Annotated in this window: 93 protein-coding genes and 1 pseudogene (1 of these 94 running past the window's edge); 48 read left to right on the top strand and 46 right to left on the bottom strand. The window is 65.4% G+C overall.

Going from position 1 to position 115343, the window contains the following annotated elements:
- Positions 1–420: the beginning of an alpha/beta hydrolase gene (locus AC1PLA_RS00470; protein WP_481105349.1), read on the bottom strand. The gene continues 717 nt to the left of window position 1, outside the view; only the first 420 of its 1137 coding nucleotides appear in the window; the start codon lies at positions 418–420; the stop codon falls past the left edge of the window.
- A 282-nt stretch (positions 421–702) separates the two neighbouring features.
- Positions 703–1158, bottom strand: a complete 456-nt coding sequence (locus AC1PLA_RS00465) for an NUDIX hydrolase (RefSeq protein WP_481105348.1) — start codon at positions 1156–1158, stop codon at positions 703–705.
- Positions 1159–1481: 323 nt separating this feature from the next.
- Here AC1PLA_RS00465 and AC1PLA_RS00460 point away from each other — a divergent pair, with 323 nt between their 5' ends.
- From AC1PLA_RS00460 to AC1PLA_RS00445, 4 genes and pseudogenes are all read left to right on the top strand, one after another.
- Positions 1482–2138: an SDR family oxidoreductase gene (locus AC1PLA_RS00460; RefSeq protein WP_481105347.1), complete on the top strand. Its 657-nt coding sequence runs from the start codon at positions 1482–1484 to the stop codon at positions 2136–2138.
- A gap of 110 nt (positions 2139–2248) precedes the next feature.
- Positions 2249–3319: a M4 family metallopeptidase gene (locus tag AC1PLA_RS00455; RefSeq protein WP_481105346.1), complete on the top strand. Its 1071-nt coding sequence runs from the start codon at positions 2249–2251 to the stop codon at positions 3317–3319.
- Positions 3316–3627: a protealysin inhibitor emfourin gene (locus AC1PLA_RS00450; protein ID WP_026064425.1), complete on the top strand. Its 312-nt coding sequence runs from the start codon at positions 3316–3318 to the stop codon at positions 3625–3627. The genes AC1PLA_RS00455 and AC1PLA_RS00450 overlap by 4 nt, the downstream gene beginning before the upstream one ends.
- A gap of 389 nt (positions 3628–4016) precedes the next feature.
- Positions 4017–5189, top strand: a pseudogene (locus tag AC1PLA_RS00445) (HDOD domain-containing protein).
- Positions 5190–5259: 70 nt separating this feature from the next.
- Here AC1PLA_RS00445 and AC1PLA_RS00440 read toward each other — a convergent pair.
- A complete protein-coding gene (locus AC1PLA_RS00440; RefSeq protein ID WP_481105345.1) occupies positions 5260–7548 on the bottom strand; it encodes an ATP-binding protein in 2289 nt (762 codons plus the stop codon).
- Between the two features lie 169 nt (positions 7549–7717).
- On the opposite strand from AC1PLA_RS00440, the gene AC1PLA_RS00435 reads away from it, so the two are divergent.
- Complete coding sequence (locus tag AC1PLA_RS00435; protein ID WP_016902944.1) at positions 7718–7897, top strand: CsbD family protein; 180 nt, start codon at positions 7718–7720, stop codon at positions 7895–7897.
- A gap of 264 nt (positions 7898–8161) precedes the next feature.
- Here the strand turns inward: AC1PLA_RS00435 and AC1PLA_RS00430 are convergent, their stop codons facing one another.
- A complete protein-coding gene (locus tag AC1PLA_RS00430; protein ID WP_481105344.1) occupies positions 8162–8539 on the bottom strand; it encodes a winged helix-turn-helix transcriptional regulator in 378 nt (125 codons plus the stop codon).
- 92 nt (positions 8540–8631) lie between these two features.
- Between AC1PLA_RS00430 and AC1PLA_RS00425 the strand changes: the two genes are divergently transcribed.
- Positions 8632–9039, top strand: coding sequence for a DoxX family protein (locus AC1PLA_RS00425; protein ID WP_166769350.1), 408 nt, complete (start codon positions 8632–8634; stop codon positions 9037–9039).
- 75 nt (positions 9040–9114) lie between these two features.
- On the opposite strand, the gene AC1PLA_RS00420 is transcribed toward AC1PLA_RS00425, so the two are convergent.
- The 5 genes from AC1PLA_RS00420 to AC1PLA_RS00400 all read right to left on the bottom strand — a co-directional run bounded on the left by AC1PLA_RS00420 (position 9115) and on the right by AC1PLA_RS00400 (position 14354).
- Positions 9115–11199 carry a S9 family peptidase gene (locus AC1PLA_RS00420; protein ID WP_481105343.1) on the bottom strand — a complete coding sequence of 695 codons (2085 nt, stop codon included), beginning with the start codon at positions 11197–11199 and terminating at the stop codon, positions 9115–9117.
- A 213-nt stretch (positions 11200–11412) separates the two neighbouring features.
- Positions 11413–12048, bottom strand: a complete 636-nt coding sequence (locus tag AC1PLA_RS00415; protein WP_481105342.1) for a hypothetical protein — start codon at positions 12046–12048, stop codon at positions 11413–11415.
- Between the two features lie 497 nt (positions 12049–12545).
- Positions 12546–12965 carry a hypothetical protein gene (locus AC1PLA_RS00410; RefSeq protein WP_039529381.1) on the bottom strand — a complete coding sequence of 140 codons (420 nt, stop codon included), beginning with the start codon at positions 12963–12965 and terminating at the stop codon, positions 12546–12548.
- Between the two features lie 237 nt (positions 12966–13202).
- On the bottom strand, positions 13203–13943 hold the full coding sequence (locus AC1PLA_RS00405) for an RNA polymerase sigma factor (RefSeq protein ID WP_481105341.1): 741 nt from the start codon (positions 13941–13943) through the stop codon (positions 13203–13205).
- A gap of 57 nt (positions 13944–14000) precedes the next feature.
- Positions 14001–14354, bottom strand: a complete 354-nt coding sequence (locus AC1PLA_RS00400) for a SymE family type I addiction module toxin (protein WP_104574842.1) — start codon at positions 14352–14354, stop codon at positions 14001–14003.
- A 604-nt stretch (positions 14355–14958) separates the two neighbouring features.
- Between AC1PLA_RS00400 and AC1PLA_RS00395 the strand changes: the two genes are divergently transcribed.
- On the top strand, positions 14959–15180 hold the full coding sequence (locus AC1PLA_RS00395) for an XAC0095 family protein (protein WP_481105340.1): 222 nt from the start codon (positions 14959–14961) through the stop codon (positions 15178–15180).
- Positions 15181–15726: 546 nt separating this feature from the next.
- Positions 15727–16755, top strand: coding sequence for a hypothetical protein (locus AC1PLA_RS00390; RefSeq protein ID WP_481105339.1), 1029 nt, complete (start codon positions 15727–15729; stop codon positions 16753–16755).
- Between the two features lie 265 nt (positions 16756–17020).
- Here AC1PLA_RS00390 and AC1PLA_RS00385 read toward each other — a convergent pair whose 3' ends face one another.
- Complete coding sequence (locus AC1PLA_RS00385; protein ID WP_481105338.1) at positions 17021–17218, bottom strand: hypothetical protein; 198 nt, start codon at positions 17216–17218, stop codon at positions 17021–17023.
- Positions 17219–17402: 184 nt separating this feature from the next.
- A complete protein-coding gene (locus tag AC1PLA_RS00380) occupies positions 17403–17750 on the bottom strand; it encodes a winged helix-turn-helix transcriptional regulator (RefSeq protein ID WP_481105337.1) in 348 nt (115 codons plus the stop codon).
- An 88-nt stretch (positions 17751–17838) separates the two neighbouring features.
- Here AC1PLA_RS00380 and AC1PLA_RS00375 point away from each other — a divergent pair, with 88 nt between their 5' ends.
- Positions 17839–18165, top strand: a complete 327-nt coding sequence (locus AC1PLA_RS00375) for a nuclear transport factor 2 family protein (protein ID WP_481105336.1) — start codon at positions 17839–17841, stop codon at positions 18163–18165.
- 412 nt (positions 18166–18577) lie between these two features.
- Here AC1PLA_RS00375 and AC1PLA_RS00370 read toward each other — a convergent pair whose 3' ends face one another.
- The gene (locus tag AC1PLA_RS00370) at positions 18578–19330 is read right to left on the bottom strand and encodes an SDR family oxidoreductase (protein ID WP_481105335.1); all 753 of its coding nucleotides are present in this window, start codon (positions 19328–19330) and stop codon (positions 18578–18580) included.
- Positions 19331–19468: 138 nt separating this feature from the next.
- Between AC1PLA_RS00370 and AC1PLA_RS00365 the strand changes: the two genes are divergently transcribed.
- Positions 19469–20362 (top strand): LysR family transcriptional regulator, encoded by an 894-nt coding sequence (locus AC1PLA_RS00365; protein ID WP_481105334.1) that lies wholly within the window; start codon positions 19469–19471, stop codon positions 20360–20362.
- A 10-nt stretch (positions 20363–20372) separates the two neighbouring features.
- Here the strand turns inward: AC1PLA_RS00365 and AC1PLA_RS00360 are convergent, their stop codons facing one another.
- Positions 20373–21086, bottom strand: coding sequence for a hypothetical protein (locus AC1PLA_RS00360; protein WP_481105333.1), 714 nt, complete (start codon positions 21084–21086; stop codon positions 20373–20375).
- A 455-nt stretch (positions 21087–21541) separates the two neighbouring features.
- On the opposite strand from AC1PLA_RS00360, the gene AC1PLA_RS00355 reads away from it, so the two are divergent.
- Positions 21542–22633, top strand: a complete 1092-nt coding sequence (locus AC1PLA_RS00355; RefSeq protein WP_481106247.1) for an ATP-grasp fold amidoligase family protein — start codon at positions 21542–21544, stop codon at positions 22631–22633.
- A 159-nt stretch (positions 22634–22792) separates the two neighbouring features.
- Here AC1PLA_RS00355 and AC1PLA_RS00350 read toward each other — a convergent pair whose 3' ends face one another.
- A complete protein-coding gene (locus AC1PLA_RS00350) occupies positions 22793–23089 on the bottom strand; it encodes a YciI family protein (protein WP_184230704.1) in 297 nt (98 codons plus the stop codon).
- A 134-nt stretch (positions 23090–23223) separates the two neighbouring features.
- Positions 23224–24027 (bottom strand): SDR family NAD(P)-dependent oxidoreductase, encoded by an 804-nt coding sequence (locus tag AC1PLA_RS00345; RefSeq protein ID WP_245104025.1) that lies wholly within the window; start codon positions 24025–24027, stop codon positions 23224–23226.
- 233 nt (positions 24028–24260) lie between these two features.
- On the opposite strand from AC1PLA_RS00345, the gene AC1PLA_RS00340 reads away from it, so the two are divergent.
- The 4 genes from AC1PLA_RS00340 (at position 24261) to AC1PLA_RS00325 (ending at position 26249) form a co-directional block, all read left to right on the top strand.
- The gene (locus tag AC1PLA_RS00340) at positions 24261–24698 is read left to right on the top strand and encodes a winged helix-turn-helix transcriptional regulator (protein ID WP_039529406.1); all 438 of its coding nucleotides are present in this window, start codon (positions 24261–24263) and stop codon (positions 24696–24698) included.
- A gap of 170 nt (positions 24699–24868) precedes the next feature.
- Positions 24869–25390, top strand: a complete 522-nt coding sequence (locus tag AC1PLA_RS00335; RefSeq protein ID WP_051747419.1) for a hypothetical protein — start codon at positions 24869–24871, stop codon at positions 25388–25390.
- Positions 25391–25476: 86 nt separating this feature from the next.
- Positions 25477–25950, top strand: coding sequence for a hypothetical protein (locus AC1PLA_RS00330; RefSeq protein ID WP_481105332.1), 474 nt, complete (start codon positions 25477–25479; stop codon positions 25948–25950).
- Positions 25947–26249 (top strand): plasmid stabilization protein, encoded by a 303-nt coding sequence (locus AC1PLA_RS00325; RefSeq protein ID WP_481105331.1) that lies wholly within the window; start codon positions 25947–25949, stop codon positions 26247–26249. The genes AC1PLA_RS00330 and AC1PLA_RS00325 overlap by 4 nt, the downstream gene beginning before the upstream one ends.
- 81 nt (positions 26250–26330) lie before the next feature.
- On the opposite strand, the gene trhA is transcribed toward AC1PLA_RS00325, so the two are convergent.
- The gene (trhA, locus tag AC1PLA_RS00320; protein ID WP_481105330.1) at positions 26331–26993 is read right to left on the bottom strand and encodes a PAQR family membrane homeostasis protein TrhA; all 663 of its coding nucleotides are present in this window, start codon (positions 26991–26993) and stop codon (positions 26331–26333) included.
- Positions 26994–27166: 173 nt separating this feature from the next.
- On the opposite strand from trhA, the gene AC1PLA_RS00315 reads away from it, so the two are divergent.
- A complete protein-coding gene (locus AC1PLA_RS00315) occupies positions 27167–29662 on the top strand; it encodes a DEAD/DEAH box helicase (RefSeq protein ID WP_024940063.1) in 2496 nt (831 codons plus the stop codon).
- Positions 29659–31167 (top strand): ribonuclease H-like domain-containing protein, encoded by a 1509-nt coding sequence (locus AC1PLA_RS00310; protein WP_481105329.1) that lies wholly within the window; start codon positions 29659–29661, stop codon positions 31165–31167. Before AC1PLA_RS00315 ends, AC1PLA_RS00310 begins: the two co-directional genes overlap by 4 nt.
- Positions 31168–31351: 184 nt before the next feature.
- Here AC1PLA_RS00310 and avrBs2 read toward each other — a convergent pair whose 3' ends face one another.
- Positions 31352–33508, bottom strand: a complete 2157-nt coding sequence (gene avrBs2 / locus AC1PLA_RS00305) for a type III secretion system effector avirulence protein AvrBs2 (RefSeq protein WP_481105328.1) — start codon at positions 33506–33508, stop codon at positions 31352–31354.
- Between the two features lie 142 nt (positions 33509–33650).
- Complete coding sequence (locus tag AC1PLA_RS00300) at positions 33651–34808, bottom strand: ROK family protein (protein WP_011035309.1); 1158 nt, start codon at positions 34806–34808, stop codon at positions 33651–33653.
- A gap of 105 nt (positions 34809–34913) precedes the next feature.
- Between AC1PLA_RS00300 and AC1PLA_RS00295 the strand changes: the two genes are divergently transcribed.
- Both AC1PLA_RS00295 and AC1PLA_RS00290 read left to right on the top strand, forming a co-directional pair.
- Positions 34914–37577 (top strand): TonB-dependent receptor, encoded by a 2664-nt coding sequence (locus tag AC1PLA_RS00295; RefSeq protein WP_481105327.1) that lies wholly within the window; start codon positions 34914–34916, stop codon positions 37575–37577.
- Between the two features lie 10 nt (positions 37578–37587).
- Entirely contained in the window at positions 37588–38376 is a 789-nt protein-coding gene (locus AC1PLA_RS00290) for a DUF1868 domain-containing protein (RefSeq protein WP_065046339.1), read from the top strand.
- Positions 38377–38594: 218 nt separating this feature from the next.
- Here AC1PLA_RS00290 and AC1PLA_RS00285 read toward each other — a convergent pair whose 3' ends face one another.
- The 4 genes from AC1PLA_RS00285 to AC1PLA_RS00270 form a co-directional block, all read right to left on the bottom strand.
- Complete coding sequence (locus AC1PLA_RS00285; protein ID WP_481105326.1) at positions 38595–39725, bottom strand: saccharopine dehydrogenase family protein; 1131 nt, start codon at positions 39723–39725, stop codon at positions 38595–38597.
- Between the two features lie 210 nt (positions 39726–39935).
- Positions 39936–41786 (bottom strand): M56 family metallopeptidase, encoded by a 1851-nt coding sequence (locus AC1PLA_RS00280; protein WP_481105325.1) that lies wholly within the window; start codon positions 41784–41786, stop codon positions 39936–39938.
- A gap of 2 nt (positions 41787–41788) precedes the next feature.
- Positions 41789–42187 carry a BlaI/MecI/CopY family transcriptional regulator gene (locus AC1PLA_RS00275; protein WP_024940429.1) on the bottom strand — a complete coding sequence of 133 codons (399 nt, stop codon included), beginning with the start codon at positions 42185–42187 and terminating at the stop codon, positions 41789–41791.
- A gap of 445 nt (positions 42188–42632) precedes the next feature.
- Positions 42633–43481: an SDR family NAD(P)-dependent oxidoreductase gene (locus tag AC1PLA_RS00270; RefSeq protein ID WP_102583026.1), complete on the bottom strand. Its 849-nt coding sequence runs from the start codon at positions 43479–43481 to the stop codon at positions 42633–42635.
- A 222-nt stretch (positions 43482–43703) separates the two neighbouring features.
- Between AC1PLA_RS00270 and AC1PLA_RS00265 the strand changes: the two genes are divergently transcribed.
- The 7 genes from AC1PLA_RS00265 to AC1PLA_RS00235 all read left to right on the top strand — a co-directional run bounded on the left by AC1PLA_RS00265 (position 43704) and on the right by AC1PLA_RS00235 (position 51357).
- Positions 43704–44600 (top strand): LysR family transcriptional regulator, encoded by an 897-nt coding sequence (locus tag AC1PLA_RS00265; protein WP_104554745.1) that lies wholly within the window; start codon positions 43704–43706, stop codon positions 44598–44600.
- A 314-nt stretch (positions 44601–44914) separates the two neighbouring features.
- Positions 44915–45166, top strand: a complete 252-nt coding sequence (locus AC1PLA_RS00260) for a hypothetical protein (RefSeq protein ID WP_126967483.1) — start codon at positions 44915–44917, stop codon at positions 45164–45166.
- Positions 45166–46293 (top strand): NADH-dependent flavin oxidoreductase, encoded by a 1128-nt coding sequence (locus tag AC1PLA_RS00255; RefSeq protein ID WP_481105324.1) that lies wholly within the window; start codon positions 45166–45168, stop codon positions 46291–46293. Before AC1PLA_RS00260 ends, AC1PLA_RS00255 begins: the two co-directional genes overlap by 1 nt.
- Before the next feature lie 108 nt (positions 46294–46401).
- Positions 46402–46893 (top strand): (2Fe-2S)-binding protein, encoded by a 492-nt coding sequence (locus AC1PLA_RS00250; RefSeq protein WP_481105323.1) that lies wholly within the window; start codon positions 46402–46404, stop codon positions 46891–46893.
- Positions 46890–47882: an FAD binding domain-containing protein gene (locus AC1PLA_RS00245; RefSeq protein WP_481105322.1), complete on the top strand. Its 993-nt coding sequence runs from the start codon at positions 46890–46892 to the stop codon at positions 47880–47882. Before AC1PLA_RS00250 ends, AC1PLA_RS00245 begins: the two co-directional genes overlap by 4 nt.
- The gene (locus AC1PLA_RS00240; protein WP_481105321.1) at positions 47879–50266 is read left to right on the top strand and encodes a xanthine dehydrogenase family protein molybdopterin-binding subunit; all 2388 of its coding nucleotides are present in this window, start codon (positions 47879–47881) and stop codon (positions 50264–50266) included. Before AC1PLA_RS00245 ends, AC1PLA_RS00240 begins: the two co-directional genes overlap by 4 nt.
- A 44-nt stretch (positions 50267–50310) precedes the next feature.
- Entirely contained in the window at positions 50311–51357 is a 1047-nt protein-coding gene (locus AC1PLA_RS00235) for an XdhC family protein (protein WP_481105320.1), read from the top strand.
- Here the strand turns inward: AC1PLA_RS00235 and AC1PLA_RS00230 are convergent.
- Entirely contained in the window at positions 51345–53801 is a 2457-nt protein-coding gene (locus tag AC1PLA_RS00230; RefSeq protein WP_481105319.1) for a penicillin acylase family protein, read from the bottom strand. The two genes, AC1PLA_RS00235 and AC1PLA_RS00230, sit on opposite strands and share 13 nt — an antisense overlap.
- A 397-nt stretch (positions 53802–54198) precedes the next feature.
- On the opposite strand from AC1PLA_RS00230, the gene AC1PLA_RS00225 reads away from it, so the two are divergent.
- The 3 genes from AC1PLA_RS00225 (at position 54199) to AC1PLA_RS00215 (ending at position 64592) form a co-directional block, all read left to right on the top strand.
- The gene (locus AC1PLA_RS00225; protein ID WP_481105318.1) at positions 54199–62865 is read left to right on the top strand and encodes a glycoside hydrolase family 94 protein; all 8667 of its coding nucleotides are present in this window, start codon (positions 54199–54201) and stop codon (positions 62863–62865) included.
- Positions 62862–63083 carry a hypothetical protein gene (locus tag AC1PLA_RS00220; protein ID WP_039518066.1) on the top strand — a complete coding sequence of 74 codons (222 nt, stop codon included), beginning with the start codon at positions 62862–62864 and terminating at the stop codon, positions 63081–63083. The genes AC1PLA_RS00225 and AC1PLA_RS00220 overlap by 4 nt, the downstream gene beginning before the upstream one ends.
- Before the next feature lie 561 nt (positions 63084–63644).
- Positions 63645–64592, top strand: coding sequence for a LysR family transcriptional regulator (locus tag AC1PLA_RS00215; RefSeq protein ID WP_039518067.1), 948 nt, complete (start codon positions 63645–63647; stop codon positions 64590–64592).
- Between the two features lie 229 nt (positions 64593–64821).
- On the opposite strand, the gene AC1PLA_RS00210 is transcribed toward AC1PLA_RS00215, so the two are convergent.
- Positions 64822–65436 (bottom strand): FMN-dependent NADH-azoreductase, encoded by a 615-nt coding sequence (locus AC1PLA_RS00210; protein WP_047126496.1) that lies wholly within the window; start codon positions 65434–65436, stop codon positions 64822–64824.
- Between the two features lie 232 nt (positions 65437–65668).
- Positions 65669–66550, bottom strand: coding sequence for a pirin family protein (locus AC1PLA_RS00205; RefSeq protein WP_481105317.1), 882 nt, complete (start codon positions 66548–66550; stop codon positions 65669–65671).
- A 245-nt stretch (positions 66551–66795) separates the two neighbouring features.
- On the opposite strand from AC1PLA_RS00205, the gene AC1PLA_RS00200 reads away from it, so the two are divergent.
- The 3 genes from AC1PLA_RS00200 (at position 66796) to AC1PLA_RS00190 (ending at position 68536) form a co-directional block, all read left to right on the top strand.
- The gene (locus AC1PLA_RS00200; protein WP_065047661.1) at positions 66796–67242 is read left to right on the top strand and encodes an Rrf2 family transcriptional regulator; all 447 of its coding nucleotides are present in this window, start codon (positions 66796–66798) and stop codon (positions 67240–67242) included.
- A gap of 61 nt (positions 67243–67303) precedes the next feature.
- Positions 67304–67948 carry an NADPH-dependent F420 reductase gene (locus tag AC1PLA_RS00195; protein ID WP_039518078.1) on the top strand — a complete coding sequence of 215 codons (645 nt, stop codon included), beginning with the start codon at positions 67304–67306 and terminating at the stop codon, positions 67946–67948.
- A gap of 243 nt (positions 67949–68191) precedes the next feature.
- Positions 68192–68536, top strand: coding sequence for a hypothetical protein (locus AC1PLA_RS00190; protein ID WP_016901594.1), 345 nt, complete (start codon positions 68192–68194; stop codon positions 68534–68536).
- Between the two features lie 239 nt (positions 68537–68775).
- Here the strand turns inward: AC1PLA_RS00190 and AC1PLA_RS00185 are convergent, their stop codons facing one another.
- Complete coding sequence (locus tag AC1PLA_RS00185; protein ID WP_164739385.1) at positions 68776–68925, bottom strand: hypothetical protein; 150 nt, start codon at positions 68923–68925, stop codon at positions 68776–68778.
- 534 nt (positions 68926–69459) lie between these two features.
- On the opposite strand from AC1PLA_RS00185, the gene AC1PLA_RS00180 reads away from it, so the two are divergent.
- On the top strand, positions 69460–70023 hold the full coding sequence (locus AC1PLA_RS00180) for a class I SAM-dependent methyltransferase (RefSeq protein ID WP_481105316.1): 564 nt from the start codon (positions 69460–69462) through the stop codon (positions 70021–70023).
- A 2-nt stretch (positions 70024–70025) separates the two neighbouring features.
- Here the strand turns inward: AC1PLA_RS00180 and AC1PLA_RS00175 are convergent, their stop codons facing one another.
- Positions 70026–71327 carry a DNA topoisomerase IB gene (locus AC1PLA_RS00175; RefSeq protein WP_172454397.1) on the bottom strand — a complete coding sequence of 434 codons (1302 nt, stop codon included), beginning with the start codon at positions 71325–71327 and terminating at the stop codon, positions 70026–70028.
- A gap of 58 nt (positions 71328–71385) precedes the next feature.
- Here AC1PLA_RS00175 and AC1PLA_RS00170 point away from each other — a divergent pair, with 58 nt between their 5' ends.
- The 4 genes from AC1PLA_RS00170 (at position 71386) to AC1PLA_RS00155 (ending at position 79864) form a co-directional block, all read left to right on the top strand.
- Positions 71386–71766 carry an I78 family peptidase inhibitor gene (locus AC1PLA_RS00170; protein ID WP_016901590.1) on the top strand — a complete coding sequence of 127 codons (381 nt, stop codon included), beginning with the start codon at positions 71386–71388 and terminating at the stop codon, positions 71764–71766.
- A 202-nt stretch (positions 71767–71968) separates the two neighbouring features.
- A complete protein-coding gene (gene gltB / locus AC1PLA_RS00165) occupies positions 71969–76441 on the top strand; it encodes a glutamate synthase large subunit (protein WP_481105315.1) in 4473 nt (1490 codons plus the stop codon).
- Positions 76442–76618: 177 nt separating this feature from the next.
- Positions 76619–78100 carry an FAD-dependent oxidoreductase gene (locus AC1PLA_RS00160; protein WP_039514691.1) on the top strand — a complete coding sequence of 494 codons (1482 nt, stop codon included), beginning with the start codon at positions 76619–76621 and terminating at the stop codon, positions 78098–78100.
- A 678-nt stretch (positions 78101–78778) separates the two neighbouring features.
- Positions 78779–79864 (top strand): acyltransferase family protein, encoded by a 1086-nt coding sequence (locus AC1PLA_RS00155; RefSeq protein ID WP_349779592.1) that lies wholly within the window; start codon positions 78779–78781, stop codon positions 79862–79864.
- A 192-nt stretch (positions 79865–80056) separates the two neighbouring features.
- Here the strand turns inward: AC1PLA_RS00155 and AC1PLA_RS00150 are convergent, their stop codons facing one another.
- Positions 80057–81115 carry an NAD(P)-dependent alcohol dehydrogenase gene (locus tag AC1PLA_RS00150; protein ID WP_016901586.1) on the bottom strand — a complete coding sequence of 353 codons (1059 nt, stop codon included), beginning with the start codon at positions 81113–81115 and terminating at the stop codon, positions 80057–80059.
- Between the two features lie 309 nt (positions 81116–81424).
- On the opposite strand from AC1PLA_RS00150, the gene AC1PLA_RS00145 reads away from it, so the two are divergent.
- The 4 genes from AC1PLA_RS00145 to AC1PLA_RS00130 all read left to right on the top strand — a co-directional run bounded on the left by AC1PLA_RS00145 (position 81425) and on the right by AC1PLA_RS00130 (position 86637).
- Positions 81425–82498 carry a glycoside hydrolase family 5 protein gene (locus AC1PLA_RS00145; protein ID WP_349779591.1) on the top strand — a complete coding sequence of 358 codons (1074 nt, stop codon included), beginning with the start codon at positions 81425–81427 and terminating at the stop codon, positions 82496–82498.
- 794 nt (positions 82499–83292) lie between these two features.
- On the top strand, positions 83293–84282 hold the full coding sequence (locus AC1PLA_RS00140; RefSeq protein WP_481106246.1) for a glycoside hydrolase family 5 protein: 990 nt from the start codon (positions 83293–83295) through the stop codon (positions 84280–84282).
- Positions 84283–84796: 514 nt separating this feature from the next.
- Complete coding sequence (locus AC1PLA_RS00135) at positions 84797–85858, top strand: glycoside hydrolase family 5 protein (RefSeq protein WP_349779590.1); 1062 nt, start codon at positions 84797–84799, stop codon at positions 85856–85858.
- Positions 85859–86187: 329 nt separating this feature from the next.
- Entirely contained in the window at positions 86188–86637 is a 450-nt protein-coding gene (locus tag AC1PLA_RS00130; protein WP_026064113.1) for a PepSY domain-containing protein, read from the top strand.
- Positions 86638–86998: 361 nt separating this feature from the next.
- On the opposite strand, the gene AC1PLA_RS00125 is transcribed toward AC1PLA_RS00130, so the two are convergent.
- Both AC1PLA_RS00125 and AC1PLA_RS00120 read right to left on the bottom strand, forming a co-directional pair.
- The gene (locus tag AC1PLA_RS00125) at positions 86999–88795 is read right to left on the bottom strand and encodes a M28 family metallopeptidase (RefSeq protein ID WP_481105314.1); all 1797 of its coding nucleotides are present in this window, start codon (positions 88793–88795) and stop codon (positions 86999–87001) included.
- A gap of 60 nt (positions 88796–88855) precedes the next feature.
- Complete coding sequence (locus AC1PLA_RS00120; protein ID WP_026064112.1) at positions 88856–89512, bottom strand: DUF4097 family beta strand repeat-containing protein; 657 nt, start codon at positions 89510–89512, stop codon at positions 88856–88858.
- A 97-nt stretch (positions 89513–89609) separates the two neighbouring features.
- Between AC1PLA_RS00120 and AC1PLA_RS00115 the strand changes: the two genes are divergently transcribed.
- Together AC1PLA_RS00115 and AC1PLA_RS00110 are read left to right on the top strand one after the other, a co-directional pair.
- A complete protein-coding gene (locus AC1PLA_RS00115; RefSeq protein ID WP_481105313.1) occupies positions 89610–90908 on the top strand; it encodes a murein hydrolase activator EnvC family protein in 1299 nt (432 codons plus the stop codon).
- Between the two features lie 140 nt (positions 90909–91048).
- Positions 91049–92557 (top strand): S41 family peptidase, encoded by a 1509-nt coding sequence (locus tag AC1PLA_RS00110; protein ID WP_104571526.1) that lies wholly within the window; start codon positions 91049–91051, stop codon positions 92555–92557.
- A 205-nt stretch (positions 92558–92762) separates the two neighbouring features.
- Here the strand turns inward: AC1PLA_RS00110 and AC1PLA_RS00105 are convergent, their stop codons facing one another.
- The 3 genes from AC1PLA_RS00105 to AC1PLA_RS00095 all read right to left on the bottom strand — a co-directional run bounded on the left by AC1PLA_RS00105 (position 92763) and on the right by AC1PLA_RS00095 (position 94853).
- Positions 92763–93749 carry a D-2-hydroxyacid dehydrogenase family protein gene (locus AC1PLA_RS00105; protein ID WP_481105312.1) on the bottom strand — a complete coding sequence of 329 codons (987 nt, stop codon included), beginning with the start codon at positions 93747–93749 and terminating at the stop codon, positions 92763–92765.
- Entirely contained in the window at positions 93749–94069 is a 321-nt protein-coding gene (locus tag AC1PLA_RS00100; protein ID WP_016901574.1) for a DUF1820 family protein, read from the bottom strand. The genes AC1PLA_RS00105 and AC1PLA_RS00100 overlap by 1 nt, the downstream gene beginning before the upstream one ends.
- Before the next feature lie 91 nt (positions 94070–94160).
- Positions 94161–94853 (bottom strand): rhomboid family intramembrane serine protease, encoded by a 693-nt coding sequence (locus AC1PLA_RS00095; RefSeq protein ID WP_053054201.1) that lies wholly within the window; start codon positions 94851–94853, stop codon positions 94161–94163.
- Between the two features lie 217 nt (positions 94854–95070).
- Here AC1PLA_RS00095 and AC1PLA_RS00090 point away from each other — a divergent pair, with 217 nt between their 5' ends.
- Both AC1PLA_RS00090 and AC1PLA_RS00085 read left to right on the top strand, forming a co-directional pair.
- Positions 95071–96411, top strand: a complete 1341-nt coding sequence (locus AC1PLA_RS00090) for an outer membrane protein transport protein (protein WP_481105311.1) — start codon at positions 95071–95073, stop codon at positions 96409–96411.
- A gap of 306 nt (positions 96412–96717) precedes the next feature.
- Entirely contained in the window at positions 96718–97422 is a 705-nt protein-coding gene (locus tag AC1PLA_RS00085; RefSeq protein ID WP_481105310.1) for a 2OG-Fe(II) oxygenase, read from the top strand.
- 85 nt (positions 97423–97507) lie between these two features.
- Here AC1PLA_RS00085 and AC1PLA_RS00080 read toward each other — a convergent pair whose 3' ends face one another.
- Positions 97508–98602 carry a PA0069 family radical SAM protein gene (locus tag AC1PLA_RS00080; protein ID WP_054592623.1) on the bottom strand — a complete coding sequence of 365 codons (1095 nt, stop codon included), beginning with the start codon at positions 98600–98602 and terminating at the stop codon, positions 97508–97510.
- A 135-nt stretch (positions 98603–98737) separates the two neighbouring features.
- Between AC1PLA_RS00080 and cls the strand changes: the two genes are divergently transcribed.
- The 3 genes from cls to AC1PLA_RS00065 all read left to right on the top strand — a co-directional run bounded on the left by cls (position 98738) and on the right by AC1PLA_RS00065 (position 101320).
- A complete protein-coding gene (gene cls, locus AC1PLA_RS00075; protein WP_102583006.1) occupies positions 98738–100198 on the top strand; it encodes a cardiolipin synthase in 1461 nt (486 codons plus the stop codon).
- A gap of 74 nt (positions 100199–100272) precedes the next feature.
- Positions 100273–100542 carry a hypothetical protein gene (locus AC1PLA_RS00070; protein ID WP_024939143.1) on the top strand — a complete coding sequence of 90 codons (270 nt, stop codon included), beginning with the start codon at positions 100273–100275 and terminating at the stop codon, positions 100540–100542.
- Positions 100543–100552: 10 nt separating this feature from the next.
- Positions 100553–101320 carry a pyridoxine 5'-phosphate synthase gene (locus tag AC1PLA_RS00065; RefSeq protein ID WP_481105309.1) on the top strand — a complete coding sequence of 256 codons (768 nt, stop codon included), beginning with the start codon at positions 100553–100555 and terminating at the stop codon, positions 101318–101320.
- Between the two features lie 127 nt (positions 101321–101447).
- Here AC1PLA_RS00065 and AC1PLA_RS00060 read toward each other — a convergent pair whose 3' ends face one another.
- From AC1PLA_RS00060 to dnaA, 12 genes are all read right to left on the bottom strand, one after another.
- Positions 101448–101855, bottom strand: a complete 408-nt coding sequence (locus tag AC1PLA_RS00060) for an ExbD/TolR family protein (RefSeq protein ID WP_481105308.1) — start codon at positions 101853–101855, stop codon at positions 101448–101450.
- A gap of 354 nt (positions 101856–102209) precedes the next feature.
- Entirely contained in the window at positions 102210–102620 is a 411-nt protein-coding gene (locus tag AC1PLA_RS00055) for an ExbD/TolR family protein (protein WP_011035269.1), read from the bottom strand.
- Between the two features lie 3 nt (positions 102621–102623).
- Entirely contained in the window at positions 102624–103046 is a 423-nt protein-coding gene (locus tag AC1PLA_RS00050; RefSeq protein WP_011035268.1) for an ExbD/TolR family protein, read from the bottom strand.
- 45 nt (positions 103047–103091) lie between these two features.
- Positions 103092–103853, bottom strand: coding sequence for a TonB-system energizer ExbB (exbB, locus tag AC1PLA_RS00045; protein WP_005912445.1), 762 nt, complete (start codon positions 103851–103853; stop codon positions 103092–103094).
- An 85-nt stretch (positions 103854–103938) separates the two neighbouring features.
- The gene (locus tag AC1PLA_RS00040) at positions 103939–104610 is read right to left on the bottom strand and encodes an energy transducer TonB (protein WP_039518127.1); all 672 of its coding nucleotides are present in this window, start codon (positions 104608–104610) and stop codon (positions 103939–103941) included.
- Between the two features lie 153 nt (positions 104611–104763).
- Positions 104764–105960 carry a tetratricopeptide repeat protein gene (locus AC1PLA_RS00035; RefSeq protein ID WP_016901837.1) on the bottom strand — a complete coding sequence of 399 codons (1197 nt, stop codon included), beginning with the start codon at positions 105958–105960 and terminating at the stop codon, positions 104764–104766.
- A 152-nt stretch (positions 105961–106112) separates the two neighbouring features.
- Complete coding sequence (locus AC1PLA_RS00030; protein WP_016901838.1) at positions 106113–106919, bottom strand: M48 family metallopeptidase; 807 nt, start codon at positions 106917–106919, stop codon at positions 106113–106115.
- Between the two features lie 62 nt (positions 106920–106981).
- Positions 106982–107818: a CPBP family intramembrane glutamic endopeptidase gene (locus AC1PLA_RS00025; protein WP_016901839.1), complete on the bottom strand. Its 837-nt coding sequence runs from the start codon at positions 107816–107818 to the stop codon at positions 106982–106984.
- A gap of 67 nt (positions 107819–107885) precedes the next feature.
- A complete protein-coding gene (gyrB, locus tag AC1PLA_RS00020; protein WP_024939147.1) occupies positions 107886–110330 on the bottom strand; it encodes a DNA topoisomerase (ATP-hydrolyzing) subunit B in 2445 nt (814 codons plus the stop codon).
- Positions 110331–110444: 114 nt separating this feature from the next.
- On the bottom strand, positions 110445–111551 hold the full coding sequence (gene recF, locus AC1PLA_RS00015; protein ID WP_065046900.1) for a DNA replication/repair protein RecF: 1107 nt from the start codon (positions 111549–111551) through the stop codon (positions 110445–110447).
- Between the two features lie 1085 nt (positions 111552–112636).
- Positions 112637–113737 carry a DNA polymerase III subunit beta gene (dnaN, locus tag AC1PLA_RS00010; protein WP_016901842.1) on the bottom strand — a complete coding sequence of 367 codons (1101 nt, stop codon included), beginning with the start codon at positions 113735–113737 and terminating at the stop codon, positions 112637–112639.
- Between the two features lie 277 nt (positions 113738–114014).
- Positions 114015–115343: a chromosomal replication initiator protein DnaA gene (dnaA, locus tag AC1PLA_RS00005; RefSeq protein WP_024939149.1), complete on the bottom strand. Its 1329-nt coding sequence runs from the start codon at positions 115341–115343 to the stop codon at positions 114015–114017.

The raw sequence follows: 115343 nt of genomic DNA, 5'->3' as shown, positions 1-115343 counted from the left end.
CAGTTCAATCAACATGCGCTTGGCCTGCTCGGGTGTGCGCGTGCGCGGCTCCACCCGCAGCACCGGCACGCCGTTCCAGGTTTCGGGCGTGATCTCCACCGCGTAGCGCGTGCGCAGCTGCGCAATCACGCCTTTGGCCCAACGCTCGGTGTCGGCGCGGATGCTCGGCAATTGCTTGAGCAAGGTGGCGTTGTCGGCCTTGTCCAACGGATCGGCGCGGGCCACCCCGGCGGCCATATGCGCACGCGCGGCCGGGCTCAGATATTCCGACACCGGCAGGTCGAATGCGGGCACATGCCGGATGCCATCGGGGGCCGATGCGGCCGCCGGTGGTGCCGGCTCGGCGGCGGTTGCGTGCACGCTGCACGCGGTACAGATCAACGTGAGCGCCAGCGTTTTGTTCAACCAATGACGTGTCATGCAGTGCCCTCCCAGGCAAGTCGAACCGCCAAGGATACCGTCAGCGACCGGCTTGCATCGCGTGCAGACAATGGCGCTGCATGTAACGACGCGATGTAACGAAAATGCTGCAACTACGCACACCGCAGCGTGCAATCGGACCATCGCATCAAGCGTGCGCGAGCGTTCGCTATCGCAGGCAGGTGGATGCGTTTCCTTGCATCCGGCGGACATCGACATCGCGACCACCGGCACCACCACGGCGTGCGCCGGTGCATCGACGCATGCACTGAAGTCATGCGCTCAGGCGGATGTCGACGCTGCGGTTGGTGGCAGATGCTGCACCGCCTGCAGCGTGGAGGTGGTCAGTGGCGACGGCAGTGCGTCCAGTGCGAACCAGCCGATGTCGGCGATCGCCTCGGGCTCGCGGCGCTCGGCGTGCTCGCTGCCCTGGATCGCGGCCAGATACACCGGCGCAACCCAATGCTGCGGCGGCGTCAGATCCGGCTCGAAGTAGCTCACGACGCACAGCACGCCTTGCAGTTGCACGTGCAGGCCGGTTTCTTCCAGCACTTCGCGCACCACCGCCTGCTCCACCGTTTCCATCCAGTCCACCTTGCCACCGGGCAGGCCCCAATGGCCTTGCTCGGGCGCACGCCCGCGCTGCACCAGCAGCAGGCGGCCATCGGTGCGGCGGATGAACGCGCCGCAGCCAACGCGTGGACGTAGGTCGGTATCGATTGAGTTGGACATAGGCATTCCGGACGTTGTGGCGCGTAGTGTCCCAGATGTGCGGCAGGCAGGTGGTGCATCTGCGCCTTGCATGCCGGTGACGAGGATGCCGGCAAGGCTGCGCGATGCCGCCCGGTCGATGCGGTGCATCGCACGCGCCTGCTCGCGTGATGCACAGGGCGATCGCCATGGCGCCGCACTACGCAAGCACCCGCCGGATCAAATCCACGCACCTGCAAGTGCATGCGCATACGGAGCGCCTCTCCACACCTATCCACGCTGCCTTAGCGCCAGGTTGGCGAGGATGCGTGCAGCCCGCGCCGTCATGGCGCACCGTCTTGGAGGTTGGAATGTCGCGTATCGTCGTGATCGGTGGCCATGGCAAGGTCGCGCGTCTGCTGACACCGTTGCTGGTGCGCGGTGGGCACTCGGTCACCGCACTGTTTCGCAATCCTGCGCACGCAGACGATGTGATTGCCGATGGCGCCACCCCGCAGGTGTTCGATATCGAACATGCCGACACCGATGCGATCGCCGCGCAACTGGCCGGCCACGATGCGGTGGTGTGGTCGGCCGGCGCCGGTGGCGGCGATGCGGCGCGCACCTATTCGGTGGACCGCGATGCGGCGATCCGGTCGATGCATGCCGCCGCGCAGGCACGCGTGCGCCGTTACGTGATGGTGTCCTATCTCGGGGCCGGGCTGGAACACGGCATCGGCCCGGACGATGGCTTCTTCGCCTACGCGCAGGCTAAGGCCGCCGCTGATGCGCAGCTGCGCACCACCACGCTGGACTGGACCGTGCTGGGGCCGGGGCGGCTCACGCAGGAGCCGCCAAGCGGCCGCATCACCCGCGATCCGGGCAGCGATGCCGATGGCGGCGTGTCGCGCGCCAACGTGGCGCAGGTCATTGCCGCGGCATTGGCCATGCCGGCCACCATCGGCAAGACGGTGGGCTTCATCGACGGGCAGACGCCGATCCAGCAGGCCTTGTCGCAGCTGGAATGAACGCCAGGCCTATCGCGATGCCTGCGCGCGGCGCACCGTGCACCGGCCTAACGAATTCCTAAAGCCGGCCTCGGCATAGTCGCGGGCGCAGCCCATTGTGGAGGTCGCTTATGTCTGCATTCGTCACGCCACGCCGTGCCGGCATCCTGCCGCCGTACCTGCTGGACCATGTGGCCCAGGCCGCGCCCGAGCGTGCGCGCCAGTGCGCGCTGTGGTCGCGGCAGATCACCGCGCAGCTGCGCCAGCAGCGCGCGCTCGGCCTGCTCGCACGGGCCCAGACGCTGGCCGCCGATGCTGCCAGCACGCCCACCGCGCAAGCGGTGCAGCGGCAGATCTATGACGCCCAACAAGGCACCGTGCTGCCCGGCACCCTGGTGCGTGCCGAAGGCGCTGCCGCCACCGACGATGTGACGGTGACCGAGGCCTACGATTATCTCGGCGCCACGCACGACTTCTTCCAGACGGTATACGGGCGCAATTCCATCGACGGCGACGGCATGCCGTTGATCGGCACCGTGCATTACGAGCGTGGCTACGACAACGCCTTCTGGAACGGCGAGCAGATGGTGTTTGGCGATGGCGATGGCGAGGTCTTCAACCGCTTCACCATCGCCATCGACGTGGTGGGCCACGAGCTGACCCACGGCGTGACCGAGCGCACCGCCAACCTGATCTACCAGGGCCAGTCCGGTGCCCTGAACGAGTCGCTGTCGGATGTGTTCGGCGTATTGATCAAGCAGTACACCTTGCAGCAGCAGGCAAGCGAGGCGGACTGGATCATCGGCGCCGGCTTGTTGATGCCCGGCATCAACGGCGTGGGCCTGCGCTCGATGCAGGCGCCCGGCACGGCGTACGATGACCCGGCCCTGGGCAAGGATCCGCAACCGGCCAGCATGGCCGGCTACGTCGACACACAAGAGGACGATGGCGGCGTGCACTACAACTCCGGCATTCCCAATCACGCGTTCTATCGCGCAGCCGTGGCCATCGGTGGCTACGCCTGGGAGAAGGCCGGCCGCATCTGGTACCGCGCGCTCAGCGGCGGCAACCTGGCCGCCGGTGCGGACTTCGCCACCTTTGCCGCGCTCACCGTCAGCATTGCCGGTGCGGACTACGGTGCCGGCAGTGCCGAGGCAACCGCGGTGCAACAGGCCTGGCGCGACGTGGGCGTGCTGGCATGAGTCCGCAGCGTCCGCCGGTGGATGCAGGCGTGACCTTGCGGCTGGCACGCGAAGGCGGGGTGGCCGCCTTCCCCGCCATGCGGCGCGAACGCCAGCTGGTGATGGATGACCTGGACGAGGCGCAGCGCCTGCAGCTGCGCACCTTGCTGGACCAGTGCCTGGTGCATGCGCTGCCGCGCCCGCAGGCCGGTGGCGGCGACCGCCGTTATTTCAGCATTGCCTGGGACGGTGCCAGCGAACCGCTGCGCATCCCCGAAGAACATGCACCGGCCGCGATCGTGCGGCTGTGGAAACAGGGCACGCTGTAGCGCGTCTGTGCCGCGATGCCGCCGCAAGCGATGCCGCGCGCGTACCCATCGCCATCCACAAACGAAGACACCGCGCAGTGCGCGGTGTCTTGGTATCGAAAGTGGTCCAACTGCGGATGCCTGCACCCTTTAAGCTGCCTAGATGCTCTAGGGCTGCACAGCTGGTGACGCATAGTGCGGCCTGCGGCGTTAGCGCCACGTGCAGCGCAGCAGTCAACTTGAAGACACCCTACTCATCGCTGCAGTGCAGCAGGTGATTGCCGGTATCCGGCCCTGGCGCGCGCGCGTGGCGGGCGCCATTGGCATCGCACGCCGCCGCACGCCTGCATTGCCGTCAACACCGGCTTCGCGGATAGTCGCTGCACCGATCGGACGACTCCTGGACCTTTGTGATTGTGTTGCTGCTTGCTGCCGGACTGCTTGCCGGCCTGGGACTCGCCGGCGTCGTCGCCTGGCTGCTGCTGCGCCAGCGCGCGCACACCACGGCTGCCTCTGCCGCGTCTGCCTCTGCCGCGTCTGCCACAGTCACGCATGCCGCAGCGCCGCCGCACGTGCCGCAGCCGGCGGCTGAGCAGGTGCCGGCGCCGCTGCAGGCCCAGGCGCATGCCGCCGCTGCAGCACAGCCCCTGCCGTCCGGGCCGCCACCGATGCAGCCGCTGCTGCGCCGCATGTATGCCGCGGTGATGTCCACCCCGGCGCTGGCCGACGGCCACCTGCCGACCGACCCGGCCAGGCCGCGGTGCTGGCGGCGGTCGGCGCTGCGCTTGACCACGTGGACCTGCGCCCGCAGCTGTTGCCGCGCCGCCCGCAGTTGTTGCCGCAGCTGATGCGCGCGGTCAACGACCCGGATGCTTCCGGCCGTGGCATCGCCGCGATCATCGCGCAGGACCCGGCGCTGGCCGCCAACCTGCTGCGCATCGCCAACAGTGCGCTGTATCGCCCGCAGGGCGGCCCGCTGGAGAGCCTGGAGCGGGCCGTGGTGCATATCGGCACCGAGGGCGTGCGCCAGATCGTCGCCGCCGCGGTGATGCAGCCGGTGCTGAGCCTGGAAGGCGGCCTGTACGCGCGCCTGCCGGCAGCGGTGTGGGACTACGCCCTGCGGACCGCCGCCGCCGCGGCCGCCTACATGCGCGAGCGCGGTGGGGACACCTTGTCGGCGCAGCTGGCCGGCCTGCTGCAAGGCCTGGGCGCGGTGGTGATCCTGCGCGTGCTGCGCGATGCCTATGCCGAGCGCCCGAGCCTGCCCTACAGCCTGGAATGCCGCCGCGCTGGTCGAACGCCACACCGCCGCCGTCGCCAAGACCATTGCCACCACCTGGGACCTGCCCGCCGCGCTGGGCACCGCGCTGGACGAGCAACGCCCCGAGCACGACACCACCCTGCTCACCAGCTCGCTCGGCATGGCGCTGCGTTACGGCCGGCTGGCCGCCGCGCTGGCCATGCTTGCCCGCCACGGCGCCGAGCAGGAGGAGCATGCGCTCAGTGTGCTGTCCACACTGGAGCCGGACCACGCGGCCAATGCCGCGCTATGGCAACGGCTGGTCGCCGCCAGCGTGGAGTGAGGCCGGCCCGGTTGCCGCAAGCCGGGCACACGCACCGGCCCTGACAAGCGCATGCGCAGCGCCCAACCACTCAGCACTCGCTCGCAATCATCTCCTTGACCCGCGCCGCCAGCAGGCTGACGCTGAACGGCTTGGCCAGCACCGCCATGCCCGGTTCCAGGTGGCGGTCGTTCAACTGCGCGTGTTCGGCAAAGCCGGTGATGAACAACACCTTGAGTCTGGGCCGGCCGACGCGCGCGGCATCGGCCATCTGCCGGCCGTTCATGCCGCCGGGCAGGCCCACATCGCTGATCAGCAGGTCGATGCGCGCCGGCGATTGCAGGATACCCAGCCCGGTGGCGCTGTCGCCGGCTTCCAGCACGGTGTAGCCCAGCTCTTCCAGCACCTCGGTGAACAGCAGGCGGATGGACGGTTCGTCGTCGACGATCAACACGGTTTCGCCGGCCAGCGAGGGCGCCAGTTCCAGCGTGGCGGTGTCGCCATCGCTGCTGTCGTCGGCACCGGCATGCCGCGGCAGGTAGATGCACACCGTCGAGCCCTTGCCCACTTCCGAATGGATGCGCACCTGCCCGCCGGATTGCTTGGCAAACCCGTAGATCATCGACAGGCCCAGGCCGGTGCCCTCGCCGATCGGCTTGGTGGTGAAGAACGGATCGAACGCGCGCGCCACCACGTCCGGCGGCATGCCGGTGCCGGTATCGCTCACGCACAGCGACAGGTAGTGGCCTTCCGGCATGCCCAGCTGCTGGCCCATCTCGCGGTCGATCCAGCGGTTGCTGGTCTGCACGCACAGGCGCCCGCCGTCGGGCATTGCATCGCGCGCGTTGATGCACAGGTTGAGCAGCGCGTTCTCCAGCTGCGGCGCATCCACCAGGGCCAGCCACAGCTCGGCCGCGGCAAGGTTTTCCACGCAGATCCCCGGGCCCACCGTGCGCTGGATCAGCTCCAGCATGTCCACCACCAGCCGGTTGACGTTGGTCGGCTTGGGCAACAGCGTCTGCCGCCGCGCAAATGCCAGCAGCCGGTGGGTCAGCGCGGCCGCGCGCGTGGTGGCGCCCTGCGCGGTGGCCACGTAGCGCTCCAGGTCGCGGAAGCGGCCTTGTTCGATGCGCAGGCTCATCAGCTCCAGCGCGCCGGAAATGCCCGCCAGCAGATTGTTGAAGTCGTGCGCCAGCCCGCCGGTGAGCTGCCCCACCGCTTCCATCTTCTGCGATTGGCGCAGCGCCTCTTCCACCGTCATCAGCTCGCGCGTGCGCTCGGTGACCCGCTGCTCCAGCGTGTCGCTCAGCTCGCGCAGTGCCGCCAGCGCGCGGTCGCGCTCTTCCGACAGCGCGTGGCGCGCCTCGATGTCCAGCAGCACGCCGGGAAAGCGCAGCGGCGTGCCGTCGGCGCCCTTTTCGACCCGGCCGTTGGCCTCCAGCCAGTAGTACTTTCCGTCGCGCCGCTTGACCCGGTACTGGTGCGCGTAGGCACCGCCACGGGCGAGCGCCTCGCCAATGGCTGCGCGCAGCCCCTCGCGGTCGTCCGGGTGCACGGTCTGGATCACCTGCTCCAGCGACAAGCCGGTGCGGCTGGTGGAAGGATCGAAGCCGAAGTTCTGCGCAAACGCCTCGTCCACCGAAAACGCGTCGGTGGGCAGGTCCCAGATCCAGGTGCCGATGATCGCCCCGGCCGCCAGCGCCAGCTGCACGCGCTCGGCATTGCGGCGCGCCACGGTTTCGGCCTCCAGCGCGCGATCGCGCTCGCTGGTGCGGTTGACCACCTCGTGCACCAGGTGGGTATTCTCGTTGCTCAGCATCGCGTGCTGGATGTCGCGGTTGCGGTCGGCCGCCACCTGCGCGGTGGTTTCGATGGCGATATTCATCAGCCCCACGATGCTGCCGTCTTCGCCGCGGATCGGCGAGGCGGTGGCATTCCAGTAGGTCATCTCGTTGACGCCGTTGCGCAGCATCGGCAAGGCGATGACCACCTGGCCGAAGCCCTCACCGGTTTGCATCACCCGGGCGAAGTCCTGTGCGATGGGCGCGTAGGTTTCCTTCCACACCTCCGTCACCGGCTGACCCAGCGCCTGCGGATGACGGTCGCCCATCGATTGCACGTACACGTCGTTGTAGAGCAGGCGCAGCTCCGGCCCCCACAGCACCGCACCGAGCAGGGTGGAGTTGAGCACCACCGACAACGACGAGCGCAGCGACTGCGGCCAGGTCTCCGGCGCGCCCAGCGGCGTGGCGGCCCAGTCGTGTGCGCGCATCAACGCGCCCATCTCGCCGCCCCCCGCAAGAAACTCCAGGCCGGCGGACTCGATGGCGGGGCGCTGTGTGCTCACGTGACGGCATTGCCTGGCGGAAAGTGCGCGCATTGTGGCACGCAGCGACCTCAGCAAGCCGTGCAGACACGCGCGTGCCCCGCGGTGGCGCTGCGCGCGGCAGCTGGGCGTGCTGACGCGGGGATGACGGCATGCCCACGTCGCACTCACGTCCTGCGGGTACAGACTGGGCTGCAACATCCCCAACCGTATGAGGCACCCCGTGGACAAGAACCGTATCGAAGGTACCGCCAAGCAGGTCAAGGGTTCCATCAAGGAAACCGTTGGCCGTGTCACCGGCGACAAGAGCACCGAGCTGGAAGGCGCTGCCGAAAAGAATGTCGGCAAGGTGCAGAACAAGGCTGGCCAGGTCGCCGACAAAGTGCGCGACGCCGCCAAGTAACGCTGGCAAGTCAGCACTATAGGCAGGCATTACGCCCGCCGCGCTGAAGCAGTGGATTGGCCGTCAGGCGTCACGCACGACGTAGACGGTGGATTTCACTTCGGCGAGAGATCGCACCAACGCCCCGACATGATCGGGGCGTTGGCGTTTTGGGCTTTAGAAATGGTTTTTGATTTACCAGGCTGACGGCCAGGAGTGTTTGCACGTCGCCGCAACGATGATCAAGCCACGTGCACGCGCACAACGCGCTCCCGGGCGTGCGTCCTAAACGCCGGCCTTGCGTCCGCGTGCAGCGGGCCGCTTTGCAACGCTGTCGCCATGTTGCTGCCACCACGCGGTCAGCGCTTCCATCGTTGGGCCCAGTCCGCGCGCCTTTGGCGTGATGGCGTATTCCACGCGCGGTGGCACCTGCGCAAACACGGTGCGCGTGACCAGGCCATCTGTTTCCAGCTCGCGCAATTGCGCCGTGAGCATGTGCTGGGTAACGCCGGGGATGGCCTTGCGCAGCTCGCCAAAGCGATACACGCGCTGATTGAGCAACCACATGATTTCCAGCTTCCATTTACCAGACAGCAACGCAAATGCACGGCGCATCTGTTCGTGCATATTGCGCTCGCCGTCCTCAATGGTCTGCTTTTTCATACTAGGCCCTGGTAATTCATCCTACTTTTCAATCGATATCTTAGGCGACATTCTGATGGCCGGTTGCATTTAAATATTAACTGGCAAACACCATGAGCATTTCCATTTACTGGATCAGTACCGCCCTGCTGTGCCTGTTGTACCTGGCTTCTGCCGGCATGTATCTGGCCAAGGGCGAGTTCGTGCGCAAGGCGCAGGCCGAGCTGGGGTATTCGGCACCGTTGCTGGTGCCGTGGATGATCGTCATCAAGATCCTGGGCCCGGTGGCGATTGTGTGGCGCTTCAACACCGCGCTGAGCGATCTGGCCTACGCCGGCATGTTCTACCACCTGCTGTTGTCGGGCATGGCGCATCTGGGTGTGCGCAAGCCCAAGGGCGCGGTACCGGCCGTGTTGGGGCTGCTCTTCCTGCTCGCTTCGTTCGGTACGCAAAACGCCGCGCGCCAGCCGCCCTCGCCCTATGCACCAACTGCAGCGGCCATCCACGCAACGCTGCCGTGAGGCAACACAGGGTTAGGCGCTGCCGGCTGGGTGGCCATACCGCACCACATCCCAGCCGGCACCCTCACCCGCAGGCTAATTCCGGATCGCCTGCGTATGCGTCTTCAATGCATCGGCAAGGCCATTGATCTGCTCGGCGCCGGCGGGCACGGTGATGCTGGAGCCGGTGAGGTCGCTGCCGATGGGTTGCACACGGCCGCCCAGGCACTGGCCCAGGAAGGTTTCGGCCACCGCGTTGAAGGCCTTGCTGTTTTCCGGGCGCTTGAAGCCGTGGCCTTCGTCCGGGAACAGCACGTAGGTCACCGGGATGTTCTTGGCCGTCATCGCGTTGACGATCTGCTCGCTCTCGGCGCGATTGGTGCGCGGGTCGTTGGCGCCCTGGCCGATCAGCAGCGGCTTGCGGATCTTGTCCACATGCGTCACCGGCGAGCGTTCGGTGAGCCACTGCTTGCCCTGCGCGGTGGCCGGGTCACCCATGCGTTTGATCGCCTGCTTGTAGAACCCTGTCCAGTACGGCGGGATGGTGGCCAACAGCGTGTTGAGGTTGGCCGGGCCCACGATGTCCACCGCGCACTTGAAGGTGTCCGGGGTGAAGGTCAAGCCCACCAGGCTGGCGTAGCCGCCGTAGCTGCCACCCATGATGGCCACGTTGTCCGGCGTGGTGACGCCTTGGGTGACCGCCCACTGCACCGCGTCGAGCAGGTCGTCGTGCATCTTGCCGGCCCACTCGCCGTTGCCGGCATTGGTGAAGGCCTTGCCGAAGCCGGTGGAGCCGCGGTAGTTCACCGCCAGCACCGCGTAGCCGCGGTTGGTGAACCATTGCGTGTAAGCGCCGTAGCTGTTGTAGCTGTCACGCAGCCAGGGGCCGCCATGCACGAACACCACCAGCGGCACCGGCTTGTCGGCCTTGCCATCGTGGTTGGCGTCCGCATCGGCCGGCAGGGTGAGGTAGCTCACCAGATGCAGCCCGTCGCGCGCGGTCAGCGTCTGCGGCCAGCTCGGCACCAGCGGCTTGCCTTCCAGGGCGGGATACGCGGAAAACAGTTGGGTCAGCTTCGCCGTGGCGCGGTCGTAGCGGTAGTAGCGCAACGGCGTTTCTGCTGCCGAATAGCTCACGATCCAGGTGGCATCGTCCTGGGTGCGTGCTTCCACCTTTGCATCGCCCGGGCCCAGCGCCTTCAAGGCTTGCAGGTCCTTGGCGATGCCCTTGTCCAGCACAGTCCATTCCCGACGCAGGTACTCCACCGAGGCGGCCTGCACGGCGCCGGTGGCTGGATCTTTCAGCACGCTGTCCACATCGGCGCGCGCGTCTTCCGTGAGCAGCGTGCGCGCGTGGGTGGCGGTGTCCACCGCGTACAGCGCGGCAGTGTCGCGGTTGCGCGAGTCGCGCAGGTACAGCGTGTTGCCATCGTTGCTCAGGCCCACCACTTCGGTGGTCAAGACATCTTCGAAGGGAATGCTTTCCAATATTTTCCAGGCGCTGCCCTGGCGGGCAAGCACTTCAACCCCGCCGTCTTCGGTGACGCGTGTTGCGTAGCGCAGCTGCAAGTCACCATCGAGCAGATAGGTTTCGATGTGTTGGGTGTTCTTCTCCACCAGCGTGCGTTGGCCGGTGGCCAGATCCACGCGATACAGGTCGTGCCACTTCGCGTCGCGGTTGTTGATGCCAACCATGACCTGATCCGGGTGCTGCGCGCTCAGGCCGTACAGCTCCACGCGGGTCTTGTCGAACGGGGTCAGGTCCTTGCTGCTGCCGTCGGCCAGGTTCAGCGCATACAGGTGGAAGTTTTCATCGCCGCCCTGGTCGCGCTTGTACAGCAACGTGCCGGCGCGATGGCTCCAGGAATACTCGCTGATGCCGCGCCCGCTGTCCTGGGTGACCGCGCGCGCCTTGTCGGGCGCATCGATCGGCGCCACCCACAGATTGGGCACGCCCTTCAGCGGCGCCACCCAACTGAGGTACGCGCCGTCCGGGCTCACCAGCACGTGCGCCTTCTCGGCGGCGCCAAACAGCGCGTCGCGGGTGAGCAACTCGGGCGGCGCAGCGGTCTTGGCGGGCGATGCGGTGGCAGCGCCGGCAGGCGTGGCGCGCTGTGCGGATTTGTCGCTGCAGGCAGACAGGCCCACCAGCAGGCTGGAAACAAGGAGCAGGCGTTGCATGAAACCTCCGCTGCGGCGCCGGCCGGGTGGCCGAAATGTCCCGCTGGGCGCGCAGCATAGGGTGGCCCCCTGCCCGATAGCTGAACCCCATGCGCGCTGCTACGCGTCTGCGGTCATATGTTCCGAAACGGAACCACCTGCCCGCAGTCACTTTTTGGTTACCGCGATAGGTGCCACTTGTGAACGGGCTCGTGCAGGTGGTGCGCGGCTCGCTTAATCGGATTTCTTCCAGTTCGGGTTATTTCCCAATGTCGGGTACCGCCTGACCAGCGTGTGCAGTGCGCCGGCCAATGCAACCGGGTCTTTGCGCAACGGCCAGACAATGTCCAAGAGTCCCCCTGACAGGGCCGCTCCCTCCGTAAGCTTTCTAAGAAGATTCTGTATGCGTCTTCCATGCTCTTCGCTCGGCGCGTCATAGGTCTCCTCGACCCCGGACACCAGGTTCGCAGCCTGCGCTGCCACGTCTCGATCGAGGACCAGGCCCTCCCTGAACCGCAGGAACTTTTCATCGCCCCCTGCCTTGGCCACCTGGATCTCAAGATCGACATCCGCCGCAAGTTGCCGCATCTTTTTGAACGTGGCGCGGCCCGCGTATTGCTCGATGCCCTCGACAGGCGGCGCAGCTGCGTCCGGGTTCGCATAATGATTCGCGATCCGGTTCTGGATCTGCTCAATTCTTTCAGCAATATCGTCGCTACCGCCAACGGCCCGTTTTCCGAGTGCGCAGTCACTCATGTGCTTGAGCAGCCTGAGCGCTGATTTGTGTTCGGCACGGAGCGCTTCATTGTTGAGGATGGGGCCAATCTGATTGAGCAACGCGTGCGCCATCCCCTGCATCTGCAACAGCATGCGAGTTTCCACGCCCGAGCGCTGTGGCCGCGTTGGCTGTGACGTCGTTGATCGCGATGGAGTTGGCCGTGACGTTGGCCGTGATGGAGTTGTCGGGCGCGACGGGCGCGGCGAGCGGCGCTGGAGGCCCTGCAGTGGCGACTGATCCGGCAAGGGTGTGGATGGCGTCGGCCGCTGCGGCGTCGCCTGGGGCGTGGGTTCGTGCTGCGCGTAGGTCACATGCGCATGCGTGCTACTGACATTGTTTGAAAAACAGTTGCCCATCGCTTTTTCCTGAGACGCCAATGCCGGGCGGCAAGTAGACCAGGGCTAACCCCGGCACTGCGCAAGCACACGCGAATGGGCGATTGTGTATCCGAAGCGACGCACTGCTGCTCAGCAGGCATGGAGATGCCAGCACATAGACGAAGTCCACGACGGGTTGCGGCCCCTTGAAGACCAGCTCAGGGCCAACCTAGAGCAGGGGGCGGCAAGGCGCTGATCTGATCCCGGTGCAGTTAGACCGCGCTGACGCCGACCAAAACTCGCGTCAGTAGTACATAGCCGATCAGCGCCAGCGTTGCGAAAACAAGACCATTCGCTATCAAGTGGGAGCGGTTGCTACGGCTGTCAGCTGCGGCACGTTGCACTGCCTGTGCCCGGTTAACACGGTAAAGCAAGAACGCCAGGCCAACCATGATCGCTGCACTACAGCCGAAGGTGGCAGGATGATTGGAGATGAGATAGCCCTGCAAGAATTTACCGTGACTCGGAACTGCAGCCTCCCAGCCGGCTGGTAAGGATTTACCTTGAAGATCGAGAGTAGCGATGGGTTTGGCTGCAAGGAACGTGGACGTAACATAAAACGAGATGAGCAACGGCAGCCATATCAGTAGCTCAACTATGTATAGGAGTGGGAACTTTACATTCTTCAGCATATCGTTCTGCTATCTCAACCTAATAATCAATATTTTGAATAATCGAGATTTCGCTCCCAATCGTGCCTCGAGCGGATTTACTCGCGACCTCTGGTTGAATGAGCGTCACCTACTGGTGATCCCTAGGGCCGCGTGCCACAACCGCTGCTAACTTAGCCGAATACCTAGGTGCGATAAATCCTGGCAGTGCCCGCTGGTCGTGACGCACCGCCACCTGCACGATGCATTGCCCTGGCGTTACTCAGCCACTGCCGCGCGGCAGGCGGCCAGGGCGCGGCTGATGTGTTTTTCCACCATCTTGACCGAGATGCCCATGACGGCGGCAACTTCCGGGTAGGTGAGGCCGTCGAAGCGGTTGAGCATGAAGGCCTGGCGGCATTTGGGTGGCAGCGCGGGCAGCGTGTGGGTGTGCAGGTGCTGCAGGGTGCGGCGGGCGTCCACCAGCTGGTCCACCGACGTGCCGGTGACGGCGAGCGGTTCGCTGCCCTCCAACGGCACGTGGCGGGAGGCGTGCCTGCGGTGGCGCGTGCGCCAATGCTCCAGCACCACGTTGTGGGCGATGCGGTACAGCAGCAGCTTGTAGCTGTGGATGTCTGGCGTGTCGCGGTAGGCCAGCAGGCGCAGCAGCGCTTCCTGGGCGAGGTCGGCGGCGGTGTGCGGGTCGCGCAGGCGCCGCCGCATGTAGGTGAGCAGCTCCGCCTGCAGCTGCACCACAGCCTGGTCGAAGCGTTCCCTGGCCGGCGCGCGCTCCTCGCGCACTTGCCAGCGCGTGGTGAAGCGGCCAAGCGCGTAGATGCCCGCCATGGGCGCGCGGGCCGGCAGCTCGCCCACGGCGTAGGCGCTGCGGTGGCGCCACGGGCGGCTGCCGTAGCGCTCAACCGGCACCGCGCTTGCGGCGTACGCGCGCGCCGCGACCGTCTTGCCGATAACACCGTGGCGGTCTGCACGCGACGCGCCGGTCATGCCCTCACTCATCATGCGACGTCTCCAGCAACGGGCCGGGCACATGCGGTGCGCACATGCGCTGCGGCGTGATCAGCGTGGGTCTGCAACGCTGATGATCAGCTCGCCATCGCGCTGGCGGATGTGCAGCTTGCTGCCGATGGCAAAGCCCAATTGTTCCAGCCAGCGGCCGCGCAGGCGCAGGGTGGGAATGCGCTGGTGACTGTCGGGATAGTACCCATAGCCGACGGTGCACTGCTGCGGCGCACGTGGGCGGCCGGGCCGCGGTGGTGTGCGGGGTTCGGCACGAGGTTCGGGGATGGGCGTGCGCTCAAGGTACGGACGCGGCTGGATCGATGGATCCAGCGAGCGCCAGACGACTTCGGTAGGCGGTGGTACCGTGGCGCGCTTGCGCGATGGCTTGGGACTGGACGTGGACCGACGCATGGTAAAGCCCTCCTTGACGAACAAGCCCCGTTGCACGACGCGACGGGATGTCGGGAGGCTAGAAACCGCACACAGACGGCGGGCGTTTTCCCAAAGGGATTCGCACTAGCCGCTTTCCGACGCAAGCGTCACGCCGATTACGCATGCAAGAAACTGCAGGCACAAAAAACCCACAGGTTTGACGGAGGTGGGTGCCGCTGTGTGAGGAGTTTCTAGGCTCCTTGCAGCGAGATTGCTACGCGTTGGGTGGTGTGTCAACTGGTTGCAGCGACTCATTGCGGTGCTGCGCTTAGCCAGAAAATTCTTTTGTGTAGGCGGCTTCTCCGCACCCGGACAGTCACCTCAGCTTGACCCTGCCCTGCGCCACCCGCACACTTCCAGCCGGAGCCTAGAAACTCCCCACACAGCGGTACCCACCTCCGAGTTTTGGTGGGTTTTTTGTGCTCGGCCATCTGGCCTGGCACTGCTCGGCGTTCCTACGCCGGGAGGGCGGCGAATACAACACCCGCAAGGGGAATAAGCCCGCCGGCTGTGTGCGGTTTCTAGCCTCCCGGCATCCCGCTGCGTTGTGCAGCGGGAGCTGCCTCATGGCAAGGAGAGCGGCATGCACGACGAACCCGGTTACTGGATGTCCGAAGGCACGCAATACCACCTGCTGCGCGTACGCGACCAACTGCGCCTGCTAGCTACCCTGGCCACACCACGTACCCGCGACGAAGCCACGCTTTGGACGCCAACAATTCCACTACAGCAATGGGCCCATTGCCTGCAGCATTTGGCCGAGCAGGTGGATGATGTCCTTAATGATCTAGGTCACGCCCCATAGCAGCATTCTTGGGCGCTTTGCTAGCGAATAGCATCCAGATACAAGTCCCCTTTAGAAAGCGGACTGAACCACCCGTGGCTACAGCGCATGGGCTAGGATCGGTAAGTAAGGGGGGAACATCGTGGACGGGATCACTACCGAGCTCAGTTTCGCGCTGCTACTGGCTGCTCTGTGCATGCTTGCGTGCATCCAAGGCATGCACTCGACCATGGGGCAACACCATAAGCATTTGCATCTTGCCGTGATGCGTTATTGCCAAGGCATCGACAAGATGACCCTGAACATCGAAGCGAAACACCAAAGACGCCTTCTTCTATCAGGTTCCATAATCGTGCTACCAGTCCTGGGGACTGCACAAATTAAAAATCCGGGTCATTCGCACGCGCCTTGGCAAGCGATAAAGCGAATGGATACTAGCTGGGAAAAGCTGTTTACTACTGCGGATACGGGGTAGCAGCATCAGGGTGGACGATTAAATACGCCCCCCCTTTAGTCAAACAATTTTATTAGACACAAAATCAATTCCATTGAGATAGCGGAGAAACTATGGCAGAGACCGTTACCGTTAGCCTTTATCAAATCACGAATTGTACTTATGCATCCGAAAAACCTGAACTAAAAAACTTCGGAAAATCAATTGACATATTTGAAGACGTCTCCAACTGGGTTGCTGGGCTAGCATCCGTAGGTGAGACAACAACATTCGAACCTAACGAAGATGAACCTTTTCTAAGGACTTTCTGTTTCGATATCCGAGCCATTCCCGGAACAGACAAGATGCTAATAGCGCTGTGGAATGAATCTAGTAATTCGGAAGACGAGCTTCAAACGCTGGAGATGGCCGCAGCCATAGGTACTGCGGATGTATCGAATCTCAGAATTCAGCCAGGCTCTCTTCCAGGTTATGCAGCATATTTTGTTGTCAGCCCGAAAGACGAATTCTTAATTAATTTGCGCTTCGAGAACAGGCTCAATGGATCAAAACCTTTTGCCAGATATGTTCTTGGTTTTTTAGAACGTGAGTCTTCATACTGCCACTATGATCCAACCGATGGCGAACGCCTCCTTGGATATGCCCCGGAAGGAGATACTCCAAGCACCGATCACACACCGGTCTTCAAGTATCAGCTTATGAGACGGCCAGGTAGTATAGATTGGCTTAGGCAGCAATGCTCAAACATAAGGAAGATTATAAGACGGACAATTGTTTATCCAAAGGTCGTGGAACATAAGCCTTTTTTTGACGGTGCAAGGAAATTCTTGGGACTCTCTCAAAACAACCGCTTAAAAGCCGGAATTAAGTTCGAATATAGCTACAAGACGCGACTTGGTGAGGAAGAGCTAGATATGGTTATAGATGAATGTCTTGATAGGATCGAGGAAAATACCTGGGAGGACGTTGGTTTTATTATGGCTAAGAGCGCTGGCAAGATACACTGGCTGAGCGGAAGCTACGCGCGAGAAAAAAGCACCATTACGGTCAGAAGGACCATGGGCGGCATAATTGACACTGCGGACTTGGCCGATCAACTTTCCTTAGATATAGATCGATTAATTAGTGAAGCTCAAGAATGAGAGCAAGGATAGGATTTTTAGCGTATAGAGCTAGTGCAATCGCATTTCTATGCTCCATATCATTGGCCGCAGGACTCAGAGAAAGTCCACCACCGAACTATGTGGATTTAGTTGTCGCTTTGATAGGTGCCTCTGGTGTTGTGGTGACGGTTTTTGGTATATGGGTTGCAATTATATTTCCAAGATTTGTCGCATCACTTGGCAATGGAGTTCCGGCGGAAAATCAAAGCGACGCACATAGATATAAGGTTCTAATTGAATCCCTTTATAGATCAGCAGCAACCTTATCCTCCTGCATTTTCATACTGATAATTACGTCTTTTTTCCAGGCCAACTCTAATGAGTACAAGACAGCGTTTTGTTTTTTCGCTCTCTCGTGTTCACTTTCACTCTGTGAGTCTTTATTTCTATCAATATCTAGCGGAGAGCTGGCCGCTTCTGATGCCATTAATAACGGCATCATGGTTGGCGTCATCCGCCGGCGTAGAAGAGCGACCAAAAGTTAGCTTTAAAGAAAATAATATAATCGAGTTACCCCCAGGCATACCTCACCTGTCGCCCTTATTTGGGCAGTTATCCAGCGATCTGCGCGCTGCTGTGTGCCTGATTTTTTAGAGGTCCACGTGCCACAGCATTGTGCTAGGCCATCACCGCCACAACGATTCGGCCGACGGCTGCCGCGCCTGGCCCCAGGTGAGCATTGCATCCAGCGCAGGGCACAGGGCCTGGCCCCACGGCGTGAGGCGGTAATCCACCTGCGGCGGTACCTGCGCGTAGACGGTGCGCAGCACCAGGCCGTCGCGTTCTAGCTGGCGCAACTGCTGGGCCAGCATCTTTTGCGAGATGGCGGGAATCAGCCGCTCCAGGTCCGAGTAGCGCTGCACCTTGCCGTCGAACAGGTGAAACAGCAGCAGCAGTTTCCAGCGGCCTTCGATGAGTTTGAGCAGGGCTTCGACATCGCACGCGGCGGTGTCCGGGGTGTGCGGCTTTCCCATGGGTGCGTGACTTACCTTTGCGTGCGTTCTTGCGGCAGGTGATGCCGCTGCCGATCATGGCATACCGTTTCCACCGGACACCGCTACCATGTCGCTTGCCCTGCCGGCCGCCATTGCCTGCTTTTTTACCGCCAGCAATGCCGGCGATGCCGCGGTGCTGCTGCCGCACCTGGCCGACGATGCGGTAGTGCACGACGAGCACCGCCAGCACCGTGGCGCTGCCGCCATTGCGGCCTGGCTGGCACAGGCGCAGGCCACCACGCCGTATCGTGCAGTGCCGGTTGGCGTGCACACCCAAGGCGAGCAAGTGAGTGTCACCGCGCAGGTGTCTGGCGATTTCCCGCAGAGCCCGCTGCAGCTGGAGCATGTGTTCCAGCTGGTGGGCGGCAAGATTGCGGCGTTGGAGATTCATTGACGCGGCATGCCGGCGTGCTGCGCTGGTAGCACGTGCCCGGATGCGGACCTTCCACAGCCGCATGACGCAACCGCACGCGCGGTTAGTGAGCGGTTGCTTGTTACCTCGAATGCGCGTTGCCCCTCTGAGCAAATGTAGGGCGGCGCTAGTCGCCTTCTGCCTGAAGTCGAAACACCCTGCCGCCCTGTTCCGTCTCTTCGCCAAAGGTGACTGTGACCGTCGCGCCTGCGTTGATGGCCTCATGACGAAAGGTCAGCTCGGCGTGATGCAGTCTTAGGCTGCTATCGAATGTGGTGCCGCTCGATTGAGTCGCTGCAATTGCGCCGCAACGTGGACGCACGCTGCGGCGCTCGGTGTCGCGCCTGAAGGGTGTGTGGGCGTGGTCGTTCGCCTGCCACTGCCTTCGAAACGCTCAGCCGTTAAGCGTGCGGCCGCCGTCGACGATGAGTTCCGAGCCCACCGTCCAGCGCGATTCGTCCGAGGCCAGGTACAGCACGGCCTTGGCCACCTCGTCTGGGGTGCCGAAGCGGCCGAGCGGGATGGTGGCGGCGATGTCCTTGTTGACCTGGTCGCGGTATGCGTCGGGGATGCCGAGCTTGTCGTACAGCGGGGTTTCCACCGGGCCAGGGCTGACCGCGTTGAGGCGGATGCCGCGCGCCAGCAGTTCGCTGGAGAGTGTCTTGGCCATGCTCAGGAACGCCGCCTTGGTGGCCGCATACACCGATGAGCGGGCCGCGCCCACATGCGCGTTGATGGAGGTGTTGAGCACCACCGCGGCGGGGTTGGCGAACACCGGCAGCAGCGCCTGCATGAGGAAGTACGGGCCTTTGACGTTGATGGCGAAGGAGGCGTCGAAGGCCTGCTCGGTCCAGTCTTCGATCGGTGCCCATACCGACACGCCGGCATTGAGGAAGGCGATGTCGAGCTGGCCGTAATGCGCCTGCACCGCCTGCGCCAGCTGCTGCTGCGCGGCAACGCTGGCCGAATCGGCGCGCAGCACCAGCACCTCGGCACCCAGCGCGGCCTTGGCGCTGGCGATGGACTCGGGATTGTTGCCGGTGACGATGACGCGGGCGCCTTCGGCCAGGAACTGGCGTGCGGTCTCCAGGCCGATACCGCTGGTGCCGCCGGTGATGAGGGTGCGTTTGCCTGCTAGACGGGACATGGGTGCTCCTGGGAGTTGGCAGGCCCGCCGCATGTGGCCGGCCTTCGATGGGGTGCAGCGTGCGCCCATGCCGAATGTGGCGGAAGACCGCGCCGGCACATACCATTCATGCGATGTGCGCATGAATGAGGGTGAGCGATGGACCGGTTTCTGCTGATGACCTGCTTTGCGCGTGCGGTGGAAACCGGCAGCTTTTCTGCGGCCGGGCGTGACCTGGGCCTGGGCCAGCCCAATGTCAGCCGCCACGTGGCGGCGCTGGAAGAGCACCTGCACACGCGGCTGCTCAACCGTTCCACCCGCAAGCTGGTGCTCACCCCGGAGGGAGAGCGCTACTACGCCGAGGTGCGCCGCATCCTGGATGCGGTGGGCGAGTCGGAGATGGCGCTGCACGACAACGTGCAACCGTCCGGCTTGCTGCGGGTGGCCTGCCCCACGGCCTTGTCGCACCACTATGTGATGCCGCTGGTGCCGGAGTTCTTGCGGCGCTTTCCGGGCCTGGAACTGGACCTGCAGATCAACGACCGCTTCGTCAATCTGCTCGACGAGGGCGCGGAACTCGCCATCCGCATCGGCCACCTGGAAAACAGTGCGCTACGCGCACGGCGGATCGGCACGTTCAAGCGCGTGTGCGTGGCAAGCAATGCTTATCTTGCCGAGCGCGGCGTGCCCCGCGTGCCCGAGGACCTGCGCCAGCACGATTGTGTGCTGTACACCCTGCTGGCCTCCGGGGCGATGTGGCGTTTCAAGGATGTGGAAGTGCCGGTGTCCGGCCGGATCCGGGTCAATTCGCCGGAGGCCGCGCGCGAGTCGGTGAGCGCGGGCCTGGGCATCGGGCAGGGCCCGGAGTGGTTGTTCGAGCAGGGGCTCAAGGCCGGGCAGCTGCAGATCGTGCTGAGCGCATTCTCTGCACCTGCGGTGCCCATGCACATCCTGTATGCGGCCAACCGGCTGGTGCCGAAGCGGGCGATCGTGTTCATGGATTTTATTGCCGAGGCGTTTGCCAAGATTCCGCAGCTGAATGTGGGAGGCTGATCGCCCGGCGTTATTCCAGCGGCCGTGGCGAGGGGCGCTGATACTTGGAAAACGTCTTGTTCAGTGAGGCGGCGCGCTCGTCGGCAACGACGTTTTCAACACTGCTCAAGCCACGCGATGCGATGACGGCCGAGGCTTTTGCATCGCCCAACAGGTAGGCCAGACGCAGGTAGGCCAGGCTGTCGACCAGGTTCTTGTTTGCGGTGTCGCTGATGTACACGTCCGACAGCCCGTAGTACGCATACAGGTTCCCCGCCACCGCGGCCCGCCGCAGGATGCCGATGCCCTGATAAAAACGGCCCGCCAGTGCGGTCTTTTTGCCGTAGATCACCGTTGCGGCCTGGTTGCCTGCCTGCGACTCGGCCTTGAGCTGGTCCAGGGTCAGGGTTTCCAGCCGGGCCAGTTCGTGTTCCGTCGGGTAGCCGTGGCGCAACAGCCACTGCGCCTCCGCATCGGAATTGGCGATCAACGGCCCACCGGCCGGGCAGGCATTGGGGCCCCGCGGGCAGAGATAGCGCCTTGCCTGCTGGCTGACCGAAGGCGGATGGCTATTGACCGCCTGGTCGGGCGGTAGTGCGGCTGCGTTGCCATCTGCGGTGGCGGGGCTGGCTGCTGCCCGTGCCGATGTGGGCGCCTTATCGGCTTGTGCTGGCTGGTCTGTGTCTGCGCAGGCGGCAAGCGCAAGGCACAGCGCTGCCGGGGACAGGAGTTTGGTGACGTGCATGGGCCATCCGTTGCGGGCTGCAGTGGTACCGCCTGATGTTGCTTGATCCTGGGCCGCGATGCGACTGCATCCCCTGAGTGCGGGCCTGCGCTGGCCTTCAACGCCTGGTGCTTCCCCTGGGCGCCTCTCCCCATCGCGGCGGAGCGCACACGCCGCCATTTGAGTTACGCGACCTCCGCCTACGCCCCTGACCGGCGCTGTGCCCAAGCGGCGCCCGGCCGTGGCTGCGTCGTCCTGGCTCGCGCGGCTGCCGCAACGCAGCAAAGCGGACGCGACAGCAGCCGCCAAGCCCGTCTTTAAGCCCTAAAACGCACTGATCTTTGCGAAATCGGTCTGCTTGAGACGATTCGCAACCCTCTTCTTACTTTTCCCGTATACCGTGACTAGCATCACATTTAATTGTGACCTGCGTCTCACTAAACGACGAGAAGAGGGATCTGGCGATGGACAACGGGATGGGGCTGCAGACGCAGCCGCTGGGAGCGCGGGTTGGGGCAGCAGGTGAGCCGTGGGCTGCGCTGCTGCCGGGGTTGACGCGGTTTGCAGGCGACGCCCGCCCGGCCGCATTGCCTGGCGCAGCTGCGCCGGCCACCGACGCCATCAGCCTCAAGCGCCTGCTGCGCAAGGGCGCGCGCGGCCTGCTGCGCACCCTGCCCTGGCGGCACCAGGACCGGCTGTACTACCTGCACACGTTTGGGCGGCTGCCGGATCTGTACGCGCCCAAGTGCTTCAACGAGAAGATCCTCTACCGCAAGTGCGTGCACGGCGATTACCCGCTGTACCGGCGGCTGGCGGACAAGTTTGCGGTGCGCCCGTATGTGGCGGCCAGGATCGGCGAGCCGCATCTGATCCCGCTGCTGCTGGACAGCACCGACCCGCAGGAGCTGCTGCGCCTGCCGCAGTGGCGGCAGACCGTGATCAAGGCCAACCATGGCGCGGCGATGGTGGAGGTGGTGCGCGATGAGCCCGATGCGCAGCAGAAGCGCCGCATCATCGAGCGCTGCGGCCAATGGCTGCGCACCGACTTCTCCGACAAGGTGCGCGAGATCCATTACCGCGATATTCCGCCGCGCATCTTGGTGGAGCAGTACATCGGCGATGCACAGCAGGTGCCGGTGGACTACAAGTTCCACATGTTCCGGCAGGTGGACGGCAGTTTTCAGTACGTGCTGCAGGTGATCTACGGGCGCTTCGACACGCCGAAGTTGGGCATGACCTTCTATGTGGGCAACCTGCACGAGGCCTTTCACCGCATCCGCGACGACGGGCGTGCACCGCCCTGCGCGCCGGCGCTGCTGGAACAGGCGCTGGAGCTGAGCAAGGTGCTGGCAAGTGACTTCGATTACGTGCGGGTGGACTGGTACATCCAGCACGGGCAGGTCTATTTCGGCGAGCTGACCTTTACCCCGGGCGCGGGGCTGGTCACCGGCCTGGACCGCGGGCTGGACCGGATGATGGGCGACATGTGGGTGCAGCGGCGTGCGCCAGTGGCCGCGGCGTTTCCCACGCAGGGTTTGGGCGCCAGCGCGCGGGTGCCGGTGCGGTGAGAGCGCTCGCCCGCCCCATTCGAAAGACTGGCTACTGACAGCGTGGCCTGAGCGCAGCACGCCTGCGGCCGCCATGGCTTGCTGCATGCGCGGCGCACGCTCGCCACCGCAGCGCGCTGCTGCGATGACGATCCACGCGTGCCGCCTGCAGCGCGGCGTTTATCCGCGCGCCTTTAAATGCAGCATGGGGTAATGCGCATACTGGCCGACGCCGTGTTTGATGATCGGGTCCTGTGCGGTGATGGCGGCAATGTCCTGGTCGTCGGCAATCTGATACAGCGACAGACCAAAGCCACCGGTTTCATCGATGACCGGGCCATGCGCCAGCAGCACGCCCTCGGCCAGGCGCTGGTCCAGAAACGCAGCATGCTGCTGCATCAGGTCTTTTTCCTGATCCGACATGGTGGCCAGAAAGTCCGCGCGCGGCGGGATGAATTTGCAGAAATACGCTTTCATGATCGTGTACTCGTGGCAAAAGGGATGCGTCACGGCTTTAGCAAAGCCGTTGATCGGGTGACAACACGGGGGTTTTGCGCGGTTTACTTGATTGAATCAGCAGCTGGATTGGCGTTGCATGTAACGCACAGCGATCAGGCTGTTTTGATGCTTTTGAAAATCGCGCCTTCAAACATCTTTGGCAGGTAACTCTGCAGGAACAGGATCATGCCGGTCATCTTTCCGACCGGGTTGCTGAACTTGGGGTCCTTGGCCTGGATCAGCTTCTGGATGGTGTCCACCACGGCATCCGGTGCTTCTGCGGTGTCGATTCCTTTCTGGGTCGCCGCGTTGGCCTGCCTGCGGTAAGCGTTGTAGTCGGCAATGGTGTTGCCGGCGGCAGGCACTGCGTTATGGCCCAGATTGGTCTTGAACCAGACCGGCTCCACCATGTTGACCTTGATATTGAACTGGGCAAGTTCGAACCGCAGCGATTTGAAATACCCCTGCACCGCGTGCTTGGAGGCCGCGTAATACGACAGGTTCGGCGGCCCGATCAGCCCCACGATGGAGCTGACGGTGATGATCTGCCCGCTCCGCTGCTTGCGGAGGTACGGCAGCAGCGCATTGGTGGTTTTGACCGTGCCCCAGAAGTTGGTTTCGAACTGCTGGCGGCCCACGTCGATGGCGGTTTCTTCGGCGATACCGGTGACCATGTAACCGGCGTTGTTGACCAGCACATCCAGGCGGTCGACCGATTGAAACAGCGTTGTGGCAAACGACTGGATCGAGGCGTCATCGTCGATATCCAGGCGCAGCAGCTTGAACGGCAGCTTGGCCTGGTGCTTTTCCGGCTCGCGGCTGGTGCCGATGACGTTGAAGCCCTGTTTGTGCAGGTTGGTGGCCAGCAACAGGCCAAACCCTGAGGATGCGCCGGTGATCAGCACTGTCTTTTTCATTGTGGTGTCTCTGAAGGAATGCGGTTTAGGGACGGTGGAGAAACATCGCCAGCCATCGGCGTGCAGCTGCGCGGTGCCTGACGCTGACCTGCATTGCGGTGTGCGTTGATGCGGACTGCCGCCGCGGTTGCCGCCGCGGCCTGGGCGCCCGTCACCTGCCTGATACGCACGGTTGGACTGCCCATGCGCCGCATGCTAGTATCGATTTGATAGTGAGTCAATACGGAAATGATATGAACTCAAAAACGTCGTCGGACAGCCTGTGCCCGATCGCGCGCAGCCTGACCTTCCTGGGCGATGCGTGGACGATGCTGATCCTGCGTGACGCCAATTCCGGGCTGACCCGCTTCGATCAGTTCCGGCAGAGCCTGGGGATTGCGCCGACCATGCTGACCAAGCGGCTGGCGACGCTGACCGAGGAGCGGCTGCTGGAAAAGCGCCTGTATTCCACCCGCCCGCCGCGCGAGGAGTACGTGCTGACCCAGGCAGGGCGCGATTACCTGCCGGTGCTGTTCATGATCGGTGCGTGGGGCCGCAAGCACCGTGGCGAGGGCAAGTTGCTGCGTTTTCTGGATGCGGAAACCGGCACCGAGCTGCAGCCGGTTGCCATTGATGCAGTCACCGGTGCAGAGATCGGCACACGCGAGATCCGCATGGTGATGCCGGAATGAGCGCGGCGGCGTGGTTGATGGCTCTCAGCATGCGTTGACGCCTGACGCGCTACCCTCGCGCGCCCTGGCTGCCTCGACCTGTGCGATTGCGTGACGCGTTGGCGTCCTGCTTGCCCGTCGGCGTCGAGGCAAGCCGTACCGCTTTTCCATTCACTACAAGGACGTCACCGTTGTCGCACGTTTCCCTACGCCGCTTCCTGCCGCTCGCCTGTCTGGGCCTGCTGTCTGCCTGCAACGGTGGCACGGCCACCCCCAGCACGCCGCGCCCGGAGTCCGAGCACTTCACCCTTGCCGAGCTGCAGCAGCTTGGCTGCACCGTCACCGCCACGCCCAAACGCGATGTCCGCAAGATCCCGTTGCTGGGCGAGGTCGATGGCTATGGCGTGACCAGCACCAACGCCTGCGCGACCCACATGATCAGCCTGCTGCAGCCGATGAGCTACGAAGACGCGGTATGGGAGGGCGCACGCAGCGCCGCCGGCACCTTTGCCAAGGAGCACGGGCTGGAGCGCGAAAGTTATGAAGGCCGGCTCGGTGAGTACAGCGAGATCGAGGTGTTCAGCCGCGGCGGCAAGCCGGTGGGCTTTGAATACAACGTGCAGGCAAAGGGCACGTTGCATTCGGTGGTCGTGCTCTCCGACAGCATCGCGCCGGATGCGGCGTTCGAGGCGGTGATGAAGACCAAGCTGTGAGGGTGTGAGCCTGGCTGACAACCGTTAGCTGGCGTTCCTGATCAATGGTAAGGTGGCTGCCACCTAATCGTTAACTGGATAGCGCCATGACGAATCTGGTCAAGCTGGCGACCGCACGCGCGCTGGTCGACGCCAGTGCGGTCAGGCACGCGTCGGTCATCGGGGAAGCCGGTGCCTGGACCGTGCAATTGCAGACCCATGACCAGACCCGTGTGCTGGCCACCAAGGCGAATGCGCCGCGCCGGTTTGGCAGCTTCGAAAGTGCGTTGAAGGTCTTGCGCGAGATGGGCATGCCATTGGACGTGCTTCACGTGGACGCTGCGCAGTGGGACGCCCAGGGCGGCAATGCGAAGCGCCGGCCTGACCGCTCCGAGGCGATGAAGGTCAAGGAGTTGGATGCACGCTATGCGGTGTCGCTACGCACCCAGACCGAGCATGCCCTGGCCGACCCCCGCCCCGCACTCTCCAGCGCGCAGGCGAAGCAGCAGATGGAGACGCTCAAGACGCAACACCGTGCGGCGCTTGAGGCAGCCCTGGCTGCAAAGGGCACGCGTGCGTGAGCGTGGCCTGGAAGCAGAGCGCGCTGGATGCGCGCACCGCGTTGCTCGCTTCAGCATTGGCGCGCGCGATCGAAATCTCCGACCCGCAGATTTATTTCGCCGCATGTGAACAGGACGACCGGATCGAAACCGAGGGCCACGCGCTGGATGGTGCCGCCACCTATCACTCTGGGCCGCTGCCGGGAACGCGTTTGTACACCTGCCAGGACGGCAGATATCTCTTGATCTACACACGCGACGGCGACGATGTGCTGATCCTTGCCCTCGTACCTGCGCGCTCTGATTGGAAGCCGACGTAGTCAGGCGATCAATAGATCCATGACGCGTCGATGCTACCGAGCGATGGGCATACGCGACTGCTCGACGACATCGACAGCGCGCTACACCCCACTCAACGGCTGCAGGCACAACCAGATCGCGCACCAGTGCGAGAGCGCGCCGCCCAGCACGTGGGCGTGCCAGATGGCGCGGTTGTAGACCAGCGACTTGCGCACGTAGAAGGTGACGCCCACGGTGTAGAACGCGCCGCCGGCGGCAATCAGCCACAGCACGGTGCTGTCCAGGCCGGCGAGCAGCGGCTTGATCACCACGATGCCGGCCCAGCCCAGCAACAGGTAGATCACCACCCAGAAGCCCTTGGCGATGCCGGGCAGGAACAGCTTGGCGAATACGCCGAACAAGGCCACGCCCCACACGCCCAGGATCATCGCCCAGCGCCAGGTGCCGTCGAGGGCGACCAGCAGGAACGGGGTGTAGGAGCCGGCAATCATCACGAAGATGCCGGCATGGTCGAACTTGCGCAGCATCGGCTGGCGTTGCGGCGGGGCGAAGTTGTAGGCCGCCGAGCAGCCGAACATCACCAGCAACCCCAGCGCGTAGACGCAGGTGGCCAGCAGCATGGTCTGGTTGGCATGCGCGCGCCAGACCATCCAGGCGCCGCCGACGATGGCCAGGAACAGGCCGGCGGCATGCACGATCACATCGGCACGGCGGGCGGAACGGGTCTTGTAGTGCGGAGCGGTGGGGCTGGGGGAAACGGGCACGGCGGTTCTTCGAAATGGGGGAGCCACAGCGTGCAGGGCAACGGTGACGCGGTGGGGGCAACAGAATACCCGGCTTGCTGAATCCGCTCAGTGACACAGGCTCGCCGGTTCGGCGCTGGTCTCATACCCTGAGACACCTCCCCTGTCTCATGCCCCTCTTTGGGAGCCGCCGTATGCCTCCGTTTGCCCTCGCTCCCCGCACCGAAACCGCCGAACGCGCGCTGGCCACCACCGATGGCCGGCCTAGCCGCGATGGCGCACTGCTCACCGAACGCCTGGAACGGCGCTACCACGACCGCATCACCGGCAGCTTTACCCTGCCCGGGCGCGACGGCCGTTATGCGCCGATTCCCGCCGATGTGCCGGCCGCGCTGGCCGACGCCTTGCGCGCGCGTGGCATCAGCCAGCTCTACAGCCACCAGGCCGACGCCTGGGCGGCCACCCAACGCGGCGAACATGTGGCGATTGTGACGCCTACCGCGTCAGGCAAGTCGCTGTGCTACACGCTGCCGGTGGTGAGCGCGGCGATGCGCTCCGGGGCCAAGGCGCTGTACCTGTTCCCGACCAAGGCGCTGGCGCAGGACCAGGTGGCCGAGCTGCTGGAATTGAACCGCGCCGGCGAGCTGGGGGTGAAGGCCTTCACCTTCGACGGCGATACGCCCGGCGATGCACGCCAGGCGATCCGCCTGCATGGCGACATCGTGGTGAGCAACCCGGACATGCTGCACCAGGCGATCCTGCCGCATCACACCAAGTGGGCGCAGTTCTTCGAGAACCTGCGCTATGTGGTGATCGACGAGATCCACACCTACCGCGGCGTGTTCGGCAGCCACGTCACCAATGTGCTGCGCCGGCTCAAGCGCATCTGCGCGTTCTATGGCGCCAACCCGCAGTTCATCCTGTGCTCGGCCACCATCGGCAACCCGCATGCGCACGCGCAGGCCCTGATCGAAGAGCAGGTGCATGCGATCACCGAGTCCGGCGCGCCCACCGGCGACAAGCACGTGCTGCTGTGGAACCCGCCGGTGGTCAACGCCGATCTGGGGCTGCGCGCATCGGCACGCTCGCAGAGCAACCGCATTGCGCGCATCGCGATCAAGAGCGGGCTGAAGACGCTGGTGTTCGCGCAGACGCGCCTGATGGTGGAGGTGCTGACCAAGTACCTGAAGGACATCTTCGACCACGACCCGCGCAAGCCGCCACGCATCCGTGCGTACCGCGGCGGCTACCTGCCCACCGAGCGGCGCGAGGTGGAGCGCGCGATGCGCGCCGGCAATATCGACGGCATCGTCTCCACCTCGGCGCTGGAGCTGGGCGTGGATATCGGCGCGCTGGATGTGGTGATCCTCAACGGCTACCCCGGCAGCGTGGCGGCGACCTGGCAGCGCTTCGGCCGCGCCGGGCGCCGCCAGCAACCGGCGCTGGGCGTGCTGGTGGCCAGCTCGCAACCGCTGGACCAGTACGTGGTGCGGCATCCGGATTTCTTTGCCGATGCCTCGCCCGAGCATGCGCGCATTGCGCCGGACCAACCGCTGATCCTGTTCGACCACATCCGCTGCGCGGCGTTCGAGCTGCCGTTCATTGCCAGCGAGCCGTTCGGGCCGATCGACCCGCTGGTGTTCCTGGAAGCGCTGGCCGAAAGCGAAGTGATCCACCAGGAAGGCGACCGCTGGGAGTGGATCGCCGACAGCTACCCGGCCAATGCAGTGAGCCTGCGCTCGGTGGCCGACGGCAACTTCGTGGTGGTGGACAAGAGCGACGGCAAGCAGCAGATCATCGCCGAGGTGGATTATTCGGCCGCGGCGCTGACCTTGTACGAAGGCGCCATCCACATGGTGCAGAGCACGCCGTACCAGGTGGAGCGGCTGGACTGGGAAGGCCGCAAGGCCTATGTCACGCGCACCCATGTGGACTACTACACCGACAGCATCGACTACACCAAGCTGAAGGTGCTGGACCGCTTCGACGGCGGCGTGGCCGGGCGCGGGGACTCGCATCACGGCGAGGTGCATGTGGTGCGGCGCGTGTCCGGCTACAAGAAGATCCGCTATTACACGCACGAGAACATCGGCTACGGGCCGGTCAATCTGCCCGACCAGGAACTGCATACCACCGCAGTGTGGTGGCAGCTGCCGCAGGCCACGTTGGGCAAGGCGTTCGCGTCCAAGCAGGATGCGCTGGATGGTTTTTTGGGTGCGGCCTATGCGCTGCACGTGGTGGCCACGGTGGCAGTGATGGCCGATGCGCGCGACCTGCAAAAGGCGGTTGGCAATGGCGACGGCGCGTGGTTTGCGGTGGCCGACCAGACCGGGCGCGGGCAGCTGCGCGGCGTGGACGAGGGCGAAGAAGGCGCGGTGGAATTGCAGCAGGCCTTTGTGCCCACGGTGTATCTGTACGACAACTTCCCCGGCGGCGTGGGCCTGAGCGAGCCGCTATGGCTGCGCCAGGCCGAGCTGCTGCAGCGCGCCGACGAGCTGGTGCGGCGTTGCGATTGCAGCGCCGGCTGCCCGGCCTGCGTGGGCCCGGTGCTGGCCGCGCATGAGGAAGGCAAGGGCGAGTCGCCCAAGTCATTGGCCTTGACCGTGCTGGCGCTGCTGTTCGATGCGGATGCGCCGTTGCGGCATGCCACCCAGGTGGACGATGACCTGGCGCTGGACGTGCTTGCATGAGCGTGAGTGCGGACCGGTTGCGCTTGTTGCGGCGTCAGGCCGGGCACGCCGATGTGCCAGCGCCGGCGGCGCTTGCAGATGACGCTGCAGTGGATGGTGCGGATGTTTCCGCTGCGGCCGATGCGCAGGCCGATGCCCACCCGCTGCGCGCGGCAGTGGTGGCGCGCACCTCGGGTGATGCAGTCGGTGCGGATGCAGTGGCAGGCGATGCGCACACGCGTGCCGCAGGTGACATGCCTGCGGCGGTGCAGCCAACGCGCGCGCCAGCAGCGCCGGTGCCTGGCAGCGATCCTGGGGTGAGCGCAGAACGTTTGCGCCTGCTGCGCCGCCAGGTCGGCGGGCTGACACCCACGGCGCGCAAGGACGATGCGGTGATGCCCACGCGTGCGCAACGCCAGCCTGCGCCGGGTGCTGCTGCGTCTGGGTCACGCGCTTTGCCGCGCGAGGCGGCTGTGCGAAGCGCGCAGCCCGGCAGCGCAGAGGCTGCCGGTGCACCGCGTGCCCAGCCCAGCGCACCGGCCATGACGCGCCGCGCCCTGCAGGCACCGGTTGCTGCAGCGCATGCGCGCGATAGCTCGGCGTTTGCCTGGGTGGACCACGATGTGCGCCACAAGCCGGCAGGTGCGGCGGCCGATGCGGCGGCGCGCGTGCCGGCTGTACGCACGACACCGGCTGCGCCCACATCACTGCCGGCACCGCAGCGCCGTACCGATATCGCCGGCCTGCGCAAGATGATCGGCCTGCGCGAGCGCGCGGTCTCGGCGCACGCGCCGCTGCGCGCGGCGTCCACCGACCGGCATCTGCCCGGCAACGAGATCGCGCCCGGCCTGCACCTGATCGAAGCCTTCCTGCCGCAGGCGATCCCGCGCCAGGCGCTGTCGCTGGCGTTCGCCAAGCGCGAGGACGCGGTGGACCCGATGGATCTATTGTTCTTCGACACCGAAACCACCGGCCTGGCTGGCGGCACCGGCACGCGCGCCTTCATGATCGGCGTGGCCGATTGGTATACCGACGCTGCGCAGGGCAGCGGGCTGCGCGTACGCCAGTTGATGATGTCCACGATGGCGGCCGAAAGCGCGATGCTGGACCTGTTCCGCAGCTGGCTGTCGCCGCAGACGGTGCTGTCCAGCTACAACGGCCGCTGCTACGACGCGCCGCTGTTGAAGACGCGCTACCGGTTGGCGCGCCGCGGCGACCCGATCTCTGCACTGGACCATGTGGACCTGCTGTTCCCCACCCGGCGCCGCTATCGCGGCACCTGGGAGAACTGCAAGCTGGCCACCATCGAACGGCAGCTGCTGCGCGTGGTGCGCGAAGACGACCTGCCCGGCTCCGAAGCGCCGGCCGCCTGGTTGAGCTACCTGCGCGGCGGCAGCGCGCGCAACCTGCGCCGCGTGGCCGAGCACAATCACCAGGACGTGGTGACCTTGTCGCTGCTGATGCAGCGCCTGGTGGCGGTGGACGCGCAGGACCGTGAAGTGATTCCGATGCTGGAGACGCCGTAGCGCCGTAGCGGCGGACCACGCGCAGTGGTGGCGCAATGCGGGCATCCAGGGTGCGCGCGCCAATGCAGTTTGCCGGCAGAGGCGATGCCCACCGGCAACACTGCAAGGCCGCCACCCATTGGCGAGCACCTGAGCGGTCATGCCGTCAAGTGACGCGCGCCGGCGCAGCATCAGTGCGCCGGCATCACTCCCCTGGTTCGATCTGTCTGGCCTGCTCGTTGAGGTAATGGGTGACCGGTGCGCCACGGTACTGATCGGTCAGCAGCCCCAGCGCGTCGGCGCGTGCATCCACCGCCTGCCTGGCGGCGGCATCGTGCGAATGGTCTGCCGAGCGATCCAGCAGCCGGCCTTCGCGCACGGCCGCAACATGCGCCGGGTCGGCGGGCCTGGACGCGGCGCGGAATTCGCTGGTGCGCTGCTCCACGATCGCCGCATCGCGTGCGCTGTCGATGGGCGTCTCTGGCGGCAGGTCCAGTTCCATGCCGGTGTGGCCACGCGCCAGGGTGCGGTTTTCCAGCAGCGCGAGCAGTTCTTCTTCGGGCTGGTCGGTCAGCAGGCTTTCACCGGCGTCGCGAAAGGCACCGGCGGTGGTGCGCTGGATGCCGAAGGCTTCGCCGCTGAGCTTCTGCATCTCGCCGAAGTTGCGCCAGACGTAATAGTCCTTGTCGTGGTTGGCGCGCGGCAGCGAGAAATCCTCATAGCGGTAGCCGGACGAGAATGCCGCCTGCGCGTAGGACGAGTCGGGCTGGCGCAGGCGTGTGCGTGTCAGCTCCATGGCCTTGCCCGCAGCGCTTTGCTGGTCGGTGGCCACCGCCTCCACGATGACCGGGCGCATCCGGTTCCAGCTTTCCAGCCACTGCACCGCCGTGTCGGCCAGCCCCTCCGGGCCATCGTCCTTGCCCGGGAAGAAATCGCGCAACTGCGCGTCGGCGAGCATGCCCTGGCTGAAGACCGGCACCACGTTGATCTTGGCCAGCAGGCGATCGAGCGCGGCACGGCGGGGCGCGTCCTGCGAGTGCAGCGGATTGATCTGGTAATGCTTGTACAGGTTGGACAGAAATTGATCGAAGCCGCCCGTGTAGTACTTGGCATACAGCTTGATCGCGGCGCCCTGGCGCAGGTCCGGCCGACGCATCAGCAGCATCGCCACCGCCTCGCCGGTGTCTTCCTTGCAATCCAGCGCCACCGACATCGCCTCCGGCTTCTGCAACGCGTGCTCCAGCGCCTGCTCCACGGCGGCAATGCTCTGGTCGGTCTTGATGAAGTTACCGTCGACCGGGTTGCGGATCACCAGCGGCATCTCGCGCAACTGCGCGAACGGGACCTGCGAGACCAATCTGTTCTGCGGATCGTCGGTCATGCGGCCGATGCTGAAGTCGTGCATCAGCACCGGTACGCCGTCGGCGCTGACCTCGACATCCAGTTCCAGGTTGCGATAGCCGTGTTCGTAAGCGCGATCGATGGCGGCCAGCGAGTTCTCCGGGATGCCGGCGTGGTTGTCGAACAGGCCCCGGTGCACCATCACGTCCTTGCCCAGCGCGCGCGTGCTGGGCGCCTGGAAATACGCGTCGTGGACGAGCTCCTTGCGGTGCTTGCGCAGCAGCGCGTCCTTGCCGGCCACCAGATGATGATCGTTGCGCTTGAAGAACGCTGCGCCGCCGTCGCGCGCCGGCACCTCGTGGCCGTGGTAGCGCGCGGCCTGCTGCAACTTGCGCCGCGGCTGCGCGGGCGTGGACGCGGCGGGCTTTAGCCAGCCCGGTGTTTCCAACCCATGGGCGCGCAGATCCAGCGCCTTGCGCAATGCCGTGCGTGCGGCATCGCTGAAGGTATCGCCAGGCGCAAACGCGTGGCCCAGATCGAAGACGATGCGGCCCTGCTGCGCATCGACCAGCACCGGGCCGGCCGCTGCACGCGAGTGCTCGGGCAAGCTGGCGGTCATCTCGTCGAACGCGGCGGTGTCCAGATACACCGGCTGCAGCGTTCCGGCGGCAAAGCGTGCCGCGATGCTGTCGGGCCTGGGTGCGGGAGTAGCCTGTGGCAGCTGCTTGGCCAGCGCGCTTTGCGCGGCCTGCAGAGTGATCTGGTGCGCCTGCACTTCGGCCAGGCGCTGCTCGGAGAACTCGCCGTCCAGCGCCACCAATGCCTGCTTGCCGGTCATCGCGCTGTCGTTCAATGGCACCAGCGGCGGTAGCACGGCGGCCTGGCGACGCGGCCGTGTGCGCAATGGCGGGTTGCCGCCTGGCGGGTGCGGCACCTCCATCGGGGTGATCGCGCTGGTGTGCGCCGGTGTTGCCAGCGCGGTGGTGGGCGTGGCGGCGGGTTGCAAGGGAGCAATACGCATGACGACCTCAAGAGCACTGCGGGCGGCCAGTAAACCGCTTGGCAGATGACAATGCGCAACCGAGGCGAACTATGCCGCCGCGATGCGAAACGATGCCCCGCCGCAATGCCGGCGCGCTATGCCGGCTGGTCCATCGCCTGCGCTAGAACAGCGTTTCCTTGAACGGCAGCATGGCCGCGCCCAGCACCGTGGCGTGTGCCTGCACCTGCCCAACCAGCAATGCCGGATACGGCGATGCGACGCCCCGCCGTGGCGCCGGCTCGAAGGCGACGCGGGCGATCAGCCGCTGCGCAAGATCTGCCGGCAGGCGCGCGCCAAAGACGATGACGCGCGGGTCGATCAACGCGATGATCGCCGCCACCGCCAGGGTCACGGTGGGTTGCACCGCATCCAGCCAGGCCTCGATCTGCGGCCATGCCGGATCGTAGTGCTGCAGCATTGTGTGCAGGTCCGGCAGCGCATGGCCATCGGCGACCAGCGCCTGGCGCAGGCTTTCCAGCGTGGGCCGCGCGCTGCCGGTGATGGCCGAGATGCGCCCCAGTTCGCCCACGTTGCCGTGCGCGCCGCGGTGCACGCTGCCAGCGGCGATCACGCCTGCGGCAAACCCGTCGGCGATGGTCAGATAGACCAGATCCGGCGACTGGCGGCCGACCCCGTACAAGGCTTCGGCCAGCGCGGCGCAATGGGCGTCGTTGTCCATCCAGACCGGCAACTGCAGGCGTTCGGCGATGAAGCGGTCCAGCTCGACCTGCATCCATTCGGCGGCCAGCGTGAGCGGCGGATTGACCCGCGTGCCATCGCCGATGCGCGGGCCGGTCATGCTGACGCCCACCCCGAACAGCCGCTGCCGGTCGACACCGGCCGCCTGCAGCAACTGCTCCACCAGTTCCGGCAACTGCGCCGCGACCAGGTCCAGCGTCAGCGGGAACGCCGTGAGCTGGCGCATGCCGCGCACCTGCCCGGCGAAGTCGATCAGCACCACCGCGATGCCATCGACCATCAACGAGACGCCCACGCTGAATGCATAGTCGGGCACCAGGCTCAGCTCGACGCTGGGTTGGCCGCGGCCGCGCCGCAGCGACGGGCCGAGCTGGAGCAGGCCGTGTGCGACCAGCGGGTCGATGATGCCCTTGGTGCCGGGGACGCTGAGCCCGCTGGCGCGCGGCAGATCCGCGCGCGCCAGCTGGCCGGCACTGCGGATCAGATCCAGCAACGCGCGCTCGCTGGAGCCGGCGGCCTGGCCGTCGCTACGACGGCGGTAATGCGAACGAATGGCCGCGTGGGCGAAGAAGGAGGACATGGAAGGCAAAAGAACCGGTGGTGTCACATAAGCTTAAATTAAGCAGATTAATTTAATCGGCTTGCGGCCACCACGTTGGGGCTGCCCGACAGTGCGGATCGTGCCATGCGTCTGTTTCATCGCTCTCCCTGTGGCTTCTTGTGTCTGCCCGGCCCGGCCTGCATCGCGCAGCGTCGCACATTGTCGCTCGCGCTGGGCATGGCCGTTTCGGGCTGGATGCAGGCGTCGGCGCAGGCCGCCGAGGCGCCCGCCGCTGCCTCGCCGCAGACCCTGGATGCGGTGCAGGTGCGCACCTCGTTCCAGTCGCAGAACACCCGCGCCATCGCCACCAAACAGGCCGCGCCCACCGTCGTGGACTCGGTCGCCGCCGACAGCATCGGGCAGCTGGCGGACTTCAATGTGGGCGATGCGCTGCGCCGGGTCACCGGCGTCAGCACCGTGGAGTACCAGGGCGAGCCGCGCTACGTGACGGTGCGCGGCCTCAACGGCAACTACAACAGCATGCTGATCGACGGCTTTGCGTTTGCCAGCAACGACATCGGCAGCCGCCAGGCGATGATGGATGTGCTGCCGGCCAACTTTGTCGACCGCATCGATGTGGTGAAGTCGTTCCTGCCGGAAAACGATGGCAGCGCGATCGGCGGGGTCACCAACCTGGTCACCGCCACCGGCTTCGGCCGCCCGGACGGCCTGCTTACCTTCTCGGCCAAGGGCGGCGCCAACCTGATGGGCAGCCGCTACGGCGGCCGCTCGCCGGTTGGCGAGGGCGATCTGAAGTGGGGCAAGCGCTTCGGTCGCGACGGGCAGTTCGCCTTCCTGGGCGCTGCCAGCCAGTGGCGGCGCGAGATCTCGGTGCCGCAGCAGGAAAACGGCGGCGGCTTGAACTGGTACGCCGCCGACGGCACGCGCGACCCGGTGCCCTACGGCGGCACCGGCGCTGCGGTTCCCGGCGAACGGCGCTGGTACAACTACGCCAACACCCGCGAACGGCGCGGCCTGACCGCACGCGTGGACTGGCAGCCGGAAGGTCCGCTCAGCGGCCATGTGTCCGGCTACAGCTTCCGCCAGCGTGAGGCCTCGGACCGCAATACCCAGAACGCCCAGGTGCAGAACAGCGCACGCCTGACCCGCACTGGCGCGCAGAGCGGCACGCTCGACAACCTCAATCAATACGTCGAACTGGGGCAGTTGCGCTGGAAGCGCGCGCTGACGGGCATCAATGGCGAGCTGCTGGCCGAATTGCCGGCGCAGTGGCGCGCCGCGCTGCGCGCGAGCACCTCGCGCGCCACGGTGGACAACCCGCAGACCTGGGACCGCTTCCAGCAAAATCGCCTGGGGTACGGGTTCGACTGGAGCGGCACGCTGCCCGCTTTCACGCCCCTGGACCCGGCCCTGGCTGATGACCCGGCGCGCTACCCCAACGCCTATCACCAGCAGGAGCGCACCGGCTACGCCGAACGGGTCGGCGACCTGCAGCTGGAGCTGCGTCGCAACATGGACGAGGACAGCCGCGGGCTGGGGCTGGCCGTGGGCGCGCGGCAGGTCCGCACGCATATGCGCACCACTGTGCAGCGCACCACCTGGAACGGCCTGCCCGACACATTGGCCGACGTGCTGGGCCGCCCGACCTGCGCCCTGGGCTGCAACAGGGAGATGATCACCATCGACCCGGCATTGGCCGATGCACGCTGGGATGCACTGGCCGGCCAGGCGCGCGGGGTGGTGGACACCACCGCGCAGAACAGCGGCAGCTATGGGGTCGACGAACAGGTGCGTGCCGGCTTTGCCCAGGCGCAATGGCGCGGCGAGCGCTGGCTGCTGGCTGGCGGCATCCGCCTGGAACAGACACGCTTTGCCAGCGCCGGCCAGCAGCTGAGCGGAACCACCTGGACACCGGTCAGCGCGGTGCGCACCTACCGCAACTGGTTGCCATCGCTCAGCGGGCAACTGCAGACCAGCGCCAACGGCACGCTGCGCGTTGGCGTCTCGCGCTCGATCGGGCGCCCGCGCCTGGACCAGATGGCCTTGAACGGCGGCGTGCTCACGCTGGGCAGCACACCGCCCACACTCAACCAGGGCAACCCGGACCTGCAGCCGCGCCGCTCGCAGAACCTGGACCTTGGCCATGACTGGAGCTTTGACGACGGCGGCAGCCTGCTGTCGGTCGCGCTGTTCCACAAGACCATCGACGATGAAATCTTCCGCTACGGCCAGATGGACAGCATCGACGGCGAGCAGGTGCTGGTCACCCAGCCGCGCAATGTGGACCGGCCGGTGCGCCTGCGCGGCGCCGAGCTGGGAGCCATCAAGGAGCTGGGGCCGTGGCTGCCTGCGCTGGCCGGCTTGTCGGTGACCGCCAATGTCACGTTCCTGGACGTGGACTACCCGGTGGTGCTCGGCGATGGCACCCGCACCACCCTGGACGTGCTGCCGCAGCAGCCCAGGCAGTTGTGGAATCTGACCCTGAATTACGCCCGTGGGCCGCTGCGCGCCACGCTGGCCTGGAGCCGCACCGGCGAGCTGTGGGATGACCGCTTTCCCAATTACAGCAGCCTGCAGGAGTTCTATCGCAACCGTTACCAGCAACCGCTGGACCGCATCGATCTGAAACTGGGATGGGACGTGTCCCCAGCGGTGTCGCTGAGCCTGGACGTGCTTAACCTGGCTGGCCAGGGCTACCAATACCGCATCGGCCGCGATCAGGAGTATGTGCAATCGGCCTGGAAGATGGCCCCCACCGTGATGGTCGGCGTCAACGTCAAACTTTGAGGAGCTAAGCATGTCGTCATGTCTGGATACCACCTTCAGCCGCCGTCGTCTGCTCACCGGCGCCGCCGGCGCGTCCTTGCTGGCAACCGCACTACCCTCGCTTGCCGGTGCAGCGCCGCCCGCGGATGTGGGCCGCAAGTTCCTGCGCTCCAGGCGGCCGATGCCGTTTGCCGGCAACACGTTTGTCGGCCATCTTGAGCAGCAGGGCGATGGCTACGCCAGCTTCGACCGGGTGCTGGATATCTACCGCGAGCTGCCTGAGCACGGCTTTGCCAACAAGCTCGCCGTGCTGCCGCCGAGCAGCTATCACGTGACCTTGCTGGGCGGGGTCAATGAAACCGACCGCGCGCACGGGCCGTGGCCGAGCGATCTGGCGCGCGATGCTGCGCTGGCCGACATCAACGCCAGCTTCCTGTCGCGGTTGCAGCAGCGCAACACCACCCCGCTGGGGGCGTGCCGGTTTGTGGTCGACCCCACCGCGGCCATGACCGGCAGCAATGACAATCTGCTGATTCCGTTGCTGCCTGCCGATGCGGCCACCGCGCAGCGGCTGGAGACGGCGCGCAAGGGGCTGATGGCGTTGACGCTACTGCAGCGCCCGGACTACAGCCACTACCGGTTCCACATCTCGCTGGCCTATCTGTGCGAGACGCTCGATGCCGACGAACAGGCGGCTTATCACGGTGCGGTGGGCGTGTGGCTGAAGCGCCTGGCTGCCGCCGGCCCGATCACTGTGCCGCGTTTCCACTTCTGCACGTTCAACGACATGTATGCGTTTCGTACGATCCGCGAGGTGTGAAGTTGAGTGCGTATGGCCATCTGTTGTGCGTGTAACGACACCTGCTGCGGCGCTGCAAGCTGATCATTGGCCGTGTGGAGACGCGCAGCGCTGTAAAGCCCCTCTCCCCTCGGGAGAGGGGCTCTACTCCCTGGCACGTTGGTTGTGACGTACTGGTGTTAGGTGTTGCGCACAGTGTGGTGATGCGTGCGTCTGCAGCGGTCGTGCACAGCGTGTCCTCAGACACGCACGTCCGACACCTCGGTCACCATCTGCCACGCTGCAAACTCCTGCTCGAATTCGGCTAGCGTCAACAAGCCCATGCAGGCATGCGCGCCGATCGGTAACGCCTGCCCTGCGGCAAGCTTGCGCACCAGCAGGATCGCGGCGAAACACGGGATTTCCGGGCCGTGCAGCATCGCGGCGGTGAGGTCCCACTGCAGTCGCAGCGGCCTGGGCTCGCCAGCCTGGGGATGGCTCATGCCACGCAGCTCTACGCGCATGCCACCAAGGTCGGTGCCGAAGCGATCAAACCAGCGTGCCGCACGTGCAAACACCTCGGCCAGGCGCGCCATCGGCAATGGCACACCGTGCTGACGCATCCAGGCGACACCGGCCAGGCAGCGCTGCAGGAACGGCACCTCCAACGCGGCGCGAAACTGCACGCTCTGCACGCCTGGATAGCGCGGGGGCAGCAGATCGTGATCGGGCACATCGCAGGGCGACGCAAGCCGCGGCGCGAGCTGCGCGAACTCCACCTGCGTGGGTCTGGCCCAGCCCACCACCGTTTGCCAGCGGCCCTCATGCAGCCATGCGAACGGCGTGCCGCAGTACGACAACACCGCACGCACGGTGGCCAGGCCAAGCGGTGTGCCTTGCGCGGGTGCGATGACCATGCGGATGTCATGCAACGCCGAAAAACGCGGCAGCAAGGCATCGATGACGGCACTCGACAGCGCGGGCAAGGTGCTGGCGCCGCTGATGGCCACACGCTGCGCTTGCCTTGCCACTGCGTCCATTGCCGCGGGGAAATCGCGGACAAACGCGCGGCCGTCGGCCAGGTCGATGTAGTGCATGCCGGCCTGCAGGCAGGTGTGCGCCACGGCGTAATCCTGGCCCTGGAACGGGCCTGCGGTGTGCACCACCGCATCTGCGGCAGTGGCCGCCAGTTGCGCGGCAAAATCGCTTGCGTCGATATCCAGGCGACAGCACGCGATGCGACCGGGCGCCACATCCGGCCACCGGGCCGCCACATCGCCGGGATGCCGTCCCGCCGCGATCACCTGCAGTTGCGCCGTCGCCGCCAGCGCCCGCACGATGCGCGCGCCGAAATGCCCGAAGCCCCCCAATACCACCACCCGGTACGTCATTGTCTGCTCGCCGTCTGCGCCTGCTCCACAGTATCGGCGAGCAACGGGGTCACCGAGTCACCATCACCGTGTGTCGGCCGCCGCACGTGCCTGCATGGCGCGTGCGGCGCCGAGCCGGTTTGACGCCAGTCACTGCCTCCGCCGAGATGGCGCCAGCTGCTCGCGGTCTGCGCGTGCTGCACAGTCTCGGCGAGCAGCGGCCTGCGGCGATCAGCCCTCGATCTGCGTGGCCAGCCCCTGTGCGATCGCCTCGCGCATGATGCGCTGGGCTTCCTTGTCGGCGCGGACGCTGGCAGCGGCCTGCTGGCTGGCCAGATCTGCCTGCTCGGTGGCGAGCGCCGCCTGCTGCCTGGCCAGGGCCTGCATCCGCTGCTGGGCGCCGCTGCGCTGCATGGCCTGTTCGGCCTGACGTACTGCGCGTTCTGCTTCCCGCGCCGCACGCTCGGCGGCCTGCTGTGTGCGCGCATCGGTGTCGAGCAAGGATGCATTGACGTGCTTTGCGGCCGCGTCAGCAGCACGTGCACCCAGCTCACCCATCTGCGCACCCAACTCGCCCTGCTGCTCGCCAAGCTCGCCCTGGCGCTCGCCCAGCGCGCCCTGCGCCTGGCCCAGTTTGGTGACTGGCGCATACACCGCATTCAAGCGCTTGAAGGTGTCGGGATCGCGCACGACGTACTGCTTGCCATCCTTGCGGAACCACATCAGCTGGCCATCCTTGCCGGCCAGACGACGCACATGCTTGAGATCGTCCACCGAGCCATTCATGACGCTGTCGTTGCCCTGCAGCAGCACGTAGGCATCGCGGTCGGGGTCATGCGACAGGTTGATCTGGCCGTGCGTGGAGGTGGTGGTGAAGGTCTGGCTGGTGGATGACGCCGCTGCAGCCGGTGCGGCGGCGTTTGCCGGTGCGGCGGTTGCTGCCGCAGTTGCCGGTGCAGCTGCAGCGGCGGCAGTGGCCGGTGCCGCTGTGCTGGACACGCCGGCAGCTGGTTTGGCCGGTGCGGCCGCTGATGCGGCAGCAACAGCCGGCGCGGCGGGCATCGCCACCAGGCGCAGCGGCAGCACGCCGGTGATGGCCACCGCGCCCAGGATCAGGGCCGCGCCAAACCGCGGGAACGAGGTCGGGTTCTGCAACATGAGCAATCTCCGTTTGAGGCTGAGGAAGGACGGTGAGGCGCTGGCCACGCCGCCGTTCGGGCGCGGTGCCACGCCCAGTTGCAGCAACAGCCGGCCGTAGTCGTGGCGGCAATGACGGTGGCCTGCGACCACCGCGGCATCGCAGGCGGCCTCGCGGGCAGTGGCGTATTCGCGCGCGGCCAGATGCACCAGCGGATGGAAGAAGAACAGGTGCTGGGCCAGCGACGGCAACAAGCCCCACCACAGATCGCGCCGACGCAGATGGATCAGTTCGTGGGTCAGCGCCATATCCAGATCGTCGTCGGCCATGTGCGGCAGGCGTGCGGCGGGCAGCAGCAAGACCGGGCGCCAGGGACCGATCAACTGCGGCGAGGCGATCTGCTGCGACAGACGTATTTCCGGCGGCTGCGACAGGCCATGCGCTTCTGCTGCCATGCGCAGTGCGGCGACCAGGGCACGATCGGTGCACGGTGCGGCAGCGCGTACCAGGGCGCGGCTGCGTCGGTATGCGCGCACTGTGCCGAGCGCCATCACTGCAACGCCGGCAACCCACAATGCGGCCAGCCACAGCGCCCAGGACGGACCGCTTGCACCCTGCAGCACGTCTGCCGCGCCCGCACTGGCGACCGCGCTGGCGCCGGATGCAGTGGCATTGGCATTGGCCATCACCATCGGCGCCAGGCTATTGCCGGCAATCAAGGCAGGCGTGGGCGTGGCTGCGGGCAACACCGGCAACTGCAGCGGCGCGTTCCACAGCAGGCCGATCACCGCCTGCACTCCCACCAGCCACCACAGCCAGGTCTGCGTGGTGGCCGGCAGCCGCCGCACGCCGCGGCACAGCGCCCACACCGCCAACGCCAGCGCGGCGGTCTGCACGCTGGTGGCACCCAGTCTCCAAAGCAAGGCTTCGATCATTGGCGACATGCTCAATCCTCCTTGCGCTGCGACTGCAGCTTGGCGACCAGGGCTTCGAGCTCGGCCAGCTCGCTGTCGCTGACCTCGGCGCGCTGCGACATCCACGCCACGAACGGCGACACCGAGCCCTGCAAGGTCTTTTCCACGAACTGCCCCACCGCCGAGCGCACCACCGCGTCCTGCCCGCTGGTGGCGCTGTAGCGGTACATGCCGTCTACCTGCTCGCGGCGCAGGAAGCCCTTGGCGCGCAAGCGCTCCATCATGGTCAGCACGGTCGAGCGCGCCAGCCCACGCGGCTCACCGAACGCGGCCGCCACTTCGCCGACACTGGCCTGCCGTTGTTCCTCGATGTGTTGCAACAGGGCCAGCTCCTGGTCCCCGATGGTCTTGCCACGCATGCCGCTCTCCATGACTACAGTTGTCGCTACCGTAAGCGTGACGACAACTGTAGTCAATAGGTCGGATGGCAGGGGCGGCAAGGAGAGCGTTGCCGCGGTGCGGAACTCGGCGGCACGCGGGCGGGCTTGTGAGCACGCTGCAGGCAAGGGCTGAGAATGAAGAACCGGTCGCTCTACTGCTCCGTGGATCTTCCACAGCTCTACGAAAGCGCACGCGCCCACTCCATGGCTGGCTCCGACTTCCAGGATGGCCAACCAGCTGGAGGGGCTGCGTGCGATCTTTGCACTACTGCCAGGGAAATAAGGTCCGTTCAAGACTGCACGACCCGAACGGACGATAGGCTGGGGAGGCGACTGTCGCCGCCCCGATTCTGCTGTTCGCACCGGTCACCAGCGCGAAACGTCCTGTCAGTTGCAATGGCATCAATGCGGCGATCAGCAAAGACGCGTTGCGGGTCTATGCAGCTGCATCGAAGGACAGCGACGCGGACAAGTCGCGTTGCGCATCAATCTGCGCTTGAACGGTTTTCAGATCGGCTTCGACGATGTCCATGGCGTCGGCGCCGGCCACAAAGCGCAGTGGCAGCTCGTCGGCGCCGGACAGCGCTACCAGCGCAGCGGCGAGCTTTGCAGGATCGCCACCTTGTTGGCCGTTCATGCCCTTCCATGCAGCAATCGTCTGCGCCGTGCGCGCCGCGTAGTCTTCGATGGAGAGTTCGGGCCAGATCGTCGAGGCGCCTTCGACCAGCAGCTCGGTCCGGAAGAATCCCGGCTCGACCGCCATCACCTCGATGCCATACGGCTTCACGTCATAACGCAGCGACTCGACCCAGCCTTCCAGCGCGAACTTGGAGGCCGCATACGCTGCGCAAAATTCCATGCCCACGAAGGCGGCGGTGGAGGTGACGGTGATCACCTGACCGCTGCGCTGCTTGCGCATGATCGGCAGAACTGCGCGCGTGACATTCAAGGGGCCGAAGAAGTTCGTCTCCATCTGCGCCCGGAATTGCGCGTCGCTGATCTCTTCGAAATAACCGGCGTAGAAGTTGCCTGCGTTATTCACAAGCACATCGATGCTACCGAAGCGATCGACCGCGAGCTGCGCTGCGGCCTGCGCGGCGTGCGGGTCGGTGATATCGAGCGCGATAGCCAGCAGATTGTCGTGTGACCCGATCGCTTTCGATACGTTATCGGCATTGCGCCCCGTGGCGACGACGCGGTGGCCGGCGTCCAATGCTTGCCGGGCGATATCGGTCCCCAGCCCTCGGCTGGTGCCAGTGATGAACCAAACGTTGTTGTCGGTCATGAGATCTATCTCTGTGTGTTGATCGGCTGTCACCCACGCATCGCGCAGGTGGTGAAAGGACGTGACAACTGCAGCCCTACGCGTGCAGCGCCCGCGCACGGGATCTGCAATGGCCATGTGTGTTCTGCTGGCCAATCGGCAGCTGTTGGATGCAACATAGCGCAAGGCCAATTAACTGATTAGCCCATATAATCCGCATGCACCTATAAACTGGATTTATGAATGCGCCGAGATAACGTCAACGACTTCCTGGCCTTCATCGCAGTCGCGCGCGAGCAGAGCTTCACCAGAGCAGCCGCCCAACTGGGGGTCTCGCAGTCGGCGCTGAGCTATACGGTTCGAACGCTCGAAGCGCGTCTGGGTCTCACCTTGCTCACGCGGACCACGCGCAGTGTGTCGGTCACCGAGGCCGGCGAACGCCTGCTCAACCGCATCGGCCCGCACTTCGACGAAATCGAAATCGAGATCGCCGCGCTCAGCAGCATGCGCGACAAGCCGGCGGGCACGGTGCGCATCACCACCGTCGAACACGCGGCCGAAACCATTCTCTGGCCGCGGCTTGCGCCAATGCTGCGCGAATACCCCGACATCAACATCGAAATCATCAGCGAGTACGCGTTGAGAGACATCGTGGCCGACCGCTATGACGCAGGCGTGCGGCTGGGCGAGCAGGTCGACAAGGACATGATCTCGGTGCCGCTCAACCGCGATTTCCGCTTCGCCGTCGTCGGGGCGCCCGCTTACTTCGCCAACAGAAAACGCCCGGTCAGCCCCAACGATCTAACGCAGCACAGCTGCCTGAGGCTGCGCCTGCCCACCCATGGGGGGACGTACGCGTGGGAGTTCTACAAGGGCGGGCGCGAATTGAAAGTGCGCATCGACGGCCGGGCCACTTTCAGTTCATTGCGGATGATGCACCAGGCCGCGCTGGACGGCCTGGGCCTGGCCTATCTCCCGGAAGACCAGGTGGCCGCCGACCTCGAAGACGGCGCACTGGTGCAGGTGCTTGGTGCCTGGTCGCCGCCACGGCCGGCATATCACCTGTATTACCCGAGCCGCCGACAACACGCGCCGGCGTTTGCGCTGGTGCTCGAAGCGCTTCGCTACCGCCGCCCGTGACATCGCTGCAGGCCGGCTCAACGCCGGCACTCGGCCAATACGGCCGACTAAGAAAACGGCCTTCTAGGCACATTCGAAATTAGCCATCTAGTCTCTTAATCGCCAACGGCCTATCGTCGTTCGGGCAAGTCTTCCCAGCGTATCGCCGCTCAAGACCCGAACCCGATCAGGCACGTGTGCAAGCACGGCCCATCACCGTGTCCATGGTCTTGGTATCTCGACAACGCGCAAGGGTCACCGTCCGTGTGCGCGTATCTGAGCAGGAATCCAGACCATGCAGTCTCCCAAACCCGGAAAACCCTGGCCTTTCCAACTTGAACCCGATCCTGGCAGGCATGGGGGTTGGAACCGAACTGCCTGAAGCATTGGTAGCTCCGGTTCGCGTCTGCACCGGGCGCCGTTGTGGTGAGCGTGCGCCGATGCCGGATCACTTTCTCTGTGGACGTTTCGATGTGCTTCAGCGCCATCGCCCTGTCGATCAGGTGAGCGGGCGCTTTGAGGACGTTGATCTTTCAAGAACTCGTACAAACAGCTTTCAACTCTTGCAAATGATGGAACCCCTGTAATGAATTCAACAGCGCTTCTCCAACCTTTCTCGCTTGGCAATGGCCTGACGCTGCGCAACCGCATCGCGATGGCTCCGATGACCACATGGGCTGGCAATGCCGACGGCACGGTGTCCGCTGCAGAGGAGGCTTATTACCGGCGACGTGTCAGAGGCGTGGGACTGGTGATTACCGGTTGTACGCATGTGCAGAAAAACGGGATCGGATTCACCGACGAATTCGCCGCGTATGACGACCGCTTCATTCCTAGCCTGAGGCGGCTTGCAACCGCTGCCAAGAGCGGGGGTGCGCCGGCGATCCTTCAACTCTTCCACGCCGGCGTCAAGACAAGCCCGGAACTGGTCTCGGACATTGTTGCCGCAAGTGCGGTTGCCGGCGACGCTGGCCCCTATGCCCCGGCAGTCGTGCCGCGCGCGCTTGCCGATGAGGAAATCCAGGGCGTTGTGCGTGCCTTCGGCGAGGCAACCCGTCGTGCCATCGAGGCAGGCTTCGACGGTGTCGAGCTGCATGGCGCGCACGGGTTCCTGCTGCAGAACTTCCTGTCCCCACATTTCAATCGCCGGACCGATCGTTGGGGCGGCTCCCTCGATCACCGCATGCGCTTTCCTGTCGCGGTGGTGCAGGCCGTTCGTGACGCCATCGCACGCCATGCCAGCACACCATTTGTGCTGGGCTATCGCATCACCGTCGACGAACCGCATGCGGACGGCCTACGCATTGCCGAATCACTCGCGCTGGTCGATCGCCTGATCGATAGCGGTGTTGACTATCTGCATGTGTCGCTGGGGGATGCGCTTGAAGCGCGCCCGGTCGATGCACCCGACGGCCCGAGGATCATTGAAGTCCTGCGGGACCATCTGGCTGGCCGCGTGCCGCTCATTGCAGCCGGCCAGATCCGGACACCGGAACACGCCGAGGACGCGCTTGCTGCGGGAGTCGGTGTGGTCGCGGTCGGCCAGGGGCTGGTGATGAATCCGGACTGGGTCGACTTCGCGACAGGCGATGCACAGGGAGAGGTCGCATTCGATATCGCCGCGTCCGACGTTCAGCGTCTTGCCATTCCCGCCAAGCTTTGGGCGGTTATCGCGAACACCACAGGGTGGTTCAACGTTCGAAAAGCCGCCTGAGTCCAGCGGAGATGTGGTGTTGGCCGGCCGGCAGTGGGAATACCGGCCACGGCCGCAAGCCAGATGCCCACGCGCGATCCCTTAGCCCCACCTTCAAAAGGAAATGCGATGTCAGCAACCCTTCCCTTGACGCTCGACATCAATGGCCAGCGCCATCGACTTCGCGTCGACGTGCGTACAACACTGCTCGACGCGCTGCGCGAACATGCCGGCCTGCCGGGAACGAAGAAGGGCTGCGACCACGGACAGTGCGGGGCCTGCACGGTACATCTGGATGGCGAACGCGTCCTGAGCTGTCTCACCTTGGCGGTCCAGGCAGTGGGCCATCAGGTCACCACGATCGAGGGCTTGCAGGGGCCCGATGGTGTGATGCACGCGGTCCAGAGTGCATTCGTCGAACACGATGCCTTCCAATGCGGTTACTGCACGCCTGGTCAGATCATGTCGGCCGTCGCCTGCATCCGCGAAGGTCACGCAAGTACTGACAGCGAGATTCGCGAGTACATGAGCGGCAATCTCTGTCGCTGTGGCGCCTATCCCCATATTGTCGCGGCCGTGCGCGATGCGGCCGGCCGCCTTGAGAAAGAGACCGTGCGATGAGGAGCTTCGACTACCTGCGTGCACAGGATGCCGCCATGGCGATTGCCGAAGGCGGCAAACCGGAGACGAAGTTCCTTGCCGGAGGAACCACCCTGCTCGATCTGATGAAGCTCCACGTCGAGCGCCCTGCACGCCTGGTCGATCTCACCGGACTCCAGAGCCTGGACACCATCGCGATCTCGGCCGATGTCATCCGTATCGGCGCGCTTGCCAAGATGAGCAGGGTTGCCGATCACCCCGACATCCAGCAGCTCGCTCCTGCGCTGTCCCAGAGCCTGTGGCGTGCCGCCTCGGCGCAATTGCGCAACATGGCATCCATTGGCGGCAACCTGATGCAGCGGACCCGTTGCACCTACTTCCGCGATCCCGGCGCCTATTCGAACTGCAACAAGCGCAACCCCGGCTCCGGATGCGCTGCGATGGACGGTATGAACCGGAATCATGCCGTGTTCGGAACCAGCGATGCCTGCATCGCCATCTATCCGGGCGATCTTGCGGTGTCGCTGGTGGCCTTCGATGCGGTGGTCCTTCTCCAGGGATCCACGCAACGGCGGATTTCGGTCGATGCCTTCTTCCTGCTTCCAGGGCAGACGCCGCATCTTGAGCACGCGTTACGACCGGGCGAGATCATCGTCGGGATTGAAATCCCGCGCTCGCCCGCACTGAAGCGCTCGCACTATCTCAAGGTCCGTGATCGCGCGTCCTACGAGTTCGCTGCGGCCAGCGCCGCGGTCGGTCTAGAACTGGAAGCCGACACCACCACCATTCGGCAGGCGCGCATCGCCGTAGGTGGTGTTGCGACCAAGCCCTGGCGATTGCACCAGGTCGAAGCATTGCTCAACGGCGCCATGCTCGACGAGAGAACGTTGCGCACTGCAGCCGCAGCATCGGTCGACGACGCGAAGGCGAGCGGACACAACGCGTTCAAGATCGCTCTGACGCCCAGCGTGGTGGCACGCGCTCTGATGCAAGTAGGAGGCATCGCATGACCCGCAAGACCGAACTGGAACTTGACCGCCGCACCTTCATCAAACTGGGCGTGGGTGCAGCGACGGTTGCCGCCACCGGCGTTGGCCTGGCCAGTGAGGAAGCCGCCGCAAGTGTGCCTACCCACGCCGAATCGCCATTGGGTGCGCGTCTGTCGCGCGCGGAAGGTCCGTTGAAAGTCACGGGCAGTGCCCGTTATGCGATCGAACAGACGCTGCCGAACATGGCCTATGGCGTCACCGTGCAATCCACCCGCCCTGCCGGGCGGGTGGTCGGTATCGACACATCGGCTGCCCTGGCCTTGCCCGGGGTGATCGATGTCTACACCCCGCAGCATCCCTTGAAGCTCAACAAGCCCACGGTCTACAGCAAGGGCGGCGGCGCGACCGAAGAATTTACGCCACTACAGGACGATGTGATCCGATTCAACGGCATGCATCTCGCGCTCGTGGTCGCCGACACCTTCGAGCAGGCAACCGAAGCGGCCAACCTGCTCAAGATCGATTACGAAGATGCCGTGCCCATCCTCGACCTCAACGATCCCAAGGCGACACCGCAGGTTGTCGATGCGATGGGTGCGAGCTGGGGTGATGCTGCAGCAGCACTGGCCAGCGCCGAAGTGAAGGTCGATGTCACGTACACGACCGCGCGCGAATACAACGTGCCGTTGGAGCCGCATGCCTGTATCGCCTGGTGGCAGGACGGCCAGATGACCGTCTGGGAGCCCAGCCAGTGGGTGGGAGGCGCGCGACGCGTGGTGTCGGAATGGCTGGGCATCGATATCGAGAAGGTACGGGTCATCTCGCCTTACGTGGGCGGTGGGTTCGGCTCCAAGATCGGGGCGCATCCGCATGTGGGCCTGGCATGCGCGGCTTCGCGGCAGCTGGGCAGGCCTGTCAAGGTCTCGCTGACCCGACCACAGACCTTTACCGGCCTGGGCGGGCGCCCTGCAACGCGGCAGACGCTATCCATCGGTGCATCGCAGGATGGACGAATCAGCGCGATCGTCCACGAGAGCTGGAACGAGACGGCGATCGACGAGGTGCATGTCGAGGCCTGCAACAACGTCACCAAGATCATGTATGCCACACCGAACTTTTCGTCCCGGCTGAGCGTGGTTCCGGTGCACACCGTCATGCCCGGATGGAAGCGCGGCCCCGGCGAGAATCCAAGTGCATACGCGCTGGAAAGCGCCATGGACGAGCTGGCCTACGCGCTGGACATGGACCCGATCACCTTGCGCCTGGCCAATTGGGCCGACATCGATCCCAGCAGCAAGTTGCCGTGGACGACACGGCAGCTGCGCGAAGCCTATGCGGCTGGCGCAGAAGCGATCGGCTGGTGGAAGCGCAACCCGCAACCGCGCTCGATGCGCGAGGGTCGCGAGCTGATCGGCTATGGCATGGCGGCAGGCGCCTATCCGATGATCCGCACCGCCAGTGAAGCCAGGCTCGTGTTCCACGACAGCGGAAAGATCGAGGTACTCAGCGCCGGTACCGATATCGGAACCGGCACCTACACCATCCTTGCGCAAACCGCAGCGGCGGCCCTGGGCGTGCCTGTCGCAAATGTCGTGGTTCGCCTGGGCGACACCGTGCTGCCCCGCTCCGCGCTTGCCGGTGGCTCGCAGCAAGCCAACAACCTGGCCGGCGCAGTCGACCGTGCAGCGCGAAATGCGCGTGCGCTTCTGCTGGCGCTTGCAGCGACCGACCCGCGCTCGCCGCTGGCGGGCTCCAGGCCTGCCGAACTCGTCTACAAGGACGGCTACATCCGGCCCGCGCGGCGCCGTCGTGGCGGTATCGCCATTGCCGACCTGCTCAAGGCGGTCGGAAAGAGCAGCCTGGCGGTCGAAGGCAATACGTTCGCCGCCGATGCCACCGAGCAAATGAAGAACGAGGCCGATCGCAGTTTCGCGCAACTGAAAACCGCGCTGGAAGGCGGCGTCTCGGCGCACAGCTGGTGCGCGCAGTTTGTCGAGGTCCGCGTCGACGAGGACTTTGGCACGATCCGCGTCAAACGCATGGTCTCGGCATTCGATAGCGGGCGCATCTTCAATCCGAAACTGGCCGAGAGCCAGTGGATCGGCGGCATGATCATGGGGCTCGGGCAAACGCTTCTCGAGGAAGGCCACATCGATCAGCGAGACGGTCGCACCGTCAATGCGAACTTTGCCGACTATGCGGTGCCCGTCAATGCCGACGTGCCTGAGGTGCAAGTGATCTCTGTCGGTATTCCCGACCTGCAGGCAAGCGCGCTGGGCGGCAAGGGCGTGGGTGAGATCGGTGTTGTCGGCGTCGCACCGGCGATCGGCAATGCGGTGTTTCATGCCACCGGCAAACGCATTCGCAGCCTGCCGATCACGCTGGACAAGCTTGCCGGACGATGAGCACGCACGATGCACGCGTCAGGCGTTGGCGACCGAGGTGAGTGATGGCTGGGAGCCTTTCGATCAACAGCGGCCTCTCGGCCGCTGTGCCGATGCCCTGTGATTGGCGCAGGTGCAGCGAGCGCAGCGCTGGCGCGCAAGCAGTGGTGCTTGCCGCAGCGCGCGCCAGCAGCGTTGACGGCGTGCCCACCGCGCTCGCCGTCGTGCTCGACACCGAAGGGTCGGTGTATGCCAGGCAAGGCACGCTGGCACTGTTCGGGTCGGGTCGGCATGTGGGATGGCTCAGCGGCGGTTGCCTGGAACCTGCCCTGCTTGCCTGCGGCAAGCAGGCGATTGCAACCAACACATTGCAGCTGCTTGAGATCGATAACCTGGAGGACAGCGCCCTGTTCTCCGCTGGCGCAACAGGGTGTCGGGGCCGCCAACTGGTCGCGCTGTTTCCAGTGAGCGCCGTCCCTTGCCTGGACGCCGCCATCGACAGCTGGTCTGCAGGCGGCGCGCCACTTGAGGTGACCGTCATGGCCTCAGGCGAAATCCACCTCGGCTGTGCGGGGCACATCAGCCAGCGTGTGCTTGCGCCGGTGTTGCCGGAGCACGTGCAACCGTCCCGCTGCTGGAACATTCGCATTGCGCCACCGCCGCGCGTGTTGGTGCTGGGGGCCGGCCCCGAGGCGACCTACCTTTCGGCGATGTTGCAAGACCTGGGCTGGCAGGCCAGGTACAGGGAGCCGCGCGCGACGTGGCGTCACCGCAGCGGCGCAGGGGCACTCGACGCATCGGTGTCCGTCCCGGCGCTGTTGGCTGATTTTTCGCCGGATGCGGTGCTGTTGATGCACCACAATTTCGAACTCGATCTTGAATCGCTGCAGGCCTTGGCAGCCTCGCCTTGCGCCTTCGTGGGGCTGCTTGGCCCTGCCCGCCGGCGCGAGGATCTGCTCAGGTTCGTCAAACCTGAGCTGCGCGCAAGGCTGCTACCGACATTGCGATCTCCGGTGGGACTGCGCTTAGGCAGTTCCGGGCCAGCCGGAATTGCACTGAGCGTCTGCGCGGAGTTGGAACAATGGAGGTCTGGACGTTCTCAGTGGGAGTGACCCGCGTGCACCGAACCTGGGCGTGCGGCCGGCACCAGATCCACGATCTGCTCCGTCGCCGCATCAACCGCCGCCCGCGTATACACCAACGGGAAATAGCTGCCCTGCAGCCACAGCGGTGCAAGGTCGCGATAATGCGGGCTAGCCGGGTCGCCGGATTGGCCTGGGTAGTTCATCGCGCGCGAGTTATCCCAATTGCCGAGGTCGATGATCAGCCGTGCAGATGGGCCGATGGTCTGGCGGAAATCCTTGGGGTCGTAGCTGGATTGATTCGGCGTGTACGGGCTGCCGCCCTTGGCGAACGGGCCAACATCCAGCAGCGCACGATCGCTGCCGACCGCCGCGCTCATCGCATGCGAGACCTTGTTGACGTGTAGCTTGCCCCACTGCCACTGCGCAGGATCCGGGCCCTGCAGCTCCACCAGCGCCAGGTACGCGCTGCGTAGCGACTCCAGCAGCAGCTGATCGCGGCGTGCCGCCGGTGCGGAACCGAAGGCGGCGCCTGGATGTTCAAGCGCATCCATCAATACCGCTGCATCGGGCATGCCGAAGGTGGCTGCCTCGGATGGGCGCAGCACTAGCGCCTTGTAGGCATCGCCGAGATAGCGACTGAACCACACTTCTTCCAACGCGGCGGCAGCAGAGGTGGCGCTCACCGTGCCGTCCCAGGGCTTGAGCAAGCCGAGCGCCGCAGTGGTGGCCTCGTCGTGCGCCTGCAGCGGGGCGATCAAGGCGACCAGGCGCTGCGCCAGCAGCGATACCTGGTCGTTTTGTAGTTTTTCCGAATCCTGCAGGCTCACCGTCGGCAGCTGCGACAGCACCTGGGTGATGCGCGCATGCCGCGCGTCGTTGGCCCATTCGAAGCCGATCTTGCGCTGCGCATACGGATAACCGGCCGGCAGATTCATCTCGTTGGACGTGGTGATGAAGCCTACCGCGGGGTTCTTCGATGACGGCAGGACATCCGCGTTCCAGAAACCGTTCCACTCGTAGCGGCCGTCGCCGGGCACCGGCAGCAAGCCGTCCGAGCGTGGACGGCGCGGCGTCATGCCGGCAGTGGCCCAACCGATGTTGCCCTTGATGTCTGCGTAGACCTGATTGACCGATGGCGCACCCCAATGTGCGAGTGCGTCCTTGAATTGCGCGAACGAGCCGCTGCGCAGATAGCGCAGCGAGCCCAGATACGGCGCGGCGCCGGGCTGGCTCCACACCGAGCGGATCGCGTAGGCGATGTGCTTGTCTGCATCGATGTAGATCACCGGCCCGTGGCGGGTGAATTGCAGCTGCGCGTCGACTGCTGCGCCGGCACGCACTGCGATGCGCTCGTGCTGCGTGCGCAACGGCTCCCACTTGCCGTTGTACCAATAGGACGCGTTGTCGGCCGGGTTCAGGCGGTAGACGTACAGGTCTTCCTGATCGATGTTGAAGATGGTCAGCCCAAACGCGCTGGTCTGGTTGTGGCCGATCGCGATGCCCGGCGCGGTCGGTTCGCCGGCGCCGATGATGTCCAGGTTCGGGCTGTTGAGGTGCACGAAGTAGCGCAGGCTGGGAACGCTGTAGGCACGGTGCGGGTCGTCGGCCAATACCGCGTGACCAGTGGCGGATTTTTTCGGTGCGATGACCCAGTTGTTGCTGCCTTCGGCGGAGGCTTCCTCGCCCGGCCGCAATGGCGGTGTCTGCGTCTCTGCCACGTGCGTGTCGGCGCTGAGCCTGGGGCTTTGCGTTGCCAGCTCGTAGACCTTCAAGACATCTTCGGGCAGACAAGGATCCAGTCCGTCAGGCGCCGTGGTTGTCCAGGCCGGTTGCAATTTTTGGCGCACGGCATCAACAGCAAGCGAGGCCTTGCACGTGACCTTGGCACGCGCCACTTCGCTTTTGACGTTACGGCTCAGGCCGGTGGTGCGGATACGCAGCACGTCTTCCGGCGCCCATTTTTCCGGGCGATACGAGAACGTGCGGAACTCATACGGCAGCGCGTGCGGATGTGCGCCCAACCAATCGATGTAGGCGTTGATGCCGGCGACAAACCGCGTCACGTCGCGCTGCGCGTCGGGCCCGTAACTGCTCCACTCCTCGGCCATGCTGCCGCGATACAGAAACAACCGCGCGGCGCGATCCTGCTGCACATACGCAGGTCCGAATGCCGCCGACAGGTGACCAAGCCCTTTGCGGCGCAGCAGATCCAGCTGAAACAGGCGGTCGCGTGCCACGTTGAAGCCCTGCACGAAAAATGCATCGTTGTCGGTTTTGGCATAGAGATGCGCCACGCCCCAGCGATCCACACGGATCTGCGCGGGCTGCTCCAATCCCGCAACTGTCAGCGTGGCGTGCGTCGGCGGGGCCGCCGCTGCGCTGTTGAGCATCAGTTGGCACACCGCAAGACACCAGAGCGCTGTCTTGCCGATCAAGATCGTGCTTTTCGCGATCTTGCATGTCGCAATCATGCTCATCCAGATCATGCGCGGCGCACCTTGCGGGTAAAAAAAGTGGTACTCAGCGGCATGTCAGTTATCCCATAAACAGTCGCGCAGGGTGCGGCATGGGGTGCGTGGTGCATCGGGTCGCCGGAGAACCAGCGGCGCGAGAAACGAATCGTGTCTGCACTCCTGGCCGCGCATCGTCTGGCGGCAATCTGCACCATCCGCGTACGGCCCGTTGCAGCTGCGTCGATGGAGGCGCGCATGCAGTCGTCGGTTTGCCGGATCGGCGCGCGTGGCGCATGAGCGTCTGTCGCCAGGCCAACGATTGCAACGCCTCGACGTAGTGCCTTCACATGCCTGCCAGACCAAGCGCGCATGATCGTGGTTCTAGCGGCTCTTATGCTGCACAGGTCATGTCTCGATGCCGCCACAGCGGAAGGCTTCTGCATTTTCTCTCTGGTGGCAGTCGATTACCCAGCCAGCAGCAACCCTGCAGCATCCGTTGGTGCGCGATGCCGTGCCTGAAGGCGCGGCCTTGCTTGGCGACGAGCAGATGGAGGCGCTGGGGCACAGCCTGGCGCAGGCGCATGTGCTCTATACCGGGCCAACCCGCGAGCTGCTGCTGTCGCAACTCAAATTCAACGAGCGCTCGCTTGGCACGGCCGCAGCGCGATTGGCCGAAATGTCTGCCGATGGCTTGCGCCTGCATCCGGCCGGCGAGTGGTTATTGGACAACTATTATCTGGTGGAAGAGCAGATGCGCCTGGCGCGTCAGCATCTTCCGCCCGGGTATAGCCGGCAATTACCGCGTCTGCGCACGCCAACGTCGGTGGGCCTGCCGCGCGTCTACGAGCTGGGCTTGCAGGTGGTGGCGCATGGCGACGGGCGCGTGGATGCGATCACGCTGAGCCGTTTCATCGCGGCCTACCAACAGGTGGCGCCGCTCAAGCTCGGCGAGCTGTGGGCGATTCCGATCATGTTGCGGCTGGCGCTGATCGACAATCTGCGCCGCATTGCCGAGGACATCATGCACGACGGGCGCGACACCCGCCTGGCCGCGCATTGGGCCGCGTTGCTCAACGCCACGGCGGCGGCGCAACCCAAGGACGTGGTGGTGGTGGTGGCCGATCTGGCGCGCTCACAGCCACCGGCCACCGGTGCGTTCGTGGCCGAGCTGACGCGCGGCATCCAGGGCCGCGGCCCGGTGTTGTCGATGGCCAGCGCCTGGGTGGAGCAATGGCTGGCAAGCGAGGGCCACAGCGTGGAAGGCCTGGTGCACGCCGAAAGCCAACGCCAGGCGGCCGAGCAGGTGGCGATCAGCAACAGCATCGGCAGCCTGCGGTTTCTGGACGACATGGATTGGCGCGATTTCGTCGAGGCCATGAGCGTGGTCGAGCAGACCTTGCGCAAGGATCCGGCCGACGTGTATGCGCGCATGGATTTCCACACCCGCGATACCTACCGGCATGTGGTGGAACAGCTGGCGCAGCGCCTGGAGCGCGACGAGCCGGCCGTGGCCGAGGCGGTGCTGCAGCTGGCGGCGCACGCAGATGCCGCGATGCCGGTGGCCGGCCACGTGGGCTATTACCTGGTGGATGCGGGATTGCCGCGGCTGCGTGCCGCGCTTCGCGACTCAGCAGCGGCAGATACGCCGCCCCCACCGCGCCCACGCGCGCGACGCGTGGCGCTGCCGGTGTATCTGCTTCCGATCGCCGTGATCGCCGTGCTGTGGAGCGGCGTGCTGCTGCAGGGCGTGAGCGCACTGCCGCCGGCGCTGTGGTGGACCACCGCTGGCATCGCGCTGCTGGCCGCCAGCGAGCTGGGCATTGGCCTGGTCAACTGGGTGGCAACGCTATGGGTGCGCCCGCATCCGTTGCCGCGCATGGACCTGCGTGCCGGCATCACGCCCGATTGCCGCACGCTGGTGGTGATGCCGAGCATGCTGGCCAGTCACGAGGCCATCGACGAGCTGGTCGGCGCGCTGGAGGTGCATTACCTGGCCAACCGCGACGACCAGTTGTACTTCGCGCTACTCACCGATTTTCTCGATGCCGCGCAAGCGCTGTTGCCTGGCGACATGGCATTGGTGGCACATGCGGCGCAGCATATCGACCGGCTCAACGCGGCCTATGCCGATGCCCACGGCGATCGTTTCTTCCTGCTGCATCGCGCACGCCAGTGGAACGCGGGCGAAGGCTGCTGGATGGGCGCAGAGCGCAAGCGCGGCAAGCTGGAAGCGCTCAACCGCCTGCTCTGCGCCAACGCTGCACCGCTGCAGGCAGCTCACGAATTCCTGCAGGTGCAAGGCGATCTCGCCGCGCTGGTGCAGGTGCGCTATGTGATCACGCTCGACAGCGACACCCACCTGCCGCGCGATGCGGCACGCGCGCTGGTCGGGGCGATGTCGCATCCGTTGAATGTGCCCCGCATGGATGCGGCCGGGCAGATCGTCGAGGCCGGTTACGGCATTCTGCAGCCGGGCCTGGGCACCGGCATGAGCGAGGGCGGCGAGTCGCGGTTTGCGCGCATGTTCGGCATCGAGCCGGGCATCGACCCGTACACGCGTGTGGTCTCGGACGTGTATCAGGATCTGTTCGGCGAAGGCTCCTTCATCGGCAAGGGCATCTATGCCGTGGCCACCTTCGAGCAGGTGCTGGCCGGCCGCTTCCCCGATAACCGCGTGCTCAGCCATGACCTGCTGGAAGGCTGCTATGTGCGCGCCGGTTTGCTCAGCGACGTGCGTCTGTACGAGCGCCACCCGCAACGCTATGCCACCGATGCCAAGCGCCGCGCGCGCTGGGTGCGTGGCGACTGGCAGTTGCTGCCGTGGTTGCTGCCGTGGGTGCCGGACCGCGGTGGCCGGCGCGCGCGCAATCCCTTGTCGTGGTTGTCGCGCGGCAAGCTGCTGGACAACCTGCGCCGCAGCCTGGTGGCCCCGGCCGCGCTGAGTCTGTTGCTGATCGGCTGGTTGTGCTCACCCACGCCATTGCGCTGGACGCTGTGGTTGCTGGTGCTATGGCTGCTGCCGGGGCTGTGTTCGGCGCTGTATGCGCTGGCGCATCCGCCCGAGGGCCTGGGGCTGCGTCATCACGCGCGCCAGGTCGGTGTGGGGCTGCGTCAGCATCTGCTGCGCACCGGCGTGGTGCTGGCCTGCCTGCCGTTCGAAGCAGGGATGCAGCTGGCCGCCATCGCCCGCACGCTGGTGCGGATGTCGATCACCCGGCGCCATCTGCTGCAGTGGGCGCCATCCAGCGAAGTGGAACGCAGCGCGCGCAGTGGCAATGCCGAGCAACAGCTGATGGCCGGCGCCGCGTGCAGCGCGGCATTGGCGATCGCCGCGGTGGCGTGGTGGGCGCCGTTGGCGCTGTGGGCGGCGTTGCCACTGGGGCTGGCGTGGATGGCCGCGCCCTGGCTGATGGCCTGGCTGGGCGAACAACCCGCCGCACCGGTGGCGCAGTTGTCGCAGGAACAACGCGCTTTCCTCGGTGGATTGTCGCGGCGCACCTGGGCGTTCTTCGAAAGCCATTGCACCGCGCAGCACCACTGGCTGCCACCGGACAACGTGCAGGAATACCCGGTCACGGTGGTGGCCAACCGCACCTCGCCGACCAATATCGGGCTGGGCCTGCTGGCCAATCTGGCCGCCTACGATCTGGGCTACCTGACGGTGGCCGGCGTCATGGCCCGCGTGGCCAATACGCTGACCACGCTGGAAACGCTGCCGCGCTATCGCGGCCATTTCTACAACTGGTACGACACCGAAACGCTAGTGCCGCTGTTGCCGCGCTACGTCTCCACCGTGGACAGCGGCAACCTGGTCGGGCATCTGCTGACGCTGCGGCAAGGCCTGCTGGCACTGGTGGATGCGCCGGCGGTGTCGATGGCGGTGTTCGATGGGCTGGCCGACACCCTGGGCATGCTGGCATCGCGAACGCAGACACGCAGCGACGCCGCCGCCAATGCGCTGGACGCCATGTCGCAGAGCTTGCAGAGCATCCGCAGCCAGCCCGCGCTGAGCCTGCACCAGGCCGACCAAGCGCTGCGCCTGCTGCTGGCGCAGAGCCACACGATCCTGGCGCTGATGCCAGACAGCGACGACGACGAGCCATGGCCGCAACGCTTGATCGACAGCTGCGAGGCGGCCCTGGCCGAAGTGGGCCATTGCGCAACCACGCTTGCCGGTACCGATGCGCACGCGACGCCGCCCCCTGGCGCCACGGTCGCCACGCTGCGGCAACTCGCCGTCAGCGACCACGCACCCGGCGTGCAGACCTGGGCCGCCGGACGCGTGCAGGAGCTGCAACGGCTTGCGCATATCGCCGGGCAGCTGGCGCAGCTGGACTACGACTTCCTCTACAGCCCCGCCCAGCAGTTGCTGTCGATCGGCTACAACGTCGACGACCATCGCCTGGATAGCGGCCATTACGATCTGCTCGCCTCCGAAGCGCGCCTGGGCATTTTCGTGGCGATCGCCCAGGGCAAGTTGCCGCAGGAGAGCTGGTTCGCACTCGGCCGCACGCTCACCGACACCGGCGCCGAGCCCACGCTGCTGTCGTGGAGCGGCTCGATGTTCGAGTACCTGATGCCCGATCTGGTCATGCCCAGCTACCCGCAGACCTTGCTGAGCCGTTCGATGCGCGGTGCCGTGCAGGCGCAGATCCGCTATGGCACCGCACGCGATGTGCCGTGGGGCGTGTCCGAATCGGGCTACAACACCGTCGATACACGGCGCAATTATCAATACCGCGCATTCGGTGTGCCCGGGCTCGGGCTCAAGCGCGGCCTGGGCCAGGATCTGGTGATCGCCCCCTACGCCAGCGCGATGGCGCTGATGGTCGAGCCGGATGCGGCCTGCCGCAATCTGCAGCAACTGCAGGCGCTGGGATTTGGCGGGCGTTTCGGCTTGTACGAGGCGATCGACTACACCCCCTCGCGCGTGCCGCGTGGCGAACAGCATGCGCTGGTGCGCTCGTTCATGTCGCATCACCAGGGCATGGCGCTGCTGGCGTTGGACCACGTATTGCGCGGTGCACCGATGCAGAAGCGCTTTGTCGCCGACCCGCAATTCCAGGCCACGCTGTTGCTGTTGCAGGAGCGTGCACCGCGCGCTGGCGTGTATGTCAAAGGCCTGGCCGACGCCGCCGAGCGCCCGGTGGCCACCGAAGCCGGCATGGCCTTGCGCATCCATCGCGACCCCAATCTGCCGCAGCCGGCGCTGCAATTGCTCTCCAACGGGCGTTACCACGGCATGCTGACCTCGGCCGGCGGTGGCTACAGCCGCGCGCGCGACATGGCGGTGACGCGTTGGCGCGAAGACGGCACCCGCGACCACTGGGGCACGTTCTGCTATCTGCGCGATGTGGACAGCGGCGCGGTGTGGTCGGCCGCGCATCAGCCGACCTGCGTGCCGGTGGAGCGTTACGAGGCGATCTTTTCCGATGCCAAGGCCGAGTTCAAAGGCAGCCACCAGCGTTACGACAGCCATCTGGAAATCGCCATTTCCGCCGAAGACGATGTGGAGCTGCGCCGCTTGCGCATCCGCAACCGCTCGCGGCAGACGCGGGTGATCGAAATCACCACCTACGCCGAAGTGGTGCTGGCACCGGCGCAGGCCGACGAGGCGCATCCGGCCTTCAGCAACCTGTTCGTGCAGACCGAAATCCTGGCCGACAAACAGGCGCTGCTATGCACGCGCCGCCCGCGCGGGCATGACGAAGCGCAGCCGTGGATGCTGCATCTGGTGGCAGTGCACGATGCCGACGTGGCGTCGATCTCCTACGAGACCGACCGCGCCGCATTTGTCGGGCGCGGGCGCAGCACCCGCAATCCGCTGGCCTTGCACGCACACGCGCACGCCAGCCTGTCCGGCGCGGCCGGCTCGGTGCTGGACCCGATCGTGGCGATCCGCTGCCGCATTTCGCTGGCGCCGGATCAACAGGCGCAGGTGGACATGGTCTACGGCGTCGGCACCCAACGCGAGGCCTGCACCGCCTTGATCGACAAGTACCGCGACCGCCGTCTGGCCGACCGCGTGTTCGATCTGGCGCTGACCCAGAGCCAGGTCATCCGCCGGCAGATCAACGCCTCGCTGGAAGACGCGATGCTCTACGAACGGCTGGCCGCACGCGTGCTGTTCGTCGACCCGCAACTGCGCGCCGACAGCGAGGTGTTGCTGCACAACCATCGCGGCCAGTCGGCGCTGTGGAGTCACGCCATCTCCGGCGATCTGCCGATCGTGCTATTGCGCATCACCGACCCGGACAATCTGGATCTGGTGCGCCAGCTGGTGCAGGCGCACGCGTACTGGCGCCTGAAAGGCCTGCGCGCGGATCTGGTGATCTGGAACGAAAGCCAGGCAGGCTATCGGCAGCAATTGCAGGACGCGATTGTGGGCCTGATCGCCGCCGACCCCGAAGCCAATGTGCTCGACCGCCCCGGCGGCATCTTCGTGCGCGCCATCGAACACATCTCGCAGGAAGACCGCGTGCTGCTGCAGACCGTGGCGCGCGCGATCCTCAGCGATGCCAACGGCACCCTGGACGCGCAATTGCAGCGCCACCCCAGCGCGCGTGCGCATCCGCCGTTGCTGGAGCCCATCCAGCAACTGGACAGCGCCGATTACCTCAGCAGCACCCACGCCGCCTACCTGGACCGAACCCTGCAGGCCGCCGCCGAAGAACCGGTGCTGTTCGACAACGGCCTGGGCGCCTTCGCCGCCGACGGCCGCGAATACCGCATCACCCTGGACGAAGGCACCGCCACACCGGCGCCGTGGTGCAACGTGATGGCCAACGCGCACTTCGGCACGGTGGTCAGCGACAGCAGCCCCGGCTACAGCTGGGCCGAAAACGCGCACGAATTCCGCCTCACGCCGTGGCATAACGACCCGGTCGGCGATGCTTCCAGCGAAGCGTTCTACCTGCGCGACGAAGACACCGGCCAGGTGTGGTCGCCGATGGCGCTGCCATGCCGCGGCAGCGGTCGCTACACGGTGCGCCACGGCTTCGGTTACAGCGTCTACAGCCATATCGAACACGGCATCGGCAGCGAGCTGTGGGTGTTCGTGGATGTGGAGCGCCCGATCAAGTTCAGCCATCTGCGGTTGAAGAATCTTTCCGGCCGCCCGCGCCGGCTCAGCGTGACCGGCTATGTAGAGTGGGTGCTGGGCGACATCCGCGCCCGCTCGCAGCTGCATGTGGTCAGCGAGGTGGATCTGGGCAGCAGCGTGCTGACCGCGCGCAACCCGTACAACACCGAGTTCGACGGGCGCGTGGCGTTCTTCGATGCCGATGCACCCAGCCGCAGCATCACTGCCGACCGCAGCGAATTCATCGGGCGCAATGGCAGCCTGGCAGCACCGGCCGCGCTCACGCGGCAGCGTTTGTCCGGGCGCGTGGGTGCCGGCCTGGACCCGTGCGCGGCGATCCAGATCCCGGTCACGCTGGCGGCCGAACAGAGCTTCGAAACGGTATTCCGCCTGGGCGCGGCGGTGGATCGCGACACCGCACTGACACTGGCACGCCAGAGCCGTGGCGTGGCCGCAGCGCACACCGCCTTGCTGGCGGTGCGCGCGCATTGGCAGCAGGTTCTGGGCACCGTGCAGGTGACCACGCCCGATCCAGCGGTGGATCTGCTGGCCAACGGCTGGCTGCTCTACCAGACCATCGCCTGCCGGTTCCTGGCACGCAGCGGCTATTACCAGTCCGGTGGCGCATATGGGTTCCGCGACCAGCTGCAGGACAGCATGGCGATGGTGCACGCGCAGCCGGCGCTCAGCCGCGCGCATCTGCTGCGCTGCGCCGCGCATCAGTTCGTGCAGGGCGATGTGCAGCATTGGTGGCACCCGCCACAGGACCGCGGCGTGCGCACGCAGTGCTCGGACGATTTTCTGTGGTTGCCGCAGGCGCTCTGCCGCTATCTGGATGTCACCAACGACGCCAGTGTGCTGGACGAGCGCGTGAGCTTTATCGACGGGCGCGCCCTCAAGCCCGACGAGGAATCGTATTACGACCTGCCGCAGATCACCGCCAACATGCAGTCGCTGTATGCGCACGGCGTGCTCGCCTTGCAGCGCGGCATGGCACGGCTGGGCGAACGCGGCCTGCCGCTGATCGGCAGCGGCGACTGGAACGACGGCATGAACCGGGTCGGCAAGGACGGCAAGGGCGAGAGCGTGTGGCTGGGGTTCTTCCTCTACGACACGCTGCTAAGGTTCGCAGACGTGGCCGTGCAGCGCGACGATGCGACATTCGCAGCGACCTGCCGTGCGCACGCCCACGCCTTGCGCACTGCGCTGGAACAGCATGCCTGGGATGGGCGCTGGTACCGGCGGGCCTGGTTCGACGACGGCACGCCGCTGGGCTCGAGCGACTCGGACGAATGCCGTATCGATTCGCTGTCGCAAAGTTGGGCAGTGTTGTCCGGCGCGATGGACCCGGCGCGCGGTACACAGGCGATGGAAGCGATGCGTCAGCAACTGGTGGATGCCGAGACCGGCATCGTCAAGCTGCTGGTACCGCCGTTCGACCGTACCGAACACGACCCCGGCTATATCCGCGGCTATGTGCCCGGCGTACGCGAAAACGGCGGTCAATACACGCATGCGGCGGTGTGGGCGACGATGGCCTTCGCGCATCTGGGCGACAGCGCGCGGGCCTGGCAACTGGCCGGCATGATCAACCCGATCCACCACGCCCGCGACGCGGCGGGCGTGCAGCGCTACAAGGCCGAACCCTATGTGCTGGCGGCCGATGTCTACGCAGTGGCGCCGCACGCCGGCCGCGGCGGCTGGAGCTGGTATACCGGCGCCGCTGGCTGGATGTACCGCTTGCTGACCGAATCGCTGCTCGGCCTGCAACGCCATGGCGAGCGCCTGCACCTCGTGCCGTGCATCCCGGCCAGCTGGCCCCAGTACCAGCTGCGCTATCGCTTCGGCACCAGCACCTACGTCATCGACGTCACCCAGCGCCCCGGTGTCGAGCCACGGCTGGAAATCGACGGCATAGCGCAAGCCGAGCTTGCTTTCACTCTGGTCGACGACGGTGCGGTCCACGCTGTCGCCCTGGACTGGCCGGGAGACGCGACATGAGCACACGCATACGCACCCACACCAATCACCAGCTTTCCGATCTGGGCAGAATGTTGTCGGTATGGCCGCAGCGGGTGCGCGACCCCAGCCAGTTCTGGCCGCAATTCGATGCCTTGGCCAAAGGCATTCTTGACGAGGCCGCCGAGGCGGATCTGCAACGCGTGCAACGTCGCTTGCGGCAGCTGTTGCACCGTCACGGACTGACGCGAAGGAGCTGAGTCGTAGAGGCGTTTGGATTCAGTCAAACGCTGAGTTAATCGAGCGCGCGGTGCCCTCACCGCTCGCGGGACACGCCGTAAACCCGTCCCTGGGGGCTCGGTGGCGGCATCCATGCCGCCACACGGTCCCGCAATCGGCGAGGACACCGCACCAAAGATTTTGCTGGTTGCTTTGAGAAGAGCTACGCACACCGACCATCCCGACGGGTCCTTGCCCGCCCATCGTCGCGGAACCTTACGCGGCATGGATGCCGCGTAAGAGCTTACAAGGACGTAATTGCAGCGTGTCCCGCGAGGGTGGGCGGGCAAGGACCCTGCAGCCAAGCCCCAGATCATCCGCTCTACATCCGGTCTATCCGCGCAACCCAAAGACACAAGACACCCAATATTTGGACTCGTCGCGTCGCTTGGATGCGATAAAAAAGCCGAGCTCCTCGAGGGCATGACGCGCTGTGCCGCCGGTCCACCTTTATCCGCCACATGCAGTGCTGCGCGCTGCTGTGATCGACGACGCGCAGTCGCTACGCTTAGACTCCGCATTTACACGCGTCCAGGCCGCTGGTGATCGATCTCAATGACATTGCGCTGTACGTGCAGGTCGTGCGCAGCGGCAGCTTTGCCGAAGCCGCACGCCGGCTGGGCACTGCGCCCAATAGCGTGAGCCGGCGCGTGCAGCAGCTGGAAGCGCAACTGGACACCCGCCTGATGCAGCGCTCCACTCGCAAACTCACCCTCACCGACGCCGGCCAGGCCTTTTACGAACGTTGCGCCGATGCGGTGGACGGGCTGACCTCGGCCGGGCAGAGCCTGGTGGCCGGTGGCGACGAAGCCGCCGGTCTGGTGCGGGTGGCGGCGCCGGCGGATTTCCTGGATTTTTTCCGGGTCGAATGGGTGGGCGAATTTCTCGCCGCGCATCCGCGCGTACGGCTGGAATTCGTACTCAGCGATGCCAAGGCCGATCTGATCGCCGAGCGTATCGATGTGGCCTTCCGGGGCGGTGTAGTGACGGACCTGGGCTATGTCGGCCGCCAGATCCTGGCCGACACCAACGATGTCCTGGTGGCCAGCCCCGGCTACCTGCAGGCGCGCGGCAGGCCGTTGCGGCTGGACGAATTGCCGCACCACGACTGCATCAGTTTTCCGCATCCCAGCGGATATGCCACCTGGACACTGGTCGGCCCGTCCGGGCTTGCCGAAGATGTCCAGGTGCAGGCGCGCATGGCCGCCACCACCGCGCGCGCGCTGCGGCTAGCGGCGGTGGCCGGGCTCGGCATCGCGTTGTTGCCGCAGGCACTCACGTGGCCGGATATCAACGAAGGTCGCCTGACCGTGGTGCTGCCGGATTTTCAACGCAAGGGCCAGAGCCTGTACGCGCTCTACCCGAGCCGACACCATCTGCCGCGTGCGGTCTCGGCGTTCATCCAGGCCGTGACGGCACGATTGAATGCGCCTGAATGCAACGAGGTGATTGGCTTGGCAAATAGCGCCGCGCTGCGCGGCGTGCGGTGATTGCGTGATGCCAAGGGAGGCGGTTGCAACACCCCCAGCGATGCAGCATCAGCGCCGACATCCTTTGAAGCGCTGTTGGCGCCCCGCCACGCAGGCAACGCACTGCATCGAGCGGCACGCTGTCCGCTCGATGCAGTGTCACCACGGTTGAAAGATCAGCACCGGGCATTGGGTGGCTTGATCGCCGCCGCAGGCGATGCCAGTGGACAAGCGTCACGCGCTACCTCGCTCAGGCAGCAAGCCCATCGATCTGCTGCTGGGCGCTGGCGATACCCGCCTGGCGTGCGTCTGCGCCGGTGGCCAGACCTTCGGCAACGATCACTTCCGGGTTGTGCACACCGATAAACCCCAACGCCGTGCGCATGTAGGTCTCGGCATGCTCCAGCGATGCCATCGGCGAGCCGGCGCCATAGAAGCCGCCACGCGCCACCAGCAGAATCACGCGCTTGTTGCCGGCCAGCCCTTCGGGCACGCCTTGCGCGTTGTAGCGGAAGGTCTTGCCGGCCACCAGCACCCGATCGATCCAGGCCTTGAGCTGGGTCGGGATGGTGAAGTTGTACAGCGCCACGCCGATCACCACGGTGTCCGCATCCAGAAACTCCTGCAGCACCGTCGCACTGGTGGCCAGCTCGGCGGCCAGTGCCGGGCTCTGGTCGCCGGTGGGGTTCTGCTGCGCCGCCAGATGCGCGCCGGACAGGTGCGCCAGCGGCTCGGCAGCCAGATCGCGGTAAGTCACGGCGATATCGCTGTTGCCGGACTGCAGTTTTGCAACGGTGGCCGCCGAGAGCTGACGGCTGACCGAATAAGCGCCGAGGATGCTGGAATCGAGATGGAGCAGTTTCATGTCAGTGCCTTTGTAAAAAAGTATGGGGTGTGAGAGTTCGGCGACGCGTGGCGCAAGCGCACCCGCAGCGACGTGGTGGAACTGGTGGTTGAAGATGAGGAGCCGGTAAGGCGTGCTGGTTGGAAGGCGTACTGCGCCCGGAAGTCTCTGTCGCGCGCTGGTATGCCGGGCAATCCGCGTGCTGTGTGCCGGCCACGCGGCAGCCATGCCTCGGCTGCCGGTGGCGCCCGACTCAGGCCAGGCGGCCCCGCGCGCGCAGCTGTTCGCCGATGCGGCGGATTTCCGCCTCGCCCTGCGCCAGGGCGGCCTTGCTGGTATGCACCGAGTAGTGGCCCATCACCAGTTCGTGTGGATGCTTGACCGCCGAGCCCAGCACGAAGGAGGTCGCACCCACCGCCACCACCTCGATGGCCTGCTCGGCGTCCTGGAACACCGCCATCTGCCCGCTGCCGATGGTGTCGGCCGCTTCCAGCTGCCCGCCGTGCACCGCGATCCAGGCCACCTCATGGCCGGCCGGCGGCACATAGCGCCAGGTCTCACCGTCACGTAGCTGCACGCTCAGGTAGGTCATGTCGGACGGTGCCGGGATTTTGCTTTCCAGTGCGCCGTAGCGACCCAGCAGCACGCGCACCGGGCCGTCCACCGGCACATCGTCGGGCGACAGATACAGGCTCTGCGCCGGGGCGTTTTCCAAGGCGGCGGGCAAGGCGACCCACAGCTGGAAGCCCTTGGCCGAGGACTGACCGACCGGCACGCCGTCGTGCCAGACGCCATTGCCGGCGCGCATCCATTCCACCCCGCCGGTGGGCAAGGTGCCTTGCTGGCCGGTGCTGTCTTCGTAACCGACTTCGCCGTCCATCAGGTAGGTCAGCGTGGCGATGCCCGAATGCGGGTGCATCCCCATCGGCGCACCGCCGATCGACGGCTTGACGGTGAACAGGTCCAGGAACACGAACGGCTTGACCAGCTGGCCCAGGTCGCCCGGGCTCATCAGCCGGGTGATCGGGCCGCGGGTGGTGCCACCGGTACGGAACACCACCGGGCGTGGCGCGGCCTGCACGCTGCTCTCGCGCTGCGGCCCAGCGGTGTAGGCGGTGGCCAGTTGTGCGTACATGACAGATCCCTTTGCGGTGGCGGTGGGGCGCGCTGCCCCGGTGAGCAAAGAGTAGAGACGCGGCCATTGATGGACTAGCCGGAAGATTTGTAGTGGAGTCGTCCAGATCTGGAAGTAATCTCGCTACCGGTATAGCGACGCATCAATACAGACAGGACCCGACGACGCATGATCGGTAACGTCAAAAAAGTTGACAGACCTGGACTTTAATGTAACCGTGTCGTCAACACATCGACTAGATTACCATGCCAACCAGCACCCGCTTCGCCGTTGCCGCCCATACCCTGACTGCCCTGGCCGTCAGTGGCGGCAAGCCAATGCGCTCGGAAGACCTGGCCTATAGCGCCAACACCGGCGCAGTGGTGATCCGCGGCCTGCTGTCGCGGCTGACTGCCGCCGGGCTCACCAGCTCCCAGCTCGGTGCCGGCGGCGGCGCCCTGCTGGCGCGCCCGGCCGAGGACATCAGTCTGTTGGAGGTCTACCGCGCGGTGGAAAACACCGAACTGTTCGCCCTGCACCGCACGCCGCCGTGCGAGGCCTGCGCAGTGGGCGGCAACATTCTGCAGGCATTGCAGCCAGCGCTGGAACGCGCGCGGCAGGCGATGGAACAGGAACTGGCCGGCGTCAGCGTGGCGCAACTGGCTGCAGACGTCGCGCGGCTGGGCAAGTTCAGCATCCCGTTGCAGTGGTAACCCCACCCTGCATTTCAGTTTAAATGTCGCCATGTCGGCGACATACATCAGGAGTAACACCATGAGTATTGGCATCATCGGCGCAGGCGCTATCGGCAGTGGTTTCGCCCGTCTTCTGGCCAGCCGGAACATCCCCGCGCTGATCTCCAACAGCCGCGGCCCGGAATCGCTGCAGGCCTTGGCGGCCGAGCTTGGCCCATCGATCACGCCAGTCACTGCGGCCGAGGCGGCCCAGGCCGATATCGTGCTGGTGGCGGTGCGCTGGCATGGCCTGCCGGCTGCGCTGGCCGGGCTGCCCGACTGGAACGGCCGCATCGTCATCGACAGCAACAACGCCTTGATGGACGTCGCCCCCGACTCGCCGGAAGCCACCGACCCCGCTAACCCGATCGGCGCCTATGGGCTGAAGGCGATCGACACAGGCGGCCGCCCCTCCAGCCAGGTGTTCGCCGAGCTGGTGCCGGGTGCGCGCGTGGTCAAGGCCTTCAACCATCTGGACTCGCAGCTGCTCGGCAAGCTGGAGGTGACTGAAGGCAAGCGGGTGTTCTTCATCGCCGGCGACGACGCCGATGCCAAGGCGCAGGTCGCCCAGTTGCTCGCGCAACTGGAATTGGCCAGCGTCGACCTGGGCCCGCTCGCCACTGGCGGCCCGTTGTTCGAGTTGCCGTTTGGCCCGTTGTCGGTGGCGAGTTTCGTCAAGCTCTGAGGGGCCGGGATTGGGGATTGGCGGATGGCATCCACTCTTCCTGTGCGTCTGTGCGCAAGGGCAGCGGTCACCCAATGCCGGCTGGGCGTCGCTAAAGCGACGCCCCGTTGCGGCCATCGGACCTGCTGCCACGTCATGTGAACGACACAAGCCCGCCCGCGGGCCGCTTTCTGGCCGCGGCCTTCATGCCACGCCAACAACGCTTTCTTCACGCTTGCGCCATTCTTCCGCTGGAGACCCCCGATGATCCGCACCCTCGCCCCGCTCGCTGCCGTGTTGTTGCTCTCGGCCTGTGCCTCCAACCAGGTCGCGCAGGTGCAGCCCATCGACGGGGCCATCTCCGGCCAGTGCCATATCGACAAGGTGCGCGGCGCGGTCGGCCTGGCCGCGGCGGCGCAGACTATCGAACGTGCGCGCGTGGACAGCGACAGCCTGCAGGTCAGCGTGCGCCGCGGCGAGCGCGCCACCGGCGGCACCACTGCCAGCGGCCTGGCCGACCCGGCCCAGGGCGCCAGCGAAAGCGGTGGCGATCACCTCACCGTCGAGACCGGCCCGAACAACAACATCACCGCGATCTACTGCGGCTGAGGGGGCCGCTGGCACCGGCGCATCCGCGTCGCCGTCCCAGGGACAGTGACGTGTGCAGCAGGCACGTGCCACATTGCCTGCTGCCGCCGGGACCATGACCAGAGATCGCGCTGGCGAACGGACCAGCGCGCTGCTCGGCTCAATCTGCACGGGCTTGCAGAAACTGCCGTCGGCCTTGGCCCCGATGCCAACGGCACCATGCCGCGCCGTCGGCACGGTGCTTATCACCGTCGAGCGGATCAGAGCACGTCCGCCGGTAGATGCTGGACACAGGCATCCGCGTTGGACAGCACCAACGCCGCGCGCCATTGCAGTTCGCCAGGATCGGCGCTCAGCGTGACATCGCACTGCCGGTCGTAACGGCTGATGTCGCTCGTCCCGCTTTCCATTGCCAATCCTGCACGCTGGATGCCGGCGCCAAAGCGTAGTGCGATTGCACGCGTGGGTTGGACAACGAATGCAGAGCGCTTGGATGCGCTCGGGCTTCGACATACCAAACGTGATCTGCCGGTTGTCCAGAGTGCGCGTTACACGTTGCGGCGCGCTATCGCCGTTGCTGTTGGTGCGCAGCTTCTAGCCGATTGACGCGTTGCTCCACCCATAGTGCGGTTTGCCTGTCGCTCGCCTATGCAACACAGGCGTTGGGCACGTGACGCGCAACGCATTCGGTCATCGCCTGCATCAGCAATCACTCAGCAAATTGCTCGTTGATGGCACTGCATTGCAGCGCCAACGTGGCATTGCCAAGGTGCCAATACTGATAAGAACCTGAACTCTCGTGGCCGAATCGCAGCCAGGACGGACTACGGACAGCGTCTTGCTTTAGCCTTGTTTTCCGCACAATCGCACGTCTGCGTCGATGTGCACAGATGTTGCTTGAACGAACTCTTTCAATGTTGTGAGGATAGATGGCTCGTTCGTATATGACGTCGTTTTTTCGCGAATGGCTTACCGCACCCTGCTCCGTTGCCGCGATACTCCCCTCCGGACGCGCACTTGCTTCCATCATCACTTCCGAGTTGTCGGAACGTACTGGCCGTGTCCTCGAACTCGGGCCGGGCACCGGTGTGTTCACCCAGGCGATGATCGACAAGGGCGTGCAGGAAAACAACCTCACCCTGCTTGAGTACAACGCCACCTTTTCTGCGTTGCTCAAGCAGCGCTTTCCGCGCGCAAGACTGCTGCAGATGGATGTTGCCCAGCTTGAATCGATCCCGCGCATCGATGGTGCGTGCGTCGATGCCGTGGTCTGCGGCCTTGGCTTGTTGAACATGCCGGCGCATCAGGTGGCTGCGATCTTGCGTGGCGCCTTCATGCAGTTGAAGCCTGGTGGCCGGCTGTATCTGTTTACCTACGGAATCAGGTGCTCGGTTCCGGCACAGATCCTCGACGCGCTCAACCTGGAAGCGGTCAGGATCGGGCGCACGTACCGAAACGTTCCGCCTGCGACGACCTATCGCATCCAACGTCGCGCATACGCAGCATAGCCTCAGGCAGATTTTGCACGGCGCAGGCTCGGCCCGGCCGCCTTGCGCGGTTTGCTGCTGGTCTTGCGTGGCTTGCTGCGCGAGTCGGTCAGAAAGCGTAGCGTCGCTGCCTCCCATTGGCGCTCGCCGCGCACGCCGGTGGCCATGGCCTGCAACTGACCGGCGCGCCAGCCTTCGAATACACACGGGTCGATGTAGGCCTTGCGACACACCGAGGGCGTATTGCCCAGCGCATCGGCTACTTCGCGGATGACATCGTTCTGCACCTGGGTCAGCGCGCGTTCGCTCATGCGCTCGGGCAGCGGCAAACGTGCCAGGCGTTGCAATGCCGCCAGCGTGCCGCCCCAGGTACGGAAATCCTTGGCAGTGAAATCCTCGCCCATCGCCTCGCGCAGGTAGTCGTTGACCTCGCCCGAATCCACCGGCTGCAGCTGGCCGTCGTCATCGCGGTACTGGAACAGCGATTGCCCCGGCAATTGCTGGCATTCGCGGATCAGTTTGACCAGTTGCTTGTCATCCACCTCGATATCGTGATCCTGGCCGCTCTTGCCGCGGAATTTGAGCCGCGCACGTCCGCCGCGCAGGAATTCCATGTGCCGGTTGCGCAACGTGGTCAGCCCGTAGGAACGATTGCTGCGCGCATACTCCGCGTTGCCCACGCGCACCAGCGTGTCGGCCAGCAACGCCACCACGATCGCCAGCACCTTCTCGCGCGGAAATCCCGGCAGGACCAGATCGCGGCGTAGCCGGCGGCGCAGCTTGGGCAGCGCCTGGCCGAAGGCGATCACCCGCTCGAACTTGCCCTCGCCGCGCACCTGCGCCCAATCGGCGTGGTAGCGGTACTGCTTGCGCCTGCGCGCATCGCGGCCGGTGGCCTGCAGATGGCCGTTGGGCTTGGCGCAGATCCACACCTCGGTATACGCCGGCGGAATCGCCAGCGCGCGGATGCGCTGCAAGGTGTCGGCATCGGCCACGCGTTGTCCATCCGCGCTGCGGTAACTGAAGCTCTTGCCGGCCTTGCGGCGGCTGATACCGGGCTGTTGATCGTTGACGTAGGTCAGCCCGGCCGCGCGCGCGGTGGCCTTGGCCTGTGCAACCGCGGCCACGCTCGCCACCGCGGCGGTGGCGGCCACCGCGCCGGCGGCAACGGTGGCCAGCTTGCCGGCGGCGCTGGCGGTGGCAGCGGCATTGCGAAGAACACGTTTGGCTTTCATTGCGCACGGATCGAAGGACAGGCGCCGATTGTTGAGCCGGGCAGGACTAGGCCGCGTCAACGCTGCGACAACGCCATGTGGGCAAGCGATGCCCGCGAGCAGGTTTTCTGCTTATGCTTGGGCTTCCCCTACTGTGCTGGAGTCATCGATGCGCGCTGTCCTGCCTACCGCCCGTCTGGCCTGTACCCTGGTCGTGCTGGCGGCATTGACTGCCTGCGGTTCGCCGCAACCGGACGAGCAGGAAGCCGTCTCCGCCAAGGCGCAGCAAGCCGCCGAACAAGCCGCCGCACCGGCACCGGCCGCCGCGCCCGAAGCGCCGCCGATCGGCAGCTGCGACGCAACCCAGGTGCAATCGCTGGTGGGCCAGGCGCTGACCGATGCGGTGAGCGACCAGGCCCGCACCGACGCCGGCGCCAAGTCGGTGCGCGTGCTCAAACCCGGCCAGATGACCACGATGGAGTTCAACGGCGAGCGGCTCAATCTGGAAGTCGATGCCAAGAACGTGATCGCCTCGGTGCGTTGCGGCTAAGTACCGGTTGGCGCCTGTTGGCGAACGGGCGCCGAGCCAGCTGGCACAAGGCCTTGCGGCCGCCCTCGTTGCAGCTGTAACGGTGTATTGCGGCACCGCATCAACTGTGGTCTAGTCGATCATCCGGTGACCTCTTCGAAACGCTCCACGGATCGAGCGCTGCAACGTCGTCGCCGCTCTCCCAGATCGCAAAGAGGCAGACATGGCCCCCCGCACTCGCCAAGGGCTCAACGACTACGGTCTCTACAACAGCGCGCGCGATGAGCGCGACGCCTGTGGTTTTGGCATGGTCGCCCAGTTGGACGACCAACCTTCCCGCTCGCTGGTGGACACCGCAATTGCGGCGCTCTCGCGCATGACCCACCGCGGCGGCGTGGCGGCCGACGGGCTCACCGGCGATGGCTGCGGCCTGCTGATCCGCAAACCCGATGCGTTCCTGCGCGGGCTGGCGCGCGATGCCGGTATCGCCCTGGGCACGCGCTACGCGGCCGGCGTGGTGTTCCTGCCGCTGGACGAAGCCGATGCCGCACGCTGTCGCACCGAACTGGAAACCCAGTTGCACGGCGCCGGCGTGCAGTTCCGCGGCTGGCGCGTGGTGCCCACCGACGACAGCGTCTGCGGCCAGCTGGCACGCGACACCTTGCCGCGCATCGAACAGGTATTCGTCGATGCCGGCGCCGAGCAGAGCGAAGACGGCTTCACCCTGGCGCTGTTCCTGGCGCGCCGCCGCGCCGAGCAGGCGCTGCGCGAGGTGGAAAACTTCTACGTCACCACGCTCTCGCCCAACGGCATCAGCTACAAGGGCATGGTGCTGCCGGACAAGCTGAGCACGTTCTACCCGGACCTGCAGCGCAGCGACCTGTCCTCCAGCGCGATCGTCTTCCACCAGCGCTTTTCCACCAACACGCTGCCGCGCTGGCCGTTGGCGCACCCGTTCCGCCTGCTCGCCCACAACGGCGAGATCAACACCATCGAAGGCAACCGCCGCTGGGCGCAGGCGCGTAGCAAGGTGTGGCAGACCCCGCGTTTCGACATCGCCGAGTTCGACCCGGTGATCTCCATGCACGGCTCGGACTCGCAGAGCCTGGACAACATGCTCGAGCTGCTGATCGCCGGTGGCATGGACCTGCTGCAGGCGCTGCGCATCCTGGTGCCGCCGGCGACCCAGTCGCTTGAGTTCAAGGACGCCGACCTGGCCGCGTTCTACGAGTTCTACGGCCTCAACACCGAACCGTGGGATGGCCCGGCCGGCATCGTCGCCTGCGACGGCCGCTATGCCGCCTGCATGCTCGACCGCAACGGCCTGCGCCCGGCGCGCTGGATGCTGACCTCCGACCGCCATTTCCTGGTGGCCTCCGAGGCCGGCGTGTGGGAACTGCCGGCCGAGCGCATCACCCGCAAGGGCAAGCTGGGCCCGGGCGAGATGATGGCGATCGATCTCAAGCGCGGCGACCTGCTGGACTCGGACGCCATCGACCGCATCAACCGCGCGCGTGCGCCCTACAAGCAATGGCTGCAGCAGGGCGTGACCTATCTGCAGACCGAACTGATCGACCCCTCGCTGGTGGAAGAACCCTTCAGCGAGCAGACCTTGCGCAGCTACCACAAGCTGTTCCAGCTCAGCACCGAGGAAGTGGAACAGATCCTGCGCCCGCTGGCCGAGACCGAGCAGGAAGCCACCGGCTCGATGGGCGACGACACCCCGATGGCGGTGCTCAGCCGCCAGACCCGGCCGTTGTACGACTACTTCCGCCAGGCCTTCGCGCAGGTCACCAACCCACCGATCGACCCGCTGCGCGAAGGCATCGCGATGTCGCTCACCACCCAGCTCGGCAAGGAGACCAACATCTTCCACGCCGGTGCGGAGACTGTGAACCACGTCATCCTCAACTCGCCGGTGCTCAGCCAGCGCAAGCTGCGCCAGCTGCTGAAGATGGAGCAGTACGTCGAGCGCAACCGCCTGATCGACCTGTCCTACAGCGTGGAGGAAGGCCTGAAGGCCGGCCTGGAACGCATCTGCCAGGAAGTGGAAGCGGCCGCGCGCGCCGGCGCCGTCATGCTGCTGCTGTCCGACCGTTACCCGGTCCCGGACCGGCCGATGGCGCATGCGCTGCTGGCCACCGGCGCGGTGCACCACCACCTGTGCAAGGTGGGCCTGCGCTGCGACGTCAACCTGATCATCGAAACCGGAACCGCGCGCGATGCGCACCACATGGCCTGCCTGCTCGGCTTCGGCGCCACCGCGGTGTATCCGTACCTGGCCTACCAGACGCTGTTCGACCTGGGCCGGCGCGGCATCCTGCAGCTGAGCAAGGGCGGCGAGCAGTCGCAGATCGGCCGCCGCTACCGCAAGGGCATCTACAAGGGCCTGTCCAAGATCATCTCCAAGATGGGCATCTGCACCATCGCCAGCTACCGCGGTGCGCAGTTGTTCGAGATCGTCGGGCTGGACCCGGACGTGGTGGAACTGTGCTTTGCCGAGACGCCCGCACGCATCGGCGGCGTGGGCCTGTCACGGCTGGATACCGAGGCGCGCGAGCTCACCGCACGCGCCTGGAACGACCAGCTCAAGCCGGAAGTGGGCGGCCTGCTCAAGTACGTGCACGGCGGCGAGTACCACATGTACAACCCCGACGTGGTCATGACGCTGCAGCGCGCCACCCGCACCGGCGATGCTGGCGACTGGCAGAAGTACGTCGACGCGGTGCATTCGCGCCCGGCCTCCACGCTGCGCGATCTGGTCCAGCTCAAGCGTGCCGACACCCCGACCCCGCTGGACGAGGTGGCCCCGGCCGAAGATGTGTTGCGTCGCTTCGACACCGCCGCGATCAGCCTGGGCGCGTTGTCGCCCGAAGCGCACGAGGCGCTGGCCATCGCGATGAACCGCCTGGGCGGGCGCAGCAACTCCGGCGAAGGCGGCGAAGACCCGGCCCGCTATGGCACCGAGAAGCGCTCCAAGATCAAGCAGGTGGCCTCCGGCCGTTTCGGCGTGACTCCGGAATACCTGGTCAACGCCGAGGTGCTGCAGATCAAGGTCGCCCAGGGCGCCAAGCCCGGCGAAGGTGGCCAGCTGCCCGGCCACAAGGTCAACGAGCTGATCGCGCGGCTGCGCTACGCCAAGCCCGGCATCGGCCTGATCAGCCCGCCGCCGCACCACGACATCTATTCGATCGAAGACCTGGCCCAGCTGATCTACGACCTCAAGCAGGTCAACCCGACCGCGCTGGTGTCGGTGAAGCTGGTGGCCCATGCCGGCGTCGGCACCATTGCCGCCGGTGTGGTCAAGGCCGGCGCCGACCTGATCACCGTGTCCGGCCATGACGGCGGCACCGGCGCCAGCCCGGTCAGCTCGATCCGTTATGCCGGCGTGCCGTGGGAACTGGGCGTGGCCGAGTCGCACCAGGCGCTGGTGGCCAACGACCTGCGCGAGCGCACCATCCTGCAGACCGACGGCGGCTTGAAGACCGGCCTGGACGTGGTCAAGGCCGCGTTGCTGGGCGCCGACAGCTTCGGCTTCGGCACCGCGCCAATGATCGTGCTGGGCTGCAAGTATTTGCGCATCTGCCACCTCAACAACTGCGCCACCGGCGTGGCCACCCAGGACGAGCGCCTGCGCGCGAACTACTTCACCGGCCTGCCCGAGCGCGTGGAGCATTTCTTCCGCCTGCTGGCCGAAGAGGTGCGCCAGTGGCTGTCCTACCTGGGCGTACGCTCGCTGGACGACATCGTCGGCCGCACCGACCTGCTCGAACAGCTGGAGGTCTCCCCGCGTGCCGGGGTCAAGGTCGACCTGTCGCGCCTGCTGACGCATGCCCGCTACGACGGCAGCCACTGCGCCGCCCAGCGCCTGTACGAATCGCCCGACAGCCTGGCCACGCAGATGGACGGCCTGCTCGCCGATGCGATCGCCAACAAGCGCGGCGGCGACCACCGCTTCCTGATCCACAACACCGACCGCTCGATCGGCGCGCGCCTGTCCGGCGCCATCGCACGCGTGCACGGCAATCACGGCATGAGCGATGCGCCGTTGAACCTGCGCTTCCGCGGCACCGCCGGGCAGAGCTTCGGCGCGTTCAACGCCGGTGGCCTGCAGCTGGAGCTGGAAGGCGAAGCCAACGACTACGTCGGCAAGGGCATGGCCGGCGGCCGGCTGGTGGTGCGCCCGCCGCGCGGGGCGCGCTTCGAGGCGCGCAGCACGCCGATCGTGGGCAACACCTGCCTGTACGGCGCCACCGGCGGCGAGCTGTTCGCCGCTGGCCGCGCCGGCGAGCGCTTTGCAGTACGCAACTCCGGCGCACTGGCGGTGGTGGAAGGCGCAGGCGACCACTGCTGCGAGTACATGACCGACGGCGTGGTGCTGGTGCTGGGCAAGGTCGGCCTGAACTTCGGCGCCGGTTTCACCGGCGGGCTGGCCTACGTGCTGGATATCGAACGCGACTTCGTGGACCGCTACAACCACGAGCTGATCGACATCCACCGCGTTTCCGCCGAGGGCTTCGAGAACCATCGCCAGCATCTGCACACCCTGATCAGCCGCCACCGCGAGCTGACCGGCAGCATCTGGGCGCAGCAGATCCTGGACGAGTTCCGCGACTACATCGGCAAGTTCTGGCTGGTCAAACCCAAGGCCGCCAGCATCGAGTCGCTGACAGAGTCGCTCAGGCGTGCCGCCTGAGTGACGGGATTGGGGGAGTCGGGATTGGGGATTCGCTCAAGCTATGCGAATCCCGATTCCCGAATCTCCACTCCCGGCCTTCCAGCGTCGTGATTGTTTGTTCGAGATTCGCACCGCGTCCGCCCCCCGTCGCCCGCTGTTGCGAATCCCCAATCCCAACTCCCGAATCCCAGCCCTATGAGCCGCAAGCAAGCCTTCCAATTCCTCGACCTGCCCCGGACCATGCCCACGCGCATTCCGGTGGAGCTGCGTACGTCCGGTGACTGGGGCGAGCTGTACGGCAAGTTCGACAAGGCCGACGCGCAGTACCAGTCCGGCCGTTGCCTGGACTGCGGCAATCCGTACTGCAGCTGGAAATGCCCGGTGCACAACGCGATCCCGCAGTGGCTGCAGCTGGTGCAGGAAAACCGCATCGAAGAAGCCGCCGCGCTGTGCCACTCCACCAATCCGCTGCCGGAAGTGTGCGGGCGGGTGTGTCCGCAGGACCGCCTGTGCGAAGGCAGCTGCACGCTGGAGGAATTCGGCGCAGTCACCATCGGCGCGGTGGAAAAATACATCGTCGATACCGCCTTCAAGATGGGCTGGCGCCCGGACCTGGGCAATGTGCAGCCGAGCGGGTGGCGGGTGGCGGTGATCGGCGCCGGCCCGGCCGGCCTGTCCTGCGCGGACCGCCTAGTGCGTGCCGGCATCGAGGCGGTGGTCTACGACCGCTACGAGCAGATCGGCGGCCTGCTGCAGTTCGGCATTCCCAGCTTCAAGCTGGACAAGTCGGTGATCGGCAAGCGCCGCGAGATCCTCGAAGGCATGGGCGTGCAGTTCCGCCTGGGCGTGGAGATCGGCAAGGACGTCAGCATCGAGCAGTTGCTGGGCGAGTTCGATGCGGTGTTCCTGGGCACCGGTGCCTACCGCTACACCGATGGCGGGCTGCCCGGGCAGGACCTGAAGAACGTGCTGCCGGCATTGCCGTTCCTGGTGCAGAACAGCCGCATCGTCAGCGGCAACGACCCGCACGGCCGGCCGATCGCCGGCTGGGAAGACCAGATGGCGCTGCCCGATCTCAACGGCAAGCGCGTGGTGGTGCTGGGCGGCGGCGACACCGGCATGGACTGCGTGCGCAGCGCCATCCGCCTGGGTGCGGCCAAGGTCACCTGCGCGTACCGGCGCGACGAGGCCAGCATGCCGGGCTCGGCACGCGAGGTCGCCAACGCGCGCGAGGAAGGCGTGCGCTTTTTGTTCAACCGTCAGCCGCTGTCGATCGAATCCGGCGCCGACGACGAGGCGATCGGCGTGACCGTGGTGGAAACCCGGCTCGGCGAACCCGATGCCAGCGGGCGGCGCAACGCGGTGCCGGTGGAAGGCAGCGAATCGCTGCTGGAAGCGGACGTGGTGATCATCGCCTTCGGCTTCTCACCGACCCTGCCCGACTGGCTGGCAGCGCAAGGCGTGGAAGCCGGCAGCAACGGCCGCATCGTTGCACCGGCCGACGACAACGGCCGCCTGCCCTACCAGACCAGCAACCCGCGCCTGTTCGCCGGTGGCGATTGCGTACGCGGCGCCGACCTGGTGGTCACCGCGGTGGCCGAAGGCCGCGATGCGGCCGGCAGCATCGTGCAGCTGCTGGGCGTCAAGGCGCAGGTCAAGGAACCGGCCGCCGCCTGAGTGCCGATCAGCGCGTGGGCTCGGCGCCCACCGCTGGTTACCGGCTCACGTGCGGGCAGCCCGCACGCTGCGTTGGCGGCCAGGCCGCATGACGCTGCTCGATGCAGCGCATCCACCGCGACCCACCGTGCGGAAGACGCTCCTGTAGGCGACCAGACTCTCGCCTGACTCATGCCCCAGGGTTCCACCTGCCCGCTCATGCAGGCCAGACGCCTCCTGGCGCAACGCCGATATCGCATCGCAGGGTCGTGGCTTGTCCGACCCGCAGCGCGCGAGGACACACGCACGTCTCCTCCGCGATCGACACCTCGCTGGACACACGGCGCGCCGGACAGCAGTGCCAGCAAACGCAAGCGCCCAGCCACCATGCAGCCTTTCGCACGCAAGCTTGAGTCCGCCATCGGCATGCACCCGGGCCTGCATCGATCTGCAGCCTCGACGATTGCACCCACTATAGAAGTGTGATTTAAGTCACATATCTGCTGTCGCCGTCCAACGCGATGCTGCCGACTCACCAGCGACGCGCAGCGCGCCCTGCGTCGAGCCGGATGTCCTCGGCAATGACGGCAGTCGGTCCCATCCCGGTGCGCGATACCGCCGCCGCGGACTCCAGACCTCATTCATCTGTCGCCGCGCCCCGCGGCGGCGAAGCCGTGGGCCCACCAAGGAAGCAACCTCATGACACAGCAACTCACTACCGGCCAATATGGACGCGACGACTGGGTGGACTGGCTACGCGGTGCCAGCGTGTTGATGGTGATCGTGCTGCACGCCTATGGCTTCGCCTTCGATGCCTACCCGGAACTGCGCGGCGGTGCGGCGGAAGAAAGCAGCGCACTGATGCTGTCGATCGAGCGCCTCAACCGCTCGCTGGCGCCGCTGCGCATGCAGCTGATGTTCCTGCTCTCGGGCCTGTTCGTGGCACGGGGGCTGGACAAGGGCATCGCGCCCTACCTCGGCGGCAAGCTACGGCACGTGCTGTATCCCTACCTGCTCTGGTCGGTGCTGATCTTCGCCCTGCGCGAGGCCGGCTCGGTGCTGGCCAAGGCCGAACCCATCGCCTGGCTGGACCTGGGCAAGATCGCGGTCGGCAACGTGGCACTGACCTGGTTCCTGTTCTACCTGTTCGTGTTTCTGGTGCTGATGCCCTTGCTGCGCCGGCTGCCGGCGCCGTTGGTCCTGGCCGCGACCGTGCTGGGCTCGGTCTGCCTGGGGCCGCTGCTGCGCCAGGGTGCCGATCCGTTCTATTACTTTGCGTTCTTCTACATCGGCACGCTGCTGGCCGGCCGGGTGCCGGCCCTGCTACGGCAAGCACCGCGCTGGATCTGGCCGCTGTCGTGCCTGAGCCTGTGCGCCATCGTGCTGATCGCCAATCTCACCGCGCTGCACGGCATCTGGATCGGCTACCTGCCGCTGGTGCTGATCGCGCTACCGCTGCTGATCACCGCGGCAATGTGGGCCAACCGGCAACCGGCCGCGCAGGCGATCCGCTATGTGGGCCGCAACTCGGTGGTGTTCTACCTGAGCCATTTTCCGCCGTTCATCGTCCTGGCCTACCTGCTGCCGCGCTGGATCGAAGAGGGAACGGTGCTGTTTTTCGCCTTGTTGAGTGTCGGCGTGCTGGCGCCGGCCGTGCTGTGCGTGCTGCGTGCACCGGGCCGCCTGCCCGCGCTGAACCTGCTGTTCTCCGCACCGCTGCCGGTGCGTCGCCCACGCAGCTTGCCTGTCGCCGGCAAGCTGCATGCCTCGCCGGTGTCCGCATAGCGGGAGTGCATGCCGGCAGTGCCGCTCAGCGGCGCTGCCGATCCGGCTGGTAAGGCTGATGTCGTGCGGTCATACGACCACGCACTACCGTTCCAAGCCCCAGGTGATGCATTCCATGCCGCGTCACTCTTGGGCCGACCCTAGCGCCGGCAACCGACCTGCAGCCCTGTGGCAGGGCTGCAGGCCAGGCGATCAGGCCGCCTTGTCCAGCGTGGCCATGTCGATCACGAAGCGGTACTTCACGTCGCTCTTGAGCATGCGCTCATAGGCCTCGTTGATCTGGTCGGCGCGGATGGTTTCGATGTCCGAGACGATGTTGTGCTTGGCGCAGAAATCCAGCATTTCCTGGGTCTGGCGGATGCCGCCGATCAACGAACCGGCCAGGGTGCGGCGCTTCATCACCAGATTGAACACGCTCGGCGAAGGATGCGACTCCTCGGGCACGCCCACCAGCACCATCGCGCCGTCGCGCTTGAGCGCATTGAGGAACGGGTCCAGGTTGTGCGGCGCGGCCACGGTGTTGAGGATGAAATCCAGCGTGTTGGCCTGTGCGGCCATCTGCGCCTCGTCCTTGGACACCACTACTTCGCTGGCGCCCAGGCGCAGCGCATCGGCGCGCTTGCTCTCGGAGGTGGTGAACAGCACCACGGTGGCGCCCATCGCCTTGGCGATCTTCACCGCCATGTGACCCAGGCCGCCCAGACCGACCACGCCTACCTTCTGACCGGGACCGACCTTCCAGTGCGCCAGCGGCGAATACGTGGTGATGCCGGCGCACAACAACGGTGCCACTGCGGCCAGGTTATCGCTGTGCGAGATGCGCAGCACGTATTTCTGGTCGACCACGATGTGGTCCGAGTAACCACCGTAGGTGTTCTCGCCGCCACCGAACATCGGGCCGTTATAGGTGCCGGTGAAGCCCTGCTCGCAATACTGTTCTTCGCCTTCCTGACAGGACGCGCAGCTGCGGCAGCTGTCGACCATGCAGCCGACGCCGGCCAGATCGCCGACCTTGAAGCCGGTGACCGCATCGCCGACCGCGGTAACGCGGCCAACGATCTCGTGGCCGGGCACCGACGGGTAGCGCGTGTTGTGCCATTCGTTGCGTGCGGTATGCAGGTCCGAGTGACACACACCGCAGTAGGCGATATCGATCTGCACATCGTTGGGGCCTGGCGCGCGCCGTTCGAACACGAACGGTGCAAGCGGCTGATCGGCAGTTTGGGCGGCGTACGCGTGGGCTTGGCTCATGGGGAGACTCCAGGATGTGACGTCCCCCGCAACAGTGCGGAAGACAAAGAAATGGGTGGCTCTAGCTTAAGACAGCTACCTGTCGCACTCCTGCGACAGTGCGTCTTGCCTGCCGGGTTGCGGACGCGACCGCAGCGGCATGGTGCGCCCTGCGGGTGTTTGCGCACGATCAAATCGGCGTTTGCCGGCGTGAATGGCGCGCTAACGCCGGAGCTTCTACGCTGACCAACCACCATCCTGCCCTGCACCATCCCTGCTGGCCGTGCCCTCCCCCTGCGGCCGCCTACGTCGATGCCGAAGGAGGCTTCCATGTTCCGCTCTCCCCCCAACCTCCCATCCTTGCGCAGTGCCGCACTCGCACTGACCTTGCTGGCCGCACTGCCGCTGGCGCACGCCAAGGAGCCTGCGCGCCCCGGAAAGGAATCCAGCGGCCTGAAGTATGTCGGCGTCAATCTGTCCGGCGCCGAGTTCAACTCACGCAAGAAGCCCGGCACCCTGTTCAAGGACTACATCTATCCGGCCGCGTCGGATTTCAGTTATTTCGCCGGCAAGGGCATGAATACGATTCGCCTGCCGTTCCTGTGGGAACGCCTGCAGCCACAGCTCAACGGCGATCTGGATGCGGCGCAACTGGCGCTGCTGAAGAAATCGGTGAATGCGGCCAAGGCCAACAAGCAGTACCTGATCCTGGATGTGCACAACTACGCCAAGTACAACGGCAAGCGCATCGGCAGCAGCGAGGTGCCCACCGCCGCGGTGGCGGATCTGTGGCGCCGGCTGGCGCTCGAATTCAAGGACGACAAGTCGGTGATCTTCGGGCTGATGAATGAGCCCAACGGCATTTCCGCCACCGATTGGGCGAGCGCGGCGCAAGGTGCGATCAACGCGATCCGCAAGACCGGCGCCAGGAACCTGATCCTGGTGCCGGGTACCGCCTACAGCGGCGCGCATAGCTGGCGCAGCTCCAACTATGGCGTCTCCAATGCCAAGGCCTTGGAGATTCTCAAGGACCCGGGCAATAACCTGGCCTTCGAAGCGCACCAGTATCTGGACAACGACTACAGCGGCACCAAGCCGGTGTGCACCAGTGCCACGGTTGGCGAGGAAAAGCTGCGCGGCTTCACCGCATGGCTGCGCGAGAACAAGCAGAAGGGCTTTCTGGGCGAATTCGGCACCGCCAACAATCCGGTCTGCGACCAGGCGCTGGAAGGCATGCTGACCTACATGGAAAAGAACAGTGACGTGTGGCTGGGCTGGACCTGGTGGGCCGCTGGCGCATGGTGGAAGCCGGAGTATTTCTTCACCGTGCAGCCGGGCAAGGACGGCAGCGACAAGCCGCAGATGTCGATTCTGAGCAAGTACGCCCGCCGCGCGACCAAGTAAACCGCGCGGGAAGGTCGATCACGGTGGTCGCAGCGGTTGCTGCGGCCACCGTTTTTTTTGCGCGCCATCCGCCCTGTCCTGCCACGCGTCACCAATGACATCCACCAACGATTGCAGACAGCGTGCTGCATCCATCGCAGCCACAATCCCATCTGCCTATTGCAGCAGATGCATTGGCTGCCCGCTGCGGAAAGCATGACGCAGCCCACACCTATCGTGCGCTGCACATGGCAAGTGCCGAAGTTCCGCAATCGCACCAGGTGACTTTGCACGTGCATGCGTGTTGATCGCGCAGCAGCACGGTTGCGATTGCGCGTGCTGCGCCGCGCGTTGCGTTCTGATAATTCCCCGCGCAGTGCGGCGCATGTCGCACTTGCGATGTGCATCGCTGCCGCGCGTGCGACGCCAGCAACCTGCGGCGTTGCGATCGCACCACAACTGGCCAGCGATGCGGGATGCGGCGTACTTCCGCAGCCATTCGGCGCAGATTGCAACCGGCATGCAATGCGCGTGACCGCGCGGTGTCGCTTTACCACAACAAAGCGTGTGCATGTTTGGCAATAACTGCGAAGTCGCTCACAGCTCGAATTAAGTGATAGCTCGCATTCGTAGTTTGAATGTCTCGATGCGCTTAGGGTGAAACGCGATGCAGTGTCGTCATGCACGTGGCAGGTCCACGCCAGGGCAATGCATCTCCCCCGCGAATGTTTCAGGAGTCACCCATGCTGCCCTCCCCCACTCCGATGCGCCGGCTGTCCAGCCGTGCGTTGTCATTGCTGCTGCTTGTCATCGTGCTGCTTGCGGGTGTGCCGTTCGCACATGCACAGAACCGCCTGAAGTACGCAGGCGTCAATCTTTCCGGTGCAGAAATCAAATCCTCGCAGAAGCCCGGGGTGCTCAATGTCGACTACCTGTATCCGGCTGCCAGCGATTACCGCTACTTCGCCGGTAAACACATGAACATCGTCCGGCTGCCCATCCTGTGGGAGCGCCTGCAACCCAAGGCCGGTGGCGAGCTGGATGCGGCGCAGCTGGCGCTGATTCGCCAGGCCGTGGCCAACGCAAAGGCCGCCAAGGTTTACCTGATCCTGGATATCCACAACTACGCCAGGTATTACGGCAACAAGATCGGCAGCGCGCGCGTGCCGATCAGCACCTTCAACGATCTGTGGCGACGCCTGGCGCTCGCCTTCAAGAACGACAACAGCGTGATCTTCGGGCTGATGAACGAGCCTTACGACATCAATCCGCAGTCCTGGGCCAACGCCGCGCAGGCATCGATCGACACCATCCGCAAGACCGGTGCCACTAATCTGATCCTGGTGCCCGGCGCGCTATGGAGTGGCGCGCACAGCTGGTATTCCACCGTTGCCGGCCAGTCCAACGCAGTGGCGCTGGCCTCCATTCGCGACCCGCTCAATCGCTACGCCATCGAAGTGCATCAGTACCTGGACACGGACTCCAGCGGCACCAGCGCCGGCTGCGTCAGCAGCACCGCCGGTGCCGACCGCCTGCGCAGTTTCACCCAATGGCTGCGTCTGAATCACAAGCAAGGCTTTCTCGGCGAGTTCGGCACCGGCAACAACGCCACCTGCAACAGCGCACTCAACGGCATGCTGGGCTACCTGGAAACCAACCGCGACGTGTGGGTGGGCTGGACCTGGTGGGCCGCCGGCGCATGGTGGAACCGCAGCTACCCCTTCAACGTGCAGCCCGATGCGCAGGGCCGCGACAAGCCGCAGATGTCGATCCTGAGCGCACGCGCAAAACGTATCACCCACTAGTCGGAGCAAGCAGCGTGCGATGGGCAACCGTCGCACGCTGCGGAGCAAACACCCAGCTCACGCATGTACGCCCGGTACATGCCGATGCCAGGCAGCAGCCGCGCCCAGCCGCGGTGAGCACAGTCCTCACGCAATAAAACGCCAGCACTCAGCGCGCGCTCTAGCGCTCGCTACGTGCGCGCGCGCAACAGCGGTGCAGCGTCAGTGATCCGACGTCGCACCGTTGACGGCGAGCGCATCCATTCGCCGATTTTTCGACAGCGCCATGCATGCGATGGCGGTATCGACAAGCGTGCGCGACCGCTTTGCAACGCGGCGCGTCACAGCGTGCTGTTCCAGAACGTGACCCTTGCGGTAAGTGACTGCGACCCAGCCTACACATTTAATTCACATTCGATGTGGTGGGCATTTCGGCACGGCAGATGCATTGGTTACGACAGGTGTGGCGCACCTCGCGCAGATCGCACGCAAACCGCTGCGACACACCATCCCCGTCGTCGAAGGAGTTGTTTTTATGTCTGCTGTCTCTCAAACGCTGCGCACCGTTTTCCGCTGCGCTCTGCTCTGCATCCTGTTCGGCACATTCGCACCCGTCTACGCACAAACACGCGCACTGACGTATGCCGGCGTCAATTTATCCGGCGCCGAATTCGCATCGTCCAAAAAACCCGGCGTCCTCAATAAGGACTATATGTATGCATCGGCCAGCGATTACACCTATTTCGCCGGCGTCGGCATGAACACGATCCGCCTGCCGGTGCTGTGGGAACGTCTGCAGCCCAGTGCACGCGGTGAACTGGATCCGACCCAACTGGCCCTGGTGCAGCAAGCCGTGGCACGCGCCAAGGCATCGGGCATGTATCTGGTGCTGGACATCCACAATTACGGCAAATACTACGGCTACAAGATCGGTGGCGACGAAGTGCCAATCGCCACATTCGCCGATTTGTGGCGCCGCCTTGCGCTGGCATTTCCCAGCGACAACGCGGTGATCTTCGGGCTGATGAATGAGCCCAATGGCGTCTCCGCCAGCGCCTGGGCTGCCACTGCACAGGCAAGCATCAATGCGATTCGTGCCACCGGTGCGAACAACCTGATTCTGGTGCCCGGCGCATTATGGACCGGTGCGCACAGCTGGTATTCGCCCACCAACGATGGCTATTCCAACGCAACCGCATTGGTCTCGATCTACGATCCGCTCAATCGCTACGCGTTCGAAGTGCATCAATACCTGGATGCCGATTCCAGCGGCACCACCAATGTCTGCGTCAGTGCCACCATCGGTGTCGAGCGTCTGCGTAGTTTCACCGAGTGGCTGCGCACCAACCACAGGCGCGGGTTTCTGGGCGAATTCGGCACCGCCAACAACCCCGTCTGCAATGAAGCACTGCGCGGCATGCTCCGCTATATCGATGCCAATGCAGATGTCTGGTCGGGCTGGACCTGGTGGGCCGCCGGTTCGTGGTGGAACGTCAGCTATCAGTACAGCGTGCATCCCAACAAGGACGGCACCGACAAGCCGCAGATGTCCATCCTCTCGCCGCAGGCGGTGCGCGCCACACGCGCCATTCCGTAATGTGAGGCAGATGGGTTGAGTCACGCGAGCCGCCGCAAGGAGGCTCGCTTTTTTCTGTATCTTCGTACCGGCTATCTATTGGATGACAGGCCGAACAGGACGGTCTCGACGTGGCACCGTGTACGTCGCTCTGAAGCACACTGCGCGTCCATTGCGCTGCAACGCCGCAAACACCCGTTGATGAACGTGCTTGCGCATCAGGTGCACCCCGAGCGCATCATCACCGAAGCTTGAGCTCACTGAACTCTTGCCCCCACTTCTGACGGCTATTCACCTGGCAGCGATAAAGCCGCGTCCAGCATGGGCGCACTTCACTGCAGGAGCATCACATGGCACATCGACTGATGAAGACCGCGCTGATCGGCGCACTCGCATTGGCAGCGCAGGGCGCGTTTGCGCAGGCCGCCGCCGACAAGCCGGCCAAGGCACTGACCGCCCGCGAGGTCACCAGCATGCTGACCGACAAGGGCTATACCAAGGTGCACGACGTCAAGTTCGAACATGGCGTGTGGACCGCCGACGCACGCAGCGGCGACGGCAAGGATGTGGATGTGCGTATCGATCCGGTGACCGGCCGCGTGTATGGCGACCAGACCACCTCCAAACTGAGCGAGGCCGATATCCGCGCCGCGTTGTCGACCGGCGGCTATTCCAACGTGCACGACCTCAAGTTCGAAGACGGCTTGTGGAAGGCCGATGCCGAGCAACGCGGTGGGCAGAAGGTGGATCTGCATGTCGACCCGGAAGACGGGCACGTGGTGAGCGTGGATAACGATTGACCAACGCACCCCGGAGTCGGTGACGCGCCGACAACGCGCCGCGTTGCTGGCAACGCGTTGCCGTCAGCACGATTGAAGGCCTCTCCCAGGCCGGTGACATCCTCTCTCAGAAGAGCATCGACCAAGAGACATACTTCAGTGGGAGGCGGCACGTGATCTGACGCATCGATGCACTGCATCGACACGGATCGTGATCTCGTCCGCAGCCGCAACGATCAGGACGAACCAACACAAAGGGCCTCCAACAGGAGGCCCTTTGTGTTGGTCGCGATACGCGAGCGCGCCGCTGCCGCTCACCTTGCAGGCCGTATCGCGACGCCATGCATCGGCTACATGACATCGCCTGCGGTGCTGGCGTCGTTCAACGCGCCGGCGCCGCCTTCTTGTCCTCGGCAGCGGTATCCTTTTCGGCGTCAGGCGCCGCTGCTGCGGCACCCGCAGCGGGCTTGCCGGCCATCATGCGATCGCGCGCAGCCTTGAACGGGTTGCCGGCATACCAGTTGGGCCAGCGCTGGCCGGCGGCCACCTCCTTGCCCACGCTATACACCGCCTGCAGGTCTTCGATGGTGCCATCGAGCTTCCAGCTGGCCGCATCGTATTCGTCGCCCGGGGCGTGATAGCGATTGCGCCCGTAGTCTTCGGCGGCCGCGCGCCCGGCCGCAGTACCGCCCTCACGCAGGTCTTCGCCGCCATCGGCATACAGCGCCGGCACGCCGGCCTTGGCGAAGTTGAAGTGATCCGAGCGGAAATACGAGCCGCTCTGCGGCGTGGCTTCGGCATGCAGGGTGCGGCCCTGCATCGCGGCGATCGGCTTGAGGATGTCTTCCAGCTCCGAACTGCCCATGCCCACCACGGTGACATCGCGTGCGCGCCCGGCCACCGACATCGCATCCAGGTTGATCACCGCCGCGATCTTGTCCAGCGGAAAGCTCGGGTTGGCCACGTAGTACTTGGAACCGAGCAGGCCGGATTCTTCCAGCGTCACCGCCACGAACACCACCGACCGCGCCGGCTTGGGATCCTGATGCGCGAACGCGTCGGCAATCTCGAGAATGCCGGCCACGCCGGTGGCGTTGTCCACCGCGCCGTTATAGATGTTGTCGCCGCTCTCGCCCGGGTGTTTACCCAGGTGGTCCCAGTGCGCCATGTACAGCACCGCCTCGTCGGCATGGCTGCTGCCCGGCAGTACGCCGACCACGTTGCGCGAGGATTTCTCCGCGATCGTGCTCTTCAGGTCCACTGACCAGCTGGCCTTCAACGGCACCGGCTTGAAGCCACGCTTGCTGGCGTCCTTGTAGGCCTGTGCCAGATCCAGCCCGGCATTGGCGAACAACTGCTTGGCGGTCTCGGCGCTGATCCAGCCCTGCACCGGCAGGCGCGGATCGGGATCGTCCTTGGCCGGCAGGTCGTATTGCGGGCCGGCCCAGGAATTCTTGACCACGTCCCAGCCATAGCTGGCGCCCGGGGTGTCGTGCACGATCAGCGCGGCGGCCGCGCCCTTGCGGGCGGCTTCCTCGAACTTGTAGGTCCAGCGGCCGTAGTAAGTCATGCGCTTGCCGTCGAACAGCTTGGCATCGCCGGTGTGGAAGCCGGGATCGTTGACGAACATCACCACCGTCTTGCCCTTCCAGTCCTGGCCGGCGTAATCGTTCCACTGCTGTTCGGGTGCATCCACGCCGTAGCCGACGAACACCATCTCGCTGTTGTCCAGCTTGACCTCGGCCTGGCCGGTGCGGGTGCCGACCACGATGTCGGTGCCGAAGGCCAGCGTGCGGGTCTGCTCGCCGCTGCGCAGACTGGGCGCGGTGGCCGCATCGGCGGTGGTTTCCACCATCGGCACGTCCTGGAACCAGCTGTCGCCGTTGCCCGGCTGCAGGCCGATGCGCTGCATCTGGTCACGGATATAGGTGACGGTCTTTTCTTCGCCCGGCGTGCCGGGGCCGCGTCCTTCGAATTCGTCCGAGGCCAGCGTCTTGACCAGCTCGGCAAAGTCGCCGCTGGTCAGCTCCGGCGAGAAGGCATGGCGACTGGCCGGCGCGCTGGGCGTGCTGTCGACCGGTGCCTGCGCGGCGGGCGCGCTCGGCGCATCGGCGGGTTCACGCTTGCAGCCGGCCAGGGCCAGCGTCGCGGCCAGGCACAACAGGATCTTGCGGGGCATCGGGACTCCTCGTGCGGCGAAGGTCCCCCGATTCTAGGCGCTGGGCCCGTGGTGAGCGCGTCAGTCCTTGGGCGCCACGTCGCTGTCGAAGCTGCGCGCGGTGGCCCCGGTGACGGCACCGATCTTCGCAGTGCGGTGCACGTACAGGCTGACCTCGCGCTCAAACTCCAGCGGGCCATCGACCACCGCATCCGGGCCGATCACCACCCGCGGCTTGCGCGCAGGCTTGAACGAAAAGCTGAAGTTCGGCTTGGTGACCTCGATCCCGCCACGCACGTGCGAGCGCACCCCGACGGTAATGTCGCCGTTGACGGTCTCGATGCCCTCGCCGAGCTCGGTTTCCACCAGGCCGATGCTGCCGTTGACGGTTTCCACGCCGCCGCTGATGCGGCTGCCGCGCTCCACCAGCACGCTGCCGTTGACCGTCTCCAGCCCGCCGGACACCACCACCTTCTGACCCAGCGTGATCGCGCCATTGACCGTGGAGACATCGCCGGTGCGGGCGTTGTCGCCGATCTGGATACTGCCGTTGACCGTTTCCACACTCCGGGTCTGCGCGCCGGCGCCGACCTCGATGGAGCCGTTGACGGTGTCCAGCCCGCCATAGACCTTGCCGGCCTCGGCGCTGATGCGGCCGTTGACCTTGCTGATGTCCTCGTCGGCCCAGGCGCTTGTGCAGACCAGGGACAATGCCAGAAGAAGATGCTGGGGCTTCATGCTGAACCTTGCGCGGCGGCGGCTGTCTTGGGCGTGGCGGCGATCACACCATGCTTGGCTACAATCGCGCACCTGCCTGAAGTCACTGGACCTTTCGTTGCCCCTGTCGCCCGCCCCGCGATCGCGCCTGCCGTCCGCCCCCGCCACCAGCCGCTCCCGCGCGTGGCTGGCGGCGACCGTGCTGGCCTGCACGCTGCTGGGCAGCACCGCGGCCGGTGCGCAAAGCCAGCGCGAAACCGAGCGCAAACTGCAGCAGCTGCGCGACGAACTCAAGACCATCAGCGCCGACCGCCGCGAGCTGGAGGGCAAGCGCGGCAACGCCGCCCAGCAACTGCGCCAGGCCGATGAGAAGGTGGCCAGGACCTCGCGTGCGTTGAGCGAGACCGAAACGGCGATGCGCGAGCAGGAACAGCACCTGGGCAAGCTGCAGCAGGACCGTGCGCAGCTGCAGCGCGGCCTGCAGAACCAGCGCGTGCAGCTGGCCGCGTTATTGCGCGCTGCCGACCAGGTTGGCCGCAACGCGCCGTTGAAGGTGCTGTTGTCGCAGGACACCGTGGGCGACGCCACCCGCATGCTGGCCGATCATCGCTACGTGCAGAACGCGCGTGCGCAGCGCATCCAGGCACTGACCACGCAGCTGGATGCGCTCACCAAGGTGGAGCAGGACATCGCCAACCGTCGCCAGGCACTGGATGCGGCGCGTGCGCAGCAAAAGGCGCAGGCCGCATTGCTGCAGAAGGATCGCTCGCAGCAGGCGGCAACCGTCGCGCAGCTGGACGACCGCTACAAACAGCGCGCCGAGCGCGAAAAAGCCCTGGGCCAGGACGCCAAATCGCTGGAGCAGCTGCTCGCCAACCTGCGCGCGGCCGCCGCCAAGGCCGAGGCCGAACGGCGGGCTGCCGCCAAACGCGCCGCCGCCGAAGCCGCCGCGCAGGCCAAACGCAGCAAGACCGAGCGCCCCGAGCGTCCCGGCAAGACCCCGCCCAAGGTCATCGCCAGTGCGCCGGCGCCCAAGGTCGGCGGCCTGAGCTGGCCGGTCTCGGGCAACCTGCTGGCGCGCTTCAATGCCACCTTGCCCGACGGCCACACCAGCAAGGGCGTGCTGATCGGCGCGCCCAAGGGCAGCACCGTCACCGCGGTGGCCGACGGCACGGTGGTGTTCTCCGACTGGATGACCGGCTACGGCATGATCCTGATCGTGGACCACGGCAACGGCTACATGAGCCTGTACGCGCACAACGACACGCTGTTGCGTGATGCCGGCGCGTCGATCAAGCGCGGCGAAGCGGTGGCCAAGGTCGGCAGCTCGGGCGGGCAGGGCGTGCCGGCGCTGTACTTCGAACTGCGTCGCAACGGGCAGCCGGTGGATCCGTCGAGCTGGTTGCAGCGCCGCTGAGCGCACGCGCACGCCGCGCGTGCCGGTGCATGACCGCCGCCATACCTGGCCCTGCCAAGTCAACGCGGATTTACCGCGGCTTCGCGCATAATCCAGGCTGCTCCGTTGCGGGGCGTCTTATCTCTTTGTCGGAGTGCTTCATGCGCGTAGCCGTCCTGTCCGTTGCCCTGTCGCTGGCGTTGTTCGCCTCACCCGGTTGGGCGCAGAAAGCCAGTCCCGCCGCCGCCCAGGCCACTGCGGACGATCCGGAAGCCAACGAAGCCGCCGTCTCCAAGGTGCCGCTGGACGAGATCCGCCGCTTCGTGGCGGTGTACAACGCGGTCAAGCAGGCCTACGTCGACCCGGTCGAGGACAAGAAGCTGATGCACGCCGCGGTGCGCGGCCTGCTCTCGGATCTGGACCCGCACAGCACCTATTTCGACAAGGAAGATGCCGAAGCCTTCGACGAGCAGGCCACCGGCGCCTACGACGGCATCGGCGTGGAATTGCTGCAGCAGCAGGACAACACGCTCAAGGTGATCGCGCCGATCGACGACACCCCGGCCGCACGCGCCGGCATCCGCGCCGGCGACGTCATCGTGGCCATCGACGGCAAGCCGATCGACGCCAGCAAGGCGATGGAGCCGTTGCGCGGCGAATCCGGCAGCAAGGTCGTGCTGACCATCGTGCGCGACAAGGCGCCCAAGCCATTCGATGTGACCCTGCAGCGCGAGACCATCCGCGTGGCCAGCGTGCGCAGCAAGCTGCTGGAGCCGGGCTATGGCTATATCCGCATCAGCACCTTCCAGGCCGACACCGGTGCCGACTTCCAGAAGAACCTCAAGCAGCTGCAGGCCGGCGGCAAGTTGCGCGGCCTGGTGCTGGACCTGCGCAGCAATCCGGGTGGGCTGCTGACCTCGGCGGTGCAGGTGGCCGACGACCTGCTCGACAAGGGCAATATCGTCAGCACGCGCGGGCGCATCTCCATCAGCGATGCCAAGTTCGATGCCACCCCGGGTGATCTGCTCGGCGGCGCACCGGTGGTGGTGCTGGTGGACGCCGGCTCGGCCAGTGCCTCGGAAGTGCTGGCCGGCGCGCTGCGCGACAACCAGCGCGCGCGCATCATCGGCAGCCGCACCTTCGGCAAGGGCTCGGTGCAGACCGTGCTGCCGCTGGACAACGGCGACTCGGTCAAGCTGACCACCGCGCGCTATTACACCCCCAGCGGCAAGTCGATCCAGGCCAGCGGCATCGTGCCGGAAGTGCTGCTCACCCCGGAACCGCAACCGGGCGATGCCGACGTGCCGGCCAGCCTGGCCGACTTCAGCGAAGCCACGCTGCCGGGCCATCTGCGCGGCGATGCCGAAGGCGAGGAGGGCTACAGCGCCGGCGACGTGCTGCCGGGCGATGGCCCGATCGCCTCCGCGCTGGCCGAGCTCAAGCAGCCCGGCTCGGCGGCCAAGGCGCAAGCCGCGCTCAAGGCCAAAGCACAGGCAGCGCAGAAGGCCAAGGCCGCCAAGACCGCGGCCGAGCCCAAGCCGGCGGCCGCGCGTCCGGCCGCGACCGACAAGCCCAAGCCTGCCGACAAGCCGAGCGAACCGGCTGAAAAAGCCAAGCCCGCGCCGCCAGCCGCACCAGCGGCGCCGGCGCCGGCCGAACCGGTCAAGTAATCCGGCCACAGCGCAGCGGGTCAATCAGCCCCGCTGCGCGTTCGGCCCGATCGCTACGCGTCGGCACTGCGACGCCACCTGCACGCATCCCTGGATCACCGGCCACCACAGCGCCGGCGGGTTTGGACCCCGAAGCGTTTGTAGGAGCGACCCCGGTCGCGACAAGCCTCGCCAGTTGCACACTCACCACCGCGTCAACCACGCGCTATCGCGCAATCGCCAAGACCTCGGGATTGACCAGGTTGCGCGGCGCACCGGCGGCAAACGCCAGCACATTGTCGAACGCTGCTTCGAAGTACAGCGCATAGCTGTCGCTTTCCACGTAGCCCAGATGCGGCGTCGCCAGCACGCGCGGATGCTGCAGCAGCGGGTCGCGCGGATCCAGCACCGGCTCGCGTTCGAATACATCCACCGCCGCCTGTGCCGGCCGGCCCGCATCCAGCGCGGCCAGCAAGGCGCCGGGCGCGATCAGCTCGGCGCGGCTGGTGTTGACCAGCAACGCATCCGGACGCATCCAGGCCAGATCCTGCGCGTTGATCTGGTGGCGGGTCTGCGCGGTCAGGCGCCGATGCAGCGACAGCACATCGCTGCGTTCGAACAGGTCCTGCCGGCTGGCGGCGATGTCGAAGCCATCGCGCGCGGCCTGTGCGCACGAGGCCTCGCCGCCCCACACCAGCACCTGCATGCCGAACGCACGCCCGAAGCCGGCCACGCGCTGGCCGATCCGCCCGTAACTCCAGATGCCCAACGTGCGCCCATGCAACGCGCGCCCCAGACCGGGATCGCCCAGCGCCTGCCAGCGGCCCTGGTGCAGCGCGCGCTGGTACTCGCCCAGGCGCCGGCTGGCCGACAGGATCAAGGCCCAGGTCAGTTCGGCCGGCGCCACCGGCGAGCCGACGCCTTCGGCCACCGCCACCCCGAACTCGGTGCACGCGGCCACATCCACATGCGCACCGATCCGGCCGGTCTGGCTGATCAACTTGAGTCGCGGCAGTCGCCGCAACAGCGTGGCGTCCACGCGGGTGCGTTCGCGGATCAGCACCAGCGCATCGGCTTCGACCAGCCGCTCGGCCCATTCATTGGGGTCGGTGGCCAGCGCGCCCAGCACCTGCACATCGTGGCCGTGCAGGCGCTGCAGGCAGGGCAGGTGACGCACGGCGCCCTGGTAATCGTCGGGCACCAGGATGCGCATCAGCGCGGCTTGGTCGGCAACGGGAACGGTGTGACCACCTTGTCGCCGGTGGTGGCATCGCGGATCACCGACTGGCCCTTCTTCTCGACTTCCTCGATGCGCACGATGCTCTGCATCGGCAGGTGCAGCGTCTTGGTGTTGCCGAACTCTTCGCGCAGGCGCTCTTCGGTGGGGTCGACCACCAGCCCGTCGTGCACGTCGAACACCAGCTCGCCGATCTGGTTGAAGCCCCACAGATGGCTGCCGGTGACCTGGCGGGCGTAGAGCTCGTAGACCTTGCCGTGGTTGAGGAAGGTGACTTTGTACAGAGGCTTGGACATGCGGCGATTATAGGCGCGCCACCGCGCAGCGACGCAGCGCGCGGCCGGCGCAACACGGCGCCCCGGTGCGCCTTGCACGATTGCCGCCGCGCTAGAACCCGTGGCGCTTGCGCAGCCGCCGCGCGATCGCCGCGCGCACATACAGCCCGTAGACGATGCCGAACACGAACCCGGCGATATGTGCCGACCACGCCACCATGCCGAAGGCCGGGCCGATATAGGCGAACACCACCTGCAGCAGCGCCCAGGCGCCGATCAGCAACGGCGCCGGCACCCGGATGAATTCCAGAAACAGCCCCAGCGGCAGCACCACGCCCAGCTTGGCGCCGGGAAACAGTGCCAGATAGGTGCCGATCAACGCCGACACCGCGCCCGAGGCGCCGATGATCACCCGGTCCGGGGTGCCGATCGCGAAGATCGCCGCCAGATTAGAGGCCGCGCCGCCGACCAGGAACAGCAACAGCAGGCGCCACGGCCCGAGAATGCGCTCGGCCGGCAGCCCGAAGATCAGCAGGAACACCAGGTTGCCGAGCAGGTGCGACCAGTCCGCATGCAGGAACAACGCGGTGAACAGCCGCAGCACGCTGCCGTCGCGCAGCGTCGCCCACCAGTCGCCCAGGTTGGACACGCCGCTGGACAGCGCGCCCCAGTCCAGCCACAGCGTATTGCGTGCCTCGCCGGGCCGGCTGATCGACCACAGATAGGCCAGCCACACGGTTGCGAACAGCAACGGCACTGCCCAGCGCGGGGTGGGTTTCTTGCGGGAGGGGAGAGAGACGAACATCGGAGTGGCACTCTAGCGGGTTCACGCTCCTGAACCCATCCCTAACCTGTCCAGCCGATCAAAACATGCTTCGTTATTGTTCGGTTAATTGTGGTGGGTATACTGCGTACGGCGTCGTATGTCGGGGGGGGGTCTCCGGCGCGCTCCAGCAGCCACTTGGCGCTGGGCGCGGGCGCTGTACCGACCACTGCAGTCTTTATCCGGAGAGCACCACCTTATGTCTACCGCTTCCACTCTCAGCCGCGCCACCCTGTTGGCCGTCGGCATTGCCGGCGTACTGGCCGTTGGCCAGGCCCACGGCGCCGCCTTCCAGCTGAAGGAAAACAGCGCCAAGGGTCTTGGCCGCGCCTTCGCAGGTTCGGGCAGCGCCCCTGACGATGCCTCGATCATCGCCAACAACCCGGCCGGCATGCGCCAGCTGGACGGTCGCCTGTTCCAGGCCGACGTCAGCGCCATCAGCTTCTCGGCCAAGTTCCAGCCCGACACCGCCACCTACGCCAACGGCGCCCCGGTCTCCGGCGGTAATGGCGGCGACGCCGGCATGATCGCGCCGGTCCCGGCGATTTACTTCCACGTGCCGTTCGGCGAGAACGACAACATGCACCTGGGTACCTCGCTGACCGTGCCGTTCGGCTTCAAGACCGAATATGACCGCGACTGGGTCGGCCGTTACCACGGCACCAAGACCGAGCTGCAGGCGATCGACTTTAATGTCGCGTTCTCCTATGACGTGAACCCGTACGTGTCCTTCGGTGCGTCGGTGTTCGCCGAGCGTCTGGATATCGATCTGGCCAATGCGGTCGACTTCGGCAGCGTGCTGGCCGCGCGCCGCGTGCCGGGCTTCGCACCGGGCAGCGCCGATGGCTACTCGCGCATCAAGGGCGACAGCACCGAAGTGGGCTTCACCCTCGGCGGCCTGTTCAGCATCGACGAGAACACCCACATCGGTTTCAGCTACCGTTCGCAAGTGGATCACAAGATCACCGATGGCGATGCCGACTTCACCGTGCCGGGTCCGGCTGCGGCAGTCCTGGGTGTTGCCGCTCCGGGCACCTTCGTCGACACCAAGGGCCGCGCCACCGTCAGGCTGCCGGCCAGCGCCACCGCCAGCTTCACCCACAACGTGAACGAGCAGTGGTCGATCATGGCCGACGTCACCCGCACCGCCTGGAGCAAGTTCGACCAGGTGACCGTGGACTTCGCCTCCAACCAGCCCGACAGCGTGCTGGACTTCTCCTACCGCGACACCACCTTCGCCTCGATCGGTGCCGACTACCGCATGAGCGAGACGCTGACCCTGCGTGGCGGCCTGGCGTACGACCAGACCCCGACCACCGCCGAGCACCGCGACGTGCGCGTGCCGGATGCGAGCCGCAAGTGGGTCTCGCTGGGTCTGAGCTGGCGTCCGTCGCAGCAGGCCGAATACAACTTCGGTTACACCCACCTGTTCACCAGCGACCCGACCAGCGACACCCGCAGTGCCACCGGCGACCGTCTGGCGGGCAGCTACAAGGTGAAGGGCGACGTGCTGGCCGCTTCGGTCAACTACAAGTTCTGATCGTCGTAGCACCACGCATGTAACGAAAAACCCCGCTACGGCGGGGTTTTTCTTTGCTGCCTTGCGCGCGCTGCCACGCACGTTGCAGGCCGGCGGCTGATTGCGGCTGCGCAAGTTCACCCAGCGCCATCGCAGTGGCGTACTGGTTGGCGTGGCGAGCGCGTGGTGCATGCTGCGGCGCTGTCTTCTGGGCGCCGCAGCGTTGAAGCATGCAGCGGCGATGCCTGGGCGGAACGCGCCGATCCAGGCCGCATACCCCGCATACGCGCTGTGCAGGCGGTAGCGCAGATTGCTATGGTCGTGCGCATGAGCCAACCCGACTTTATCCAGATCACCGACAACGCCGTCTCGCGCGAGGATTGCGCCGCCATCGTGCAACGCATGCGCGACAGCCAGCAGCTGCATCCCGGCCGTATCGGTGGCGGCGTGTTTCCCGAACTCAAACACAGCCGCGACCTGCGCATCAGCGGCGTGGCCGAATGGGCGGCGGTGGAGAACCGCCTGCAGCACGCCGTGTTTGAAGGCGTGCTGACCTATCTGCGGCACTATCCACAAGCCCTGATTTCACCGCTGATGCTGCAGGTCACCACCGCCGACGGCAGCCCGCACCGGCTGGTGGCCGAGGACATCGCGCAGATGAGCGACCAGGCGCTGGGCGACCTGGCCCGTACCTGCCTGCGCCCGGGCGCGATCAACCTGCAGTGGTACACCGCCGACCAGGGCGGCTATCCCTACTGGCATTGCGAGCTGTATCCACGCGATGCCAGTGCCGACACGCTGCACCGGCATCTGCTGTGGACGCTGTACCTCAACGACGAGTTCGAACAGGGCGAGACCGAATTCCTGTTCCAGCAGCGCAAGGCCCGCCCGCGCACCGGCAGCCTGCTGATCGCCCCCACCGCCTTCACCCACACCCACCGCGGCAACCGCCCGGTCGGCGGCGACAAGTTCATCGCCACCAGCTGGATCCTGTTCCAGTCGGCGAGTGCCTTGTACGGCGGGGATTCGTGATTGGGGATTGGGGATTGGTAAGGGCGGGTCACTGCAGTGCGTCGGCTGTTACGAATCCCCAATCCCAAATCCCCAATCCCCGCCGCTAGAACAGACTGCCTTGCGGCGACTGCGGCACCGGCTTGGCCGGCGGAGCGGGGCGGCGGAACTTGGTCGTGTCCAATGCCGGCATGTCGCGTGCGTCGAAACCGCTGCGGCGGTGGGCCAGGGCGAAGCGGCGTGCCAGCAATTCCGCGTAGACGCCCTGGCCGCGCAGGCGCGTGCCGAAGGTACTGTCGTAATCCTTGCCGCCGCGCAGTTGCTGGATCGTGCTCATCACGTGCCCGGCGCGTTGCGGGTGATGGGTCTGCAACCAGTCGCGGAACAGTGGCGCCACTTCGTGCGGCAGCCGCAGCAACACGTAGCCGGCACTGTGCGCGCCGGCAGCGGACGCAGCCTGCAGAATCGCTTCCAGCTCATGGTCGTTGATCCACGGGATCACCGGCGCGGCCATCACCCCGACCGGCACGCCAGCCTCGTGCAGCGCCCGCATCGCGCGTAGGCGGGCGTGCGGTGCGGACGCGCGCGGTTCCAGCCTGGCCGACAGATGCGGGTCCAGCGTGGTCACCGAAAAATGCACGTTGACCAGGCCCTCGCGTGCCAGCGGTGCGAGCAGATCCAGATCGCGCGTGACCAACGCATTCTTGGTGATCAGCGTGAACGGGTGCCGGGTTTCCCACAGCACCTCGATCAGGCGCCGCGTCAGTGCGCGTTTGCGCTCGATCGGCTGGTAGGCATCGGTGTTGATGCCCAGTGCGATCGGGCTGGGCACATAGCCCGGGCGCGACAGTTCGCGGCGCAACAGCTCCGGCGCGTTGGTCTTGGCGAACAGCTTGGTCTCGAAATCCAGCCCGGGCGACAGATTAAGATAGGCATGCGAGGGCCGCGCAAAGCAGTAGCTGCAACCATGCTCGCACCCACGATACGGATTGACCGATTGCGAAAAGCCGATGTCCGGCGATTGATTGCGGCTGATGATGCTGCGCGCGGTTTCCTCGGTGACCTGGGTACGCAACGCCGGCGCGGCGAACTCCTCGCCGTCGTCGGCGTACCAGCCATCGTCCACCGGTTGTTGGGTGGTGGTTTCGAAGCGTCCGGGCAGATGGCCGGTCGCACCACGGCCCTTGATCGCAGTTGCCATCGCGTCATCGTACGGCCGGCGGGTCTCAATCGATGCGACCAGGGGCGCGCCGCGATGAAGCTTTCAGACCCGGCGCGGCGATCGTGTTGGCCGCATGGTCATCGCGGCGGTGCGTGCGCCCCGTAGAATCCGCGCATGCTCGCATCCGTACAGGGCGCGTGGGATCGGCTGGCCACCATTCCCCACCTCGAAGCGCTTCTCCTCGCCGCCTACGTGCTGTACCTGCTGTGGATCGCCAGCTGGATCGTGCTGCAGAAGCGCGAGCCCGTGGCCACGCTCAGCTGGGTGCTGTCGCTGGCGGCGCTGCCGTACCTGGGCCTGCTGATCTATTACTGGCTCGGCCCGCAGAAGGTCAAACGCCAGCGACTGCGGCGCGGCCGTTCGCGCTCGGGCATGGAGAGCTACAGCAGCGTCTGCCCGCCGGATGCGGACTGCACCGAGCTGGCCAAGATCGCCCAGTCCACTACCGGACTGGCCCCCAGCAGCGCCACCGAGGTGCACTGGCTGGTCGATGGCGCGGCCACCTATGCGGCCATCATCGAGGCCATCCGCGGTGCGCGCGACCATATCCATCTGCAGTACTACATCTTCCAGCCCGACCACAGCGGCACCGCGATCTGCGATGCGCTGATGGAGCGCGCACGCGCCGGGGTCAAGGTGCGCCTGCTGATGGATGCGGTGGGTTCGTCGGCGATGACCCGGCGCAGCTTGCGCACGCTGCGCGCGGCCGGGGTGGAGACCGCCTGGTTTCATCCATCCCAGCTGCTCAAGCCGTTCAAGCGGCCGTGGTTGAACCTGCGCACCCACCGCAAAGTGGTCGTGGTCGACGGCAGGATCGGCTTCACCGGCGGCATCAACGTCACCGACGAAGAGAACGAGCAGGTCCGCAGCGATGCCTACCGCGACCTGCACATGCGCCTGCAGGGCCACGTGGTGCGCAGCCTGCAGCTGGTGTTCCTGGAAGACTGGCTGTACGCCACCGGGCAGGGCCGCGCTGCCTTCCACGGTCAGCAACTATGGCCCGAAGACGTGCCGAGCCGTGCGCAGGGCGATGTCGACGCGCAGGTGCTGGTCTCCGGGCCGGATTCATCGTGGGAGTCGATCCACCGGCTGATGGTCGCTGCGATTCACGAAGCCCGGCATCGGGTCTGGTTGGTCACGCCGTATTTCGTCCCCGGCGAGGCTGCGCGCATGGCGCTGACCTCGGCCGCACTGGGGGGCCTGGACGTGCGCCTGCTGGTACCGCGCGTCAGCGACTCGCGCCTGGTCACCTACGCGGCGCGTTCGTATTTCGACGAGCTGCTCGAGGCCGGGGTGCGCATCTACGAATACGGCCCGCGCATGCTGCACACCAAGGCGTTGCTGGCCGACGATGAGGTCTGCATCGTCGGCAGCGCCAATTTCGACAGCCGTAGCTTTCGCCTGAATTTCGAGTTGTCGATGCTGTTCCGCGACCAGGCGGTGGCCGCCGAGCTGGCCGGCTTGATCGACGCCGACCTGCAGCAGGCGCAGGAAGTGCGCTTCGTCCGCCACCGGCCGCTGTGGCGCTCGCGGCTGCCCGAAGCCTGCGCAAGGCTGCTGTCGCCGCTGCTCTGAGCCGCATCGCCGCGCCCACGTGGAACCATGCCTGGCGCGGCGCTACACTGCCGCCACTGATCGGGGAGCTCGTCATGCACTGGCTGTTTCTGCTTATGGCATTGGGTGCGCTGGTGCTGGCCTTCAGCACGCCGCACGTGTGGTTGCTGGTGGCCTCGCTGCTGGTGGCACTGCTGTTGCTGTTGCTGTGGACGCGCGGCTGGTTCGCCTCACGCATGGGCGATACCCAGCGCGACACCAGCAGCCTGATCGACCCGGCCGAGCTGCGCCGCCTGCGCGAGATTGCCGAAGCCCGCAAGGCGGCCGCCCTCAACGCCACGCGCGACGGCGAGCCGCAGGCCTGAGACCGACGCAGTGACCACCCAGCTCAGCGTCAACGTCAACAAGATCGCGGTGTTGCGCAACTCGCGCGGCGGCCACGATCCGGATGTGGTGCAGGCCGCACGCACCTGCATTGCCGCCGGTGCGCACGGCATCACCGTGCACCCGCGCCCGGACCAGCGGCATATCCGCGCCGACGATGTGCTGGCGCTGAGCGCGCTGACACGCGAGCACGGCGTCGAATTCAATATCGAAGGCAACCCGTTCGCACCGCCGCGCGACGGTTATCCGGGCCTGCTGGACTTATGTCGTGCCACCCGCCCCGAACAGGTCACCCTGGTACCGGATGGCGATGGACAGCTGACGTCCGACCACGGATTCGATTTTGCCCAGGACACCACCCAACTGGCCACGCTGATCGCCTCGTTCAAGGCAATCGGTGCTCGCGTCAGTCTGTTTGTCGATGCCGACAATCCCGCTATCGCGCAGGCGGCAACACTCGGTGCAGACCGCATCGAGTTATACACCGGCCCGTATGCGCAGGCGCATCTGAGCGGCCAGCCGGATGCTGCATTCAAGCTGTTTTCCGACGCAGCGCAACGCGCCGCGGCAGCAGGTCTGGGCATCAATGCCGGCCACGATTTGTCGCAGGCCAATCTCGGTGATTTTCTGAGCGCTGTCCCCGGCGTACTCGAAGTCTCGATCGGTCATGCATTGATCAGCGAAGCCTTGTATCAGGGCCTGGACACAACGGTGCGCGCCTATCTGGACATACTGCGCGGCGCATCGATCAGCGCTTGAGATAATCAAGTCGATTATGTGGATGCGTTGCTTGGTTACCGGATATTGAATCGGGGCAGGGTTTCTGCCCCGATGCAATCGTTATCGATGATTTCCGGCTGACTTACCAGGCTGGTTAATCACCCATTTACTGCACAAAACTGATGCGATCCAACTGCGCATTCTTGGCTGCAGCCAGCACCTTGGCCATCACCGCGTATTCGGCATCCGCACTGGCGGCGATGCGCAGCTCTGGCTGATTGCCGGCTGCCTGGCGCATCTGTTCGATCAACCTGGGCTGCAATTGCTGCAGCATTATCGGGCTGGCATTCCAGAACACTTGCCCGCTGGCGTCCACACGTAATGCGATCGGTGCAGGCGGGTCCATTCGTGACTGGGCCTGCTCGCTGCGCTGTGGCAGGTCCACCGTGATTGGCCGCGCCAGCATCGGAGCGGTGACGATGAAGATGATTAACAACACCAACATGACATCCACCAGCGGCGTGACATTGATCTCCGCCAGCGGTCCCCGATTGCCTGCCGTACTGAAAGCCATAACTGCCTCCTATGCGATGAGCGTGGGTGCTGCACGCTCGAGCATACACCTGGTCCGCAGCGAGGGAAGGGCAGGGCAGACGCCTCTGGTGGGCCGAGCTCCGAAGCGTGCCGTTGCGACTTGCCGCTGCAAGTCCGGCGGTTTGCTTGCGCGGACGACCTGAGGGTCGCTGCATGCATCACTCGCCCGGTGCCCGGGAAACGGATACCAACGTCCTGGCAAACAGCCGGCCGCATCCGTGCGTGTCGAACATAGCGGCAGCAAGCACCCGATTGATCGAGCATAAAAAAACGCCACCGTTTCCGGTGGCGTTGCAGTCGCGTCATGACTGTTGTGTTGCGGTCTTGCGATGTTTTACTGCATGAATCCTATTTTCTTCATCTGCGAGTTTTTCGCCGCAGCAAGGACCTTGGCCATCACTTCGTACTCCGCATCTTCATTGGCGTCGATGCGCAGTTCCGGCTGATTGGTCGGATCGGCCTGCACCACTTCTTCCATCTTCTGCTGCAACTGCGCGACCGGGGTCGGGCTGTTGTTCCAGAACACCTGGTTGCTGGCGTCGATCCGCAACTCGATCGGCGGCGGCGGTTCGGTCGTCTGCGGTGGCGGGTTGAGCACCCGCTGCGGCAGATCCACGGCGATCGGGTAAGTCATGATCGGCGCGGTCACGATGAAGATGATCAGCAGCACCAACATCACGTCCACCAGGGGCGTGACATTGATGTCGGCCATTGGGCCGCGGTTTCCACCGGTACTGAATGCCATGGCTTACTGCCCCTTCTCTTTGGTTGCGACGAAGCCGACGTCCAACATGCCCTGACCCTGCGCGATCTTGGTGATCTCGTTGATCGTACGCATCTTGGTCGTGCGGTCGCCACGCAAATTGAGCGGCGGCTGCGGTGTCTGCTGTGCGGCGGTGGACAGGCGCGATTCCAGGGCTTCCTTGGAAATCGGCTCGTCATTCCAGTACAGCGACCCGTCTTCCTTGACGGCCAGGGTGATCGGCGCGGCGCGTTTCTCCGCATCTTCCTTCTGGATCAGGTTGGCCTCTGGCAGCTCCACCTTGACCTTATGGGACATCAGCGGTGCCGTAATGATGAAGATGATCAGCAGCACCAACATCACGTCCACGAGGGGCGTCACATTGATGTCGGCCATCGGGCCACCGCTGTTTCCACTACTGAAGGCCATAACGGGCTCCGTCTAAATCGTTGCGAAGTCGTTCTTTACTACGGATTAGCGAACGCGCGAACCAGTGGCGAAGAAGTCGTGCAGGTCGTGGGCAAAGGTGTCGAACTTGGCGATCACCGAGCTGTTGACCTTGGAGAAGAAGTTGAACGCGAACACGGCCGGGATTGCGACGAACAGACCGATCGCGGTCATGATCAGCGCTTCACCCACCGGGCCGGCAACGGCGTCGATGGAGGCCGAACCGGTTGCACCGATCTTGATCAGCGCACCGTAGATGCCCCACACCGTACCGAGCAGACCGACAAACGGCGCGGTCGCACCGACGGTGGCCAGCAGGGTCATGCCCGACTGCAGCTTGGTGCTTTCGCGGGTCACGGCCTGACGCAGGGCGCGATCGACGAATTCCGAACGGCTCAGGCTCTCGCCCAGGCCACCGGTGCTGCCTTCGGCGCGCTGGTGGTGAGCAGCAGCCTGCGCTGCGTCCAGTGCGATCTTGGAGAACGGCTCGGAAGCCGGCTGCTCTTCCATGGCGCGGATGGCGTCCTGTGCATTCGGGGCATCCCAGAACGCGGTGGTGACGCGGTCAGCCGCGCTCTTCAGACGGGTGGCACGGAAGATGTTGATGACGGTCCAGTACCAGGAGGCAGCGGACATGGCGATCAGGGTGATCAGAACGACCCAGGACACGGCGAAATCGCCGGGGCTGGACGTCATTTCAGTGATCAAGTGCTCGAAGCCCATCTGCGACAGGGCGGCCGACGGATTGGAGCCCCCTGCAGCGGCGGCGATAAAGAATTCCTGCAGCATGACGCTTACCTTTGTTGTGTGTGGTGATGAAGGGTGGAGCGAAAGGAAGACAGGATCCTGGGCCGACCGTGGCCGGCCCGTGGGATCAGTTCAGAGCAAAGTTGACCGGGACGCGGACACGTCCGGCGGCTTTCTGCCCGTTGACAGTGGAGGCGTTGAACTTCCACTTGCGTGCTGCGTCCATCGCGGCACGGTCAAGGTCGCGGTTGCGGCTGGACTTTTCGACCGACACATTGGTCACGTTGCCGCTTGCATCCACATCCACGATCAGGATGACCTCACCTTGGACACCGGCACGGAATGCAGCCGGCGGGTACTTCGGTGGGTTCATGTTCTTGGACGAGATATCGACACTGGCGCCGATGTCACTCGGCGGTTGCGGCGGAGCCGGCGGGCTCGGCGGCGTGACGATATCGCTGGGACGCGGTTCGGGAACATCGACAACCGGAGCTTCCGGCGGCGGCGGAACCGGTGACGGCTTCGGCGGCGACAGATTCTTGACCGGCGGTGGCGGCTTGTCTTCCGGCGGCGGCGGCGGCGGCGGCGGCGGGGGAGGAGGCGGTGCATCCACCAAGGTGACCATGGTGGTGCGCTCCTTCTCTGCCGGAGCCTTCGGCGCCACTGCAGGGATCAGCAACATCATCAGTGCAGTGAGGTGCAAGGCAATTACGAAAGCAATGCCGATAATGCGGGCCCAGCTCAGACCCTGGTTCCCGGCATCATAGTCATGCCTGTGGATAACGAGTTGTTCCGTCATGCGCCAATGGCTCTTTCAGTGGGGGCCCCGGATCACTGTGATGATCCCCAGGTTTTCGGACGGCTTTGACACCGCAGGAACCCCCAAGCTTATACCAATCCCGAGTCCTGTAACCACTAAAAACACAGGGATTTCGGGGGTTTATTTTCTTTTTTACTTCAGATTGATGATCTTCTTGGCGTCATCAGGTTTTTTGACACCCTTGGCGATTGCCTGCTGCGCGGCCTGCTTGGCCTCCGGGATGCGACCTTCCGAATGCAGCACCTTGGCCAGATTCAGATAGGTCTCGCCGTCCTTGGAAAGCGGTGCGGCTTTTTGCCAATTCTCGATCGCCTTGGGCACGTCTTCGCTGTAGTAATACGACTGTGCGAGCGCAAGGTATGTCTGATAATCGGGTTTAAGGATGCCTTTTTGCATACCTTCATTGATGACCGCGATGACGTCCTTTTCCTTGTTCTCGGTGTTGGCGTAGATGGAATACAACTGCTTGTACTCCTTTTCTTCGGTCAACTGCCCGGCAGCGCGCAGCTTGTCCATCACTGCGGCGGCCTTGTCCATCTGGTCGGCCTGCATATACATGCTGGCCAGGTTGAGCTGGGCTTTCTTGTCGTTCGGCGTCTTGGCGGCGAGCGCTTCGGCAGCAGCCACCGCTTCACCGGTCTGGCCGGCTTCGGCGTAGGACGCCATCAACAACTGGTTCCAGGTGTCCTTCGGCTCGGGCGAGGCGGCGATGGCCTGCTTCAGCACCGGAATGGCTTCCTTGTAGCGCTCGGCCTGGTACAGCGCCTGGCCCTTGAGGATCAGGTCTTCCGGACGCTGCGACTTGCTCTCTTCCAGATACTTGTCCAGCGTGGCCAGGCCTTCGGCCTGCTGGTCGTCCTGCATCTGCAACTGCGCCAACATCAGCATCGACTGGAACTGGCCGTTGTTGTCCAGCGCATTCAGGCCGATCGCCTGCTGCAGGTACTTCTTGGCAGCGGCGGTGTCGTCCATGTTGTACGCCGCCTGGGCGGCCAGCTGCGAGGCCAGTGCCTTGTCTGCTTCATTGGCCGAGCTGTTGGCGAGGATCTCGTCGGCCTGGGTGCGCACGGCCGGGAAGTCTTCGCCCTTGTTGAAGGTTTCGATCAGCTTCTGCAGCTTGCTGCCCAGCTTGGACGAAGGCTTGATCGTCGGCGCGGCGCGGGTGGACTGCGGATACAACTCTTCGGCTTTGCCGCTGTTCTTGGATTTGCGGCTGGCGCGCTCGGACGAACGATCCGACTGCGCAACAGCATCGGTGACGACAGCCCCGCCCAGGGACGCGGCGATGAACAGGGACAACAGGGCTTGCTTGCGGTTGAGCAGTTTCATGTTTCACCTCGGACGAGCCGCCGTCGGGCGGTACGAAAAGCGGAATAAACGCTGTACGAAAAATCTGAGCCGGCAAACTTAGCAGAAAGTCTCAGTTCCCGAAAACGGTTTCCATGCTGTGTTGCGACATTCGGTACGTAAGCGCTGCGAAATCAGCCGCAACGCGGCACGCGCCCGTCCTGTCGCGCCTGCTGGTAAACCGGTTCAAGTTGGTTGACGTCTGCCTGCAGTTCGCGGATGCGATTGGCGGGGTCGGGGTGGGTGGACAGCCACTGCGGCTGGCGATTGCCGCTGGCGGCCATCATGTTCTGCCACAGCGTGACTGCCTGGGCAGGGTCGAAGCCGGCCTGGGCCATCAGGCGCTGGCCGACCACATCGGCCTCGCTCTCCTGGGTACGCGAGCCGGGCAGCAGGAACACGGTCTGGGCAGTCATCCCGCCGACCTGGTTGACCGCACTGGCGGCGCCGTCGCCGTAGGCCGCACCAGCTAGCGCGCCAATGATGCCCAGTCCTGTCTGCGCGCCGAGCTGGCGGGTGATGCGCTCTTCGTGATGGCGGGAGATCACGTGCCCGATTTCGTGCCCGAGCACGGCAGCCAGCTGATCCTGCGTCTTGGCGACAGTGAAGATGCCGGTGTTCACGCCGACCTTGCCACCGGGCAGCGCAAATGCGTTGGCTTCGTTATCGACAAACAGCGCGGTTTCCCAGCGGGTTTCGCGCCACTGCGGCGGCAGCTGCGCCACCAGCGCATTGACCACGCACTGCACATAGGCGTTCTGCTTGCCGTCGGTGCTGACTTTTTCCTTGGCCTTGGTCTGCGCGAACGATTCGGCGCCAAGCTTGTCGAGCTGGTCCTGCGTGACGCCTCCCACCACCTGTCGGCGGCCGGTCGGCGAGGTTGTGGTGGCACATGCCGTCAGTGCAAAGACGGCGACAACGATCAACAGCCTAGCTTTCATTCAATCCCCCTTGAACCCTGGGGGCATTTTGGCAGGCTCGTCTTAACTTTTCGTCAAACGGCTCAGCCGATGCCAAAAAAGTACAGCGCCGCCAGGGCGGTGGCGTTGTTGACGCCGTGCGCCACGATCGGTGCCCACAGCGTGCCGGTGCGCCAGTACAGCCATGCAAACGCCGCGCCCATGCCGCCGTAGACCAGCCACAGTTGCGCGATGGCGGCCGGTCCGTTGCCGCTGACGCCGGGCACTTCATGCACCAGCGCAAAGATCGCGCTGCTCAGCGCGATGCCCAGCCAGGGCCGGCCGGCGGCGAGCAGGCGGCCGAACAAGACGCGTCGGAACAGCAGTTCTTCGTACGCCGGGGCGATCGCCACGGCAAACACCACCAGCGCCAGCGGCCATTGTTTGATGGCTTCTTCCATCAGCGGCAGATTGGTCGGCACCGGTTTGATGCCCAGCGCGGACGCCGCCACGCTGACCAGATTGCTGAGCAGGAACACGCCAACCGCGATCAGCGCGGTCCAGCCCCAGGTGGAGGCACGCCTTGCAGCGGCGCGCGAGGCCCGGTGTTCGTCTGCCGTCGCACGCCGGCGCCAGTAATACAGCAGCAGCGCCGGCGAGGCGGTGCTGACCAACGCGGTGAGCAATTGCACCAGCACGCCGGGCTGGCCGATGGTGGCCATGATCTCGCTTGAGGACAGCGTCAGGCCCTGCGCCTTGGCGGCCTGCACGGCACTGACGCCGCGGAATACGCCCCAGAGCGCGAACCCGGCCACGCTCAGCGACAGCAGCAGGCCGGTGGCGATCAGCACATCGATGCCGAAGCCGAGCAATGGCGGCAACAGCGGGGCGGTGCCGGCGGCCGGCGTCGGTACCGGCCGCGGGGAAGGATCTGCGCTCATCGTCGTCCTGAAAAAACCGCAGGCGTCGGCGCAGCGCCAGAGCGATGCGCCGACGGGCGACGGTGGCTCAGATGTCCAGGTTGGACACCTTCAGCGCGTTGTCCTCGATGAAGTCGCGGCGTGGCTCGACCACATCGCCCATCAAGGTGCTGAAGATCTGATCGGCGGCCACGGCATCTTCGATCCGCACCTGCAACAGGCGACGCGTGTCCGGATTGACCGTGGTTTCCCACAGCTGTTCGGCGTTCATTTCGCCCAGGCCCTTGAAGCGCTGTACCTGGCGGCCGCGCTTGGCCTCTTCCAGCAGCCAGGCATGCGCCTGGGCGAAGCTGGTAATCGGGTGGGTCTTGTTGCCGCGCACGATCTGCGCGCCTTCGCGCACCAGGTCGTGCAGGGCCAGCGAGACCTCGCGCAGCGGACGCAGCTCGCCGCTTTCGAACGCGCCCATCGGCAGCACCTGGGTGAATTCCTCGCCCATGTGCCTACGCACCGCCACCAGCGACGCCGAGGCGCCATCGGTAGCCGGGTCGAAACGCAGCTGGTAGCGCGCCGTGCCCAGGGTGCCGCGGTTGAGCACCGCCTGCAGCGCATCCAGGGTGGGATGCACCTCGCCTTCGGCCTGCAACTTGTCCACATCCAGCGGCGGCAGGTCGATCAGCGCGGTGAGCAGCGCCGGGTCGTAACGGTGTGCGTTGCGCGCGATCGCCTCGTTGGCGCTGGTGAACAGCATCAACAGCTTTTCCAGCGCCTCGCCGGTGATCGGCGGCTCGTCGGTGGCGGGGATCAGCGCCGCGCCTTCAACCGCGTTGCTGGCCAGGTAGGCATTGAGCGCCGCGTCGTCCTTCAGATACAGCTCGCTCTTGCCCTGCTTGAGCTTGTACAGCGGCGGCAGGCCAATGTAGATGTAACCGCGCTCGATCAGCTCCGGCATCTGCCGGTAGAAGAAGGTCAGCAGCAGGGTCCGGATGTGCGAGCCGTCGACGTCGGCGTCGGTCATCAGGATGATACGGTGGTAACGCAGCTTGTCCGGGTTGTACTCGTCGCGGCCGATGCCGGTGCCGAGCGCGGTGATCAGCGTGCCGACCTGGTCGGAGGCCAGCATGCGGTCAAAACGCGCGCGTTCGACGTTGAGGATCTTGCCGCGCAGCGGCAGCACCGCCTGGTTCTTGCGGTTGCGGCCCTGCTTGGCCGAGCCGCCTGCCGAGTCACCCTCGACGATGAACAGTTCGGACAGCGCCGGGTCCTTTTCCTGGCAGTCGGCCAGCTTGCCGGGCAGGCCGGCGATGTCCAGCGCGCCCTTGCGGCGGGTCAGGTCGCGCGCCTTGCGGGCGGCTTCGCGCGCACGGGCGGCGTCGACGATCTTGCCGGTGATGGCCTTGGCTTCGTTCGGATTCTCCTGCAGGAACTCCTGCAGGCGCGCACCGAAGGCGTTTTCCACCGCCGGACGCACATCCGAGCTGACCAGCTTTTCCTTGGTCTGCGAGGAAAAGCTGGGGTCGGGCACCTTGACCGAGAGCACCGCGATCATGCCCTCGCGCATGTCGTCGCCGGTCAGCGCGACCTTGGCCTGCTTGGCGATACCGTTCTGCTCGATGTAGGTACTCAGCACACGCGTCAGCGCTGCGCGGAAGCCGGCCAGGTGGGTGCCGCCATCCTTCTGCGGGATGTTGTTGGTGAAGCAGTACATGGTTTCCTGGTAGGCGTCGGTCCATTGCAGGGCCACGTCCACCACGATGCCATTGTGCTCGCCGGTCACCGAGATCACGTTCGGGTGCAGCGGCGACTTGAGCTGCGCCAGATGCTCGACGAAGCTGCGGATGCCGCCCTCGTAGTGGAAATCGTCGCGGCGGCCGTCGCCGCGCTCGTCGACCAGGGTGATCTTGACGCCCGAATTGAGGAACGACAGCTCGCGCAGGCGGCGCGCCAGGATGTCGTAATGGAACTCGACGTCGCTGAAGATCGCCACGGACGGCTTGAAGCGCAGCGTGGTACCGCGCTTGGTCGAGGCTTCCAGCTGCTTGAGCGGGTACTGCGGCTCGCCCAGCGCGTATTCCTGCTGGTAGTGGAAGCCGTCGCGCCAGATGTCCAGCCACAGGTGCTCGGACAGCGCATTGACCACCGACACGCCCACGCCGTGCAGGCCGCCGGATACCTTGTAGCTGTTGTCGTCGAACTTGCCGCCGGCATGCAGCACGGTGAGGATCACCTCCGCCGCCGAGACGCCTTCTTCCTTGTGGATGTCGACCGGCACGCCACGGCCGTTGTCGGACACCGCAACCGAGCCATCGACCAGGATCTTGACCACGATGTCGTCGGCATGGCCGGCCAGGGCTTCGTCGACCGAGTTGTCGACAACCTCGAACACCATGTGATGCAGGCCGGTGCCGTCATGGACATCGCCGATGTACATGCCGGGGCGCTTGCGGACGGCTTCCAGGCCACGCAGCACGGTGATCTTGCTGGAGTCGTAGGTGCCGTTGGGGGTGGGCGAGGTGTTTTGTTCGTCGGTCATGCGTGTGCCGTTAGCTCCACAACACGGGCGCAGGCGGCAGGAGCCGCATCGCACCGTGGGAAAAGGGGGATAGCCCGTAAATTATACCAGTCGGCCCACCTGCGCCGCCGACGGTTACGCGGAGGGCGTCAGCACGGCCACATTGCCGTGTTCCACGTGGAACCGGTGCAGCAGTTTGCCGGATTCGGCCAGACCGGGTGGCATTTCGGTTGCGGTGATCAGCACCTGCGCCGGTGCGGACGCCAGGCGCTGCAGCACGCGGGCCTGGTGGTGGCGGTCCAGCTCCGAGCCCAGGTCGTCCAGGGCAATCACCGGCCATTCGCCACGCTCATGGGCGAAGTCTTCGGCCTGTGCCAGCAGGCAGGCGAGGGCGGTGAGCTTTGCCTGGCCGCGGGAGAGCGCATCCTTGCCCGGCAGTGCATCAAAGGCTGGTGCCCAATCCGCCCGGTGCGGCCCTTGCGAGGTGTAGCCGTTCTGACGATCACGCTCGCGTGCCAATAGCAGCGCATCGGCAAGTGACACTTCATGGCGCTTCCAGCCCGGTGCGAACGTCAGCGCGGACAGCCCGAGCGACGGGGCGATCGCCGTGGCGACCGGAATCAGTCGCTCCTGCAGGCGCTCCAGGTAGCGAAGACGGCGCGATGTCAGCGTTTCGCCGGACTCGGCGAGTTCGTGATCCCAGGCATCGAGCATGCGCGGTTGTGCGCCCTGCTTGAGCAAGGCATTACGCTGTTTGAGCGCCCGCGCGTAGCGCCGCCACAGCGCCAGGAAGTCAGGTTCCACGTGGAACAGCCCCCAATCGAGGAAGCGCCGCCGCGGCTCACCGCCGCCACTAATCAACACATGGCTGCCGGGCTCGAAGGTCACGACAGCCAGCGCGGCACACAAGGCGCCCAGCTGGGCGACATCTTCGCCATCCAGCCGGCCGGTCCATTCCTGGCCGCTGTGGCGCAGGCCCGCCCGCCGCGTGCGTTCCCCGGTCGCGGCGGTTCCTTCGCGCCATCCCACGAAGACTTCCAGATCGCTGGCGCCTTGCTGGATCAGCCCGTCGCGTACACGGCCACGAAAGCTGCGGCCGTAGGCCATCAGATGCAACGCTTCCAGCACGCTGGTCTTGCCCGCGCCGTTATCGCCGGTCAGCAGGTTCAAGGAGCTGGCGGGGTGGAGGTCGACGGTCTCGAAACGACGAAGTCGATGGATGGACAACCGCACTACGTGCATCGATCGGTCTGCTCTGCGCTGTGATCCGGCATCCCGGTCGGAGCGGAGGATACGTGATCGATGCGGATCCTGCCCGTACAGACGTGAAGCGACCCAAGGGACAGGCAGGGGACAACCTGTGGATAAAAAGCAGGCCCGAGCAACCGCTTCCGCTTATCCACAGGTTTTAGACCCCTCTACACGGGTCTAAACACAGGGTTTCGAGGCCTAAAAGTAATTTAAAAACAAACACATAGGGTAGTTTCCGGCGAAATCTGGCCCTACCATCACCACCAAGCTCTTAAATTATTTATAGATTTAAAAGCAAAGCTCGATGTGCATAACTCAAAAACCGGCTTGAGAACACGCAAGTTCAGACGTAGCTGTACGTCTCGGTTCGGAGTGAAGCACTCCGCACTTGATGAACCGGTTCAGACTGATTTTTGTTCGAATGACTTCGTTTGACGACAAAGCCACAGCGCATGACTACCGAATCTCACTGAGGCTGCGACAAAGCCAGCTTTTCCAGAAGTCGGCGGGTGACACGAGGAGAAGCCCGTTGTTCCACGTGCACGCCGTGAACCTGCCAACAGGGTCTTCGTAACTCAACAGGTCCCGGGTGGGTTGTTTACTTGCGCGGAGCGCACCGATTTCACGTGGCACTGTCCCAGGGCGAGACAGCTCACTGATCTTTGGGATGCCTTCAACCACAGATTGGCCAAGCATCCATGCCGGCGACAGCAGCGCACCAGGCTCATGCCAATTTTTTGATATCGCTCTTCTTCGAACTCACGCCCGTCAATCCAAGCAAACGAACCAATGCGCTTGTCCGGTCGTTGAAGTCTGACTACCCGGGAGTGGCGTCCATCGAACCGTCCCTGGCTTGGTGATAGTGCGACGTTGCCACTCCGAGGATCATGCCCGAAGGCAGGGCAGCTCCGGCTAATGCACCAGAGCAGCTTGGTACCTAACCAGCGCAAAGCGGATGCCCAAAGACACTAAAGCCTCCAAAAGCCTTACACCGCAATGACTTCAGCACTCTCAATCTTGAAAACGAAAAAGCCCGGCTTTCGCCGGGCTCTTCGTGTTCCACGTGGAACGCGGCGTCACAGACGCAGCGGCATCACCACATGGCGCGACTTCTCGCTGCTGGCCTCGCGCACCAGTGCCGACGAGTTCGCATCGCGCAGCTGAATGACCACGTGCTCATCGCGGAGTGCAGACAGCGCGTCGAGCAGATAGTTGACGTTGAAGCCGATGGCTAGATCGTCGACCTTAGTGTCGGCTTCGATTTCTTCCTGCGCTTCTTCCTGCTCCGGGTTGTGCGCGCTGATCTTCAGCTGACCAGGCGACACTTCCACTCGCACGCCGCGGTACTTCTCGTTCGACAGGATCGCCGCACGCTGCAGCGATGCACGCAGTGCCTCACGGTCCACCTTGACCTCGCGATCGGCGCCGATCGGAATCACCGCCTCGTAATCCGGGAAGCGGCCGTCGATCAGCTTGGAGGTGAAGGTCACATCGCCACGCTTGACGCGGATATGGCTACGACCGACTTCCAGCTCCACTTCGCGATCTGCCGCTTCCAGCAGACGCAGCAACTCGGTCACGCCCTTGCGTGGCACGATGATCTGGCGCTTGGCACCGCCGGATTTCTCCAGCTCGGTCTCGCATAGCGCCAGACGGTGGCCGTCGGTGGCCACGCAACGCAGCAAGCCCTCGCGCAGGTCGAACAGCAAGCCGTTGAGGTAGTAGCGCACGTCCTGCTGGGCCATGGCGAACGCAGTGCGCTCGATCAGCTCCTTCAACGCTGCCTCCGGCACCGCAACGCGCTCGGTGGCTTCGACTTCGTCCACCGACGGGAAATCGTTCGCAGGCAGCGTGGCCAGGGTGAAGCGGCTACGCCCGGCCTGCACCGTGACCTTGTCGCCGGTCTGCGAGATGGTGACGCGGCTGCCGTCGGGCAGGGCACGCAGGATGTCGAACAACTTGCGCGCCGGAATCGTGGTTTCGCCGTCCTGCGCGTCTTCCACCATCGTGCGCGAGATCATTTCCACTTCCAGGTCGGTACCGGTCAAGGAGACCTGTCCGTCCTTGACCTGCACCAGCAGATTGGCCAGAACCGGCAGGGTTTGACGGCGTTCGACCACATTGACCACCTGGGCCAATGGTTTGAGGAAGGCTTCGCGCTGCAGTGTAAAACGCATGTGGTTCCGTGCCCCTATGCTTTAAAAGATAATGGAATAAATCAAAAGCTTGGTGGTGATGGTAGGGCCGTTTTCAGCGGATAACCACCATAACTGTTTGTTTCCAAAGACAAATTAGCGCCTGAAAGTCGTTGGACTAGTGCCCCTGGTCTGGCGGTAAAACCTGTGGATAGTTTTCAGCCTGACCTGCGAGGCAACGTTATCCACAGATTCTCCCGCATTTGACCCCAACGTTTCCACGCTTTTCTCCAAGCGGGCGGTGAAGACCGTTGCCGGCTTACTCGCTGAGCTTGCGAATCAGCTTTTCCCAGTCCTCGCGCAGCTTGCCGTCGGCCTCCATCAGCGTGCGGATCTGCCGGCAGGCATGCAGCACGGTCGTGTGGTCGCGGCCGGCGAAGGCGTCGCCGATCTCCGGCAGGCTGTGTTCTGTGAGTTCCTTGGCCAGCGCCATCGCCACCTGGCGCGGACGCGCCAGCGAGCGGGTGCGTCGCTTGGAGAGCAGGTCCTTCATCTGCAGGCCGTAGTAGTCCGCCACGGTCTTCTGGATGTTGGGGATGCCGATCGCCTGCTGCTGGGCGCGCAATAGGTCGCGCAGCGTCTCCTGGGCAAATTCCACCGTAATCGAGCGGCCGGTGAAATTGGCGCGTGCCACCAGCGTGTTGAGCGCGCCTTCCAGGTCGCGCACGTTGGAGCGCATCTTCTTGGCAATCAAAAATGCCACATCGTCCGGAATCTCGGCGCCGCGCTCGCGCGCCTTGGCCAGCACGATCGCCGCGCGGGTCTCGAAATCGGGCGGGTCGATCGCCACCGACAGGCCCCAGGCCAGGCGCGACTTCAGCCGCGGCTCCAGGCCTTCGACCTCACGCGGATAGCGGTCGCAGGTCAGGATGATCTGCTGGCGGCCATCGAACAGCGCGTTGAAGGTGTGGAAGAACTCCTCCTGCGTGCGGTCCTTGCCGGCGAAGAACTGGATGTCGTCGATCAGCAGCGCATCGATCTGCTGGAACTGGCGCTTGAACTGGTCCATCGCCTTGTCCTGCAGCGCCCGGATCATCGCGCTGAAGAACTGTTCCGAGCGCAGATACATCACCTTGGCGGCCGGATTGGCCTGGCGCAGCGCGTTGCCGGCGGCAAACATCAGGTGGGTCTTGCCCAGGCCGGTGCTGCCGTACAACAGCAGCGGGTTGTGGGCGCGGTCGCCCGGCTTCTGCGCGGCCTGGATCGCGGCGGCCAGACCAAGCTGGTTGCTGCGACCCTCGACGAAGTTGGCGAAGGTGTAGTGCGAATCCAGATTGCCGGCGAACGGCACGATCGGCGCGGCAACCGGCGCGCTGGGCGTGGCCATCGGTGCCGGCTGCGGTTCCGGCGCACGCGGGCGGGAGCCGACCGCCAGCGCCACTTCGCCGTTGCCGACGAAATACGCCACCAGTTCGCGGATGCGCGGCAGGTAGCGCTCGCGGACCTGGTCGACGATGAAGGCGTTCGGCGCATACAGCACGATGCTGTCGCCGCGGTCTTCGGCTTGCAGGGGTTTCAACCAGGTGTGGACGTCCTCGGGCGGGAATTCGGCTTCGAGACGTTCCAGACAGCGGGGCCAAGCATCCAT

It is taken from the genome of Xanthomonas sp. NCPPB 1826, from assembly GCF_056725285.1.
This window is presented reverse-complemented; position numbering and strand designations above follow the sequence as displayed.

Coding starts and splice junctions, on each gene's coding strand:
- AC1PLA_RS00465 (WP_481105348.1), bottom strand. CDS start 1,158: ATGCCTATGTCCAACTCAATCGATACCGACCTACGTCCACGCGTTGGC.
- AC1PLA_RS00460 (WP_481105347.1), top strand. CDS start 1,482: ATGTCGCGTATCGTCGTGATCGGTGGCCATGGCAAGGTCGCGCGTCTG.
- AC1PLA_RS00455 (WP_481105346.1), top strand. CDS start 2,249: ATGTCTGCATTCGTCACGCCACGCCGTGCCGGCATCCTGCCGCCGTAC.
- AC1PLA_RS00450 (WP_026064425.1), top strand. CDS start 3,316: ATGAGTCCGCAGCGTCCGCCGGTGGATGCAGGCGTGACCTTGCGGCTG.
- AC1PLA_RS00440 (WP_481105345.1), bottom strand. CDS start 7,548: ATGCGCGCACTTTCCGCCAGGCAATGCCGTCACGTGAGCACACAGCGC.
- AC1PLA_RS00430 (WP_481105344.1), bottom strand. CDS start 8,539: ATGAAAAAGCAGACCATTGAGGACGGCGAGCGCAATATGCACGAACAG.
- AC1PLA_RS00425 (WP_166769350.1), top strand. CDS start 8,632: ATGAGCATTTCCATTTACTGGATCAGTACCGCCCTGCTGTGCCTGTTG.
- AC1PLA_RS00420 (WP_481105343.1), bottom strand. CDS start 11,199: ATGCAACGCCTGCTCCTTGTTTCCAGCCTGCTGGTGGGCCTGTCTGCC.
- AC1PLA_RS00415 (WP_481105342.1), bottom strand. CDS start 12,048: ATGCTGTTGCAGATGCAGGGGATGGCGCACGCGTTGCTCAATCAGATT.
- AC1PLA_RS00410 (WP_039529381.1), bottom strand. CDS start 12,965: ATGCTGAAGAATGTAAAGTTCCCACTCCTATACATAGTTGAGCTACTG.
- AC1PLA_RS00405 (WP_481105341.1), bottom strand. CDS start 13,943: ATGATGAGTGAGGGCATGACCGGCGCGTCGCGTGCAGACCGCCACGGT.
- AC1PLA_RS00400 (WP_104574842.1), bottom strand. CDS start 14,354: ATGCGTCGGTCCACGTCCAGTCCCAAGCCATCGCGCAAGCGCGCCACG.
- AC1PLA_RS00395 (WP_481105340.1), top strand. CDS start 14,959: ATGCACGACGAACCCGGTTACTGGATGTCCGAAGGCACGCAATACCAC.
- AC1PLA_RS00390 (WP_481105339.1), top strand. CDS start 15,727: ATGGCAGAGACCGTTACCGTTAGCCTTTATCAAATCACGAATTGTACT.
- AC1PLA_RS00385 (WP_481105338.1), bottom strand. CDS start 17,218: ATGATGCCGTTATTAATGGCATCAGAAGCGGCCAGCTCTCCGCTAGAT.
- AC1PLA_RS00380 (WP_481105337.1), bottom strand. CDS start 17,750: ATGGGAAAGCCGCACACCCCGGACACCGCCGCGTGCGATGTCGAAGCC.
- AC1PLA_RS00375 (WP_481105336.1), top strand. CDS start 17,839: ATGTCGCTTGCCCTGCCGGCCGCCATTGCCTGCTTTTTTACCGCCAGC.
- AC1PLA_RS00370 (WP_481105335.1), bottom strand. CDS start 19,330: ATGTCCCGTCTAGCAGGCAAACGCACCCTCATCACCGGCGGCACCAGC.
- AC1PLA_RS00365 (WP_481105334.1), top strand. CDS start 19,469: ATGGACCGGTTTCTGCTGATGACCTGCTTTGCGCGTGCGGTGGAAACC.
- AC1PLA_RS00360 (WP_481105333.1), bottom strand. CDS start 21,086: ATGCACGTCACCAAACTCCTGTCCCCGGCAGCGCTGTGCCTTGCGCTT.
- AC1PLA_RS00355 (WP_481106247.1), top strand. CDS start 21,542: ATGGGGCTGCAGACGCAGCCGCTGGGAGCGCGGGTTGGGGCAGCAGGT.
- AC1PLA_RS00350 (WP_184230704.1), bottom strand. CDS start 23,089: ATGAAAGCGTATTTCTGCAAATTCATCCCGCCGCGCGCGGACTTTCTG.
- AC1PLA_RS00345 (WP_245104025.1), bottom strand. CDS start 24,027: ATGAAAAAGACAGTGCTGATCACCGGCGCATCCTCAGGGTTTGGCCTG.
- AC1PLA_RS00340 (WP_039529406.1), top strand. CDS start 24,261: ATGAACTCAAAAACGTCGTCGGACAGCCTGTGCCCGATCGCGCGCAGC.
- AC1PLA_RS00330 (WP_481105332.1), top strand. CDS start 25,477: ATGACGAATCTGGTCAAGCTGGCGACCGCACGCGCGCTGGTCGACGCC.
- AC1PLA_RS00315 (WP_024940063.1), top strand. CDS start 27,167: ATGCCTCCGTTTGCCCTCGCTCCCCGCACCGAAACCGCCGAACGCGCG.
- AC1PLA_RS00310 (WP_481105329.1), top strand. CDS start 29,659: ATGAGCGTGAGTGCGGACCGGTTGCGCTTGTTGCGGCGTCAGGCCGGG.
- avrBs2 (WP_481105328.1), bottom strand. CDS start 33,508: ATGCGTATTGCTCCCTTGCAACCCGCCGCCACGCCCACCACCGCGCTG.
- AC1PLA_RS00300 (WP_011035309.1), bottom strand. CDS start 34,808: ATGTCCTCCTTCTTCGCCCACGCGGCCATTCGTTCGCATTACCGCCGT.
- AC1PLA_RS00295 (WP_481105327.1), top strand. CDS start 34,914: ATGCGTCTGTTTCATCGCTCTCCCTGTGGCTTCTTGTGTCTGCCCGGC.
- AC1PLA_RS00290 (WP_065046339.1), top strand. CDS start 37,588: ATGTCGTCATGTCTGGATACCACCTTCAGCCGCCGTCGTCTGCTCACC.
- AC1PLA_RS00285 (WP_481105326.1), bottom strand. CDS start 39,725: ATGACGTACCGGGTGGTGGTATTGGGGGGCTTCGGGCATTTCGGCGCG.
- AC1PLA_RS00280 (WP_481105325.1), bottom strand. CDS start 41,786: ATGTCGCCAATGATCGAAGCCTTGCTTTGGAGACTGGGTGCCACCAGC.
- AC1PLA_RS00275 (WP_024940429.1), bottom strand. CDS start 42,187: ATGGAGAGCGGCATGCGTGGCAAGACCATCGGGGACCAGGAGCTGGCC.
- AC1PLA_RS00270 (WP_102583026.1), bottom strand. CDS start 43,481: ATGACCGACAACAACGTTTGGTTCATCACTGGCACCAGCCGAGGGCTG.
- AC1PLA_RS00265 (WP_104554745.1), top strand. CDS start 43,704: ATGCGCCGAGATAACGTCAACGACTTCCTGGCCTTCATCGCAGTCGCG.
- AC1PLA_RS00255 (WP_481105324.1), top strand. CDS start 45,166: ATGAATTCAACAGCGCTTCTCCAACCTTTCTCGCTTGGCAATGGCCTG.
- AC1PLA_RS00250 (WP_481105323.1), top strand. CDS start 46,402: ATGTCAGCAACCCTTCCCTTGACGCTCGACATCAATGGCCAGCGCCAT.
- AC1PLA_RS00245 (WP_481105322.1), top strand. CDS start 46,890: ATGAGGAGCTTCGACTACCTGCGTGCACAGGATGCCGCCATGGCGATT.
- AC1PLA_RS00240 (WP_481105321.1), top strand. CDS start 47,879: ATGACCCGCAAGACCGAACTGGAACTTGACCGCCGCACCTTCATCAAA.
- AC1PLA_RS00235 (WP_481105320.1), top strand. CDS start 50,311: ATGGCTGGGAGCCTTTCGATCAACAGCGGCCTCTCGGCCGCTGTGCCG.
- AC1PLA_RS00230 (WP_481105319.1), bottom strand. CDS start 53,801: ATGATTGCGACATGCAAGATCGCGAAAAGCACGATCTTGATCGGCAAG.
- AC1PLA_RS00225 (WP_481105318.1), top strand. CDS start 54,199: ATGCCGCCACAGCGGAAGGCTTCTGCATTTTCTCTCTGGTGGCAGTCG.
- AC1PLA_RS00220 (WP_039518066.1), top strand. CDS start 62,862: ATGAGCACACGCATACGCACCCACACCAATCACCAGCTTTCCGATCTG.
- AC1PLA_RS00210 (WP_047126496.1), bottom strand. CDS start 65,436: ATGAAACTGCTCCATCTCGATTCCAGCATCCTCGGCGCTTATTCGGTC.
- AC1PLA_RS00205 (WP_481105317.1), bottom strand. CDS start 66,550: ATGTACGCACAACTGGCCACCGCCTACACCGCTGGGCCGCAGCGCGAG.
- AC1PLA_RS00200 (WP_065047661.1), top strand. CDS start 66,796: ATGCCAACCAGCACCCGCTTCGCCGTTGCCGCCCATACCCTGACTGCC.
- AC1PLA_RS00195 (WP_039518078.1), top strand. CDS start 67,304: ATGAGTATTGGCATCATCGGCGCAGGCGCTATCGGCAGTGGTTTCGCC.
- AC1PLA_RS00190 (WP_016901594.1), top strand. CDS start 68,192: ATGATCCGCACCCTCGCCCCGCTCGCTGCCGTGTTGTTGCTCTCGGCC.
- AC1PLA_RS00185 (WP_164739385.1), bottom strand. CDS start 68,925: ATGGAAAGCGGGACGAGCGACATCAGCCGTTACGACCGGCAGTGCGAT.
- AC1PLA_RS00180 (WP_481105316.1), top strand. CDS start 69,460: ATGACGTCGTTTTTTCGCGAATGGCTTACCGCACCCTGCTCCGTTGCC.
- AC1PLA_RS00170 (WP_016901590.1), top strand. CDS start 71,386: ATGCGCGCTGTCCTGCCTACCGCCCGTCTGGCCTGTACCCTGGTCGTG.
- gltB (WP_481105315.1), top strand. CDS start 71,969: ATGGCCCCCCGCACTCGCCAAGGGCTCAACGACTACGGTCTCTACAAC.
- AC1PLA_RS00160 (WP_039514691.1), top strand. CDS start 76,619: ATGAGCCGCAAGCAAGCCTTCCAATTCCTCGACCTGCCCCGGACCATG.
- AC1PLA_RS00155 (WP_349779592.1), top strand. CDS start 78,779: ATGACACAGCAACTCACTACCGGCCAATATGGACGCGACGACTGGGTG.
- AC1PLA_RS00150 (WP_016901586.1), bottom strand. CDS start 81,115: ATGAGCCAAGCCCACGCGTACGCCGCCCAAACTGCCGATCAGCCGCTT.
- AC1PLA_RS00145 (WP_349779591.1), top strand. CDS start 81,425: ATGTTCCGCTCTCCCCCCAACCTCCCATCCTTGCGCAGTGCCGCACTC.
- AC1PLA_RS00135 (WP_349779590.1), top strand. CDS start 84,797: ATGTCTGCTGTCTCTCAAACGCTGCGCACCGTTTTCCGCTGCGCTCTG.
- AC1PLA_RS00130 (WP_026064113.1), top strand. CDS start 86,188: ATGGCACATCGACTGATGAAGACCGCGCTGATCGGCGCACTCGCATTG.
- AC1PLA_RS00125 (WP_481105314.1), bottom strand. CDS start 88,795: ATGCCCCGCAAGATCCTGTTGTGCCTGGCCGCGACGCTGGCCCTGGCC.
- AC1PLA_RS00120 (WP_026064112.1), bottom strand. CDS start 89,512: ATGAAGCCCCAGCATCTTCTTCTGGCATTGTCCCTGGTCTGCACAAGC.
- AC1PLA_RS00110 (WP_104571526.1), top strand. CDS start 91,049: ATGCGCGTAGCCGTCCTGTCCGTTGCCCTGTCGCTGGCGTTGTTCGCC.
- AC1PLA_RS00105 (WP_481105312.1), bottom strand. CDS start 93,749: ATGCGCATCCTGGTGCCCGACGATTACCAGGGCGCCGTGCGTCACCTG.
- AC1PLA_RS00100 (WP_016901574.1), bottom strand. CDS start 94,069: ATGTCCAAGCCTCTGTACAAAGTCACCTTCCTCAACCACGGCAAGGTC.
- AC1PLA_RS00095 (WP_053054201.1), bottom strand. CDS start 94,853: ATGTTCGTCTCTCTCCCCTCCCGCAAGAAACCCACCCCGCGCTGGGCA.
- AC1PLA_RS00090 (WP_481105311.1), top strand. CDS start 95,071: ATGTCTACCGCTTCCACTCTCAGCCGCGCCACCCTGTTGGCCGTCGGC.
- AC1PLA_RS00085 (WP_481105310.1), top strand. CDS start 96,718: ATGAGCCAACCCGACTTTATCCAGATCACCGACAACGCCGTCTCGCGC.
- AC1PLA_RS00080 (WP_054592623.1), bottom strand. CDS start 98,602: ATGGCAACTGCGATCAAGGGCCGTGGTGCGACCGGCCATCTGCCCGGA.
- cls (WP_102583006.1), top strand. CDS start 98,738: ATGCTCGCATCCGTACAGGGCGCGTGGGATCGGCTGGCCACCATTCCC.
- AC1PLA_RS00070 (WP_024939143.1), top strand. CDS start 100,273: ATGCACTGGCTGTTTCTGCTTATGGCATTGGGTGCGCTGGTGCTGGCC.
- AC1PLA_RS00060 (WP_481105308.1), bottom strand. CDS start 101,855: ATGGCTTTCAGTACGGCAGGCAATCGGGGACCGCTGGCGGAGATCAAT.
- AC1PLA_RS00055 (WP_011035269.1), bottom strand. CDS start 102,620: ATGGCATTCAGTACCGGTGGAAACCGCGGCCCAATGGCCGACATCAAT.
- AC1PLA_RS00050 (WP_011035268.1), bottom strand. CDS start 103,046: ATGGCCTTCAGTAGTGGAAACAGCGGTGGCCCGATGGCCGACATCAAT.
- exbB (WP_005912445.1), bottom strand. CDS start 103,853: ATGCTGCAGGAATTCTTTATCGCCGCCGCTGCAGGGGGCTCCAATCCG.
- AC1PLA_RS00040 (WP_039518127.1), bottom strand. CDS start 104,610: ATGACGGAACAACTCGTTATCCACAGGCATGACTATGATGCCGGGAAC.
- AC1PLA_RS00035 (WP_016901837.1), bottom strand. CDS start 105,960: ATGAAACTGCTCAACCGCAAGCAAGCCCTGTTGTCCCTGTTCATCGCC.
- AC1PLA_RS00030 (WP_016901838.1), bottom strand. CDS start 106,919: ATGAAAGCTAGGCTGTTGATCGTTGTCGCCGTCTTTGCACTGACGGCA.
- AC1PLA_RS00025 (WP_016901839.1), bottom strand. CDS start 107,818: ATGAGCGCAGATCCTTCCCCGCGGCCGGTACCGACGCCGGCCGCCGGC.
- gyrB (WP_024939147.1), bottom strand. CDS start 110,330: ATGACCGACGAACAAAACACCTCGCCCACCCCCAACGGCACCTACGAC.
- recF (WP_065046900.1), bottom strand. CDS start 111,551: ATGCACGTAGTGCGGTTGTCCATCCATCGACTTCGTCGTTTCGAGACC.
- dnaN (WP_016901842.1), bottom strand. CDS start 113,737: ATGCGTTTTACACTGCAGCGCGAAGCCTTCCTCAAACCATTGGCCCAG.
- dnaA (WP_024939149.1), bottom strand. CDS start 115,343: ATGGATGCTTGGCCCCGCTGTCTGGAACGTCTCGAAGCCGAATTCCCG.